General features: G+C 33.3%; 83 protein-coding genes, 19 pseudogenes and 1 riboswitch. Of the genes and pseudogenes, 50 read left to right on the top strand and 52 right to left on the bottom strand.

Features of this window, described 5'->3' with window-relative positions; genetic code table 11:
- Positions 1-427 precede the first annotated feature (427 nt).
- The 7 genes and pseudogenes from MKY70_RS30305 to MKY70_RS30275 form a co-directional block, all read right to left on the bottom strand.
- Positions 428-2035 (bottom strand): annotated as a pseudogene (locus tag MKY70_RS30305) (VirD4-like conjugal transfer protein, CD1115 family); the annotation flags it as partial.
- 37 nt (positions 2036-2072) lie between these two features.
- On the bottom strand, positions 2073-2582 hold the full coding sequence (locus tag MKY70_RS30300; protein ID WP_341026845.1) for a hypothetical protein: 510 nt from the start codon (positions 2580-2582) through the stop codon (positions 2073-2075).
- A gap of 104 nt (positions 2583-2686) precedes the next feature.
- Positions 2687-4117 (bottom strand): hypothetical protein, encoded by a 1431-nt coding sequence (locus MKY70_RS30295; RefSeq protein WP_341074734.1) that lies wholly within the window; start codon positions 4115-4117, stop codon positions 2687-2689.
- 15 nt (positions 4118-4132) lie between these two features.
- Positions 4133-5218 carry a hypothetical protein gene (locus MKY70_RS30290; RefSeq protein WP_341026842.1) on the bottom strand — a complete coding sequence of 362 codons (1086 nt, stop codon included), beginning with the start codon at positions 5216-5218 and terminating at the stop codon, positions 4133-4135.
- Positions 5219-5248: 30 nt separating this feature from the next.
- A complete protein-coding gene (locus tag MKY70_RS30285; protein ID WP_341026840.1) occupies positions 5249-5449 on the bottom strand; it encodes a hypothetical protein in 201 nt (66 codons plus the stop codon).
- Between the two features lie 108 nt (positions 5450-5557).
- Positions 5558-5866, bottom strand: coding sequence for a hypothetical protein (locus tag MKY70_RS30280; RefSeq protein WP_097826290.1), 309 nt, complete (start codon positions 5864-5866; stop codon positions 5558-5560).
- A gap of 31 nt (positions 5867-5897) precedes the next feature.
- Positions 5898-6122, bottom strand: coding sequence for a hypothetical protein (locus MKY70_RS30275; RefSeq protein WP_098630160.1), 225 nt, complete (start codon positions 6120-6122; stop codon positions 5898-5900).
- Between the two features lie 295 nt (positions 6123-6417).
- On the opposite strand from MKY70_RS30275, the gene MKY70_RS30270 reads away from it, so the two are divergent.
- A complete protein-coding gene (locus MKY70_RS30270) occupies positions 6418-7611 on the top strand; it encodes an IS110 family transposase (protein ID WP_016102528.1) in 1194 nt (397 codons plus the stop codon).
- 123 nt (positions 7612-7734) lie between these two features.
- Here MKY70_RS30270 and MKY70_RS30265 read toward each other — a convergent pair whose 3' ends face one another.
- The 7 genes from MKY70_RS30265 to MKY70_RS30235 all read right to left on the bottom strand — a co-directional run bounded on the left by MKY70_RS30265 (position 7735) and on the right by MKY70_RS30235 (position 12981).
- The gene (locus MKY70_RS30265) at positions 7735-8178 is read right to left on the bottom strand and encodes a hypothetical protein (RefSeq protein WP_017674623.1); all 444 of its coding nucleotides are present in this window, start codon (positions 8176-8178) and stop codon (positions 7735-7737) included.
- 561 nt (positions 8179-8739) lie between these two features.
- Positions 8740-8988 carry a hypothetical protein gene (locus MKY70_RS30260; protein WP_113710522.1) on the bottom strand — a complete coding sequence of 83 codons (249 nt, stop codon included), beginning with the start codon at positions 8986-8988 and terminating at the stop codon, positions 8740-8742.
- 103 nt (positions 8989-9091) lie between these two features.
- Positions 9092-9667, bottom strand: a complete 576-nt coding sequence (locus MKY70_RS30255; protein WP_340780595.1) for a TraM recognition domain-containing protein — start codon at positions 9665-9667, stop codon at positions 9092-9094.
- A gap of 40 nt (positions 9668-9707) precedes the next feature.
- A complete protein-coding gene (locus tag MKY70_RS30250; RefSeq protein WP_340780596.1) occupies positions 9708-10166 on the bottom strand; it encodes a TRAG family protein in 459 nt (152 codons plus the stop codon).
- Between the two features lie 25 nt (positions 10167-10191).
- Entirely contained in the window at positions 10192-10323 is a 132-nt protein-coding gene (locus MKY70_RS30245) for a hypothetical protein (RefSeq protein WP_309515460.1), read from the bottom strand.
- Between the two features lie 15 nt (positions 10324-10338).
- Positions 10339-12615, bottom strand: a complete 2277-nt coding sequence (locus tag MKY70_RS30240; RefSeq protein ID WP_340780598.1) for a SpaA isopeptide-forming pilin-related protein — start codon at positions 12613-12615, stop codon at positions 10339-10341.
- A gap of 156 nt (positions 12616-12771) precedes the next feature.
- A complete protein-coding gene (locus MKY70_RS30235; protein WP_340780599.1) occupies positions 12772-12981 on the bottom strand; it encodes a helix-turn-helix domain-containing protein in 210 nt (69 codons plus the stop codon).
- Positions 12982-13112: 131 nt separating this feature from the next.
- Between MKY70_RS30235 and MKY70_RS30230 the strand changes: the two genes are divergently transcribed.
- Positions 13113-13496 (top strand): helix-turn-helix domain-containing protein, encoded by a 384-nt coding sequence (locus MKY70_RS30230; RefSeq protein WP_340780600.1) that lies wholly within the window; start codon positions 13113-13115, stop codon positions 13494-13496.
- Between the two features lie 487 nt (positions 13497-13983).
- Here MKY70_RS30230 and MKY70_RS30225 read toward each other — a convergent pair whose 3' ends face one another.
- Positions 13984-15135 carry an AimR family lysis-lysogeny pheromone receptor gene (locus MKY70_RS30225; protein ID WP_340805024.1) on the bottom strand — a complete coding sequence of 384 codons (1152 nt, stop codon included), beginning with the start codon at positions 15133-15135 and terminating at the stop codon, positions 13984-13986.
- A 438-nt stretch (positions 15136-15573) separates the two neighbouring features.
- Between MKY70_RS30225 and MKY70_RS30220 the strand changes: the two genes are divergently transcribed.
- From MKY70_RS30220 to MKY70_RS30200, 5 genes and pseudogenes are all read left to right on the top strand, one after another.
- Positions 15574-16542 carry a Replicase RepFR55 gene (locus tag MKY70_RS30220; RefSeq protein WP_340780603.1) on the top strand — a complete coding sequence of 323 codons (969 nt, stop codon included), beginning with the start codon at positions 15574-15576 and terminating at the stop codon, positions 16540-16542.
- Positions 16543-17820: 1278 nt separating this feature from the next.
- Positions 17821-18375, top strand: coding sequence for a MerR family transcriptional regulator (locus MKY70_RS30215; protein WP_340780604.1), 555 nt, complete (start codon positions 17821-17823; stop codon positions 18373-18375).
- 2045 nt (positions 18376-20420) lie between these two features.
- Positions 20421-20550: pseudogene (locus MKY70_RS30210) on the top strand (IS200/IS605 family element RNA-guided endonuclease TnpB); the annotation flags it as partial.
- A 976-nt stretch (positions 20551-21526) separates the two neighbouring features.
- Positions 21527-22714 carry a ParM/StbA family protein gene (locus tag MKY70_RS30205; protein ID WP_341026833.1) on the top strand — a complete coding sequence of 396 codons (1188 nt, stop codon included), beginning with the start codon at positions 21527-21529 and terminating at the stop codon, positions 22712-22714.
- A 1-nt stretch (position 22715) separates the two neighbouring features.
- Positions 22716-23162, top strand: coding sequence for a hypothetical protein (locus tag MKY70_RS30200; protein WP_340780606.1), 447 nt, complete (start codon positions 22716-22718; stop codon positions 23160-23162).
- 380 nt (positions 23163-23542) lie between these two features.
- On the opposite strand, the gene MKY70_RS30195 is transcribed toward MKY70_RS30200, so the two are convergent.
- The gene (locus tag MKY70_RS30195; RefSeq protein WP_341026830.1) at positions 23543-25222 is read right to left on the bottom strand and encodes a helix-turn-helix domain-containing protein; all 1680 of its coding nucleotides are present in this window, start codon (positions 25220-25222) and stop codon (positions 23543-23545) included.
- A 1121-nt stretch (positions 25223-26343) separates the two neighbouring features.
- Here MKY70_RS30195 and MKY70_RS30190 point away from each other — a divergent pair.
- The 5 genes from MKY70_RS30190 (at position 26344) to MKY70_RS30170 (ending at position 31468) form a co-directional block, all read left to right on the top strand.
- Positions 26344-28044 carry a hypothetical protein gene (locus MKY70_RS30190; protein ID WP_340805014.1) on the top strand — a complete coding sequence of 567 codons (1701 nt, stop codon included), beginning with the start codon at positions 26344-26346 and terminating at the stop codon, positions 28042-28044.
- 1105 nt (positions 28045-29149) lie between these two features.
- A complete protein-coding gene (locus MKY70_RS30185; protein WP_340805012.1) occupies positions 29150-29446 on the top strand; it encodes a hypothetical protein in 297 nt (98 codons plus the stop codon).
- Between the two features lies 1 nt (position 29447).
- Positions 29448-29633, top strand: a complete 186-nt coding sequence (locus tag MKY70_RS30180; protein WP_341026828.1) for a hypothetical protein — start codon at positions 29448-29450, stop codon at positions 29631-29633.
- Positions 29634-29733: 100 nt separating this feature from the next.
- Complete coding sequence (locus MKY70_RS30175; protein WP_340805008.1) at positions 29734-30915, top strand: FtsK/SpoIIIE domain-containing protein; 1182 nt, start codon at positions 29734-29736, stop codon at positions 30913-30915.
- Complete coding sequence (locus MKY70_RS30170; RefSeq protein WP_340805006.1) at positions 30854-31468, top strand: replication-relaxation family protein; 615 nt, start codon at positions 30854-30856, stop codon at positions 31466-31468. The genes MKY70_RS30175 and MKY70_RS30170 overlap by 62 nt, the downstream gene beginning before the upstream one ends.
- A 5-nt stretch (positions 31469-31473) precedes the next feature.
- Here the strand turns inward: MKY70_RS30170 and MKY70_RS30165 are convergent, their stop codons facing one another.
- The 3 genes from MKY70_RS30165 to MKY70_RS30155 all read right to left on the bottom strand — a co-directional run bounded on the left by MKY70_RS30165 (position 31474) and on the right by MKY70_RS30155 (position 33204).
- Positions 31474-31704 (bottom strand): helix-turn-helix domain-containing protein, encoded by a 231-nt coding sequence (locus MKY70_RS30165; RefSeq protein WP_193649025.1) that lies wholly within the window; start codon positions 31702-31704, stop codon positions 31474-31476.
- Positions 31705-32224: 520 nt separating this feature from the next.
- Positions 32225-32506, bottom strand: coding sequence for a hypothetical protein (locus tag MKY70_RS30160; protein WP_340805000.1), 282 nt, complete (start codon positions 32504-32506; stop codon positions 32225-32227).
- Positions 32507-32508: 2 nt separating this feature from the next.
- The gene (locus MKY70_RS30155; protein ID WP_340804997.1) at positions 32509-33204 is read right to left on the bottom strand and encodes a DUF3800 domain-containing protein; all 696 of its coding nucleotides are present in this window, start codon (positions 33202-33204) and stop codon (positions 32509-32511) included.
- Between the two features lie 180 nt (positions 33205-33384).
- Between MKY70_RS30155 and MKY70_RS30150 the strand changes: the two are divergent.
- Positions 33385-34041: pseudogene (locus tag MKY70_RS30150) on the top strand (Y-family DNA polymerase).
- 209 nt (positions 34042-34250) lie between these two features.
- Here MKY70_RS30150 and MKY70_RS30145 read toward each other — a convergent pair.
- Positions 34251-34448, bottom strand: a pseudogene (locus tag MKY70_RS30145) (Rpn family recombination-promoting nuclease/putative transposase); the annotation flags it as partial.
- 353 nt (positions 34449-34801) lie between these two features.
- Between MKY70_RS30145 and MKY70_RS30140 the strand changes: the two are divergent.
- From MKY70_RS30140 to MKY70_RS30115, 6 genes are all read left to right on the top strand, one after another.
- On the top strand, positions 34802-35497 hold the full coding sequence (locus MKY70_RS30140; protein WP_340804994.1) for a Yip1 family protein: 696 nt from the start codon (positions 34802-34804) through the stop codon (positions 35495-35497).
- A 24-nt stretch (positions 35498-35521) separates the two neighbouring features.
- On the top strand, positions 35522-35647 hold the full coding sequence (locus tag MKY70_RS30135; protein ID WP_373261194.1) for a hypothetical protein: 126 nt from the start codon (positions 35522-35524) through the stop codon (positions 35645-35647).
- A gap of 18 nt (positions 35648-35665) precedes the next feature.
- On the top strand, positions 35666-35812 hold the full coding sequence (locus MKY70_RS30130) for a hypothetical protein (RefSeq protein WP_002114369.1): 147 nt from the start codon (positions 35666-35668) through the stop codon (positions 35810-35812).
- Positions 35809-36594 (top strand): prohibitin family protein, encoded by a 786-nt coding sequence (locus MKY70_RS30125; RefSeq protein ID WP_340804988.1) that lies wholly within the window; start codon positions 35809-35811, stop codon positions 36592-36594. Before MKY70_RS30130 ends, MKY70_RS30125 begins: the two co-directional genes overlap by 4 nt.
- 542 nt (positions 36595-37136) lie before the next feature.
- On the top strand, positions 37137-37547 hold the full coding sequence (locus tag MKY70_RS30120) for a DUF1878 family protein (protein WP_341026822.1): 411 nt from the start codon (positions 37137-37139) through the stop codon (positions 37545-37547).
- Between the two features lie 162 nt (positions 37548-37709).
- A complete protein-coding gene (locus MKY70_RS30115; RefSeq protein WP_340804983.1) occupies positions 37710-38198 on the top strand; it encodes a DUF2716 domain-containing protein in 489 nt (162 codons plus the stop codon).
- A gap of 513 nt (positions 38199-38711) precedes the next feature.
- Here MKY70_RS30115 and hfq read toward each other — a convergent pair.
- The 3 genes from hfq to MKY70_RS30100 form a co-directional block, all read right to left on the bottom strand.
- Positions 38712-38900: an RNA chaperone Hfq gene (gene hfq, locus MKY70_RS30110; protein WP_098815943.1), complete on the bottom strand. Its 189-nt coding sequence runs from the start codon at positions 38898-38900 to the stop codon at positions 38712-38714.
- 27 nt (positions 38901-38927) lie between these two features.
- Positions 38928-39263, bottom strand: coding sequence for a transposase (locus MKY70_RS30105; protein ID WP_340780617.1), 336 nt, complete (start codon positions 39261-39263; stop codon positions 38928-38930).
- 238 nt (positions 39264-39501) lie between these two features.
- Positions 39502-41898, bottom strand: a complete 2397-nt coding sequence (locus MKY70_RS30100; protein WP_340804981.1) for a discoidin domain-containing protein — start codon at positions 41896-41898, stop codon at positions 39502-39504.
- Between the two features lie 133 nt (positions 41899-42031).
- A riboswitch (cyclic di-GMP riboswitch) is annotated at positions 42032-42117 on the bottom strand.
- 433 nt (positions 42118-42550) lie between these two features.
- On the opposite strand from MKY70_RS30100, the gene MKY70_RS30095 reads away from it, so the two are divergent.
- Positions 42551-42691 carry a hypothetical protein gene (locus MKY70_RS30095; RefSeq protein ID WP_341074744.1) on the top strand — a complete coding sequence of 47 codons (141 nt, stop codon included), beginning with the start codon at positions 42551-42553 and terminating at the stop codon, positions 42689-42691.
- Between the two features lie 50 nt (positions 42692-42741).
- Positions 42742-42930: pseudogene (locus tag MKY70_RS30090) on the top strand (IS4 family transposase); the annotation flags it as partial.
- A gap of 313 nt (positions 42931-43243) precedes the next feature.
- Here the strand turns inward: MKY70_RS30090 and MKY70_RS30085 are convergent.
- The gene (locus MKY70_RS30085) at positions 43244-44386 is read right to left on the bottom strand and encodes an SH3 domain-containing protein (RefSeq protein WP_340804979.1); all 1143 of its coding nucleotides are present in this window, start codon (positions 44384-44386) and stop codon (positions 43244-43246) included.
- 1869 nt (positions 44387-46255) lie between these two features.
- Here MKY70_RS30085 and MKY70_RS30080 point away from each other — a divergent pair.
- Positions 46256-48022, top strand: coding sequence for a M60 family metallopeptidase (locus MKY70_RS30080; RefSeq protein ID WP_340804978.1), 1767 nt, complete (start codon positions 46256-46258; stop codon positions 48020-48022).
- A 198-nt stretch (positions 48023-48220) separates the two neighbouring features.
- Here the strand turns inward: MKY70_RS30080 and MKY70_RS30075 are convergent.
- Positions 48221-48592 (bottom strand): annotated as a pseudogene (locus MKY70_RS30075) (N-acetylmuramoyl-L-alanine amidase); the annotation flags it as partial.
- Between the two features lie 269 nt (positions 48593-48861).
- Between MKY70_RS30075 and MKY70_RS30070 the strand changes: the two are divergent.
- The 4 genes from MKY70_RS30070 to MKY70_RS30055 all read left to right on the top strand — a co-directional run bounded on the left by MKY70_RS30070 (position 48862) and on the right by MKY70_RS30055 (position 52324).
- Positions 48862-49278, top strand: coding sequence for a hypothetical protein (locus MKY70_RS30070; protein WP_341026819.1), 417 nt, complete (start codon positions 48862-48864; stop codon positions 49276-49278).
- 13 nt (positions 49279-49291) lie between these two features.
- Positions 49292-49492 (top strand): helix-turn-helix transcriptional regulator, encoded by a 201-nt coding sequence (locus tag MKY70_RS30065; protein WP_000790480.1) that lies wholly within the window; start codon positions 49292-49294, stop codon positions 49490-49492.
- A 114-nt stretch (positions 49493-49606) separates the two neighbouring features.
- Complete coding sequence (locus MKY70_RS30060; protein WP_340780622.1) at positions 49607-49819, top strand: hypothetical protein; 213 nt, start codon at positions 49607-49609, stop codon at positions 49817-49819.
- Positions 49820-50914: 1095 nt separating this feature from the next.
- A complete protein-coding gene (locus MKY70_RS30055; RefSeq protein ID WP_340804976.1) occupies positions 50915-52324 on the top strand; it encodes an amino acid permease in 1410 nt (469 codons plus the stop codon).
- Between the two features lie 169 nt (positions 52325-52493).
- On the opposite strand, the pseudogene MKY70_RS30050 reads toward MKY70_RS30055, so the two are convergent.
- Positions 52494-52733, bottom strand: a pseudogene (locus MKY70_RS30050) (zinc ribbon domain-containing protein); the annotation flags it as partial.
- Positions 52734-52743: 10 nt separating this feature from the next.
- Positions 52744-53556 carry a carbonic anhydrase gene (locus MKY70_RS30045; RefSeq protein WP_341026817.1) on the bottom strand — a complete coding sequence of 271 codons (813 nt, stop codon included), beginning with the start codon at positions 53554-53556 and terminating at the stop codon, positions 52744-52746.
- 2223 nt (positions 53557-55779) lie between these two features.
- On the opposite strand from MKY70_RS30045, the gene MKY70_RS30040 reads away from it, so the two are divergent.
- Positions 55780-64407, top strand: a complete 8628-nt coding sequence (locus MKY70_RS30040; protein WP_341074732.1) for a Cna B-type domain-containing protein — start codon at positions 55780-55782, stop codon at positions 64405-64407.
- Positions 64408-64850: 443 nt separating this feature from the next.
- On the opposite strand, the gene MKY70_RS30035 is transcribed toward MKY70_RS30040, so the two are convergent.
- Complete coding sequence (locus MKY70_RS30035) at positions 64851-67313, bottom strand: PAS domain S-box protein (RefSeq protein WP_340804970.1); 2463 nt, start codon at positions 67311-67313, stop codon at positions 64851-64853.
- A 524-nt stretch (positions 67314-67837) separates the two neighbouring features.
- On the opposite strand from MKY70_RS30035, the gene MKY70_RS30030 reads away from it, so the two are divergent.
- The 4 genes and pseudogenes from MKY70_RS30030 to MKY70_RS30015 all read left to right on the top strand — a co-directional run.
- Complete coding sequence (locus tag MKY70_RS30030) at positions 67838-68044, top strand: hypothetical protein (protein WP_193649153.1); 207 nt, start codon at positions 67838-67840, stop codon at positions 68042-68044.
- Between the two features lie 36 nt (positions 68045-68080).
- Positions 68081-68357 (top strand): annotated as a pseudogene (locus tag MKY70_RS30025) (discoidin domain-containing protein); the annotation flags it as partial.
- Between the two features lie 233 nt (positions 68358-68590).
- Positions 68591-68902, top strand: a complete 312-nt coding sequence (locus MKY70_RS30020; RefSeq protein WP_000637500.1) for a heavy metal-binding domain-containing protein — start codon at positions 68591-68593, stop codon at positions 68900-68902.
- A gap of 428 nt (positions 68903-69330) precedes the next feature.
- Positions 69331-69812 (top strand): annotated as a pseudogene (locus MKY70_RS30015) (helix-turn-helix domain-containing protein); the annotation flags it as partial.
- Positions 69813-69955: 143 nt separating this feature from the next.
- Here MKY70_RS30015 and MKY70_RS30010 read toward each other — a convergent pair.
- On the bottom strand, positions 69956-70810 hold the full coding sequence (locus MKY70_RS30010) for a phospholipase C (protein WP_340804965.1): 855 nt from the start codon (positions 70808-70810) through the stop codon (positions 69956-69958).
- Between the two features lie 481 nt (positions 70811-71291).
- Here MKY70_RS30010 and MKY70_RS30005 point away from each other — a divergent pair, with 481 nt between their 5' ends.
- A complete protein-coding gene (locus tag MKY70_RS30005; RefSeq protein WP_340804963.1) occupies positions 71292-72200 on the top strand; it encodes an Rpn family recombination-promoting nuclease/putative transposase in 909 nt (302 codons plus the stop codon).
- Between the two features lie 113 nt (positions 72201-72313).
- Here MKY70_RS30005 and MKY70_RS30000 read toward each other — a convergent pair whose 3' ends face one another.
- Positions 72314-74032 carry a methyl-accepting chemotaxis protein gene (locus MKY70_RS30000; RefSeq protein WP_193649199.1) on the bottom strand — a complete coding sequence of 573 codons (1719 nt, stop codon included), beginning with the start codon at positions 74030-74032 and terminating at the stop codon, positions 72314-72316.
- A 590-nt stretch (positions 74033-74622) separates the two neighbouring features.
- Between MKY70_RS30000 and hblC the strand changes: the two genes are divergently transcribed.
- The 4 genes and pseudogenes from hblC to MKY70_RS29980 form a co-directional block, all read left to right on the top strand.
- A complete protein-coding gene (gene hblC / locus MKY70_RS29995; protein ID WP_341026811.1) occupies positions 74623-75942 on the top strand; it encodes a hemolysin BL lytic component L2 in 1320 nt (439 codons plus the stop codon).
- A 67-nt stretch (positions 75943-76009) separates the two neighbouring features.
- On the top strand, positions 76010-77239 hold the full coding sequence (gene hblD / locus MKY70_RS29990; protein ID WP_193649201.1) for a hemolysin BL lytic component L1: 1230 nt from the start codon (positions 76010-76012) through the stop codon (positions 77237-77239).
- A 30-nt stretch (positions 77240-77269) separates the two neighbouring features.
- Positions 77270-78397 (top strand): hemolysin BL binding component B, encoded by a 1128-nt coding sequence (gene hblA, locus MKY70_RS29985; RefSeq protein WP_340804961.1) that lies wholly within the window; start codon positions 77270-77272, stop codon positions 78395-78397.
- 475 nt (positions 78398-78872) lie between these two features.
- A pseudogene (locus MKY70_RS29980) lies at positions 78873-79043 on the top strand (DDE-type integrase/transposase/recombinase); the annotation flags it as partial.
- 507 nt (positions 79044-79550) lie between these two features.
- Here MKY70_RS29980 and MKY70_RS29975 read toward each other — a convergent pair.
- Together MKY70_RS29975 and MKY70_RS29970 are read right to left on the bottom strand one after the other, a co-directional pair.
- Positions 79551-81275 (bottom strand): PAS domain-containing sensor histidine kinase, encoded by a 1725-nt coding sequence (locus MKY70_RS29975; protein WP_340804960.1) that lies wholly within the window; start codon positions 81273-81275, stop codon positions 79551-79553.
- Between the two features lie 1169 nt (positions 81276-82444).
- Complete coding sequence (locus MKY70_RS29970) at positions 82445-82696, bottom strand: hypothetical protein (RefSeq protein ID WP_341074730.1); 252 nt, start codon at positions 82694-82696, stop codon at positions 82445-82447.
- A gap of 21 nt (positions 82697-82717) precedes the next feature.
- Here MKY70_RS29970 and MKY70_RS29965 point away from each other — a divergent pair.
- Positions 82718-82824: pseudogene (locus MKY70_RS29965) on the top strand (IS6 family transposase); the annotation flags it as partial.
- Positions 82825-82892: 68 nt separating this feature from the next.
- On the opposite strand, the gene MKY70_RS29960 reads toward MKY70_RS29965, so the two are convergent.
- The 4 genes from MKY70_RS29960 to MKY70_RS29945 all read right to left on the bottom strand — a co-directional run bounded on the left by MKY70_RS29960 (position 82893) and on the right by MKY70_RS29945 (position 86696).
- Positions 82893-83615: a type 1 glutamine amidotransferase gene (locus MKY70_RS29960; protein ID WP_341026810.1), complete on the bottom strand. Its 723-nt coding sequence runs from the start codon at positions 83613-83615 to the stop codon at positions 82893-82895.
- A 164-nt stretch (positions 83616-83779) separates the two neighbouring features.
- The gene (locus MKY70_RS29955; RefSeq protein WP_340804958.1) at positions 83780-85108 is read right to left on the bottom strand and encodes a MurT ligase domain-containing protein; all 1329 of its coding nucleotides are present in this window, start codon (positions 85106-85108) and stop codon (positions 83780-83782) included.
- Between the two features lie 108 nt (positions 85109-85216).
- The gene (locus MKY70_RS29950) at positions 85217-86200 is read right to left on the bottom strand and encodes an anti sigma factor C-terminal domain-containing protein (protein WP_340804957.1); all 984 of its coding nucleotides are present in this window, start codon (positions 86198-86200) and stop codon (positions 85217-85219) included.
- On the bottom strand, positions 86184-86696 hold the full coding sequence (locus MKY70_RS29945; RefSeq protein WP_341026809.1) for an RNA polymerase sigma factor: 513 nt from the start codon (positions 86694-86696) through the stop codon (positions 86184-86186). Before MKY70_RS29945 ends, MKY70_RS29950 begins: the two co-directional genes overlap by 17 nt.
- 265 nt (positions 86697-86961) lie before the next feature.
- On the opposite strand from MKY70_RS29945, the pseudogene MKY70_RS29940 reads away from it, so the two are divergent.
- Positions 86962-87309, top strand: a pseudogene (locus MKY70_RS29940) (Tn3 family transposase); the annotation flags it as partial.
- 17 nt (positions 87310-87326) lie between these two features.
- On the opposite strand, the pseudogene MKY70_RS29935 reads toward MKY70_RS29940, so the two are convergent.
- From MKY70_RS29935 to MKY70_RS29915, 5 genes and pseudogenes are all read right to left on the bottom strand, one after another.
- Positions 87327-87488: pseudogene (locus MKY70_RS29935) on the bottom strand (DDE-type integrase/transposase/recombinase); the annotation flags it as partial.
- A gap of 20 nt (positions 87489-87508) precedes the next feature.
- Positions 87509-87802, bottom strand: coding sequence for an ArsR/SmtB family transcription factor (locus tag MKY70_RS29930; RefSeq protein ID WP_341026808.1), 294 nt, complete (start codon positions 87800-87802; stop codon positions 87509-87511).
- A gap of 279 nt (positions 87803-88081) precedes the next feature.
- Positions 88082-88789, bottom strand: coding sequence for a response regulator (locus tag MKY70_RS29925; protein ID WP_340804954.1), 708 nt, complete (start codon positions 88787-88789; stop codon positions 88082-88084).
- Between the two features lie 2 nt (positions 88790-88791).
- A complete protein-coding gene (locus MKY70_RS29920; RefSeq protein WP_341026806.1) occupies positions 88792-90390 on the bottom strand; it encodes a sensor histidine kinase in 1599 nt (532 codons plus the stop codon).
- Positions 90391-91017: 627 nt separating this feature from the next.
- Complete coding sequence (locus MKY70_RS29915) at positions 91018-92691, bottom strand: M4 family metallopeptidase (RefSeq protein WP_340804952.1); 1674 nt, start codon at positions 92689-92691, stop codon at positions 91018-91020.
- 353 nt (positions 92692-93044) lie between these two features.
- Here MKY70_RS29915 and MKY70_RS29910 point away from each other — a divergent pair.
- Positions 93045-93170 (top strand): annotated as a pseudogene (locus MKY70_RS29910) (IS6 family transposase); the annotation flags it as partial.
- Between the two features lie 88 nt (positions 93171-93258).
- On the opposite strand, the gene MKY70_RS29905 reads toward MKY70_RS29910, so the two are convergent.
- Entirely contained in the window at positions 93259-95535 is a 2277-nt protein-coding gene (locus MKY70_RS29905) for an N-acetylmuramoyl-L-alanine amidase family protein (protein ID WP_340804951.1), read from the bottom strand.
- 827 nt (positions 95536-96362) lie between these two features.
- Between MKY70_RS29905 and MKY70_RS29900 the strand changes: the two genes are divergently transcribed.
- The 3 genes and pseudogenes from MKY70_RS29900 (at position 96363) to MKY70_RS29890 (ending at position 98671) form a co-directional block, all read left to right on the top strand.
- On the top strand, positions 96363-97163 hold the full coding sequence (locus tag MKY70_RS29900) for a hypothetical protein (RefSeq protein WP_340804950.1): 801 nt from the start codon (positions 96363-96365) through the stop codon (positions 97161-97163).
- A 285-nt stretch (positions 97164-97448) separates the two neighbouring features.
- Positions 97449-97847: pseudogene (locus tag MKY70_RS29895) on the top strand (S-layer protein); the annotation flags it as partial.
- A 292-nt stretch (positions 97848-98139) separates the two neighbouring features.
- Positions 98140-98671 (top strand): annotated as a pseudogene (locus tag MKY70_RS29890) (DUF2247 family protein).
- Positions 98672-98770: 99 nt separating this feature from the next.
- On the opposite strand, the gene MKY70_RS29885 reads toward MKY70_RS29890, so the two are convergent.
- The 3 genes from MKY70_RS29885 to MKY70_RS29875 all read right to left on the bottom strand — a co-directional run bounded on the left by MKY70_RS29885 (position 98771) and on the right by MKY70_RS29875 (position 101797).
- Complete coding sequence (locus MKY70_RS29885; RefSeq protein WP_341074728.1) at positions 98771-100348, bottom strand: transposase; 1578 nt, start codon at positions 100346-100348, stop codon at positions 98771-98773.
- Positions 100349-100618: 270 nt separating this feature from the next.
- Positions 100619-101104, bottom strand: coding sequence for a hypothetical protein (locus MKY70_RS29880; RefSeq protein ID WP_341026804.1), 486 nt, complete (start codon positions 101102-101104; stop codon positions 100619-100621).
- A gap of 9 nt (positions 101105-101113) precedes the next feature.
- A complete protein-coding gene (locus MKY70_RS29875) occupies positions 101114-101797 on the bottom strand; it encodes a DUF4158 domain-containing protein (protein ID WP_340804944.1) in 684 nt (227 codons plus the stop codon).
- Between the two features lie 248 nt (positions 101798-102045).
- Here MKY70_RS29875 and MKY70_RS29870 point away from each other — a divergent pair.
- Both MKY70_RS29870 and MKY70_RS29865 read left to right on the top strand, forming a co-directional pair.
- Positions 102046-102267: pseudogene (locus MKY70_RS29870) on the top strand (DDE-type integrase/transposase/recombinase); the annotation flags it as partial.
- Between the two features lie 31 nt (positions 102268-102298).
- Positions 102299-102610, top strand: a complete 312-nt coding sequence (locus MKY70_RS29865) for a heavy metal-binding domain-containing protein (RefSeq protein ID WP_340805059.1) — start codon at positions 102299-102301, stop codon at positions 102608-102610.
- Positions 102611-102687: 77 nt separating this feature from the next.
- On the opposite strand, the gene MKY70_RS29860 is transcribed toward MKY70_RS29865, so the two are convergent.
- From MKY70_RS29860 to MKY70_RS29850, 3 genes are read right to left on the bottom strand one after another with little or no spacing between them, the layout of a single operon-like run.
- Positions 102688-103767: a Ger(x)C family spore germination protein gene (locus MKY70_RS29860; protein ID WP_340805056.1), complete on the bottom strand. Its 1080-nt coding sequence runs from the start codon at positions 103765-103767 to the stop codon at positions 102688-102690.
- 17 nt (positions 103768-103784) lie between these two features.
- The gene (locus MKY70_RS29855; protein WP_340804942.1) at positions 103785-104867 is read right to left on the bottom strand and encodes a GerAB/ArcD/ProY family transporter; all 1083 of its coding nucleotides are present in this window, start codon (positions 104865-104867) and stop codon (positions 103785-103787) included.
- Between the two features lie 20 nt (positions 104868-104887).
- On the bottom strand, positions 104888-106387 hold the full coding sequence (locus tag MKY70_RS29850) for a spore germination protein (RefSeq protein ID WP_340804940.1): 1500 nt from the start codon (positions 106385-106387) through the stop codon (positions 104888-104890).
- A gap of 542 nt (positions 106388-106929) precedes the next feature.
- On the opposite strand from MKY70_RS29850, the pseudogene MKY70_RS29845 reads away from it, so the two are divergent.
- The 4 genes and pseudogenes from MKY70_RS29845 to MKY70_RS29830 form a co-directional block, all read left to right on the top strand.
- Positions 106930-108060, top strand: a pseudogene (locus tag MKY70_RS29845) (IS4 family transposase); the annotation flags it as partial.
- A 189-nt stretch (positions 108061-108249) separates the two neighbouring features.
- A complete protein-coding gene (tnpB, locus tag MKY70_RS29840; protein WP_340804938.1) occupies positions 108250-109371 on the top strand; it encodes an IS200/IS605 family element RNA-guided endonuclease TnpB in 1122 nt (373 codons plus the stop codon).
- Between the two features lie 69 nt (positions 109372-109440).
- A pseudogene (locus MKY70_RS29835) lies at positions 109441-109752 on the top strand (IS4 family transposase); the annotation flags it as partial.
- Between the two features lie 210 nt (positions 109753-109962).
- On the top strand, positions 109963-110139 hold the full coding sequence (locus tag MKY70_RS29830) for a hypothetical protein (RefSeq protein ID WP_340804936.1): 177 nt from the start codon (positions 109963-109965) through the stop codon (positions 110137-110139).
- Between the two features lie 167 nt (positions 110140-110306).
- Here the strand turns inward: MKY70_RS29830 and MKY70_RS29825 are convergent, their stop codons facing one another.
- A complete protein-coding gene (locus MKY70_RS29825; protein ID WP_340804933.1) occupies positions 110307-111290 on the bottom strand; it encodes a DNA-binding protein in 984 nt (327 codons plus the stop codon).
- A 359-nt stretch (positions 111291-111649) separates the two neighbouring features.
- On the opposite strand from MKY70_RS29825, the gene MKY70_RS29820 reads away from it, so the two are divergent.
- The gene (locus MKY70_RS29820) at positions 111650-112810 is read left to right on the top strand and encodes a tyrosine-type recombinase/integrase (protein ID WP_341026801.1); all 1161 of its coding nucleotides are present in this window, start codon (positions 111650-111652) and stop codon (positions 112808-112810) included.
- A gap of 385 nt (positions 112811-113195) precedes the next feature.
- Here MKY70_RS29820 and MKY70_RS29815 read toward each other — a convergent pair whose 3' ends face one another.
- The 3 genes from MKY70_RS29815 to MKY70_RS29805 form a co-directional block, all read right to left on the bottom strand.
- Positions 113196-113579: a hypothetical protein gene (locus tag MKY70_RS29815; RefSeq protein ID WP_341074726.1), complete on the bottom strand. Its 384-nt coding sequence runs from the start codon at positions 113577-113579 to the stop codon at positions 113196-113198.
- Positions 113580-113595: 16 nt separating this feature from the next.
- The gene (locus tag MKY70_RS29810; RefSeq protein ID WP_341026798.1) at positions 113596-113778 is read right to left on the bottom strand and encodes a hypothetical protein; all 183 of its coding nucleotides are present in this window, start codon (positions 113776-113778) and stop codon (positions 113596-113598) included.
- 317 nt (positions 113779-114095) lie between these two features.
- Positions 114096-114281: a hypothetical protein gene (locus MKY70_RS29805; RefSeq protein WP_341074724.1), complete on the bottom strand. Its 186-nt coding sequence runs from the start codon at positions 114279-114281 to the stop codon at positions 114096-114098.
- Positions 114282-114744: 463 nt separating this feature from the next.
- On the opposite strand from MKY70_RS29805, the gene MKY70_RS29800 reads away from it, so the two are divergent.
- Complete coding sequence (locus MKY70_RS29800) at positions 114745-114879, top strand: zinc ribbon domain-containing protein (protein WP_445662083.1); 135 nt, start codon at positions 114745-114747, stop codon at positions 114877-114879.
- The last annotated feature ends 464 nt before the right edge of the window (positions 114880-115343 follow it).

The following is a 115343-nucleotide window of genomic DNA, read 5'->3' as shown; positions in this document are numbered from 1 at the left end:
AGGCACTCCAAGTTAGGCAATCCCCATTTAGTACATATAGAGACTAGACTAATTATGATGTCGGATGCCACTTTCGTCCGTTACTTGTTATTCAAGTTAGTCAGTCTTTGGTCTGCCATACGTAACACGTATGTTCAATGGAAACTTCGGCAATATTTCCATTCTTAGACTGCGAAGCGTTTCAATGACCCTTCACTTCGGGCGACGATACTCCACTTTGGACTATGGTTCAAGCAGTTTAGCCTTCATCCTTATTCATAACATTTTTACCTTGCCCCTCAGTCGTACCTAGGTCATTTAGGTAACTTAGGGCTTTCCTTGCATGCTCTGGTCCCCTCCGGGTTTCCCCTTCTAGGTAAGCAAGGTGGTAAATGGGTTAAGCACAGACTCCCATCTCTTGTCTAAGGAGATTCTCTACATGCCCGTATGGGCGCACACCAAACTCATCCATGCAAAAAACCACCTCACGGTGACATTTCCCTCCACGAGCGAGGGATGCACCTTTGGCTAATATAAAATAGAGCTGCCTTACAAAAATAGAAGCAATCACATGATTCGAAGAATCAAAGTCTGGTGTAATCATAAAAATAGCCACTGGTTTATCGAAATAATCCACTGTCGTTACTTGTATATCTTCATTTTCTTCTACTACTTTAAATTCTGTATCACCTGTCTTTTCATCTATTTTTATAATAGAAATAGATGTTTTCTTTTTCTTATTTCCTTTTTCATTAAATTGAATGGTATCCCCAACTTTTATTACTTTCTTAAAATCTAATGCAAAACGTCCTGTAATATCTGATTTGATAGACTCCTTTGAGCCATCCGGAAATACAATTTCTACTCGTTTTCTAGGTGTTGCTCTTCCTTTTATCGTTTTTCCAAAACCGACACGTTTTAAATCCACACTATTTTTTGCTGTCATCTTAGCGATTTCATCAAATGTAAAAATAGAAAGTCCGTTCATTGTTTGGGTGAAAATTCCGCCTCGTGTCGTTCCTTTTGAAAAGTTTGAGGTTGCATATTGCATTTTCGCAACACTATCCGCTGGTAAACCTTCAAAATATAAATCTAATGCATTTTGTGGATCTGCTTTCGGATCTACGATTACCTCTTTTGAACCAAGTTCTGATAACATATTCGCAACTGCATACATTGTGATTTTTTCTTCTGTACCTTCCGCAATACATTTATCTGTAACTGCTAATATCATGGCGTTACACAAACTCATAGCGCACTGTTGCCAAAAAGGATCTTTGACAGTTGGGTTGTAATACAAAGTGTGTGAGAGTGTCTTACATAATGCCTGTGCTGTTGAATAATCTCCATCTTTATAGGCATCTTTAACAAGCTGCAACAAGTTATAACTCATAGAATCAAGTGGACTTAACAAGTTCAAAACTTCAATGTGATACCCTCGCTCTTCCAGCGTTTCTTTCGATGCACTGAAGAGCTCACCTTTTGGATCATTAAAAATTAGGGATGGTTTATGTTCCGCTCTAGAATAGACATCAATTGTAGGAAATACGAAAGTTTCCCCTTTACCAGAGCGTGTTGTACCAATAATTAAGTTGTTTACCGGGCTATCATCAATAAATACCTTGTCACCTAATCGGGAGATAACAACACCACCGCCACCTTTAAATGATTTCTCTCGATCTGGTACAGCTCGGTACTGCTTTTTCAACTCTTCAACTTCTGTAAAGCGACTAGAACCTTTCTGATGATTATTTAAGTTTTTAAAGGAGGATTTCAGCTTATACACCGTTCTCACTATGGTTCCAATCACTACAAGGAAAACAAGCATGTAGTAAATTGGATGCTCTGCAATTGGCATCTGAAAAAGAAATCCTACCTCCATATGAAATGGTTTTGGGTGTAATAAATCACTAAATGTTGTTTCTATCAGTTCTAAAGATAGGTTGAGTAAAAAATTAGCGATTAAAAACATTCCAACAAACAAAAAAGCACTCAATGGAATGAGTACTTCTTTTTCAGCTAATTTATATTTGATTGATATCTTTTCACTATACATATCAAAGCATCACCTCTCTTCAATCTAGCCACACGTATTACTTTTTCAAACCAAATCCCGAATCATAATTATATTTTTCATACTCTGTTATCTTATCGAAATCATTCGTTACATCTAAAGATATGATGTATCGAAATTTCTTAGTAATTTGAGCATCTGTTGGCATTTGTTGAAAACTCGCTATTACTTTTATATCAGAATCCTTCATTTGTTGAAGAAAGTATATAAAATCTTCCTGACATAAATAATTGGTTTCATCTACAATTACATATTCAAATTGTTTAGCTATACTTATCACATCTTCTGTAATTTTAAAATTCCTATATCCCTCATTTGATTCACAATCTAAATATTGTAAAGTTACATGCCCCTCTGTTTGCTTCTCTAATTCTTCGTATTCCTTCAATGGATCTAACACTAAAACTTTTGATAAACTTAAAGCCATTTTCTTCAATTCCCTCGTTTTCCCTGTTCCCACTCGACCTACCACCATTAAACTTTTATCTAGACTTGAAATTTGTACTAAATTTGCACTATTAACAAACATCTATATGACCCCTTTCATTAAAAAAATTAGATTACATGTATTTTTAAATTAAAAAGGTACTCTTTTTATGAGTACCTTTTTGACAATATCAGTTGGTTTTTTCTTTATTTACTCGCTACCATCTTTTCATTTTGTTTCAGAACTGGCTTTTCTTGATTCGTTGGTTTCTCTGAATCTGTTGGTTTTCCCGGTTCTGTTGGTTTCTCTGAATCTGTTGGTTTTCCCGGTTCTGTCGGCTTCTCTGGATTTGTTGGCTTTTCCGGTTCTGTCGGCTTCTCTGGATCTGTTGGTTTCTCTGGTTCTGTTGGCTTCTCTGGTTCTGTTGGCTTCTCTGGTTCTGTTGGCTTCTCTGGTTCTGTCGGCTTCTCTGGTTCTGTCGGCTTTTCTGGTTCTGTTGGTTTCTCTGGTTCTGTTGGTTTCTCTGGATCTGTTGGTTTCTCTGGTTCTGTCGGCTTCTCTGGTTCTGTCGGCTTTTCTGGATCTGTTGGTTTCTCTGGTTCCGTTGGTTTCTCTGGATCTGTTGGTTTCTCTGGTTCTGTTGGCTTCTCTGGATCTGTTGGTTTCTCTGGTTCTGTTGGTTTCTCTGGATCTGTTGGTTTCTCTGGTTCTGTTGGTTTACCTGGATCTGTTGGTTTTTCTGGTTCTGTTGGTTTCTCTGGTTCTGTTGGTTTCTCTGGATCTGTTGGTTTCTCTGGATCTGTTGGTTTCTCTGGTTCTGTTGGTTTTTCTGGTTCTGTCGGTTTCTCTGGTTCTGTTGGTTTCTCTGGATCTGTTGGTTTTTCTGGTTCTGTTGGTTTACCTGGATCTGTTGGTTTTTCCGGTTCTGTCGGCTTCTCTGGATTTGTTGGTTTTTCCGGTTCTGTCGGCTTCTCTGGATTTGTTGGTTTTTCCGGTTCTGTCGGCTTCTCTGGATTTGTTGGTTTCTCTGGATCTGTTGGCTTTTCTGCCCCTGTATTTTCCGTATTACCATTCTCACCTTCCGGTGTAATTGGTGGGTTCACAATTGCATCTGGTTTCTTCTCTGTTGGAAGAATATCTCCTATACTCGCTACTGAAGAATCAATATTTTGATCGCCAAATGCAAAATGATCTCCATTCACGGTGACTTGTGGCTTATTATCTGTAATAGCTGCAATCACATTATCTTTTGCTGTATCTTGAATTGATTTATCTGTCGTTTCTTTATCAAAGAGTGCTAGAACACGAGAAGTGGTGTCATCCCCATTTTGAAGATTACTTACAATAGATTTTTCTTTAAAGTTAATTTTTGATTTATCCAGCTCTTCGAGTACATAAGCAACTTCATTATCCTTACTTTGAATTGCATTCTCTGTAATTGCTTCGAAATCTTGTTTGTTCAGATTTTCTTTCTTTTCCTCCGGCTTATTTTTATCTACCTTTTTTGTAATAGCTGATTTACTTTTTGATGATTCCTTACTTCCAAACCAACTGCACCCTGTCGTACTCAATATCAATGAACCACCAAGAAAAACAATTCCCATTTTTTTGTACAGATTCTCATAATTTAAAGGCATGTTATCCTCTCCCCCTTAGATGTTCTGTAGATCTTTATCAATTTTTTCAATCTTAGCTTTCTTTTCCTCTTCACTTATCGTAGATTGTTGAATATCTCGTTTCTCTAATTCTTTGACCTCTTTCATTACGTTTTTATTTCCTTGCGTTTTGGCAAAAGAATAACAATCTTCATATTTTTTCAGATGTACAAAAGCTTCAACAATGAGTTTTTCACGTCTACCGTCCATATTGACTTTCCCCTTAAGCTTGATTACCTCCTCATATTTCTTATTAAGCGCTGCCTTTTCAAAGTCGATTACATCATTTTTGACATCAATTTCATTGATTTTATTCATGTTGTCTATCCCAATAAAATAAGCAACCACACTCTCTGCAAATTTCGGCTCATATTGTAATGCCTTATTTGCCTTTCCATTTAATAAATAAGTAAATAGAACTGCCTTCTGACTATCTTTATCTAATTCTGTGTAATTGACCTTATCGAAATATTTAACAGCTTCTCCATACTGTTGAATAGCTGCCTGTTGTAATCCTTTTACTACATATTGTTCAGAGCCAGCATTTGCACCCGAAACTGGTTCGGAAGAGAATAACTTAAAGGCAAATATGGCACCAACTCCAATTAACACCACGCTTCCTATGACACTCGCAATAATCTTGAATCCTTTTCTTTTTTCCTTTTCAGGCTTTATTTGTGTTTTCACTTCATCCGATGGACTATACGAGGGTTCTTCCTTCCTTTCTGGTGATTTTTCTTGATATTCATATTCTTCATGAAAAGGAGAATCATTGATTTCTCTTTCTAATGTTTCTAATAGCTCCTTCTTTTGTTCCTCTTGTTCCGGATCTAATTGCATCACATTCATTTTCTTAGAAATGTGATCAAAAATATGATTTGCATATCTCGAACCAAGTGATAACGTTCCGTTATAAATTTCATTAGAATGACCATCTAACAAATCGAAATCAATATGTTCTTGCCGCCCAGCTTCTCTATAAACACGTTCTAATCGTTTAGTTAAGGTATAAGCCTCATGAAACGAATATTGCTTACCCGACTCAATTTCTGTTCCATTGCTACTTTTAAAAATGACAAACATGGCTTCTCCTTTCTTCCGTTTGATTTAAATTTACTTCGACTGATCTCTTGAATTATTATTTTCAGCTTTATTGGTTGTGTACTTATGATAGATACATAAAACAGCAATCAATACCCAAATAACGATGAAGAATATCACAGCTCTTAACATTGCTTCTGGTGTTGGTACTGTCATAATTGGTTGTATATTACCAATAACCGGAACACTTTCAAATACTCTTAGTACCCCCATAATTTCCCTCCCGATTTCTTAATAAAACTCAAATCCCAATGAAAAAAGGCAACAAAAAAAGCCATACCCTTTGCATAGCCTCCTCATTGCCTTATTTATATTTTTTCACTATTTCATCCAGAAAAACGGGAATAAGATTTGACCAAATTTAACATTAGTATTTACGCTTTCCGCCAAGTATTGGCATCCCATTACGATAACGAGTCCGACAGCCCCACCAATAAACCACCAAACACATTTATGTCTTCCTCGTTCTCCACCCCAAATTAATAAATAAGCACCAAAACAAAAAACAATTGCTGTACTAACTATTGCTCCTCTTTGCATCCATGTAATAAATGAAGTACCCGTATTAATTAGACCGTCCATCGCATCACCTAACACTAACATTTGAGATAATGTTTCCAACATTGACATATACATTCACTCCCTTTTCATTTTTAGATGCTTATACGTTACTAAGCTGACTTGGCTCATTTAACTTGCTGTCTTCTTTTACTTCTGTTGATGTTGCTTTATAAGCTTGTAAAGCTTTCATTACTAAATCTTGATTTTCTTCAATGTATTTCTGATGATGTAAATGAAGCCAATGGTTATAATCCTGACCATTGGCTCTTAATAGGTTTGCTACCATATCTTTTTCTTTTTTTAATTCCCTTTGTGTAATCGCCACTATATCACCACCTCGTATGATTAAGTTAGGTTTTTTAGGAATGGGATTCACCTATAAACCCAAGAGTATCCAGCTTTATGAGATACTTATATTTGTAGATAGAGTGTTGCCGATCACCACCTTGAATCCTTGTATTCGATTGAAAGATTGGTACCTCTGTCTAATAAGTAGTTTACGAATGAGTTGGATGTTGATGACCATTGGTCATTCTTCGTATCTCTTACGAGGTAGTAGCGCTTATTAGTTCAGGGGAGGATAACACTATCTAAAAATCATCAAAATAGGGGTGTATACTATGTTCTACTTAGGTATTGATATTGCCAAACACAAGCACTATGCTTCCATCATTGATTCCACTGGGAAACCTATTACCAAGCCATTTCCTTTCCACAATCATAAAGAAGGTGGACAAGCTTTATTAACTTGGCTTTACCAATACATTAGTTCTCCGACAGAACTGTCAATCGGGATGGAGGCCACCGGTCACTATTGGATAGCTGTCTATTCTTTTCTACTAGATCATGGTTTTTCTGTGATTGTACTGAACCCACTCCAAACCAATGCATGGCGAAAGGGGACAGAAATTAGAAAGAGAAAAACAGATGCCATTGACGCCACTATGATTGCCGATGTCATACGATTTGGCCGCTTCCTTGAAACTCCACTCGTAGACGAGAAAATGTTCGCTTTAAAACAACTAAGCCGGTTTCGTAATTCTCTTGTACGTAATATAAGTGATTTAAAACGCAAGGCGCTTGTCGTGTTAGATCAAACCTTTCCAGAATATCAAAGTATTTTCTCTAATGTCTTTGGCAAAACGTCTTCACAGCTCCTAATTGAATATACATCTCCTAGCGATTATGAAAGACTGTCTATTGATGATTTGACACTAATAATTGAGCAAGCAAGTCGTTGCCGACTTGGAAAAAAAACAGCTAATCAACTGATGGAATTAGCCTCAAACTCATTTGGTGTCACCTTTTGTAAAGATGCTTTCTCATTCCAATTAAAAATGTTGATGGAGCAAATCCGCTTTATTGAAACTCAGTTGAGAGAATGTGAGAATCAAATGTCTCAACTATTAAGTGACTTAGATACACCAATCACTACTATTCCGGGTATTGGTCCTATATTAGGTGCCACCATATTAAGCGAGATTGGGGATATAGACCGCTTTGACAAGCCTTCTAAACTTGTGGCTTACGCCGGTATTGATGCCACTATTTCTCAATCAGGTCAATACGAATCAACTGGTATGTCTATGTCCAAACGTGGCTCCTCCCATCTACGTAGAGCATTATTTCAAGCGGCTATTACTGCTTATAAACATGATCCTGTATTAAAAGCTTTTTATGAAAAGAAACGAAATCAAGGAAAACACTATTATGTTTGTATAGGAGCTGTAGCTAGGAAGTTGTGTTATATTGTCTATGCCATTCTAAAGAGTAATAAACCCTATAAAATTCCTCCATTCCCATGCCAGAGATAACTTTTTTATTTTTTGAGACTTCTCAAGGTTTATTTAAGTTACCCTTTTTTAGGGTAAACACTCTTCATTTATATTGTATTTCACGCTTGACATTTCATAGTTGGTCTTTCAATGATTATGTGATTACTTCTGATATTGCTCTTTGCAATTTTGAACAAAATAGGTAACTTCTTTTTCAAGTTCTGAAAGTTTATCAATTGTAAATTTAATCTCTTTTTTCACCTTACCTTTTTCATAATATGCAAGAGTATCCCTTCTTTGCGATAATCCCCAATCATGAGGGTTACTTGTACTTGGAATATCGTCACGATTTTCATCTAAACCTTTTACTTCAATCTTTTCTTTTTCAGCTATTTTTTTTACAAGGAAGATCCAATCTTCACTATGCCTCATGTTAGACGTTAGCATAACAAAACCTGTGCCATCCTCACTCATGAACTTCTTCATTTCTAACGGACTAAGTTCCATTACTTCCCCTTTTCCCGAACTAAAGACAAATGTTGAACCAATACCAATTGCAATTAACAGTCCAACAACAGCGGAAATGATCCACCCTTTACGACTCATACATGTTCCTCCCTATGTCATATTTTTATAAGCGATTTTGAAGTGTGATGAGACACGTTTAAACTTCAACATCTGTCTTTATTTTATAACATTTAAAGGAAAGTGGGATAGAAAATGGAAATATCATTTATGGCTGGAATGACGAACCCTGTATTGGTATGCGTATAGAAACTAACCCCGACCTAGCTTCTATATGCCCAATACCGCACTACGTATTTTGGCATGAACGTAGAACCTTATGTATCTACTGTTTGTATGGTTTATCGCTTCTTTAGAATGTCAAAATGGGATATTCCTCACGATCACTAGCGCAAACAGATTTTTGATACAATGCATTTCCAATGGTCACAGATATGAGTTTTACGTACGCACTCTTCTAACGATAATCGTATACCTAACCCCTCTAGTGACCGTTTCAAGGGAGGCACGCATATATATTGAAAGCCGTATATCATCCTTCTACATCATTACTGAAAGGAAGATATACGCAATATATATCTAAATTGTCAAAGAGCAAATTACTTTGTGCTATGTTCTCAGCACACTTCAAAATCGCTTTTTTTATTTACACTTTTGTTTTACGGCTACTAATTCCGCTTGTTTATGTTTCCTTTTTGCGATCAAGTTTTGATGTTCGTCTCTGACAGAACGCACTTGATAATAAATTTGAGCTACATTTTCAATGCTTCCTGTGTTATTTTCAATTGCGATGGTGCCTTTCAGTTCGTATGTTTTTCCATCAAAAGTTTTGACACTATGAGCTTGTGATGCGGCAATATCATAGAATGTGAGCCTTTGTTCTTTTCTCATATGAACGCCTCCTATTTTTGATAAAGAAGGGAGAAAAGCGCTTCTCCCTTGTATAGTTTTCTAGCCATCTAGATAGGATGAAATAGTGAACGAGTGCTTCATATCATGCTAGGATTGTTGTGTTGTACGAAGTGATAATGCGTTGTGCTGCCTCTTTTCCGTATATGTGCTGTAATGCGGATTGAGATTCAACTACGATTGAATGATGAATGTGGTATGTTGCGCTTTCTTGTAAAAACTGCTCCATATGAGGGATCGGGTACAAATCATATTGATGAAATACCAGGTTAATCGGTCTTATATTCTTGCATTCTGTTAGATACTGAAGAAAATTGGATAATGCTTCTCCTCTCTCTTGATACGTACTTGTTTCCGTTTCTATACTGATATACACAACTGATTTTTTCTTTACATCCATTTCAAGCGTTTCATAACCAGACAGTAAATTATGTTTGAGTATGTGATACCCTTGCTCTTGTTTCTCTTTGTATGTGTCTTCAAAAAAGATACCTTTCGGATCAAAAATGAAAATAAAATCATCATTTGTTTCTTTTACACCTTCTATGACCGATTTATAAGCCCCAAATCGAGCTTTTATCACACCTGCAACCTTTTCCCTTTCATTCATCTCTTTCAACGCTCTAATCACCTTTGTATACTTCTTAGCTACGCCTAACATGTATTGCACTCCTTCCTATTTCATTTTCCTCTTCTGACTACTACTGAAACCAAAAATACTCTTTTTGTTCCTCTTGCTTTTCACGTTGATGTTTTTCAAGAATGTATAGCAAAGTAATAGTTATCGCATCCCTTGTTTCTTTTGAATAAAGACCTAGCTCATGGAAGATATGATAAGCTGGATGCTCATTCTCGAGCGAATTTACTACCTCTACCAAGTTAGCTTCACTCTCATACATTTTTTCCGTGAACTCAATAACTTTTTTCACATCTAGGTAATATAGGTTTTTATGCCGTTGATTCAGATACAAAATACTTCCTGCCAATAATTTTGTAGCGGATTCTATCCAATAATCATGTTGCTTTAATGGTTTCATTACAGTTTGAGCGATTGAAATTGCTTGCATCAATTCTTCAGGTAACCAAGCACTCTTGCGCCGCATAACGCCTTCCCCAGGTTTCCCTAAATTTTTCATTTTACCGACGTAGATTTCTGACATTTTATTTCATCTCCCTCTCGGTTTCTTATATCTTGCTCCCTATCCAAAAAACAACTGTCCAAATGGGAATTACGAGTATACATGCATTACGAAATCCAATAGCAAAACCAAGCGGATTTTCATCTATTTCACTAAAACGAGCTTGGTATTTTGTCATATACTCTTAGTCCTTTCATGATTGAGTTTTCTTGCGATTTCTCACTGCAAATACAGCTCCAATTAAGCCAAGTACGACACATGCAAGACCGATCCATTTTATGTATGGATTTTCGGCTTTACCTCCTGTTGTCGGAAGATACGTTTCAATTTTCTTTGGTGTTTGTTCTAGTTGTGGTTTCATAACAATCTGTTGTGGTTTCTCTAGTTGTGGAATGACAGGTTTTTCGGTTACTTTTGGTTGTTCCGGTACCTGTGGTTGTGGCGCTTCTGGTTGATCTGGTTTTTGTGGTATTTCTGGTTTTTGTGGTTGTTCTGGTTGTGGTGTCTCTGGTGTAGGTGGTGTCGGTTTCTTCTGATCCTTCACCGTGTGCTTAATAATTTGACCATCCTCTTTAATTTCAAAAGGGAATACTTCTTCATTCAGTAAATATCCGTCTGGTGCGAATGTTTCTTTATATGTGTACTTTCCATATGGAAGTTTGAATTTTGCAATGCCGTTTTCATCCGTTTTTCCTTTTGCAACTTCTTTTCCTTGTTCATTAAAGATAGTAAATTCAGCGTTAGGAAGTTTATTGTTGCCATCCGCAATATCTACCTTACTAATCTCCAACTCTCCTGTTATTTTCTTGTTTTTCGCTGTTAGCATGACTGTCTTTCCTTGTTCCGAGATACTAAAAGGAATAGGTTCTTTGTTTAACACATAGCCGATTGGTGCTTGCTTCTCAACAAATGAATATGCTCCAAATGGTAAGTCTTTCACTTCAATCAAACCGTTTTTATCACTTTTGTGTTCACTAATTTTCTTTCCTTTACTATCTTGAAGAACAAACACCGCACCCTCTAATTTTCCACCTGGATTCTCTCCATCTACTTTTAGAAGTTGCACGTTTCCTTTTACTTCTTTATTTTCGACTGTGAAAGGTAAAGTTTTTCCTTGTTCTTTAATTTCGAATGGATATTTTGTTTGATTAAGAAGGTATCCTTCTACCCCTTTTGTTTCAACAAAATAATACTTTCCAAATGGAAGATCCTTCATTTGTGCGATTCCTTGTTCATTTGTAGTTGTTTTTGTAATTTCTTTTCCCTCAGCTGTATACACTGTAAACTCTACTTTTGGAAGAGTTTTTCCGCTGTCACTTAATTTCTTAATTTCGATATTTCCTTTTACCTTCGTGTTTTGTACTGTAATTGTAGCAACCTCACCTGTTTTAACTTCAATTTGTTGTGGTTGCCCATTTAGTACATATCCAGTAGGTGATTTTACCTCTTTAAGAGTATAAGTTCCGATTTCCAAACCGGAAAGGCTTGCTGAACCTTGCTCATTTGTAGTCATTGTGCCTACTTTTTCATTTGCACTGTTCATGACTTCAAATACGGCACCTTGTAGCAATTCTTTTTGTTCTCCCACTTTTACAACTTTCAATCCACCAAGAGATTTCCAGTTTACTTGTAGATCGGCACTTACTTTTTCCTCATTTTTTTCTAAAAGGACTGTTGCATCTTGGACTTTATCTGTTCCTTGATAAGCGACTGCCTGCAAATTAGAAAGATTAGATGTTACTTTTAAGGAAAAGTTACCTGTTTGAGAGGATTTCGGTATTAGAATACGGAATTGTTCTCCTAAATTGAATTGTTGTTTTGCTTCACCTTTTGTTGAAACAACTTTCGTTCCATTCGGTGCATTAGCTAGTTGAACTGTAAATACACCGTTCTTAGCGTTACTTTCAATTTGATACACTGTCGTTTCAAAGTACTCACCGTTTAACTTTGCTTCTTGATTGTCTGTTGGTGTTACATTCATGTACACGTCTTGTGTTTCCTGGCTTGCATTTGCCCCATCAATAATGGTTTTTACGGCTTTTGCAACATTCCCATTGCGATGCTGAACTTCGTTAATGTCAATTTGACCTAACGCTGCCCAAACACTAAGCTGTGTCGCATAATGCGCCTCTTTCCAGTCAGAAACTCCTAATTCTTCTGGACTCTTTTGCGGATATCCATTTAGAAGAACTCGGTACACAACATCATCTGTGCGCCCCATCTCTGGAAGATCATTACCGTTGGGACTTAATTTTCCATAAGTTAAACAATACGCAATTTGCCCATTCGCATTCTTCAGTAGTTCTGTCCGTAACTCTTTCCCATACATGGGACTAAAACTCCAATTCATTTCGTATTTCTCACGATTAATGACTTCAGCACTCGCTTTCGTAAGTGGAAATACAAAATTTAAGACAATTAGAAGCATACTCATGATAATGAGTAACGTTTGATACGATCGTTTCAACATACTAACAGCTCCCTCAAATGATATGCAGTTTTCAAAGATCAGATGTTAAAATTGAATATTCGGACTTTATTTTTCAAAAAAATAACTACAAAATTGTACCTTTTATAGATTGTTCATTTACAATATAAATGTATAATTATTTTTTATGAAAATAATTCATTCCAACTTTGCTCGATAATATGTTGCAAAAAAAAGGTTTTCAACTGGTTCTCCAAAAAAATCCGAAATACTTTTTGCCCGACTAGAAATTAAACCTTTTCTACCCGATTCAACATCATATAAAGTGCTAACTGGGATTTTTGAACCTTTGGAAACCTCATTAATTGTATAACCTTTTAATTCACGAAATTCTCTTAAAACTGTCAAATGTCTCACCCCCTTATTTACAGTTTATTCGTCTTTGAGCCTAAAGTCAACACTTAAAGTTCATATTTAATACACTTTTAGTGTATTTTCCAAAAACTATCTTACTATGCGAAATTGGAGTGATAATTAAAATGACAATCGATGAAAATATTGTAGGGAAAAACATAAAAAAATTAAGAGCTATAAAAGGAGTAAGCCGAAAAGAAATGGCTGAAGATTTAAATGCTACATATAGAACTGTATCTAGCTGGGAAACTGGAGAAAAAACACCACGCTTAAATAAATTAGAGGAAATTGCTAATTATTTAAATGTCAGTGTCCCTTCTTTATTAAAAAATGAAATTCCGGATGAAGACCTCTTAAAAAGTATTAGAGGCGAAGATCCAGTTGAACGTTTAGCCAGACTACTCTATGAACGATACATGAGTGTACCAGATAAACATAAACCTCGTATTGAAGAAGAATTATTAAAATATGCTAGCCAATTAAAAAAGCAAGTTGAACAAGAAGAATAGGAGAACCTCATTCCAGAGGCTCTCCTATTCCTCTTGTTCGTAACTCGCACATAACTCCATAATTTCACTAAAAGTTTGTAAATCAATCGTTTTTACAATCTCTACTATTTCATTTACACTTAATCCTATTCTCCCCATTGCTGCCCCTCCATTTTTTATTTTTACATTGTGAAAAGTAACACAAAAGTTTCATAATTCCACATGTAGATATTTATAAAACAGTTTATAAAATCACAAAAGACACCGTTCAAAACGATGTCTTTTGTAAAAATATAAAGTTTAATAATAAACAGAAAAATCATCCACCTCCACCAGGATCAACCATCATTCTATAAAGCTTATACTGTTTCCCAGAATCTTTAGCTTGTTGGGAGTACTGTTGTGTTTCCATTTTACCTAGTGAACTATTCACTACGGGTAATAACAGTATAGCGGCTACTATTAATACGTATAACTTTTTCACCATTTCCTCACCATCCCTTGACAACTATATTATAATTTCCGAATATTCGTTATATATTACTTCAGCAAATTTCACGTACAAAAAATCATTATTTGCTTTAAACATATCTATAGATTGCTCAATTAAATGTATATCTTTTTTAGCCATTCCTAGATAACATGTTTGAAGTGGCGTTAACATGTTCTTTTTTAATCTAATTTCTTCTAGTATATTTATTGCTTGTTGATATTTTCCTTTTTTGATTAAAAATAAAGCATACTCAGCCGGATGTAATTTATCAAAATCTATTTTATTTAAATCTTTCCACCAAAAGATTCTAATGAAGTTAATATCATTTAGAGCTATATTGTATTTCAAACTACCTTTAGCACCCTTCAATACATTTAACGCTTCTTGAAAGAAATACAAAGATTTCTTATAATCAGAAAACATGAGGTTTTCTCCACTCCTAATATTCAACAAAGCTTCCATGACAGGGAAGAAATTTATATCCTTATGTGTTCTTAATTCTCCATTTTCTCTTACAAATTGTAAAGAATTATTTTTCCTTAATATTGAATAACTCCATAGTTCTTTTACCCAAAATCCGTATAAACTCTTTAAATAAATATTGGTTACTAATTTATCATCCATTATATTATTCTCAACTCTCGACTTATAACCTTCCATTAGTCCAAAATCCCCTAAATCACAAAGAATTAACATACTCAGAATATCACAAAAAATTTCTACATCCGCATTTGAATTTCTAGCTTTTTGGACATCCAAGTACACTTTTCTGACATTTCCCCCTTTCAAGCGGTCGATATATAAATTAAAAATATCTGCAAACCGTCTCATTTCTAAATCCTTGCTCTCTTCACATATTTTAGAGAGATATTCCATTAATACTATGTGATCGTTCAAATGAGCAAGTGCAAATGCAACCTTCACATTTATGTTTAATCTATCGTCTAACGTACCTAAATAATCAATTATTTTTTGTTCTTGTTTATCTTTATCATATGCAAAAATGACATAAGCAATTTTCGAAAAAGTATATACAGATATTTCTTTGTCCTTATTAATCCAATTAGAAATTGTAGATTTAGCAACCCCAATTTCTTTTGAAAGATCAGTATATGTCCTATTTTTAGATGATAAATAATCATCAATTTCTTTGGCTAATTTCTTCATGTATTTTCACCTCGTCTTTTTTCACGAACATTCAGAAACGTACATATAATCAAGAAAATTATACCACATTACCCAAAAACAAGTGTTTGCTCAAATATTAACAGAATTTTCCGTTTATTAATTGCAAAAAATATGAACTTAGGGTGTTGATATTATTCACATACAATTGTAAAATACAAATAACTTATCTATGCACGAAAGTTTTTTAGAAAACAAAAAATAAAACCCCACCGTCCAGTTTTTAATTGGCTTCTAGTTTGGCGACCGGAACCAATTAAAAACTCCTAAGATAGGGTTTTAATTCACACTATAAATATATGTGTTTTTCTATAATATCATACTTGATATTAAAATTATATCATAATGCATATACAATGTGAATATAAAACCCCTGTTTTTCCTGTTTATTTGCGGTGGGAAATATAGGAGGTTTTTTCTGTGTTATTGCACAACTTTTTGCTCAGTCGAGCAAAAGCGGAACTAAGTCCCCACATCAATCACTTATCAAAGAAAACTGGGGCTATTAATCAATCAATTAAGAAAGTTATTACTTATATTGATAATGTTGTCCTAGAATATGAGGGTGTTACTACAAAGGATTACCTCACCAAACGTAAGTATGAAGCTTTAGAAACAGTTTTATCATACCTAGTACAAGAAGGATATTCCCAAGTAAAGCAAGATCATATCAGCAAAAAATCAGGTATTTCAAAACCTCTCATTAACTACGTGTTAACATGGCTGCAAGATCTGGGAGTATGCCAACAAATTAAAGTACGAAGACATGGTAAGATTGCCCCTTCAATTTACATTTTATCCATACATAACAACTATTTAAAAATTATTGAATACTTCAAGATAAAATGGGCTGTAGCAATTGATGTGTGCTCTACTTTCACTGATTTTCTAAGTAAAAAACTCTTTAAGAAAACTGTTGTAGCCAATCACAAAGATATAAAGAATGATATACCAGTCTCGTCTAATTCTGTAGATATTTTCAGCGCAAACAAACAAGCGAAATCAAATACGGATTGTGAATTAAAAGAAAAGAATAACAGATTACAAGATTTAGAAGAATATTTAAGTGAGGATCAGAGAAAGGCTTACTACTACATTTTAAGTCAAGAACTAAATCATCTTAGTGAAAAGGATGCATACACAATTGCTTTAAGGATGCCACCTTATATCGACCGCTATGCTAGATGGGATTTTGAAGAATGTGTGCAATGGTTCCAATACAATGAAGCTCAAAATAGTAATCCCGCACATTTTATAAAAATGTTTGGACAAAAATCAAAACAAAATTGGGAACGAAGAAATCATAACGCAATAGAAAAGAATTCCCTACATGGTACAAATAAAAAAAGAAAATTTCTTTTCTATAATTTCTTAGAAGAGAATAATTAAATTTTAAAAATTATACTAGTATGTAGCCTTGCTTAAAAAAATCAAATATAGCAAGGCTATTTGTCATATCCTCTTATAAAAGGTCATAAACTTGTTATTTTTCGACACAAGAAACTTCAAAATACAAATCATTTTATAGAATCTTTCTATGAAGTCCCGTACAATTTACGTATACGATTAACCGTAATTTATTTATGGATAATTCGTCATTTACTATCAAATTTAATTTGAAATTTACTAAGAGAAAATCCTGAATACCTTGCCAGAGTATGTTTAAAGGCATCATAATTTATTCTAATGTTTTTATTGGTTATACTTATTAAAACAAGATTTATTTAATATAGCATTCTGAAAATCTTTCTGTATTGTCTAATTTTAGGGAATCCGATTAAACTTGCAAAACATATAAATAATTATGTAGATTCCTATTATTGGCTTCCCTAAAATCTGATGAAATTCTATTTGTTTCAAATTAAGCACATTAATATGCTCCCCTTCTTCCCCCACTTCTAATATCATTAGCAATTGAATGCATTCTGAAAAGATGGTCCATACTAATAAATGTGAACTCCTAAATAGGGATTTGTAAAATCATTTCGATCTAAGACTAAACACCTCTAATGCCCGGCAGATTTTGTAAAAGTCTAAGACACCCCCATAAGCCATTCTTGGCGAAGATTAAGCCGTTTTAGGAGCCAGGAATATTACTAGTAATATCTAGAATTATCCCTTTTGACCCTCAATAAAGGACTTATAATTGTTATATATAAGAAACTCAAAATAATTATTCAAGATTTAAATAATACGTACCTTTTAAATCGAGAATTATTATTCACTAGTAAAACGCTACGTAAACGGATAGCATTCAAATAGATTTCCTTATTAACTTTTCATGTATTTTAAATTAAAAGAATATTAACTAGATACTAATTCTATTAATGAAAGCTTTGATTCTTGCACATATATCTAGTAAAATTCTTATATTGGAAACAAACTTCTAATAATAAAATTTCAAGTAATTCTTTAATTATTGTATAATCTAATAAATATTTTCTTGTTTTCAAAGGTGAACGTTATGAAAACGGATAGCGTTTATAATTTAATTAACCTCAATACTAGATACATAGACTAATCTAATACACAAGTATCTGCACAGGAAACCTTTTGAAAGTAATTAAAAATCTTACCTTGTAGCCCTATAAAGATTTCTATTTTTAGAGGAATGATCCTCCTAATAAAGAAAGAATATCTAACACACAAATAATGGAGGTGTGAAGTTTGGAATATGGATATTTTGCACAAGAAGTAGCAAAGCAACTAGATATTAACACTAATACACTTCGTAGATGGTCAATTGAACTAGAAAAAATGGAGTACATATTTGAAAGAAATGAACGTAACCAACGAATTTATTATGAAAATGATATAGATATTTTAAAACAAATGAAGGAATACCTAAATCAAAACTGGAAATTAGAAGAGGCCGCTACACGAAGCATGGATATAGTCGAAGAAAACGCCAAAAAAACGGATAGCGTTCAAGAAGAACCTGATACTGAAGTAACACTTCAGCAACGTTCACAAACGGATATTTCAATAATTCAAGATAAGTTTTCCTATATGTTTAACCAACAAGAAAAAATTGTACAACAAAACCAAGATATTATTAATTTACTATTACAGGAACGCTCAGAAAAGGAAGAAAAAGATTTACAAATTCAGTTACTACAAGAAAAACTGGATAAAACAATTCAATTGTTAAATGAAGATCGCCAAGAGCAACAAGATAACACTAAGAAAACGTTCATTCAACGTTTGTTCAATCGAAACTAATTCGGATATGCATTTTCTATCAAATACATATCCGAATTAGTAAAAAAATAAAAAAAGCGGTAATTACCGCTTTTTTTATTTTTTTAACTCATCTTCACAATGCTGAGTGTACATTTTTCAAAAGGAGTTCCTCTTATATCTTTTTTTAATAGCCATTTAACTTTGAAAGTAAAACATTTTTTTATAATATACATCTAACTAACACTCATCAAACGTTCATATAGCTATACATTTTTACTTAGCTTCATACATACCGTCTTTGTACATTGAAGAGAAGGTAAAGTGATTTAATTTATAATATTATTAATTGAAAAAACCTCAAGAATTCCTGTCTTTTATCATCCTTATCCAAAATACTTTTCTAAATTCAAACGAATCAAAAACATCTTAATCCCTTGATATTAAAAGGCCGAACGCGCCATGAACGCCTAGCGTTCATGCTAAATTCCAGTGTGTATATACTTAAATTCTATATAGTTGTTCCTCAACTCAAATTTTAATTCGATCTTGTATGAAATTTGAAGTATCGGTTGCAATTTTATTGCGTTTTAAGGAAATTTCAGCGTGATCACAATTATATACATATCTCTTTTGCCTTTCCTTTGAATTCCAAATATTCTCAGTATCGTTAATATCAACATATTCATCATACTTTGCAGAAATCAGCAAATTCTTTTATCGATTTTTAGGGAAGATTGACTAGGTTCTATAATTTCCCAACATTTTAATAAATCTTCATAGGAAACTCCATGTTTTTGCAAGTCTTCTTTAATATTTTTACCAGGTCGTGTCTTCCATATTAAGTGCGACATTCGATTAGCATACAATAATGTTACTAATTAAAGCTTTCATTATCGCTAAATAATTGAGCTTTATGAACGCTATTAATAAATTTACATTATACAACCCAAGCAAGGATATCTTAACAACTTATGGTAATGGATTTAATAGCTTATGAACGCATAGCGTTCACGTTTTGCAAAGCGTGAATTTAACGCTTTGCAAGCACTCATACTATATTTTTTTAATCTTGTTGTAATGAAATTATATATTTAATACTTAAAAGATTATCTTCTATATTTTATTATTAAGATAGCTCTTTGTAACACTAGTTTTACAAAGAGCTAAGATATGTTGAAGAGCGTTTACTATATTAAAATTTGGTTGTCATTAAGTACTGATCGTTATTATAGCGTTCAGTATATGTTGCAATGAATCTTTTAACCTTATATATAATGATCCAGCTTTAATTTTAGCAACTAATATATATGTAGTTATAGCTCAGATCTATCTTATCCAGACTTCATTGATATGCCGTCATAACTATATTAATTTGTTGATTAATTCTCGGGATGTTCCTTAAATTATGCTTATTTATTACAAATATAGAATGATAAACTCATTTGTATCATTTAAATAAAACTACAAGGTCAAAATAATGTCCTCCTAAATTTCACAAACAAAGCCTTCTTGATCATCAACTTGTACATCTTTTATCAAACTTTATAAACTACCTTAGTATCAGTCGCATTTCTCTCAAAAAACTCATAAACGTTGATATTAAAAGGATAGTCGCTACAAAAACGGATAGCGTTCACGTAATGTTAAACACTAAAACAACACTTCGATAACGTTTATACGGTAGGGAATTCAGATACATTCTCTAAAACATCAAATTCTCTTGAAAGTATTAAACTTTCAAATCCAACTACTCTATTTGCTAAAAATGAATTTCAACTTAAATAATTGAGTTGGATCATATACAAAATACTCACTCTAATCGATGCTTTCATTATTACTCTCTGAACACTACAACTTAAGCGGCCTATCAGTTATTACTCTAGACCTAGAGAGCAATACCAAACTTTATTATGTAAACTGTGAACTCACATTATATACATGGATCAAAGAAAGCAAAACGCCCTAAATTAGTTTACTTGCTCTATGAAATGACACCTACAAAGAAACAGGAAAAGGATTAACTTATAATTCTTGCTCTGCAGAGCTCACCCAACTAAAAAGGCAAACTGATACGGGAAGCAAGTTGTGGTTGCCAAAATAAGGACGTTAAAAATCTAAAACTTCGTGAGTGGGATTGCTCTTCTTGTATCCCATTTCACGATAAAGATGTTAACGCAGGACCTAAATCTTAGAAACGAAGCTATTCGTCTCTTAATCGTAGGAATCTCCCGCTTCAAACAGTCCGTAAGAACATTAAGTGGTGAGTGGTTCAAGAACGCTATGACAACGTATGCTGTTAATTAAAAATATATCATAACAAAGTTACATTATACACCCGAAGCAAAGATATCTTAGCACCGTATATTAATGGATATAACGACTCATGAACGCATAGCGTTCAATAAGTGTGCAATGAATATCTTAGCCCTATATAACGATACGATTTAGACATAATGATGCAATTTTAATATTAGCAACTAATTTATGTGTCGCTATAGCACAGATCTATATTCTCCAGGTTTCATTGATATGTCGTTATAGATATATTAACTTATAGATTGGTTCTTGGGATGTTCCTTAAAGTATGTTTATTTATTACAAATATAGAATAAGTAGATCGTTTGTATCATTCGCATCCCTCTCAAAAAACTTATAAACGTTGATATTAAAGGGATAATCGCTATGAAAACGGATAGCGTTCATGTAATGTTAAACACTAAAATAACACTTCGATAACGTTTGTGCTGTTAGGGGATTCGGATACACCCTCTAAAACATCAAATTCTCTTAAGAATATTACAAGTTAAACTTTTAAGTTTAACTTTAATTTCTAAATATACCTTAAAGGAATCCTATCAACGAATATAGAAAACTTCTCCAGGACTTATACAAATGAAGTACCAAACATACTATTAACTTTAAAAAAGTAAATCTATCCAATACACTGAAATGAAATATAAAATAAATATCTATTATATATTTATTTTATATTTCATTGGAATAGAATCCCTAACACACCAACTCATAAAATAACATTAATCCTATGAATATTTTAATTATATCCAAAATATATTTATTTTGTATTTTATTGATATCAATTCCTTTCAAACCCTTGATTTCATTCTGATTTTAAGTTATAATATAGTTAATGAATATAAATGAGAAATAAAAATTATAGAGGTGATGTATAATGACAGATTTAAAAGGGAAGAATCTTCATATAGACATTGAAGGCGATATTGGAAACGATTCTTTTAAAGGTTACATCAATGGTGAATACATAAAAATGAAAAACGTATATCAAAGCGTTTACTCAATGCCCAATGTAACTGAAACAAACACTCAAAAAAATGTAATCAATTTAGTAGATAACATGTTTGTAAATATTGCTAGTAAATCAATTAGAAGATCCGGGATGTATTTTATTGGTAATCGAGCAATGCTAACAGGGAAGAACCCAAAAAACATGAACATTAAAGTAGGCCAAAAATATAATGATGATTTACCGTTAATTAATATGCTAGGACTAATTGCAAATAAATCAGTTCAGCTTGAGTGGGAAAGAACTGAACAACTACCACAATCAATTAATGTCACTGTTGATCTTATTTCAGCTATTCCAGCAAGCCAATGGACACCTGTAAATGCTAAGCACCTAGAGCAACGTTTTACTAATTCAAATCATGTTGTAGTTGTTTATGTAGGGGAAGAACAAGTAACGGTCAGCTTAGCATTTAACAGTGCAAGCATTACTCAAGAAGGTGTTCCTCCTTTATATGCAATCCTTGAAGGCGAAGAAGATATGTTTAGTGATTTTATTAAACTATATAAAGACAAACTTGAGGTAGAGACTGTAAAAAAATCATTCTTTAAGAACAAAAAAATCTTGCATAGTGACATTGGAGATGGAACAACTGAGTATATATACACAGTTGGCGTAAATCCAGTAATTGATGCTTGTAGTGGAGAAAGACGTGGAGTTGGGCATGCTACAGAAGAAGCTGTTAAGCTATTAAACCAAGAGCGTGGAACAAACATTAAACGCCAACAATTCTCACAAATCCTTCAAGATCCAGACCATAAATATCATGAAGAAGCAACTGGGTACTTTAATATCACAAAAGTGGAACAGGCTGAACTTATCTTAGAAGATACAGGTGAAAAATATGTAAGTAATACAGCTAGTGAAGCTGAAATTTTATGTGTATATGGTGGGGGAAGTGTTACTTTTAAAGATGAATTATATGACCAATTATTAGAGTACTGTGAGCGAGTGGGTATGTACTTATTATGGATTCCAGAAAAATATGCTGTAGATATGAATGCTAGAGGGATGCAAGTTATCAAGAAAATTCTTACTCGAAAAAAGGTGAGATAATATGTCTGACAAGAAAAGAGAATCTTTCTTTTGGAATCTCAAAAAAATTGAGAACGAGGAATTCTTTAAATGGTTTGAATCTCAAGGAAATATAGCAGATTCATTATATAAACTTGTCTGTTACTTTATTGATAAACATGGCTTACAAGATGTTGGGGATTATAAGATTCAACAACAAATGCAAAGAGAAATCTTGCTTCAAGATAAAGATTTTTTAAATGAGATTAAACGGGTCATATTAAATGATTCAAATCTCATTATCGAAAATGAAGACTCAAGCATCCATACCATCCATAATGAAAGAAAATCTCCTAATGAGAAAATTGAGACTTCTGAAGAGCAATCCGATAATAAAGATGTAAAAAAAGAAGATGTTTCTAAATCTGAAACAAACGTTTTGAATGATGAATATGAAGATCTTGATACAGCAAGTTTATTTGGTAATTAATGCTGTCAACATAACAAAAAGAGTCCTGAGTGATACGGACTCTTTTTTGAGTATTTACGTCAAACATCATATAGAACCAGGTTTATCTTAATAGCTTAGTCCCTCATAACGAGAGAGGGGAACGGTTTCATTTTGTGCACCTGCCTCCACCTTCGTTTCTATGTTCATCCACACTTTCTTAGTTTTGTAACGTTTGACGAGGTCGAGTGTGCTCACACCGAGTTCGAGGGGATAAAGAGAATGACGCTATAAATCCATCGTGAACTACCCGCCACTTAACGTCCTAACGGACTGTCTGAAGTGGGGGGAATTAGTATGTAAATACTCTAAAAAAAAGAGTCCTAGAAATAGGACTCTTTTTTTAGACTTTAATTTTCAACTTACATCTTATCAATAATTAACTGTCGTTTATACCATTGATTTAATTTGCTTCTCGCAGTACCAGAGAGACGTTTTGTTTTTTTATTATAGAATCTAGAAAGAGTAGGCTGTGATATACCTATCTCTATTGAAAGTTCTCGCATAGTTATATTTTTTTTCATATGAATCAACTCTATTTTCTCCCTGATTAGTTGTTCATTTTCATTCGTATCTAATGGTTTTTCTACAATTTTTATTGGATGATTTTCCTCATGTATTGTATCAATTGTTTTCTTTTTCGCTAAGTTTTCCATTGAACTAATTAATTCTTTTGGTGGCAATATTACTATTCCTAACTGTGAATAATAGTTTTTAAACCAATTCTTCTTTGTCAGTTTTTCTTCTTCTAAACCATTATAATATTCCCAATGAGAAATTACTTCTTCTTTTTCTAAATCACTAAGAACATTTTCTAATTGTTCGCGGATACGATTAGGTTTTTGTTTCTGGTTTATACCCATAACTGCTAACAAACCTTTATCTCCACCTATAGAATAAGGTCTTTGTAAGCTAGAAAACATTTGACGGATTCTCCATTGCCATGTCAAATACCGAATTAATCTTTTATGATATTTGTGTCTATAACTATTATATTCAAGTGCCTTCTTTGATAATAGTGCGGTAGTACTATTAGATCCATATAGATATCCGGATAAGAAACTTCCCGGTTTGATTCGGCACGATTCTATCCCCATGTATTCGTTTGTGTTTTTATCTCTCCATAGAACTACGGAATCTAATACAAATAGTCTTTTAATTACCTCGCGTTTTACTTCATAATGCTTACCTGTTTCAGCGCGATCATTTAATACGACTACTTCATTTTCATCATTTAGATATATAAAAATACTCGCTAGGGCTGCAATCCGCTTCGCTACCTTAATTTTATCTTCTACCCTATAATATTCGACACCATTTGCCTTAGCCTTTGAAATACTGCACATTTCTAAAACTTGTTCATATGAAAAATCAATAAATTCATCCGGCGATTTTACTTCATTCAACCATTGAATTGTGATGGTATCTAAACAATCTGCAGTTAAATCATCCATATTACTCATTACGCCATCTACTAATGTATTCCATCTTGCTGTCTCTTCAATATTCGTTAATCTTAGATCTTCATCTTTATGAGAGGAAAGCTGGGCCACTCCATTACTATCCTTTGTTTCAATGGGATATGACTTTAACCGTGTGTTTTCATCTTCTTCAAATTGATTTTTAGCTATTCCATCTCTTAACTTATAATAGACAGCAGAGTTATTTACTTCTAAATAGTTTTCATTCAATATGTTTGCATCTGATTTACTTGTTGCTGTATCCATTATAGTACTAGGTGTCTGATTTTTACGAAACTCTTGTTCAATAAAGACACCTATTGTCTCATGAATGATTAATCTGTAATCATCTATATTTTTAAATATATCTAGAGAAGAAATACCTTTTCTTTGTTGTTGTTCTAGCCACTGTACAAGCATTGAAAATGATGGAGAAAGGTATTTTGAAGTCACAATTTTACTTTGATCTGCTTCAACCTCAACATAATAGGAAACCCATTTATGCCACAATTGCTCATCTTGTTTATACAGTTGTTCTGTTATTGATAGTGCATCTCTAAACAATTGTAGAACGTCTTCCATATAAATTCGGCTCCTTACACACATTTAGTTATTATTGATCTTAATTTGAAAATAATTAGCTATATGATGTTCCTTTTTATAAAACTAGAAATAAAGTCGGAATATTCATTCTTTCGTTTCGCTGTTAACATGTTAAGGCCTCTATTTTGCATACTCATAGCCCACTCTGTAACTGATTATACAAGACTCAATCGATTTGTAAAATCCAAATAGCAATTATACAATAACCTATCTTTTATTCATTAACTCTTTTTCTATTAGATTTTCAGTACTATTATTCATATTTATCTCCCTAAGTTGCTCTTATATTTAAAAAAGACGTAAAACCCAAAATGTAAAAATGAAAATATACATTTTACTTCGAATACTCCAAATTCATCAAAAATGAAAATTTATAGTCATATCATTCCCCTTTCCATCAAAACATGAAACAAAAATGACATTATGTAACTCTTTTTACTAACTCGAATTTTTTTATAAAAGTGCTTAAAGCTTGATATATAAACTTTTCTATTACGCTATATTATTAGTTATGAAAATTTATAGCTATATGATGTCCCTTTTTTTTAGATGAAAATCCCATAAACCCTTTCATCTTAAGGCTTTACGCGTTTATAACCTTATTTTCACGTATTTATGCAACATGAAAATCCATAGCTGTATGATGTCCCTTTTTTTAACCAAACATGAAAACTTATCTAGCCACTTCATGTTCCTTTTGAAACTATAAAATTACAGATAAAACCCATTAGCATCACTATTTAAAGGGTTTTATCTGTTTATCTCACAACTATAAACATGAAAATCCATAGCTATATGATGTCCCTTTTATTTTTTAAAAAATCGATATAACCGTTGATTTAATCATGTTTACAAGGCTTTTTTTCTATTTTTCATCTTTTCTACCAATATGAAAATTCATAGCTATATCATGTCCATAAAAAAAAATACACAAATCCTGAAACCCCTTGATACACAAGGGATTAAAGGACGTTTCATCTTTTTATTTTTCCTCTTAAAGGGACGTATTTCAGCAAATTCCGATTTGGTATAATTAAAACTGGTATATTTTATATTGTTTTGGCATTTATTTCTGAATTTATAGGTAGGAGGTGAAAAAGATGGGAAAATCATTTATTATTCGTAATCAACGTAGTCTAAATGGACAATCTACAAATGCAGTTTTAGTAACACTGAAGTCTTGGCAAAAACTTGTTGAAACTTTCGAAGAGAAATACTACAGCTATAAAGATACATACCTTGAGGATATTGTTGATCATATGACATATGAGGAGCGTATTGCCGATGTGGATGGCTTCGTAGCAAAGGCTAAACCATCTTTTTCACGTCGTACACTATCTGCTATTTCGGAAACAATGGGGAGAAAGCATAAATTATATGGCATTACAAATGCAGATTTGGAAGTCTTCTTATATCTACATAAAAAATGTTACACGAATGGAGTTATTCCAAATGTAACAATACATATGATGTGGGAAGATTACAAACTATATAAAGAAGAATTTGCTTACATACAGCATTCTCAATTTTATATTTCATTAAAAAAATTAAACCTACATAACATTATTACGATTGAAAATGAATTAGATGGCCGATATACAATTAAATTAACTCATTTTATGAATGAAGAAACTGAAAAGGCCAATGCATATGTTTATATTAGCCCAGTGGTGTTTACGAAAGCTTTCTTTGAGTTATCAGTTGCAGCTAAGAAGCTATTCTTAGATATTGCTATGCAACAGCACAGTGAAACTACACTAAAACGTTCCTTAGACAAACAAGATGAAAGAGGGAATAGAACTCATTTTGGTGGGATGTACCGCTTTTTACATAAAAAATACCCACATCAAATACGCGCAGTTATAACAGAATTAACGACTGCATTACCATGTACAGGGACTCCACTATTCAAAATTTGTAAATTACAAAAAGGGGCTAAGAATAAAAAAAGATATACAACTCTATATCTATCCTTACATACGGATTTCTTATGTACAAAAGAAACAGGCGAAGTACAGTATCGCGATCCATTCACACCAAAGCTTACTTATGCTCGTAAAGCTCGTTTTATCGAATCCGTGCTACAAGAGATGAATATTGGTGAGTTTACACAAGACATGAACAAATTTATTGCTGTACTTAAATATACATGCCATCGACAAATTCGAAGCGTAATTCATAGCTTACGTGACATGATAGATCGTAATGAAGAATATCCAAGCAAGTTAGTATATACTCTGAAAAAATTATTAAATCAAACATCACAATATCAAATTCTTGATACAGCGGCTAAAGAAGGTATTTATCCTCTTATTACCCAACATGTTCCAAAAGAACAAAAAGAACAAGCTGTATTTGATTTCGGATTACATTTCTCTATGTACTCTCTTCGAAACATCAAAAAGCTGTTCCGCAAAACGTATGAATTACTAAACTACAAATTTGCTGTACCTGTTACAGAGGAATCGTATCACCGCAACTATCTAAAGTATCAAGAAGAAACGTTGTTTAGAAAGTATGCCTATGAACAAGGTACAAACCTAAACGCTTATATGGCTTTAGAAATAGAAATACGTGAACTCTTAAAAGCAAGAGGACATAAAGATCGCTTTATTCCAAGTGATGTTCGTGAATTGTTCATTGAAAAGATAGATAGATTACCAAAAGAAAAGCTTCGCGTTATTGAAGTACCAGATAGCTTCAATTTAATTACATTTATGCGTGCCTTTGAACAGTTAATACGCGCTGGTGTCCCAGTAACAACAGCTGAGCAAGTACTAACAGCAATGAAAACAAACTAATCATAATCAGCTCTCTATTTTTGAAAAAATTCAAGATAGAGGGCTATTCGTGTTAATACGTTTCTTTAAAAGACTTTTACTCATTTTTCATAATAAGTAACTTTACTCGATTCTATTCATAATAGAGTCTTTTTTTATGCAATCATATACAAAAATAGTATGGTACCTATCTAAATTTCCACACATACTTTCATATAAACACGTTATGAGCTGTCTAAATACATTCAAATATCTACAAGAAATCATAAGAAAAAAATTAAATTTCGTGGATAAGTAGATAAATAGCACATAATGTGAATAATTTAGTGCAATTATCATTGATATAAATAGCTTATACACCTTTATCTATCAAAAATCATCAATATTAATGTGAGTTATGTGATGGATTTGGATGATGTTGATTAATTAACACATAATGTGAATCTTTTGTGGATAAAGATAATAAAATTGTGGAGATTCAGTGGATTTATATGGAATTCTACGATTGAATAAATATGTTTAACAATGTATCAATTTGTTTCATTTTTTATGTAGGAATACTAAATTTCATTTATGATTATTTGTAGATTTTAAATCATAATAATACCTAATTTTCCGTTGTTAGATTCTACTATTTATGATTTTTTACACTCTGAGATGCTACAGGCCTTTGTTACAGTAAGGATATACGTACATTTACCAGTCCTATATAAGTTTTATCTTTATATTTTACATATATATAAGATATATATTTATATTAGATTTTATTAACTAATTTTTAATTACAAATTTACGATACAAGAAAATCATTGTAGGAATTAAGTCTTTCTTTAGAAAGAGGATAAAAGTATCATTTTTACGTTTTACAAAACATGTCTCCTGTCTGAGATGCTAAAAAATATATAGAGAAAGATATTACTGCAATATTTTTATGTGATTCCAGATTGATTTATGCCAATAGCTGCTGTCATTATAGTGTTGATTCGGATAAGTTGAAATTTTTGTTGAACGTCATCCCAAAATTGGGGAGGCGTATTTTTGTACTTTTTTAAGGTACAACTTCAAAAATTCGGATCATCCTCATATGTATTTAGTGTAACTAGAAATCTATATGGATGGTGAAAATATGAGCCAATATCAAATGTTATACAGCACTCCGTATCTCTACTCTTCAGAAACGCTCAGACAAATGTACAAAGGAACCAAGAAGGAAGATAACCTTTGTGCTATACGAGAGCACATGCTACGCCATGAGGTATACCTGGACCGACAATACCGAGGTTATTATTATTTAAGCCAAAAAATTGAAGAGGATTTATATGGCGATGAACAGACTGTGTCTTGGAATGAGCTATTAGATGAATATCAACTTTACAGGGATCGTAAGGGGAATTTGTCCATTAAACCAAAAGGATGGGGTTAATATGACAATCATTGGAGAACTAGGTATTGTATATGGCGTGACGGGAGCTTCAATTTTAGGAATAAAAATGCTGAAGAAGAAAGGTCTTTATCTTCCAGGATGGTTGCTACATGCGGGTCTTAAATGCTTGCTGATAGGGAGTGTTTGGTACGTTCTAATGGATATACTAGATGTGTTTCTACGTTAGTATTATATCTGGTAGTTGAAAATGATTATAATAGCGCATCTTAAACATTTGTTTCTAAGCTTCCATACAGGCTCAACTACCTTAAGGAGGTATGGAGGGAATGTTGTCACTTTTATTAATACCAGCAACCTTTATAACTGTAGCTTATTTTTATCAAAGTAACGGAATGAGTGATAAGAAAAAAATTGCAACGTTTTTTGAAATTGCAAAGATATGTGTTCAACATAAAGGTGAATTACAATACCCCATTTTTATAAAAGAAATTGAAGATGACATAAGTATGAATTATGTTTACAAGTTACCACTTGGCGTACCTAGTCAACTTATCAAGAAGTTAGTTGAAGTATTAGAAGAAGGACTATACAAACCTGTTAAAATATCGTTCCATCAAAGAGAGCTTCATATTCGCGTATTTAAGCAACAAATACCTGAAATGTGGAATTGGTCTAAGGATCTGTTAAAAAAGCACACATGGAGCGTTATGATGGGGAAAGCGTTAGATAAATACGTATATCATGATTTCGAGAAAACACCGCATATGTGTGTAAGTGGAATGACTCGTTTTGGAAAGACAGTATTCTTAAAAAATGTGATGACTAGTTTAATTTTACAACAATCTCAACACGTGAAATTTTTTATTGTTGATCTGAAAGAAGGACTAGAATTTAGTCCTTACAAAGAGCTATCCCAAGTTGTAGAAGTAGCTGAAAACCCGGAACAGGCGTTAGAGATGTTGGGGAGAGTACGTGAAAAGATGGTAAAACAGATTGAAATGATGAAGAAGTCCTATTTTACCAATATCATAGACACATCGATTAGAGAACGTTGCTTCATCATAGTAGATGAAGGAGCCAACCTTTGTCCTACACAAGGATTACCTAAAAAACAACGTGATGTATTATTTTTGTGCCAGGAGATGTTATCTGAAATCGCAAGAATTGGAGGCGGTTTAGGATTCCGGCTCATATTTTGTACTCAATATCCAACCTCTGATACATTGCCAAGACAGATCAAACAAAATGCTGATGCAAAGCTAGGTTTTCGATTACCAACAGCGGTTGCTTCCCAAGTTGCATTGGATGAACCAGGTCTGGAGGATTTGCCTTCTCTTCCAGGAAGAGCATTATTTAAGACAGATCGTACAGAAGAAATCCAGGTACCTTTTTTAAAGGATACAGACATGTGGGAGTTGCTGAAGCAATATAAGGTGGTGAAGCAAAATGAGGCATCAAACACTCAAACAGAAAGCGAGACAAATCGAGATTTTATCCACTTTGAGTAAGTTGGATTTTGCAACCAGGAGGCAATTGCAAGCCATCCACTGTCTAGGAAGTATTCGAAATGCAAATCGTGTATTAAAGGATATGCACCCGTATTGTCACATTACTAAAATGGCTCGTGAACACGTATATTATTTAAATAAAAAAGGACGGGATTTATTAGGTATTACAAAAGAAGTAAAGAAAAGTAGTCAATTACAGCACATTTTAATGCGAAACGAGAGTTGGATGTGGCTTGGATTTCCAGAATGGAAAACAGAAAGACCTATCGAGTTTTCAATCAATGGTCAACGGTATCAGATTATTCCTGACGCAACGTATTTTGAGGATAATGTTCCCCATTTCGTTGAAATAGATCGTATGCAACATATGAAAGCAAACGAACATAAAATACAGTTATATGGCCATATAACAGATATCTATAAAAGACAGAATGCTATTGTTCCAGTAATCATTTTTTTCACACTATCAGACTATAGGCAATCAAAGTTAGAGCAATATGCTGTAAAACAAAATGTATTTATGAGAACGTTCGTGATGGACCACATATTCTAGGAATCTTAAATATTGATGTCCCAAAAATCATGATAATCAATGCGGTTATCAAATTTTCTTAGTGTTTTAATGATCTTAGTTGCGGATGTTAAAGTGGGAACACGATCCTTTTTATTTGCTAAATCACTTATTAATGATTTACTTAATCCAGTTTTGTGCACTAACCACTGTTGTTTAATTCCTCTACGATCTAAATAGTTACCAAATGGAGTTCTTTTTTTTCCTAGACCAAACATAAGGAATTCCTCCTAATAAAGAATATCATACTTATAGCTTGTACAATATTCCATAAAACTAAACCTTTGTTCATAAATATGGAATTATAATTTGAAATAAAGCATAGAATAATATAAAGAAAATCTAAAAAATGTGTAATAATTTTGAAGAATGTAGCATTCATAGTAATAGCTACAAGTTGCTGATACACTATCCTAATGGCAACTTGTTGCAAAGTGTATTCTTAAAAAATAAAAAGCTCAAACTCGTTGATATTAAAGGAGTTTGAGCTTTTATAATTTTTCAGATAAAGTAAACATGAAATAAAAATCCTTAAACTAAGACAACTATGTTCATCAAAAAATAGAAGATTATGTAACTTTTGAACTTGAATCTTTATATAAGGAACTAGTTTTAACTTTTCTAGATAAGTATTATCTATTGGTTTAGGGTTTAGGGCTTAGTCCAATACTTGTAGCTAATTGATGCTTAAAATCTGTGGAACTTATTAAATCACTAAATCCGTAACCTGCAAATTTATCATTTACCATAAGTGCACCAAGAAGTAGCTCGCCCAATTTTTTTGTTTGTCATAATTCTTGTACAATACAAATTAATGAAGCTGGCTAATATATCTACCCCTTGAATTAACATAGAACCTTTAGATTCCTGCATACCAAAGACTTGAAGACTCTTTAAAGAAGGAAGAATGGTAGTACCATTTTCTAAAACCAATTCTACATGTTCTTTCTTTGCTTTAGCATACCAGTTAAATGCTTCTGGATAGGCTTCTCTGAACTGCTTTGTTTCATCGTGGAACATTCTTACCTTTTTATATTTTGATTTCTAGTGAAACGCTCAACAATCTGAATGAAATCGGTAAATACGGGTAAATTTAAAGAACGTAAAGCTTTGTTTGGTAACGCATCTATAGCATAAGTTTCTTCCGCTAAAATAAGATCCATATACTTAGTAGAGCCATCTATTGCACTAGCAATTCCGGTATAACCGTCTTGATTTATTTCGTAAATTAAAGTTTGCTGTGCATTCATTAACGCTTCTATAGATGGACTTTTGTGAGCATTTGCGAATTTTTTAAGTGAGTGATCAGAAATATTATAGATGATTTGTGCTATGTCTTTCTTTATACCACTCATCCAAGAAAAAGCTGAAGATACTTTTTCATTATGTTCTGAATCTAAAAACGTTTCCACCATTATTGCTGATAAACAGTAACGCTTTTCAGCAATAACAAAAAATGGAATACAATGCGCTTTTCCAAGCTCGGATAATAATTTATTTCCAAGATTTTGTCCGCGATTACTTTTTAAAATTTTAGCCCCTTTGAGCTCTTGCTTGGTAGGAAAATAATCTTTTTTAAATGTAAGGATTCGATTTTCGGCCCGGTATTTTAAATTTCTTTCAACAAACCAACCAGCCAAAATGTAGAAGGGTTGTTGAGGATCTATATAATTTCCACCACTGTTACCAGATTCATCACAATAAATATCGTAATTCATTTTTTCTCCTTTCAAATCTTAATGGTAATAATTTCAATTATAAAAATATATGTAATAAGAGCCAAACTTTTAAATGCATCGCTACATTTATCACGTCTTGCATCTTTTATAAAAATTTCACGTACCATATTTTAAATAAAAAATGGTTATATATTCCAAAATAATAGGTTTGTAATAAGAATGAACGTTCTGTCTTTGGAGGGTGCAACGATGTTTGATTACTCGAAATGCATGAATCGATTGATTTTCTGCATAGACCTTTGTTCATTTTTTGCCAGTTGTGCATGCGTTATGAGAGGTTTAGATCCACTAAAAGTAAAATTAGCTGTCGTTGGTGATGTGAATAGAAATGGATCTATTGTGTTGGCTGCGACTCCTGAACTTGAAAAATTAGGTATTTCCACAGCAACCAGATTATACGAAATACTAAGAGATACAAATATAATTGTCGTAAATGCAACAATGAGAAGATATGTTGAAATTTCAAATCAAATCACAGAAATTCACACGACGTATGTAGCGTTAGAGAATCTACATTTTTAATCAATAGATGAGTGCTTTCTAGACATGCAACAAACAGCTCATCTTTTCGGACGGGATCCAATTGTAATTGCTAAAAGGATTCAAAGAGAAATATATGATACACCTGGCATAACCGCATCTATTGGAATTGGACCGAATTTGTTTCTTTCAAAAATTACTCTAGACGTGGAAAGTAAACATTCAAACTCTAGGATTGCTATGTGGTCACACGAGGATGTTTCAAAAACACCTAAAGAGCTTCTAATAAAGCGATTTGGCAAAGTAAAAGGTGAAGAGTCATATCGCTTCTCATAGGGTATTGATGAGAGCCGGATTGCTACTAAATACATTCTGAAAAGCACTTCTATTACAAAAGGGCAAATATTATTAGAAGACTGTTTTAGCCCCAACAAATTAAAAATGCTTCTTCTAGAACAAATAGAAGAAACCTGTTTTCGCTTACGATCTATTAATAAAAAGCTTTGCGGGAGTTTTCGCAAAGCTTTTGCCATGATATATAATTATTATAGTAATTTTCGTATTTCTTCTGTACTGAGACCAGTGAATTTTGCAATATCTTCTAATGGCATTCCATTTTTATGCATACCACGAATTAATTGGATTTTTCCTTGTTCAATACCTTCTTCTAATCCTTCTTCTCGTGCATGAGCTATTTTAGCTTGTTCATCTAGAAGTATTTTCTCACGAGCTTCATAACCGCTTCAAAAGGTATTTATTTTATTGAAGTACTTCAAATATGAAGTTTTTAATGTTTTGAAGCAATGTTTTTCATAGATATCTACCTCCTTCAAAAGGTGTACCTTTTGAAACAGAGAAAAATAAAAAATGATTTATTATTGTTTTATCTGAATTCCTTGTTGATTTTTCAGCAAATTCAATATATATTAATTATAAGTTCTAAGAACAAGGTCAAATGAACTTGTTCTTAGAACTTATAATTTTCTGTGTACCTTATTAAAATGAAGATATGATACATGAATACATCTCTCATGTAGTAAAGAGAAAAATTCCTACTACATATAATTTTAATGGGACAGAATGGGGAGGATTCAAAATGCAAACAAATGTAAAAATGGAAGAATGGGAGAAGAAACCATCACTACTTGGAATGTTTACTTCTCCTAGCCTACAGTTTGAGAGGATCAAAACAAGCGAAAAAGTTTTGGGGATATTCTTTTTAGTAGCAATGTTACAAGGACTTCTAGGCGGTTTGAGTAAGTATGGGATGTATACATCACCTGAGATGGTCCGAATGAGGAAAGAATTAGGAGAACTTGCTGGACAGAGTACACTTACAGGGGAAGTTATTTCTGGGATTGTATCAAATTTTGTGGGTACAATGATTGGAGCACTGTTTATAGCAGCTATTTACAAAGTGTTTATGATATTTTTTAGAAATGATACATCTTATAAAACATTATTAACCATAGTTATATATACAAACATTATTCTTATCGTTGGTGAACTTATAAATACTATTTTAAGTTTCATTGTGGGTGGTGGATCGACACACTATACAGGTTTAGGTGCAATATTTTCTGAAGGTACATTTGCATATGGGATTGGTAATGCAATTGAAGTATTTTACATATGGAATTTAGTTCTAGTTTGGTTAGGGTTACAAATCACAGCGGGATTAAGTAAAGTAAAAGCAGCTATTCCGATTATTATTTTATTCATTATTAAAATAGTATTCTTAACTGCCATTATGGTATTAATAGCAACATTCTTACCTGGTGTACCTATGTAATCAAAATGAATAAGGAGGGGACGTTTGAAAATATGTGAAGTCAGCTATCATTTTTCAACAGTCTTTCTTATGCCAAATACAAATGGAAATTATATTTATGATCATTTCTTATATATGGAGCGTGAGTTGTTGAAGAAAGGCATGCTGTGAAGAGAAGGGAGGCATCTGATGTATTCATTAGTGGTGGGCGTGTTCTTATTGGTGCTGATTTTGTCGGCGGTTTGGTTCGTAGTTGGGAAGTTAGGGATTTTTGACTGGATAGGTAATTTCGCATTAAAAATGAAAAATATCTTCAAGGAGGAAGACAAGAAATGAAAAAGAAAATAGGCGCTATTATAGTAGGAGTAGGACTTGTAGTAGTTGGAATTTTAACCGCAATGAGTGTGAAAGTAATTGAACAAGGACATGCAGGTGTAGTTTATAATAGAAGTACAGGTGTTGAAAAAGAAACATTAGGACAAGGTTGGCATCTAGTTTCGCCATTTAAACGTGTTACAGAATATCCAGTTTCTACAGAAACGGTACGAGTAAAGAATTTCAATGTACAAACGAAGGATGGTAAGCCATTGGCAGTTAGCTTATCTTATGACTATGCAAACGATGTAGAAAAACTGCCTAAAATCTATAACAAATTTAAAGGGCAATCTCCAGATGTGATTGAGAATGGTTGGTTACAAACACGTATCAAAAAAGCTACGCTTAACGTGTTTTCAAAGTATTCCGTTCTTGAAGTATTTCAACACCAAGGAGAAATTAATGCAGCGATCGAAAAAGAATTTCGTGGAACTGTAGATGATACTGGATTTATGGTTGATTCAGTAACACTAGAAGCACCAAAACCAGACGAAAATACAGCAAAAGCAATTCAGGGTGTTGTGGATGCGCAACAAAGATTGGAAAAACTAGAGATTGAGAAAAAACAAGCCGTTGTGGCAGCGGAACGTGATATAGAAGAAGCAAAAGGTAAGGCACAGGCAAACGAAATCTTAAAACAATCTCTATCTCCTGAAATAGTAGAAATAAAGAAAATTGAGAAGTGGGACGGAAAACTTCCGCAAGTAAGTGGTGGAGCCACGCCGTTTGTACAAGTGAAATGATAAGCTCTTTAAGCTAGTTAAGGAAAGTAAAAACGCAGGACTTAAAACCCTCTGCGTTTTTTGTTGATTTATGGATTTTTATAATAATGAAGGAAAATGACTAAGATTTGAAGGGGGTAGTTTAAAAACATTAACTCGTTATGAAGTACAACAATACATTTTAAGTTTAGTTCTATTGCCGCCTACTCTCAATATTGTCAGAAATCATATCAAGTCGAAAATATTCAGCATCCTGGTATTCGTCATACCAGACATATTTCACCGATATCATTATCTCGGAATGAAAGGAATCGAATATTTCGGGAGTTAGAACGTCCTGGAAATCTTCGATCTATTGCCATTGCTTATTTTTTACTTCATACAGGTTTACGTATTTCCAAATTAGTGGCTTTAAATCGTGATGATATACAAATGGGTGAAAGATCTGGAAATGTAGGGTTCTGGTGCAAAGATTGTATGGGTGATATATCATAAGTATTTGTATTTCAAATTATATATTGTTATGATAATCTGGTTAATTTAGGAAAAAAAGGAGGAGGAACATGGATTTAATCAAAGAAGTGACTTTATTAAGATATCAATTTAGACTTATGCAAAGTATGATTCAGTCAGACGAATTCCCATTTTATAGATTTGCTATAGATTATGAATTTGAAGAAGAACAAGTAAAGGCTTTAACAAAAATTTTAATTGCATTTCGTGATCGATTAACTAGAGAAGAAGTTTCGATTTTTGCCCAAAATGATCATTTATTTTCTAAATTTAAACTTCCTTTAGATATGCTATACAGCTCAGAAAAGCCTAATTTAGATGAGTTTAAACTATATATTACTAAGATTTTTTATCAAGAATTTGAATTGAAATACTTGTTATTAAATTTAAAAAAACAATGTATTTTTGTGAATGTCTGTGATTATCTTTTAGAGCAATTACAAATTAGTAATAACGTTTGATCATGTAAACGAAAAGTCCCTTCAGATATTCTAAAGGGACTTTAATAGGATTCTAGATTGACTGCTGATAAGTGGGGTTATGGTAACCAGATGCGAATAGAATAAGCAGTTCCATCATGTTATTTTTAATTATGTGATTATACTAGAAAGTAGGTAATGATTTTGAATAAGTGGATTTTGTTAAATACGAAAGAGTATGAGGATGTTTGGGATAGATTTGAAGATGAATTTTGTTTTAATCCTAATATAGATGGTGACCAATCATTTAAATTTTCTTGTCCATATATTACTTATGATTTATCTGATTGTTTTGAAGGGAAATGGACTGATGACGATTATGATAATTTTGATCATATATTATTGGGATCTCTTATTCTATGTACCACGGAACATGAATATATATATGCGTTAGATTGGCAGTATGCTGGCTACTGGATGAATCCTAGTTTAAATCTAAATCTAAACGAAGATGATAATCACTGGAAAATCCCATTTTTTCCGGATGGAGATTACTATTTCTTTTTGCAAAAAGACTTTAAATGGGGCTATTTAGGGCATCCTTGGGAAAAAACTATTTATATTTTCGGGGAAAAATTAATTGAAACATTTAAAGAATTGAGATCTAATATTAAAAAAAATGATAAAGTATAATTTTTCACTACCGCTAACGGGAATTATATAAAAAAGCTAACATGAATCTAGCTTTTTCTTTTTTGATCACGGGTGTTTTAATCTCTTTATTCATTAAGTTTTGAATGTATACTTTTGTTTGTGATTTTGCTAAAAATAGCTGAAGTCGGATAAGGCTAATGAAGTCAATACTTTCGATTTTTATAACATTCTCAACTAATTTTTCAATAAATTTACTTGATATAGATATACTTGTTAATAATGTTATTAATGTTCGAAATTAACAAAAAATAGTATATAATAAAGATATGATGGTTATCAATTTTATTTACCCCCTGTTTTAAAGATAAGATCGAATTCTCCGATCTTATTTTTTTGTTTGTAGAAATTTAATGCAAAAAAAACAGAATCCTTATTATAAGGATTCTGCAACAGGAAATAACAAAAATATAAATAATAAAAAGAATTACTTATATTATAGTGTATATAGTAATAAAGAAATATTGAGAAATATTTACATAAATCCAGTATGTATTACGTAGCAATTGTAGAAATGGCTTGTTTATAGACTAGCTGTTGCTTACCATGAACCATCATAAGGACAGTAAATTTATCCATTGCAATAATCTGCCCAGGTATGCGAACACCACTCTTTAAAAATATAGTGACCTCGCTTTTTTTCTCTTTCAATTGTTCATACATATCTTCTTGTAAATTAAACATGGAATGCGCCCCCTGGTTTGTTTGTATTTACTTTTCTTCTAATACCTGCTGCTTTTCACTGTTGGATATTTGTGATTCCCATTCACTTTCTATTTTTCTAAACCATTTTCCTATTTTGCTTAGATAATATCTTTTTACTTCACCATAAGGAATCCAAATTTCACGTTCCTGTATTTGGTTCATCACTTCATGAAGAATCTCATCATGTTCATACTTCCTAGGTTTTCTATGATATGTTTTTACAAACTGTGTATATTCTCTACGTAACCAATTAGAAATATGTTCTTTTTGTTTTTGTTTGAGATGTGACCATTTTTTATTTGTTTGAAGGATTTTGCCATTTACTTTTATATGGTTTTTCATCGACACTCATCTCCTTTTACTAGCAAAACGAATATATAACTATCGTATCACATTTAAATTGAAATACTGCTTTAGGGACATATTTCGCAAGAAATCTATCCAAAATATAGATGGAAATGTAGCTTTTGAATAAAGTTTGATTAAATTAACTTAATAAACCTTGATAAAAGAACAAATAGAAAAAAGACTGTAACAAAAATATAAAATACTTTTGCTACAGTCCCCATTCATCTTTCAACTAGTTATTATATAATTTTATTTCTGAAGCTGAAGCAAATCCACCACGTCCTGATACCACTTCAAGCTTTACATATTGCGTATCTACTTTACTGAAACTTACATTCTTTGTAAGCTTATTATTTTCCCAACTTCCAGTAGCAACCTTTGTAAAGTTAACTCCATCCAAACTTGTGTATATATTATAGCTAGTTATGTTACCGTTATTATTACTATCTTGTCTTGGAACATAAGCTAATTGCGATATATTAGTAACTTCATTAAGCTTTATCGTAATGTATGGAGCCTTATCGCTTCCATTCCATAACGTATGCCACATTGTTGTAGAGTTTCCGTCAACTGCATTTGCAGCAGCATTATCCTTTGCATTTTGTTGACTTGAGAAACCTGCAACAGATAAACTTGTATGCGGTATTAATCCTAATACAGAATTATCAGTAAACTTTAAGTTAACAGCATCACTTGCTGGATTTGAACCAACAGCAAACTTTCTAACTGTTAAAGTAACATTTCCTGTTAAATCTGGTAAGTTAGGTGAAGTTGGATTATATTTTGTCCAGTTCGAACCTTGATCCGTGCTGAATTCCATCGTACCATTTATACCAAAAACTAAGTTCTCATCATCATTTGAAGAAACATTTAATTTAGCAGCTTGTCCAATTGGAATTAGTAAAGGCTGCGTTGTTCCAATCACTCTTACTAAAATATCATTCGTTGAATTGATTGCTGATATTTCTTCATTACTAAGAAGCATATCATTGCTTGTAGCAGCTCTATACGTTTTCCCTCCATCAATACTGTATTCCGTATCGGTTTTAATTCCCATTAATTTCCCTGCATTTACTCCATCAAAACTAAAAGTAGCAAGGGACAACCCTAAACTTGGCATTTTGGCTTTTATATTATTAGCTACTTGCTTCTCATTAACATTTGTTATTGTGGAGAATGCATTTAATATATTTAAAGTATATTGTTGAAGCTTAGCTCTATCACCTGTATTAAGAACATGGCTTCTAATTTGAGTAAGAAGATCCAACATAGGTCTTGGCTCATTAGCAAAAGCAGTAACTATACCGTTATTTAATTCTTGCCACTCAGCATCTGTTACATTTGGATTTTGTAACATGAGAGAAACGTAATCTTTCCATACTAAAACATTAATTGGTAGAATATTAGTAGCCGTTTTATAAATTGCACTTTTCTTATCTGATGAAGACATCGCTTTCGCTAACCAGCGTAATCGCTCTGATTGATCTAGTTTTACTGAATCACGTTCAGCATTTTCAAATAATAATATGTTCGGTACTTGATTTTTCAAACTATTATCTGACCAAGGAATAACAGTTACATCATGACGGCCCGACTCTCCCCATCCAGATATATCATTTCCTAAATTCCAAGAAGATGGTTTGTCATTCCATATGAGTGCACAATGTCCAGGCTGTGTAACAGGCATAGCTGCCACACCAAAGGCTTGACTTACTTGCACACCAAACTTTGAAATACCACCGCATACCGCACCATTTCTGTAAATTGAGGAAAGATTCCAACCTAAACCATAGAATGCATTATTTCCAGCTTGAACGCTAACCCCATCTTTGTTCTTTGTTACATATTTAATCAAATATGCACTTTTTCCTATCTTTTCTTGACTTTTCAGTTCTGGATGTTCCGTATTAATCATTTTTCTTGCCCAAGTTAAATCTTCTTCTGGTGACCAAGTATTCACTACTAATCTTAAATGCCAAACATCATATGTTCTAAAGCAAGGAAGTAACTCATTATTTTGATCTGCTAATTTATAATGTTGGTACCTTGTTAATGGATTAATAGGTGTATTATTTGTCCAATATTTTATAGGTTCAGCATGAGCTAACGATGTCGCTATCGCTAATTTCAAATACAATCCTTCATGAGAATCTGCATCTGTATTCCATATTGTATTCCATATTTCAAGTGCATTTACTGGATTCTTTCCAGTTGGACTACCTCCTTCAAGAAACGTATTCATTACATCTGTATTTTTCATAACCCAATTAAGAAAATTTTGATGAGCAGCATCTTTTTTAGCGAATGTATTCATTGCTGCAGCGCCTGTTTGTGATATGAATTGCCACTGAGCCAAAGCCGCTGCAAATACTGGGTCTCCAAGCTTATTTTTTAAATTCGCTTCAGTGATATTCCCAATATTTCCATTCAGATACGCTGTGAGATAACTCAAATGACCCTCAAAATTACCATTTGCAATTGCCTGATTTGTCTTTTGGTTCAATGTTTCTAGATTGAATGTTTCTAGATTGGATGACACCGTTTCAGCTGAAACTTTTGTATACGGAATCGTAGCAATACTCCCTAAAATAATCGGCATAGTTAATAATAAAGATGAAATCTTTTTCAAAATAAGTCCCCCTTGTTTTGTTTTTGACCTTTAACTGCTGCATTATCCTCCTTTATATAAAATAATTCCCCACACCTAAAGGCATGAGGAATTAAACAGCCAACATGAATATAATTTGGTAGTTTCCTAACCTTTCGGCAACTGGCTGACATAGTGGAATGCACCTTAGTCCCTATAGCTTTGCGCCATTAGCTTTCACTAATTTTGCCTTTATCGAATTTCACTCTAGGATGGAATCATAACAAAATTCAATTTCATTTAATAATGTGGTATTCCTTAATTAAGGAATAAACTCTTCTATAGTTTTTTACCACTAGTTATTATCGTTACGGTTCATCGTGTAACATCTAAAATGATAAATAAAACTTTCATGGAAGAAAAAAGAAAGAGTAGAGATGGAAAGTGTACAAACATGTCAATCGCTATAATTCTAAATTTTCAGAAAATAAAACTGAAAAGTGGTTTGTGTCCACTCTATCTATAATTAAGATTTTATCACTGGAAATAAAATAAAACAACAAAATCCGAATGAATTCGACATTTTTTTTGCAAATTAACTTAATGTTATCTCAGCCTTTATAACCAAATAACATGCTCTTTATAAATCGATTTGGGTATAATTCATCTAACTAGTAACGTGCTTTTTATGAATATGCATCAAAAACAAGAGTTGTCTTTATTTGCCGAAGAGTTATATCGCTATATGTCTCTCGCTAAACTTAATCAATTAGCTATAGAAGGGCTACCGCCACATCGCTATCAAGCTAATAAAAAGAAATGCCCCCTAAAATGAAAAAATACGCTATTCTTTCTGTAGAATCATAGGAAAGGATGGCGTTTTTTATGTCTGTTTCTGTGTCTGACGAATTACAACTATTTGCTCAAAAGATTCAAAGTTTTTTATCTCCAAATACCTTACGGGATTTTGCTAGAGATGTTGGTTTTGTACAACGAACCAGTAAGTACCAAGCATTATTACTTATTAACCAATATTTAAATTTAAATATAATTTATTGTAGTTCGACAAATTTATTGTTGTAACAAAATATAACCTTTAAATCATTCTTAAAGTGAATCTCGACTTTTTTCCTACCGACATATCATTCAACATGTTATGAAAAGTGTACCTTTTGATGCGGAAGTTATTCCTATGAAATTATTGTAAATTTATATTAATTTGTTTTAATATTATATTTATAATTGGATTATTAAGTGATGTAGTGATGGGCAGGATGATTGCACGAATAAAAAGCTGTTCATTCTTATAATCTATTCATAGAAAACAAAAGAACCACCCGGAAATAGATCCGTAGTGGTTCTCTTTACAAATACTTGGTAGAATACTTTACTGAACTAGATAAGGTATGGGATTCACTGCATTTGTTTTTTCAAAATTCCACTCGCCGTTATGTAATTCAAAATGAAGATGTTGCCCGGTTGAATGTCCTGTATTCCCCATGTGTCCTATCATTTGTCCGGTTTCAACCCGATCACCCGCTTGTACTGTACGATCCTTCAAATGTGCATAAACGGTTGTATATAATTTCCCATCTATCGTATGAGCAATAAACACAACATTTCCATAGGAATTAGAGTAGTAGGATTTTATTACTTTTCCGCTTGTTGCTGCCAGGATTGGAACTTCACCTGGAGCTGTGAAATCTACTCCGTAATGCATTTCTCCCCAACGAACATCAAATGTAGAGCTGACTATCCCTTTCGTTGGGGACTTGAAAACAGCTGGAATAGAAGGAGTTTCTTGTGGTTTGTTTTGTAATACATAATGTTTAGCTACATATCCAAAACCTGAACCGAAACGTATTTTATACCAAGAACCTACTGTTTCTACAACTTGTAATTGGGTACCATTTTTTAAAGATCCAATTATAGAAGTGTTAGTTCCCGCTCCGCTTCGCACTCTTAATACAGGAGTTGCAACATAATAAGATGAATTTCCTTGTACGGTGGTTCCTTTAACCATTGAATGGGAACCATCAGAGACAAATTCTTTTTTCACATATCCTGTTTTTCCATTATAAGAAATTTTATACCATTCACCACATTCTTCTAAAATGGAGATGTATTTTCCATTTGGTAGTACACCGAGAATAGTAGATTCTGCATTTGGCTCTATACGAACATTTAATGCAATCGCATTTACAATATATTGATTTTTTGGTTGTGTTTGTTTTGTGGGAGAAAGATAAGATTTTTGCATGTAACCAATTTTATTTTGTACATCTACTTTATACCAGTCAGGTGTTGTTTCTAATATTTTAACTGGAGTATTGAATGTAATACTTTCAATAGAGTTGCTATTTGTAGTAGCGCCCTGATACAGATGTACTTTGTCAAAATTTATAAATCCGATTTTTACTTTGTCATTTTGTTGTATTGATACAGCATGAGAATCAGCTGCTACTACTGAAGGGAGAAGTGTAGCAATTGCAGCAGTTGTTAATGAAAAAGTGGTAGTGATCATCTTCATATAATAATAAGCCTCCTTCGGGAATGTATTACAACATTAAAATGAAAACAATATTAAAGTGAAAGATATATAAAAAGAATAGCAGATTTTTAAAAGTTGTGGTAAAAAAATATCAAAAAATGTCGAATTAAACGGAATTTTTAGTTTTTTTGTTGATTCTTGTTATTTTTTATGTTAAACTCATAACAACAAAGAAAGAGTCACCGAAAACCCTTATCGATTAAATTTTCAGAATTTTTAGTCTTAATTATCGGTTTACTCCATGTGATTTACACGTTTGTGTATTGCTTTTCCACTCTTTCTTTGTTCTACCCTATAAAAGAAAACAACCTGTTTTTATCCAAGTTGTTTTCTTTTGTAAAAATGTAATTTGTTGTTTTTATAACAGTTGGGGTTACTATTTTAAAAGTTATTATGGTTTATAGGGGGGCGATAGCTAATAGATTGGATATTTAATGAGGAGTTTGCATTACAATAGAGTGAATCTAGAAAGAGGTGAAAACTAAGAAATTCGGATGTTATTTTTAAAATTTTGGAAAAGGAAGAATAAAAATATAGTGGATATACAATTACAATAAGGGAATGCAGTATAGATTAGTATACTTGCATTCCCTTATTATATTTATTTTTTTCTTTCTATATTTTTTTGTTCATAGATACCAGCAGTCATCTCAGTTTTGAATCAAATAAATGCTCTATTATTACAATCCTAAATAAATCAAAATAACACCTACAAATGTTTGTAGGTGTTATTTTTTTGGGGCATTCTCAATCGGGGAAACTTTTGCGATCTATGCGACACCAAACTATTAATATGTACTAATGTAAACTTTTGGATGAAAGTTTACATTCGATTTTTTAAACATTTACAACATATTTCTCAATATAGATATACTTGTTGATTATGAGATTAATATTCTTAATTAACGAAAAATAAAGTAAAATAAAAATATGATGGTCATCACTATTGTTTACTCCATGTGTTAAAGATAAGATCGAATTCTCCGATCTTATCTTTTTTTGTAGAAATTTAATATAAAAAAAGAATTCTTATCTTCTTAAGGGTTCTGCAACAGGAAATAACAAAAATATAAATAATAAAACGATATATGAGAGACATTTACATAAATTTAGTGTGTATTACGTAGCATAAACCTATTATTGATCTGTACTTACTACTTTCTTTTTTATTTCATTATTGTTAATTTTGGAAATGGTAATAAGAAAATGTCGAATTTATCGGAAATTTGTATAATTTTGTTGTTTTATTTTATTTTTCATGCTAAACTCATTCTTACAAAGAAAGAGTAAACAAAAACCCTTAGTGATTTAATTATCAGAATTTTTAGTTTTATTAGTTGGTTTGCTTTACCTCATTGACATGGGTGTATCGTGTCCTCCACTCTTTCTTTGTTGTACCCTACAGAAAAAAACAACTTGTCCTTATCCAAGTTGTTTTTTTCTGTAAAGATTTAATTTATTTTTTCATGATAGCTGAGGTAGTAATTCAAGAAAGTACGTATCAGGGACATAGTTTTTAAGATGAGTTTTTGGGAGGCTTATTAATCAGGTGTTCTTTATTAATCAAACGTTTGTTTAAAGTACTTTGGTCATGAATGTAGTATGAAGATACTTGTAAAATCGGGTAGCATGCATGTGTTAATACTCTTATAGGGGTCACCATACATATCCATCAACTTAAGAAAAATAAACGCCCCAAAAACAAAAAGATGAGCTGACTTCTTAAAGTAGCTACCTGTAGAGAAAGAAAATTTTCATTTAGGGGATATATTAAAACCTTAGTTTGATGGACATGTGGTATTATCCTTAAAGTAAAAAAATAATTCTTGTGACAAAAGGAGGCTTCAAATGTTACAAAAACCATTAAAAGTACTTGCAACTTCTGCCATTTTAACAACTACGTTATTTACACCTATCATGACAAATCATGTAGTTGCTCGTGCTGAAACTCAAGAACAAACTGTTGCAACACAAGTATTCACCGAACGAATTTTTCATGTTATGGGTAAGGGGAATGTAGATATAATCCAAAATATGGATAGACGTCAATTTAAATTTAGTCCATATGAACCAACCGGATTATATGCAAGCCCCAATGAAAAAATAACAATTCGAGTAGAAGGAACACAGCCTATTGTAGCTTATATAGGAACATTTTCATATGATGCCAAATGGAATCAAGATTCATTAATAAAATCATTTACTTTAGCACCAGGCGAAAATACAATTGAATCTCCAAACGGTGGAATGATTTATTTCAACAATCCACTACAAGGCGGAACAGTACAAGCTGAGATAAAAACTGGGGGAGTACCTACGCCTTTCTTTGAATTAGGCAAACATACGAAACAAGATTTAATTCATATGCTAGATACATATCCTAACGCCCATGCGGTGGAATTAAAAGGAGAGCGCTCATTAATAACGGCAACTCCTGAACGGGTGAAAAAATATTTAGTAGGTTCTAATACAGATCCTGTCGAACTCTTAAAAAAAATAGACGAAGCGATTAGAATTGAAGATCGGGTTTCTGGTTTAACTGAAGAACAAGCAGATAAGCATTACGTGCATTTTGTGGAGGATAATCAATCTGATTATTATATGTATGCGTATCCTAGTAGAACAGCATACGTTGGAGATGCGATTAAAAGCGTATTAGATATAAATAAGTTTACAAAAGATGGATGGGGACCTTGGCATGAAATGGGACATCAAAGACAACAAACTCCTTGGATGTGGGATGGATTAGGAGAAGTGACTACAAACATTTATAGTATGTCTGTCCAACGTGCTTTTGGAAATCCATCGAGATTAGAGACGGATGGAACATATGAAAAAGCATTTACTTATTTAAGTAAGCCTCAATCGGAAAAAGACTATAATAAAATTGATGATGGCTTTGTGAAACTTACAATGTTTTGGCAATTGGACTTAGCTTTTGGAGAGGAATTTTATCCGAAATTACATCAATTGTATCGCTCCATACCTAGAGCAGAGCTTCCAAAAACAAGTGAAGAGAAAACCCAAGCCTTTATTTACAATGCATCTAAAGTAGCAAAGCAAAATTTACTTCCGTTTTTTGATAAATGGGGGCTTATGGCATCAGCGGAAACAAAACAAAAAATAGAAGCTTTACATTACCCAACATTAACTGCGCCTATTTGGGAAGCAAAGGATTCTAAACCTGTGAAGCCGCTAGCTGTATTATCTAAAACAATCATGAAAGCAACTGCAAACAGTGAGGAATCATGGCATGACCCTGCTAGCAATGCGATTGATGGTAATCCAAATACAATTTGGCATAGCAAATGGAGTACACCAAACCAATATCCGTTCAATTTAACACTAGACCTTGGTGACACTCGTACAATTACACAGCTATCATATCTTCCGAGACAAGATACATCTACAAATGGTCGCATTTTAATCTACAACATTTACACAAGTACAGACGGTGTTGATTATCAAAAGGTAGCTTTTGGAACATGGGAAAATAGTACAAAACAACAATTGGCAACATTCAAACCCGTATCTGCTAAATATGTGAAGTTAGAAATAGTAAACGGAATAAATGGATATGCTTCAGCAGCAGAAATAGATATTTTGGGGTATTAATTTTTTGATTTTAAAAATCGTAAATAAAGAAACCGATTTCTTGAAGTGCCCCAAAACAAAAAATTTATTAATGTATAGTTATTTATGAGAATCCAGCTCATTTTTTTCGTTATGGGGGTAATTAAAAATATTAGCTTGATAGCGATGGGGTCCCACCAACAAAAAAGGGTATGCCAAAACTTGGACATACCCTTTTTTCTACTTCATATATACATAGGCTTCATTCGTAGTAACATAGGATGTTATTCCTCTGCTATTGTGTACTTTATATTGCGCCGATTCATTTACCGTAACTTTTGCATCGATAACAAATCCTAAACCTTCATCTACAGTTCCAGCTACATCTTTATCAGACCAGGAAGCAGAGTCATAGAAACGTAGGTTGTCCACTTTAGAAACAACGCGTTTACCTGCTACAGAGCTTGCAGAAGAAGTTTTCTCCCATTCATATCGGATATAAGATGGGTTGTAGTAAAACCATTGATTACCGCCAAGGTTTAACCAATCTCCTTGTTTTGCCCATACTTGATATGCTTCACTTTTACCTAATTGACGGATAGCACCGTAATTTAGAAAACCAGTCTGTTCAAAATCAAAAAAAATTCATTCATAAAGTATTTGATCTTGTAGTATAAGGGGAACTCTGTTAGGAATCTATTGTTATTTTTGTTCTTCATTATATATTTTCACCAGAACCAGATTTAGAGATTACTTGCATATGTTTTGAAGTTTTCGCGTCAGAACCAATTAATGCTAGACATCCTCTTCAAGGTAGTATAACATGAAGAGGACTTCACATGAAATAAACTTCACATAAAGTTGTGTTAGGAGTGATTTGTTTGAACAATAGATTTAAAGAACTTTATTTATGTTCGTTTGCAATTATTGCAATAGGTTTTAGTGAAATAATTTTTGATCACAATGAAGCGAGTTTTGCTGAGGGATTTTATTTAGGTAATTTAAAGATACTTACAGGAATAATCTTTTTAATTTTCGCTTTAGTTTCTCAAACTAAATCTAATACCAATCGTAAACAGTTAGAGAGAGAGCTATCAAAAGAATATGATGAGAGGGATGATTTAATAGAAGGAAAAGCTTCACAATTTACCATAAGTATTCTAATGGTCATGATTATTCTTATGATGTTTCTTTCGGAATGGATTATAATTCCAATTAATGCTGGGCTATTTCTCATTATAATATGTTGCCTAATTACTAAAACATTAGCTAAAAAATATTATAGTTGTTTTCTTTAATTAGGAGGTTACTATGAAAAATATAGTAAAAGAGCTACGTTTAAAACATGGAATAACACAACAAGAATTAGCTGATAAAGTATTTGTATCTTCAAGAACGATTATTTCGTTGGAAAAGCAAAAGTATAATCCATCTGTTTTACTAGCATATAGAATATCTGCTGTTTTCAACCTATCAATTGAAGAAGTTTTTATATTTGAAGAAGATGACTAATAGTAGTATACAAATATAATTGACAAGAAACATTCAAACAATATAGCAAAATACAAATAATGAATATAAGTAGGAAAAAATTCATTATTTGTATAATAAGTGGAGGTAAATATAATGGCTTTAAAATTATTTGGTATCGTTTTTGGAGTGGTATTAATCTTATGGGGATTATATAGAATGAAAAAAGATGATGCATTCGTAGGAAAAACTCAAACAAGAAAAAATCTTTTCAATTTGTTGATTCTCGGAGAAGCTTCTGGATTAGGACAATTATTAGGTGGAATTCTACTTGTAATTGCAGTAATCGTATCCTTTATAATTAAATAATTTGCAAACAAAAGAGGTAGCTTTAATCAAACTTTATTCTAAACCAACAAGTATAAGTAGTCTCCTTTATTAAACGTTGTTTGTAATAACAATAATATAGTGTCGGTTTGAAACAAAGATGCACCGGGCGCTTTTCTTTAATAACAATCACAAGAAATGCTTAAACTTTTTTATAAAAATCAAAAACATAATTTAAAGAATTAACTCCGTTTTGAACAATCTTTATTCAAAATGGAGTTTTTACGTTAGTTGGGGTCACCATACATGCCTATCAAGTTAATAACTCAGAATTACCCCATGCCCATCAAGTTAAAGTTTTATTTCACCCCCAGAATGAAATTTCCAGGCTTTCTTGTAACAAAGAAGCATATTTTATCGTTTTGGGGGTGACTTGTCTTCTTAGTTTGATAGCGATGGGGTGCTCCCCCAATTACTACGACATGATTTGTAATGAATTAGGAATTAGGAATAATCATAATAATGTAATATATATATTAATCATGTAACAGATATAAAATATACATAACGCTTAAAAAAATAATGTGTGGAGGAATTATGGTAGAATGTCGAAAAAAAAGAATTATGAGATTTTTTGTTGATTTATGTCGTTTTTAATGCTATACTCATAACAACAAAGAAAGAGAAAACAAAAACCCTTATCTAGTAAGATGTCAGAATTTTTAGTTTTCTCAAATCAGTTTACTTCTTGTGCCGTAGAAGTTTGTGCATTTTTTTCCACTCTTTCTTTGTTTTACCCTATAAAAGAAAACAACCTGTTTTTATACAGGTTGTTTTCTTTTGTAAAAATTTAATTTGTTGTTTTTATAACAGTTGGGATTACTATTTTAAAATTATTATGGTTTATAGGGAGGCGACAGGTAATAGATTGGATATTTAATACCTTTTGGAATGATGGGAAATAGCCAAAAGGAAATAAGGAGATACTTAAAGTCCTCTCAAGAGGTTGAATTTTCTGAAAAAACATTTACAAAAATATTTATTTGAATTAAAATACGAACTACAAAGATTCGACATTGTACGACAAAATGATATAATTTTTCAGAATATTACAACAACTAGAAGTAAGGTATCTATATGAATCTATTTCGAAAAAAATCTGTTTCAGCATTATTAGCACAGTCAGAACAAAAAGGAGCATCTTTAAAAAAAGAACTCGGTGCATTTGATCTTACTATGCTCGGGGTCGGCGCTATCATCGGAACTGGGATTTTCGTTCTTACCGGTGTTGCCGCAGCAGAACACGCAGGACCCGCACTTGTTTTGTCGTTTATTTTATCCGGTTTAGCCTGTGTATTTGCAGCATTATGTTATTCTGAATTTGCATCAACTGTACCGGTATCCGGTAGTGCGTACACTTATAGCTATGCAACATTTGGAGAATTAATCGCTTGGATTTTAGGTTGGGATTTAATTTTAGAATATGGATTAGCTTCCTCAGCTGTTGCATCTGGTTGGTCAGGGTATTTACAAGGTCTATTAAGTGGATTTGGGATTACATTACCTACGGCTTTAACAAGCTCATATAATCCTGAAGCGGGAACATATATAGACTTGCCAGCAATCTGTATCATCTTTCTAATGACGTTGTTATTAACAAGAGGAGCAAAAAAATCAGCGCGTTTTAACGCTATCATGGTAGCTATCAAACTTTTTGTTGTCTTACTATTTATCGGCGTTGGCGCTTTCTATGTAAAACCTGAAAACTGGACACCCTTTATGCCGTTCGGCTTCTCTGGCGTAACAACTGGGGCTGCAACTGTATTTTTTGCTTACATCGGATTTGACGCTGTATCAACTGCTGCTGAAGAAGTCAAAAATCCACAGCGTAACATGCCAATCGGCATTATTGCTTCTTTAACAATTTGTACGATTCTATATATCGTTGTTTCATTAGTTTTAACTGGGATTGTACCTTACGATCAGTTAGGTGTGAAAAACCCTGTTGCATTTGCACTACAATACATTCAACAAGATTGGGTTGCTGGTTTCATTTCTTTAGGAGCGATTACTGGAATTACAACTGTATTACTTGTTATGTTATATGGACAAACACGATTATTTTATGCAATTAGCCGCGATGGCTTACTACCAAAAGTACTTTCTCGCGTAAATAAAAAAACAAAAACACCTGTTATCAATAGTTGGATTACTGCCACTATGGTTGCTTTCTTTGCTGGTTTTGTTCCTTTAAGTAAACTAGCAGAATTAACGAATATCGGTACATTATTCGCATTCATCGTTGTATCAATTGGAGTAATTATTTTACGTAAAAAACAACCAGAACTACCGCGCGCTTTTAAAGTGCCTTTGGTACCATGGATTCCTGCTTTAGCTGTTCTATTCTGTGGATACTTAGCATTACAACTCCCAGCAACAACATGGATAGGCTTTGCAATATGGCTTGTAATTGGACTTGGTGTCTATTTCAGTTACGGTTACAAAAATAGTACACTACAAAAGGAACAAAAAGAAGACGTAGCATAATGAAAAAGCTGTTGTCCCATTAGGACAGCAGCTTTTTTCCGTTCTGGTACAAAAAATAATATCATTGTGTATACTGAAATTATTCTTGAACTACTCACCACTTAACATCCTTATGGACTGTTTGAAGTAGGAGATTCCTAAGTACAGAAACCTAACGGTTTCTAATTCATTAGGCTATCCCCGTAGTTCCTACGGTTAAAAGGCGAATTGCTTCGTTTCTAAGATTGAGCACTGCATTTCGATCTCTATCTTGATGTGTGCCACAAGAAGGACACTCTCACTCACGGATGGTTAGATTTTTTACGCCTTTGTTTTTATATTCACAATTGGAACATAATTGACTAGAAGCGAATGTTTTAGATACCAAAACCACTTGTTTGCTATACCATTTTGCTTTATATTCCAACAATTCCTTATGTTTACGATACTTCTCTTCCATTAATCGGCTGAACTGGTCGGTTATTCGTTGGGAATAATTTATGAAACGTTTCAATTTGTTTTTTGGACATCTCTATTGTCTGTTTCATCACAATCCACTGGACATTTTCTGTACAAGGAGGTGTTGTCAAAGAACCCATGTAACGGAATGACGAATGATCTGAAGGAAGAAGCTGTTTTACATCAATGGTATGCTGCACATCACTCTGTGTATTTTTGCTGTTCGGGAGATTTTTCCACATTTCTGCAAAACTTTCGTTTGTTTGTCCCTCTTTTATCATAATACCTATTACTGCTAACTGACCTTGATCATTTTGATGGACCAGATGTAGTTCCATATCTGCATGTTTTCCTTCAAATTGATGTTCACTTGGTGTATGGAAATGGAATTGTTTTAATGTGTAACGACTTTCTCCAAGCGTGAGATAATCATCAGAACTATTTGCTTTCCCCTCAATACTATGCCCATTATTTTTAATAGAAAATGATATTGGTTGATAATTAATTTGCAAATGATTAGCATCCTCAACTGATGATTTTATTTGTTCCGTTTTGATATCTATCGGAGATTGTTCTTGCCCATTTAAACACATTTTGTATTCTGGTTTCAATTCTCCCCAGTGTTCTGGACCAGTAGTCCCTTCATATGACCATTGCGTATTTTTTTCCGTAGATTTTTCTTGTGTAGCTGTATCCTTGTTTGACTGTTCTTGTTTTGCTGTGTTACACCCCATTAACACTGCACTCATTGTCAATATAAGGGGAGTTTTATAAAGAAACTTTAAGCCTTTCATACTGTTTCCTCCTAAGATGATAAAATATTGTATTTAAAGAATATTGCGTGTAACTAAAGGTTCTGTTACAAATTCACCAAAAATATCAAGAATCTAGAGAAGCATCGTTCCATTATTATACAATTCAAACTTTTAAGTAGAAAAATGGAATATCGGAAGCTATACAGTTAATTTGTGAGCAAAGGAGTAACTGTGCTTATTTCTCAAATTAGAAAAGCTTTATACAAAGCCAGATTGAAGTCAAAAGTTATTAAATACTATAAGAAATGGAAGCAAGAACATATTACATTTCCTAATTTGCTATTATTCCGTGTGTCCTTATTTAGCATTAAATAGAATGACATCTTACCAATACCCAAAATCGATTTTGTAGTCTAATTTTGGTTCCAATTTTATTAATCTGGTCATTTTTATTTGGCATTACTTCATTCATTTTGAAACATGGGCTTGCTTTCCGATTAAATGTCTTGTTTTGTCTATATTCCCCCCTTATATCTAATTGAGATTGACTTTCAATTTATATTCATTATAATTATATATAAATTATTAAAAAAAAATCAATATAGATTTATATTTTTTGATATGATACTATATATTTCTGGTTCTGTTGCAAATCTTTCGAAACGAAGTTATGTTTTTGAAAAGATAAACGGAAGCGTAATAAGTTAAATGTTTTAAAGTAAAACAATTCAAACAAGATATTATTGGGGTGTTTTTTCTCAAATCTGCGAAATGGGGAATTAGCTTAATTGGGGTCACTTTCCATCACCATCAAGCTAAGAAAATATCCCAAAAATAAAAAAATGACTTCTCAAGATGAAAATGTACACTTTTTTATTTTGAGAGCGTCATAAAATTCTTAATTTGATGGATATATATAGAAATCCATGCTAATTAACGACCGGTATTGTTTTGTGAAAAAAATGTCGAAATTATACGAAATTTGATTTTTTTTATCTTGTTATACTTTATATTTAGTGCTAAACTCATAATACAAAGAAAGAGTAGCTGAAAAAACCCAATTTAAACTGAAAATATTGAAAATTCAGTCTAGTATACGTCTGATTGATATTTACGCTTACTACTCTTTCTTTGTTTTATTTTATATATTATATCGGGTATAGATAGCGAGGTGACTGAGATGTGATTAATTGGTAAAAGTAGAGTGTGAGTATTCTGTTATTCTTATGACACCTTAATCACTTAAGGGCACATTTATTACGAATATTTGTAAAGGGAATTGAGGCCCAATGTACTGATCTAGCAATGTGAAATTTGGTTACATGCAAATAAGGAAATAAGCAACTACAATTAATTATGAATCTAGTCGTCATGCTGAGAATTTAATTGAAGGTTTGGTATAGTGAGATTTAACCATGAAGTTTATAAGTCATGTAGATTAAAATTCTAAATTCATAAGCTAACACAAATTAGTGAACGTTACTGTTCATTTTTTTAAAAAGCATAGGACTACTTAATTATAAACCTAAGAAATGATATGTAAGAGGTACATGAATAAACAAAATTGTTTGTGATTTTTACTAAATGAATCAAAAATGAGGTAGAGGCTTAGCACAAGCACTTAAGGATGATATTTGAGTGTATGTAGGAGGGATTATAAAATAAGAAGTTTATCCCAAATGAGGTATTAATTTATGTTTGGTTTTTTAAATTACAAAATCAGTTACAAAAGTTACGGAAACTATTTTTGGTATCCAAATAGTTTTATAGTATGGATGAGAGCATGGGGGTAATGCCTGTAGGAGGGGGCAAAAGGTTCTGGTAAATAAAATTGTGAATCAATAAAAAGGTTCTATCAAATTGGGACATACTGATGCTATGAATCTGAAAATAATGGAAAGTAGTATGAATAAACTGATAGCATTGAAATGAAAACATTATTAATCAGAAATTTATGCTATCCATAAGATGGTAGATATGATACAAGTTTTCAAGATTTGATAGGGATGATAAAAAACGGAATTTCACCAGTTACAATAATATCATTAACTATTAAACTTGTAAATAGTAAACTTAGTAAAATTAATGTTAGATTAAAGAATTGAAGCTTATTGGAGGGTAGAGAAATCGTTTATAGAAATCTATTTTCAAGTTTTTTAGTTTATAACAGTTGAAAGAAACGGTATGCCATCAGCCTATTAAGTCATTGTCATTGTATATTCATATTAGAATCCATCTAAATATAATTTATAGGAGAATGACATGATAAAAAGAGTGACTTCGATTTTTTCGATTATAATGATTTTCATATTTACTATAGGTCAGAATTTCACATCTATAATAGCAAATGCACAAGAATTAAATAAAACAGGACTAGTTGATAGTTTTATATTTGATAAAACGGAACTAAGTGTCGGTGAACAGACGAGAATACGCGTTAATTTTAGTGAAAAACCTGGATTGGAAATAAAAACGGGAGATACATTAATGTTAGCGTTGCCCCCGGAATTAAAAGGATTCAAAGGAACGATTCCATTGAACAATGAGCAAGGGCAAAATTTTGGTACTTGTCAAATAAATACAACTAATGTGGTATGTACATTTAGTGATGTAGCTGAGAAACTTCTAAATGTTAGGGGGCATTTTTATTTTCAAATTGAAGCGACTCAGGATGTAGCATCGGGAGAAAAGAAAACAATCAATACGGATCTAGGTACAAATTTAGAGGCTCAAAAGGTAACGATTACTGGTCCAACTAATAATGGGGGAAGTAGCCCTGGAACATTTCACTCTAAAGGGGGCAGTATTAAACCCGAAGACACCGGTATAGTAAATTGGTGGTTAAATATAAATGGTGCAAAACAAAATGTAGATACAGATATTGTTTTGACAGATACTTTGCAACCGGGACAAACACTTAATCAAGATAGTTTCCGTATTGGAGGATTTGCCGCTCCAATGCCACCTCAAGAATTTCAAGCCCAAGGTTATGGAACGGTTACTTTTATCGGTGATAACGCGTTTAAAGTTGTGATTAATAAGGATAAGGCAAGTGGTATTACTTTTGCTTTCTCCTATACATCTACTATAACTGCAAGCGGAAAGAGTCAATCATATTTTGATAATCAATATACGGTTGATTACAAGATTACGAATGAAAATCCTGTATCAACTTCGGGTAATGCTAGAGTTAACAATATAGATCAGGGCGGCGGTGCACAAGGCGATTTACCCCCTAAAGGAACGTTAAGAATTGTGAAGCACATTGCCGGAGATGAGACGAAATTTATACCGAATGTTTCATTTAACTTATATACAGAGTCAGGTCAGCAAATTGGCGATACTTATACAACGGATGGACAAGGTATGGTTGAGGTCCCTAATCTAGACCCAGGAAATTACTATGTACAAGAGATTGCAGGTCCAAACTATTTGGATTTTGATCCTCAAGTAAAAGTGCCTTTTACAATTGATGCAAATGCTGAAAAAGGCGTAAAGCTTGCTATTCCGAATAAAGTGAAAACGACATCTGTTTCAGGAACGAAAAATTGGAATGACAACAATGCAACAGATCGCCCAAGCTCAATCCAAGTAGAGTTACTGCAAAATGGAAATTCAATCAAAAAACAAGATGTATCAGCAGCGAATAACTGGAACTATACGTTTGCAGATCTACCAGCATATGATAATGATGGTAATACTTATACGTATACAGTAAAAGAAAAACCGGTAGCGGGATACAAATCGGAAGTAAATGGCTACAACATTACGAATACAAAAGATGCAAAAACATCTGTTTCAGGAACGAAAAATTGGAATGACAACAATGGAACAGATCGTCCAAGCTCAATCCAAGTAGACTTATTGCAAAATGGAAACGTAATTCAAACACAAGACGTAACAGCAGCAAGCAGTTGGAATTATACATTTGCAGACCTAGCACAATATGATGCAAATGGTGTTGCTTATACGTATACAGTAAAAGAAAAACCGGTAGCGGGATACAAATCGGAAGTAAATGGCTACAATATTACAAATACAAAAGTAGCGAAAATGACAGTAGAAGGAACGAAGACGTGGAAAGACGGAAATGCAACAGACCGTCCGGCAACGATCAAAGTAGACTTACTACAAAATGGCAATGTAATCGGAACACAGGACGTAACAGCGGCAAATGGTTGGAAATATACATTTACAAATTTAGAATCATATGATGCGAGCGGTGTTGCTTATACATATACAGTAAAAGAGCAACCAGTAGATGGATATAAATCCGAAGTTCACGGTTATGACATTACAAATACAAAAGTAGCGCAAACAACAGTAGAAGGAACAAAAACGTGGAAGGACGGAAATGCAACAAATCGTCCGGCAACAATCAAAGTAGACTTACTACAAGACGGTAAAGTAGTAGACACAAAAGAAGTAACAGCGGCAACAAACTGGAAGTATACATTTGAAAAACTTCAAGCATACAATGCCGAAGGCAATGCGTACAAGTATGAAGTAAAAGAACAACCAGTAGATGGATATAAATCCGAAGTTCACGGTTATGACATTACAAATACAAAAGTAGCGCAAACAACAGTAGAAGGAACAAAAACGTGGAAGGACGGAAATGCAACAAATCGTCCGGCAACAATCAAAGTAGACTTACTACAAAATGGCCAAGTAGTTGCGATGCAAGAAGTAAGTGAAGCAACAGGCTGGAAATATGGATTCAAAGACTTAGCGGCATACGATGCCGAAGGCAATGCGTACAAGTATGAAGTAAAAGAACAACCGGTGGATGGATATAAATCTGAAGTAAAAGGTTATGACATTACAAATACAAAAGTAGCGCAAACAACAGTAGAAGGAACGAAGACGTGGAAAGACGGAAACGCAATAAATCGTCCGACAATGATCAAAGTAGACTTACTACAAAACGGAAACGTGATCAAAACACAAGACGTACTAGCAGTAATGGGTTGGAAATATATATTTGCAGATTTAGAAGCATACGATGCGAATGGAATAGCTTATCAGTATGAAGTGAAAGAACAACTAGTAGTGGGATATCAATCTAGCGTAAGCGGTTATGACATTACGAATACAAAAGTAGGCGAAACGAAAGTAGAAGGAACAAAGACCTGGAACGATAACAACGCAACAGATCGCCCAAGCTCAGTTAAAGTAGATTTACTACAGAACGGTAAAGTAGTAGACACAAAAGAAGCAACAGCGGCAACAAACTGGAAGTATACATTTGAAAAACTCCAAGCATACGATACAAATGGGGTAGCTTACATCTATACAGTGAAAGAACAATCGGTAGATGGATATAAATCCGAGGTAAAAGGTTATGACATTACAAATACAAAGGTAGGTCAAACAACAGTAGAAGGAACGAAAACGTGGAAGGACGGAAACGCAACAAATCGTCCGGCAACAATCAAAGTAGACTTACTACAAAATGGCCAAGTAGTTGCGACGCAAGAAGTAAGTGAAGCAACAGGCTGGAAATATGGATTCAAAGACTTAGCGGCATATGATGCCGAAGGCAATGCATACAAGTATGAAGTAAAAGAACAACCGGTGGATGGATATAAATCTGAAGTAAAAGGTTATGACATTACGAATACAAAAGTAGCGCAAACAACAGTAGAAGGAACAAAAACGTGGAAGGACGGAAACGCAACAAATCGTCCGGTAACAATCAAAGTAGACTTACTACAAAATGGCCAAGTAGTTGCGACGCAAGAAGTAAGTGAAGCAACAGGCTGGAAATATGGATTCAAAGACTTAGCGGCATATGATGCCGAAGGCAATGCATACAAGTATGAAGTAAAAGAACAACCGGTGGATGGATATAAATCTGAAGTAAAAGGTTATGACATTACGAATACAAAAGTAGCGCAAACAACAGTAGAAGGAACAAAAACGTGGAAGGACGGAAACGCAACAAATCGTCCGACAACGATCAAAGTAGACTTACTACAAAATGGCCAAGTAGTTGCGACGCAAGAAGCAAGTGAAGCAACAGGCTGGAAATATGGATTCAAAGACTTAGCGGCATATGATGCCGAAGGCAATGCATACAAGTATGAAGTAAAAGAACAACCGGTGGATGGATATAAATCTGAAGTAAAAGGTTATGACATTACGAATACAAAAGTAGCGCAAACAACAGTAGAAGGAACAAAAACGTGGAAGGACGGAAACGCAACAAATCGTCCGACAACGATCAAAGTAGACTTACTACAAAATGGCCAAGTAGTTGCGACGCAAGAAGCAAGTGAAGCAACAGGCTGGAAATATGGATTCAAAGACTTAGCGGCATATGATGCCGAAGGCAATGCATACAAGTATGAAGTAAAAGAACAACCGGTGGATGGATATAAATCTGAAGTAAAAGGTTATGACATTACGAATACAAAAGTAGCGCAAACAACAGTAGAAGGAACAAAAACGTGGAAGGACGGAAACGCAACAAATCGTCCGACAACGATCAAAGTAGACTTACTACAAAATGGCCAAGTAGTTGCGACGCAAGAAGCAAGTGAAGCAACAGGCTGGAAATATGGATTCAAAGACTTAGCGGCATATGATGCCGCAGGCAATGCGTACAAGTATGAAGTAAAAGAACAACCAGTGGATGGATATAAATCCGAAGTAAAAGGTTATGACATTACAAATACGAAAGTAGCGCAAACAACAGTAGAAGGAACAAAAACGTGGAAGGACGGAAACGCAACAAATCGTCCGGCAACAATCAAAGTAGACTTACTACAAAATGGCCAAGTAGTTGCGACGCAAGAAGTAAGTGAAGCAACAGGCTGGAAATATGGATTCAAAGACTTAGCGGCATATGATGCCGAAGGCAATGCGTACAAGTATGAAGTAAAAGAACAACCAGTGGATGGATATAAATCCGAAGTAAAAGGTTATGACATTACAAATACGAAAGTAGCGCAAACAACAGTAGAAGGAACAAAAACGTGGAAGGACGGAAACGCAACAAATCGTCCGGCAACAATCAAAGTAGACTTACTACAAAATGGCCAAGTAGTTGCGACGCAAGAAGTAAGTGAAGCAACAGGCTGGAAATATGGATTCAAAGACTTAGCGGCATATGATGCCGAAGGCAATGCGTACAAGTATGAAGTAAAAGAACAACCAGTGGATGGATATAAATCCGAAGTAAAAGGTTATGACATTACAAATACGAAAGTAGCGCAAACAACAGTAGAAGGAACAAAAACGTGGAAGGACGGAAACGCAACAAATCGTCCGGTAACAATCAAAGTAGACTTACTACAAAATGGCCAAGTAGTTGCGACGCAAGAAGTAAGTGAAGCAACAGGCTGGAAATATGGATTCAAAGACTTAGCGGCATATGATGCCGAAGGCAATGCATACAAGTATGAAGTAAAAGAACAACCGGTGGATGGATATAAATCTGAAGTAAAAGGTTATGACATTACGAATACAAAAGTAGCGCAAACAACAGTAGAAGGAACAAAAACGTGGAAGGACGGAAACGCAACAAATCGTCCGACAACGATCAAAGTAGACTTACTACAAAATGGCCAAGTAGTTGCGACGCAAGAAGCAAGTGAAGCAACAGGCTGGAAATATGGATTCAAAGACTTAGCGGCATATGATGCCGCAGGCAATGCGTACAAGTATGAAGTAAAAGAACAACCAGTGGATGGATATAAATCCGAAGTAAAAGGTTATGACATTACAAATACGAAAGTAGCGCAAACAACAGTAGAAGGAACAAAAACGTGGAAGGACGGAAACGCAACAAATCGTCCGGCAACAATCAAAGTAGACTTACTACAAAATGGCCAAGTAGTTGCGACGCAAGAAGTAAGTGAAGCAACAGGCTGGAAATATGGATTCAAAGACTTAGCGGCATATGATGCCGAAGGCAATGCGTACAAGTATGAAGTAAAAGAACAACCAGTGGATGGATATAAATCCGAAGTAAAAGGTTATGACATTACAAATACGAAAGTAGCGCAAACAACAGTAGAAGGAACAAAAACGTGGAAGGACGGAAACGCAACAAATCGTCCGGCAACAATCAAAGTAGACTTACTACAAAATGGCCAAGTAGTTGCGACGCAAGAAGTAAGTGAAGCAACAGGCTGGAAATATGGATTCAAAGACTTAGCGGCATATGATGCCGAAGGCAATGCGTACAAGTATGAAGTAAAAGAACAACCAGTGGATGGATATAAATCCGAAGTAAAAGGTTATGACATTACAAATACGAAAGTAGCGCAAACAACAGTAGAAGGAACAAAAACGTGGAAGGACGGAAACGCAACAAATCGTCCGGTAACAATCAAAGTAGACTTACTACAAAATGGCCAAGTAGTTGCGACGCAAGAAGTAAGTGAAGCAACAGGCTGGAAATATGGATTCAAAGACTTAGCGGCATATGATGCCGAAGGCAATGCATACAAGTATGAAGTAAAAGAACAACCGGTGGATGGATATAAATCTGAAGTAAAAGGTTATGACATTACGAATACAAAAGTAGCGCAAACAACAGTAGAAGGAACAAAAACGTGGAAGGACGGAAACGCAACAAATCGTCCGACAACGATCAAAGTAGACTTACTACAAAATGGCCAAGTAGTTGCGACGCAAGAAGCAAGTGAAGCAACAGGCTGGAAATATGGATTCAAAGACTTAGCGGCATATGATGCCGCAGGCAATGCGTACAAGTATGAAGTAAAAGAACAACCAGTGGATGGATATAAATCCGAAGTAAAAGGTTATGACATTACAAATACGAAAGTAGCGCAAACAACAGTAGAAGGAACAAAAACGTGGAAGGACGGAAACGCAACAAATCGTCCGGCAACAATCAAAGTAGACTTACTACAAAATGGCCAAGTAGTTGCGACGCAAGAAGTAAGTGAAGCAACAGGCTGGAAATATGGATTCAAAGACTTAGCGGCATATGATGCCGAAGGCAATGCGTACAAGTATGAAGTAAAAGAACAACCAGTGGATGGATATAAATCCGAAGTAAAAGGTTATGACATTACAAATACGAAAGTAGCGCAAACAACAGTAGAAGGAACAAAAACGTGGAAGGACGGAAACGCAACAAATCGTCCGGCAACAATCAAAGTAGACTTACTACAAAATGGCCAAGTAGTTGCGACGCAAGAAGTAAGTGAAGCAACAGGCTGGAAATATGGATTCAAAGACTTAGCGGCATATGATGCCGAAGGCAATGCGTACAAGTATGAAGTAAAAGAACAACCAGTGGATGGATATAAATCCGAAGTAAAAGGTTATGACATTACAAATACGAAAGTAGCGCAAACAACAGTAGAAGGAACAAAAACGTGGAAGGACGGAAACGCAACAAATCGTCCGGTAACAATCAAAGTAGACTTACTACAAAATGGCCAAGTAGTTGCGACGCAAGAAGTAAGTGAAGCAACAGGCTGGAAATATGGATTCAAAGACTTAGCGGCATATGATGCCGAAGGCAATGCATACAAGTATGAAGTAAAAGAACAACCGGTGGATGGATATAAATCTGAAGTAAAAGGTTATGACATTACGAATACAAAAGTAGCGCAAACAACAGTAGAAGGAACAAAAACGTGGAAGGACGGAAACGCAACAAATCGTCCGACAACGATCAAAGTAGACTTACTACAAAATGGCCAAGTAGTTGCGACGCAAGAAGCAAGTGAAGCAACAGGCTGGAAATATGGATTCAAAGACTTAGCGGCATATGATGCCGAAGGCAATGCGTACAAGTATGAAGTAAAAGAACAACCAGTGGATGGATATAAATCCGAAGTAAAAGGTTATGACATTACAAATACGAAAGTAGCGCAAACAACAGTAGAAGGAACAAAAACGTGGAAGGACGGAAACGCAACAAATCGTCCGGCAACAATCAAAGTAGACTTACTACAAAACGGTAAAGTAGTAGACACAAAAGAAGTAACAGCGGCAACAAACTGGAAGTATACATTTGAAAAACTTCAAGCATACGATGCCGAAGGCAATGCGTACAAGTATGAAGTAAAAGAACAACTAGTGGATGGATATAAATCCGAAGTAAAAGGTTATGACATTACAAATACAAAAGTAGCGGAAACAACAGTAGAAGGAACAAAAACGTGGAAGGACGGAAACGCAACAAATCGTCCGGCAACAATCAAAGTAGACTTACTACAAGACAGTAAAGTAGTAGACACAAAAGAAGTAACAGCGGCAACAAACTGGAAGTATACATTTGAAAAACTTCAAGCATATGATGCCGAAGGCAATGCATACAAGTATGAAGTAAAAGAACAACCAGTGGATGGATATAAATCCGAAGTAAAAGGTTATGACATTACAAATACAAAGGTTGGTAACACAACAGTAGAAGGAACGAAGACATGGAAGGACGACAATGCGAAAGATCGTCCGGCAATGATCAAGGTCGACCTACTACAAAATGGCCAAGTAGTTGCGACGCAAGAAGTAAGTGAAGCAACAGGTTGGAAATACGGATTCAAAGGCTTAGCGGCATATGATGCCGAAGGTAAGGTGTATAAGTATGAAGTAAAAGAACAACCGGTAGATGGATATAAATCTGAAGTAAAAGGTTATGATATTACGAATACAAAAATCAAGGAAGATCCAAAAAATCCGAGCGTAGATCCAAAAGACCCGAGCACAGATCCAAAAGATCCGAGCGTAGATCCAAAAGATCCAAGCACGGATTCAAAAGTTCCACCTACTAAAGAAAATACTAAGACATCAGTATGGCTTCCTAACACAGGTGGAACATCAATGGAGATGATTTCATATATTGTAGGAATGTTGTTGATGGCTTTAGGTGGATTCGTATTTGTTCGTCAACGAATGAGATAAAAAGACTGGTTATGGTATAAAAAATCTATCAAACTTGGACATACTAATACTATCAACTTAGAAAGACTAGAGATTATGTATATCTAAGCCAAGCAATTTCAATGGGAAACTATTATCAACTAGGAATAATCTTAATCATAAGTGACTTAGTAGAAATAATAGGTGAAAATAGAATGTATATTGCTTATGTAGTGATTATAATCTGGATTCATCATTATGATTTATAACGTACCGTTGATTCAAAATCAAAAGGCCGTAAAGCGCTTTGTATAAAACGCTTTACGGCCTTTTCTTATTTTAAAATCTTTTGTTATAACAGGTTTTGCGATATGGGAAAGTGTATGAAAGACTTTAGTCTAACTTTTAGGTTTGGAATGAAATTTCCGTTTTTTTCACAGAAACTACTTGTTTGTTAACTAATACTTCATGGTTCTAGGATGTACCTAAAAAGATGAATAAGAGTTTTCTTTTTCGAGAGTAGATATAGGAAGATTTATATTAACTGTTGTTCCTTTTCCTACTTCACTTTCAATAAGTATCTTTCCTTGGTGTTTTTCAATAATTTTATAACAAATCATTAATCCTAAACCGATACCATTTTCTTTGATACTATAAAATGGTTCCCCTAGATAAGGTAAACGTTCTTTTTCAATTCCACACCCGTAATCGGTAAATTGAATGTTTACCTGTTTTTTATCAGGTGCATATTCGATTTGAATCAAGATTTCCCCTCCCATTGGTGTTGCTTCAATCGCATTTTTTAAGATATTTATAAAAGCTTGCTTTAATTGATTCCCTTCACAAAGTATGAATGAAGTATCAGATGTAAACTCAGTTGTAATTTGTATGCAATTCATTATCGCTTGAGGTTCAAGTAACATTACAATTTGCTTCATTAATACATTCAGGTCATTAGTTTTAATTTCTAATGCCTCAGGTTTTGCTAATGTCATAAATTCATTAGTAATACTATCTATACGTTCAATCTCTGATAACACTATATCTATATAATGCTCAATGTTCTTATTTTCCATTGATTTTAATAACTGCATGAATCCTTTCATTGCTGTTAAAGGATTTTTAATTTCATGAGCAATTGCAGTGGATAATTGACCTACTACAGCAAGTTTCTCCGATTTTCGTAATAATTCCTCTGTTTTTAATCGTTCAGTGATATCTCGAGAGATACTTAAGAAAACGTTTTTGCCATTCAAGCTGAAAATATGGATACTAAATTCTGTTGTTATTGTTTTTCCTGTTGGAAAAGTATATTCATCTTGTAAAGTAAAAAAAGATTGTCCTTCTTTAATTTTTTCTAACATTTTTATGATCATTCTAGAATCTTGAGAAACAATATTGAAAAACGGTATTGAGAGAAGCTTTTCTCTACTATACCCAAATCTTTTACACCCGACAGGATTTACTTCAATGAATTGAGTTGGAACCTTATCCTCATTCAGTTCTACTACGTAAACCGCATCAGTTGCTTGTTCGATGAGCGCACGGTATTTCATTTCACTGTCTCTTAATTGTTGATGTAATTGACGGCGTTCTCTTTCTGCTTGTTTCCTTTCAGAAATGTCTCTACAAATTCCTGATAAAGCAATTATATTGCCCCTTAAATCTAGAATTGGTGAAACCGTCACGTTTACATCAATTAGAGTTTTATCTTTTCGTTGTCTAACTGTTTCTAACCTAGTAATAATAGGGTCTTGTATATTGGTATTACTAATATTTTTGATTAACTCTAAAGTTTCATTCATTAAAAAATCAGGTACGCAAGGTAATTTTTTTCCTACGGATTCTTTTTCTGACCAACCAAAAATCTTCTCATAGGCTTTATTCGCTTGCAACATATGTCCGTCTAAATCAAATATAGTGATAGCATCTACGTTATGATTAATAAATGATTCCAGTCGCTCTTTCGTTACCTTTAGTTCATTTTCCGCATTTATTCTTTTCGTTATATCAACAGTAGAACCAACCACCTCAACCACTGTTCCCTCTCTTTTAACAGGCCTAAGAGAGACAAGTATCATAGTCTCATCATTCGGCCATGGTAGTTCGAAAGTTATTTCTTCACCATTCCATGCCTGTTGATAATACTTTAGTATTCGAGAAACTAAATGGGATGAAATAATGGAAGAATCTATAGTAGGTAAATTCTTCCCTACAACTTGTTCAGAGTGAAATCCTTGTTGATAAAATAATTGTCCATCACACAGAGTATGAATAAATTTCCCATTTGCTTTTTTAAATTTAAAAATACCTCCTTGTAGTTCATGTACGGTATCCCTTAATTCTTGCTTTGATTCTAATAAAGTTTCATTCGCTTTAGCTAGGTCTTGTGTTAAGTTATATAAATTTTGATAGGATTCCATAAGGAAAACGCCAATTAAGAGTCCGCAAGATATAAATAATGTACCTTGGATGTTAAGAAGTATAAGTGAGATAGAAGGAAAAAAGAATCCAAATACCCAATGAATTATGGCTAGATAAACAGCTAGATAAAGAAAGACGCTTTTAAAGGGATGGGTATTTTTGAGATATGTTTTGAATATAGTATATATAGTAGCAATTCCTAAAGCAGCTATCAAAGCTGGTCCCCAATCACCACCAAGGTAGAAAATACGCATAAATAAAATAAACATTAACGTGATCCAACCAGCTGTACGACCAAAATAAATAAACGAAATAATAAGAGGAACGGCTCGCAAGTCATAAAACAATCCCATGTGCTTAAAATTAAAAATCATCAAAATAGCAGCTACGATACCCGCATATGTGCCCTGAAATAAATGGATAAATTTGTGATCCGTTTTCCTTATAAATACTTGAATAAAAATAGCTGAACTAGCTAGGAAAGAAAAAATAGATAGATTAATGAAGAATCCTGTGAATAGCATGCCATATTCCCTCCTTTTTACATGTATTCGACAAAGAGTATAAAAATCCTACAAATTACATCATAATTAGACTTATTATTCTAAAGAATAAGTTTGTTTTCGGGAGAGAGATATGAGTAGTGATGAAAATCTAGATCCTTTTTACCAGGATTATCAATTGGTTGTGATGGATAATAATATTTATTTAATTTTCAGCACAAAAAGTTTCCATTCCAGAAAAAATAACATTCCAGATTTGTTTGTAATCGATTTTTAATGAATTGTTAATACATTTGGTATCGAATGAGATTATGCTTGTTATTCGGGATTTTAAGTATCTTAAATGAAGTTTCAGAAAAAAGGTGTGAGAATGATTTTTTAAGGTTGTTGCATATATTTTATTAAGTATTGGAATTTTTAAAGGTTATTTTGGTAGGGTTAGCGAGGATTGTGAAGAAACTTAGTGTAATTGTAAAAATATACGAAAACAAAAAGCATGTAAGGATGAGTTGTAAGCGAACTACTGGAAAGGAAGTGGAGAAATTATGATACATCGATATGAAATTGATTTTTCTGTGATGTATGATGGCAAGGTAACAGACTTACAATCAGCAATTATTCCAGCACATTCTTTAGAAGAAGCAAACAAGAAATTACAATCGGAAGTAAAGCGGAGGTTAGGGAAATGTCGTGTCAAGATTGATCATACAAGTTTACTTGTTTCAGAGAATAGTCGATACACAATTGTATGAAATGAGGAGAGGAGTCTTGCAATCAGCAAGGCTTTTTTATCGTTAGAGCTTGATGGAAAGCGAACAATTACAGAATTAGTATATCTACCCCGACAAGATTGGTCAGAAAATGGTCATATTTTAAATTACAATATCTATACGAGTGTGGATGGTCTTAAGTATGAAAAAGTATCGTTTGGAACATGGGAAAATAATAAGGATAACAAAACTGTAACATTTGAACCGGTTTGCTATTAAATATGTAAAAATAGAAGTGACAAATGGAAAAAATGGATATGCTTCTGCAGTTGAGGTAGATATTTTTGGATATTAAAAATATGTTTGAACTCAACCATCATCTGTAAAAAAACATATATTTTCCGTGGTATTTGCTTTAGATTTCTCGTCTAATATTTAAAGAAATCCGAATAGAAAATGAGTAAGTTTTCCTTACAAAAATGTCACATTCCTGTAAGATTATTAGATAGTCTAGCTACTTTTTCCATGTCATAATAAAGACATAAGAAACGCCGATTAAAAATTATAAGTTATAGGAGAGTGTCAATCATGATTGTAACAACAACGCAGGGAATTCAAGGGAAAGAAATTAGTGAATATATTGATATTGTAAATGGTGAAGCTATTATGGGTGCGAATATTGTCCGCGATTTATTCGCTTCAGTCCGTGATGTTGTTGGTGGTCGTGCTGGTGCTTATGAAAGTAAATTAAAAGAAGCACGTGATATTGCAATGGACGAAATGAAAGAACTTGCAAGACAAAAAGGTGCTAATGCAATCGTTGGTGTTGACGTAGACTACGAAGTTGTTCGTGATGGTATGTTAATGGTTGCTGTAAGTGGTACGGCTGTACGTATATAATAAGATAGAAAACAGGCTCTCCCCGTAAAGTGTATATGCTTTACGGGGATTTTTTTGTTGGGAAAATTTTAAAAGTTATTATAGTTTAGGGGGGACACTAGTTAATAGTTTGGACATTTAATGAAGAGTTTTTTTACAATGGAGTGGATCTAGAAAGAGGTGAAAACTAAGAAATTTGGATGTTAGTTTTTAAATTTTAGAAAAGGAAGAATAAAATATAGTGGACATACAATTACAATAAGGGAATGCAGTATAAATCAGTATACATGCATTCCCTTATTATATTTATCTTGTTCCGACAGAAAACTTCTTCCTCAAAAATGTGAAGGTGTGAAACACCAATTTTAGGTAAGAGATGAATGTCTGTAGGCATAATCCTACGTTTTTTGTATACTGAAGGCATCATACAAGAAAGCGAGGTGCAACCCGTGTTAGTAAATAAAGCATATAAGTTCCGTATCTATCCAAATAAGCGACAAGAAATATTAATTGCTAAGACCATTGGGTGCAGTCGCTTTGTATTTAATCATTTTCTTGCTTTTCGGAATGACACCTCTAAAGAAACTGGCAAAGGATTAACTATCCTTCTTGCTCTGCTGAGCCCACTCAATTAAAGAAGCAATAGGATACGCTTTGGTTAAAAGAAGTAGATAGTATTGCTCTTCAATCCACATAAAAAAACCTCGCAGATGCTTTTTCACGTTTTTTCACAAAACAGAATGATATGCCACGATTCAAGTCTAAAAACAATAAAGTTCAATCCTATACAACAAAACAAACTAACTAACGGTAATATTGCTGTAATGGACAATAAAAGGGCATATTCTAAATGTTACGATTAGACGAAACCCAGGGCGGTACATACCTTGTGTCTATTCTTGGAGAATCAGAAGCGCAACCAGTAGAAAAAAAGATTCGTCTGTTGGTGCTGCTAATCAATCCATTGAAGAGCCATCAGCTAAAGCTAATCTAATTTGTTTAAATCATGGAGAAACTATCTAATTGAAAAAAGAGAGTGCCTTCTTTGAAAAAGGACTCTCTTTTCATATTTTATTATTTATTATTCACATACGTATCAAACCATAAGTGGATATATCCAGCTGTAATACGTTGCGCTTCCATTAAACGTTTTCCAGTAACCGGTGTTACTTCAGCACGCCATTTATCAGCAGCGTCTTGTGATATAGCGGCATCTAGAAACAACTTTTTTGTCTTATCATTAACAATTAGTGGGAAATCTGCTTTTGCACCAACTGCAGAAGCATGAACCCAATCTTCTGGATTTACACTTTTCCAGTTCCAATAGCCATTTCCATCTTTTACTTTATAATTGTCTTTCACAGTATCGACGAAGTTTTCATATTTTGAGTGTAAGGCAATAGGAAGCGAAACGTTGGTAAAGTTCGCTGCATGCATAGGCTGATTAACATCCCCTAAATAATGAAGTGATAATCCTAAATAGAAAAATGCATTTTTAAAATCTTTATTTTGATAGGATTCACCAGCTAATTTAAAATATTTTGCTCCTGTTTCTTTTGCGTGTTTGGCAAGTGGAAGATACGTACTTCCTGTATCAGGATCATAGAAGTGTGAAGCGAATGTGCCATTATCAAAGTACGGATTTTCATAATCGGCAGAGTAGACACCCTTCTCTAACTCATTACGCCATTCATTTAATAGAGATATCTCATTTGGCTTCACAACGGTCTTATTTTGGGCCATAACTTCAATGCCTCTGTTAACAATCCATAAATGAGTACTTACTCCTTCATCATGGATGGCTTCTGCGGACCACTTATGACCAAAAGATGTCCCAGATTGATGGCTATTTTCATGTGCAAACGCCACACTTTGAATAGGGGCTGATAAAGCAATTACTGAAGCTAAAGCAAAAATTTTTCTTTTCATAAATATTCCTCCATTTGATATATAATCTAACATCACCCTCATGTATAATCCTAGCATTGATCAGTAAGGAAGTAGATTGCTTTTTGAATATATGCAAAATTTCATATTTAAATTCATTATTACATTACGGTGAATATATTTAGGTCGATATGATGAATTTTGGTTCTGGTGCAAAAATCATTTGAAAGAGACATAGAAAACTACATGGGGTAGCACCACATCGCCATCAAGCTAAGAAAAGCATATACCCCAAAACGAGAAAAGTGGCATCTCCCGGTGAAAATGTACAATTTTTGTTTTAGGGGTGTTATAAAATTCTTAAGTTGATGGGCATGTATGGTGATCCCAAATCGTCTTCGATAATTTATTGTGTACATCTGTATGCATCCCCTATATAAATCATAGGGATTGTTTGCATGTTGACTTTGGTTTTATGTACAATAAAGGTAAAGATATAGTTTGAAACAGGAAGAGGAAAACCATGTCCAATTCATTAGTAAATTTACGTATCGATTTTGCATTTAAGCAGTTATTTGGCACAAATGGGAATGAAGATATTTTAGTTGCCTTTTTAAATGCCATATTAAAGGATTCTTTAGAATCACCTATTGTTTCCCTGCAATTAGAAGATCCACATTTGCATCGAGAATATGAAGAAGATAAATTATCGATTTTAGATATTTCGGCTACATTAAATACAGGAACAAAGGTAAATGTAGAAATACAATTGAATAACAATCATGATATGATCAAACGCAGCTTGTATTATTGGGGAAGGTTATACACCTCTCAATTGCAAAAAGGAATGCCCTATAGTTCACTTCATAAAACGATTACCATTAACTTGTTAAACTTTGTGATGTTTCCAGAATATGAAGCGTTTCATACAACAGGAATCCTTTGGAATCAGCAACAACAAAAGTTATTAAGTGACGATATAGAAGTTCATATTGTAGAGATTCCAAAGTTACTACAGCAATGGCGCGAAGAGAAAGTCAATCCGTGGGAAGATTCGTTTGTTCGTTGGTTATTATTATTACCAGCGAATGAAGATGAGTATCTCACACAAACATTGGAGGACATTGCCATGAACCAAGATCCAATTTTACAAAAAGCAATGAATAAGTGGGAACATATGAGTCAAGATTCTTCTTTCCGTCAAGCATATGAAGCAAGAGAAAAGGCCTTAATGGATGAGGCTGCAAAGTTTGCTCATGCTCGTAATGAGGGGAAAAAAGAAGGAATTCAAGAAGGAATTCAAGAAGGGGTTCAGCAAGGAAAAATACAGATGATTAAAGGTATGCATGAACTTGGTGTACCACTTGAAACGATTGCTAAAGCCAGTAAATTAAGCATAGATGAGGTCGAACGTATTTTAGAACAAAAATAATTAGCAACAAAAAAAGAACCTATTAATTGGGTTCTTTTTTGGGCTATTTGTCAACTTGGTGTAGCACGACATGTCAATCAAGCTTAAAGTAATTGCTTTTTCCTTTTATTTTTTTATTCTTTAATTTTAAATCGTGAAATTAATCCTTCTAATTCCTCGATTTTTTTCTTTATTTGCATGGATTGATTTGTTATTTCTGTAATGGATGATGCTTGAGTTTGAATGGCTTGTACGGTTTGATTTGTATCTTTCGCTACTCTTGTAGAAGTTTCTGATACTACTGATAGTGAAGCGTTAATTTCTTCAGTTCCAGCAGACATTTCTTCTGTTGTAGCTGATACTTCTTGAATTTGATGTGTTATCTTATGAATGTCTTTCATGATTGTTGAAAAGGCTTCGTCTGCTTCATTAGCAGCATTTCTTCCTTGTATAGCTTCTTCGTGTCCTTTTCTCATGATTTGAACAGTATCTTTTGTATCTTGTTGGATTGATTTAATTAAATTATTAATTTCATGTGCGGATTGCTTAGATTGTTCAGCTAAATCTCTCACTTCAGCTGCAACAACTGCAAATCCTTTTCCATTCTCTCCTGCACGTGCTGCTTCGATTGCAGCATTTAAAGCAAGCAAATTTGTTTGTTCCGCAATATTTGTAATCGCGTCTAAAGCTTTATCTATATGCTGTGTACGCATAATAAGACGTTCTATCACCGTAGATGTTTCTTCAACAACTGCATGCACATTATTCATTTGAGTAATAGATTGCTTGATTACTTTACTACCATTATTTACACGATCCGTTGTAGCAACAGATACTTCAGCAACAGTTAATGCTGATTCAGCTACTGATTGAACTCCATTTGTTAAGTCATTCATTGCTGTTGAACTTTCATGAATATTAGTAACTTGTCCTTCTATTTGTTTATTTACTTCATTAATTGTTAGAACAGCTTCATTAGATATTTTAGATGCCTGTTTTGTATTCTGCAACATACTGTCAGTAGAAGAGGTAACTTCGTATGTCGTTACTTGTATTTTCTCAATTAAATGTTGTAAATTATCTAACATGTTATTAAAAGAAGTAACAATAGCTCCTAATTCATCATTTGCTTGATAGGAAGTACGTATTACTAAATTTCCATCTGCTACTTGTTTTATATCATGCTGTAATAAAGTAATTGGACGTTGAATAGCTGTTTTGATGACATATCCAATACCTATAATAATTGCAGTCGCAATAACTGAAATAATAATAAACATCAGTATTGTAGTATGTGCACTGTTCGTATTACTTTTTTGTAATTGTTCTGCCTGGCTACTATTATATTTCACAAGTTCTTGAATAGAATTAATCGCATTTTGCATAGCAGGCTCAGTGTTTTTTAAATAATAAGAATAAGCTTCTTCATTTTTATTGTTTACTGCTAAATTTTGTGCTTCTTTCATTTGAGTTCTAAATTCTTGAAAGTTTTTTTGGAAATTCTTATATAATTGCTTTTCTTCTTGTGAGCTGATCTTAGACTCAAAGTTTTTTAATAACTGATCATTTTCTTTACGTGTTTGATCTATGTTATTTGCTAATTCTTTGTTTCTTTTTTCATCAGTTGTAACCATGAGTTCCATAAAATTACTGTTTCCGTATCGGAAATTAGATTCTAGAGATTGTATCCAAAAAATTGGAAGTAATCTTTCGTCATACATACTTGCAGAAGCTTCACCTGTTTTCTTTAAAGAGATAACTCCTATAATGGATAAGAGAATACATGCGATACTCGCTGTAATCATTAATGTATTCAACTTTGTACCAATTTTACTGTTTTTTAGAACTGACATTAAACCACCCCTTATTAAATCTTTATATTACGTTATACATCTTATAATAAAAACCAACAAATAACGACCTGTTTTTTTTAAAATATTGTTATTTGTTGGTTTATTTGTTGCTAATTGTTGGTTTTTTAGTGTGGAGAAATATGTAATTTTACATTTTACAAAAAAAGGTAAATGATATACAAAGTACTATTAAGTTATATTAAAAACATTTTATATCAAACGATTAATATAAATAAATGAAAATCACTATATTTTAAGTCTAATTACACTGATGTAATTATTTCACTTAGTGAATTAATTAATAGGATTTAACTTTTTTAAATATAATTTTTTTCTAATACAAACATGAAGTGTCTGAATTATTAAATATAAATAATGGGATTTTATTGTTTACTTAGTAAAAACATAGTGTTTAAATGAGGGGGAAGTAAGGCCTTACATTCTATGAGAAGTAAATAATAACGAGAGTCTAACACTCTATCCGAAAGAATTCTTCTTCCTCAAGCGTGTGGAAGGAGAGACCCTAGCGCTAGGTTGTTCTAGAGGTGTGAATAAGATTGTAAAAAGACAATAATGAAGAGGTGTATGGAATGAAAAATAAAATAATTACAGGTTTTTTAATAACATCCATTGTTACTGGGGCGAATATTCCTATCAATACTCTTGCAATGCCAATCGTTCAGGCAGAAACTCAACAAGAGAATACGGATATTTCCTCATCCTTACGAAAATTAGGTGCACAATCTAAATTAATCCAAACATATATTGATCAAGCTTTAATGAGTCCTAATGTACAGCTTGAGGAAGTCCCAGCTTTAAATACGAACCAATCCCTGATCAAACAAGATATGAACGAATGGTCATCAGAACTTTATCCAAAATTAATTCTATTAAATTCAAAAAGTAAAGGATTTGTAACCCAATTTAATAGCTATTATCCAACATTAAAACAGTTTGTAGACAATAATGAAGATAAAGAAGGGTTCTTGGATAGACTTGAAATTCTTCAAGATAAAACTACGACAAACCAAGAAAGCGTACAACGTCAGATTAATGAATTAACAGATATTAAATTACAGATTGATAAAAAGCTTAAAGATCTCGATACTGACGTGACAAAAGCACAAGGTGTACTAAGTTCAGAGGGAACAGGGAAAATAGACCAGCTAAAAAATGAATTGCTAAATACCCAAAAATCAATTCAAAGTGATTTACAACAAATAGCATTATTACCAGGAGCTTTAAATGAACAAGGGTTTGTTATATTCAAAGAAGTCTATAACCTTTCAAAAGATATCATTGAACCTGCTGCTCAAACAGCAGTAGCAGCGTATAACAAAGGCAAAGAAATTAACAATTCTATTTTAGAAGCAGAGAAAAAAGCAGAGCAAGAAGCGAAAGAAAAGGGTAAATCTGCTCTAGAGATTGAAGCTGCCAAAAAAGAAGCCCGTGAAGCAATTGAGAAAAGCAAACAAGCTGAAATAGCTGCAGCTGCAATTACAAAGACAAAAGAGTATGACCTTACGAAGGTTATTGACCCTGAAAAAATTAAAAAAACTTATAGTGCCTTCGCTGAAGTAAATAAACTTACTACAGAGCAGCGAGCACATTTAGATGATTTAGAGAAACAAAACCAAAAATTATATGATTTAACAAAGAGCCTAACAGTAGCAGATTTACAAAAGTCTATGCTTCTTATTATGCAAAATGATTTACATACATTTGCAAATCAAGTAGATGTAGAACTTGACCTATTAAAGCGCTATAAAGAAGATATGAATCTAATTAAAAATAATATTACAAAATTATCTTCTAATGTTGATACAACTGATCAGCAGTCTCAAAAAGATACATTAAGACAATTAAAAAATGTAACAAGTTACCTTGAAGAACAAGTTTATAAGTTCTAATATTCTGAATTTATAAAGCAGAATGATGACTATAAGAATCTATTGAAAAATAGGGAGGAGAATTAATATGATGAAGTTTCCATTTAAAGTGTTAACTTTGGCTACTCTGGCAACGGTTATAACGGCTACGAACGGTAACACGATCCATGCACTTGTACAAGAACAGACTGCACAAGAACAGAAAATAGGGAATTATGCATTAGGACCTGAAGGACTAAAGAAAGCATTGGCTGAAACAGGATCTCATATTCTTGTAATGGATTTGTACGCAAAAACAATGATTAAACAACCGAATGTAAATTTATCTAATATCGATTTAGGTTCAGAAGGGGAAGAATTAATCAAAAATATTCACCTTAATCAGGAACTATCTCGAATCAATGCGAATTATTGGCTAGATACAGCAAAACCGAAGATTCAAAATACAGCACGTAATATTGTAAATTACGATGAACAATTTAAAAATTATTACGATACATTAGTAGATACTGTACAAAAGAAAGATAAGGAAGGATTAAAAGAGGGCATAAATGATTTAATCACTACAATTGATACAAATTCAAAAGAAGTTACAGAAGTAATTAAGATGTTAGAAGCCTTCAAAACAAAACTGTACACAAATACTACAGATTTTAAAAATAATGTTGGTGGCCCAGATGGGAAAGGTGGCTTAACGGCAATATTAGCGGGAAAACAAGCACTGATTCCACAACTTCAGGCTGAAATTGAGCAACTAAGTGCTACTCAGAAAGAACATTTTGACAATGTATTAGCATGGTCAATTGGTGGTGGATTGGGAGCAGCCATTTTAGTTATTGCAGCCATTGGAGGAGCGGTAGTAATTGTTGTAACTGGCGGTACAGCAACACCGGTTGTTGTCGGTGGCCTTACGGCTCTCGGTGCAGCTGGTATCGGTTTAGGAACGGCAGCTGGTGTCACAGCGTCTAATCATATGAACTCTTATAACGAAATTTCTAACAAAATCGGACAATTAAGTACGAAAGCCGATCTTGCTAACCAAGCAGTTATTTCGCTTACTAGCACAAAAGATACTTTGACATATCTATATCAGACAGTGGATCAAGCCATAATGTCTCTAACAAATATTCAAAAACAATGGAATACAATGGGGGCCAATTATAAAGATTTATATGATAATATCGACCAAATGCAAGAACATAAACTCTCTTTAATACCTGATGATTTAAAGGCTGCTAAACAAAGTTGGAATGATATTCATAAAGATGCAGAATTCATTTCGAAAGACATCGCTTTTAAACAAGAAGAAACGAACTGAAAATCAAAACCTATATAGGAGGAATATGGAATGATAAAAAAAATCCCTTACAAACTACTCGCTGTATCGACGTTTTTAACTTTGACAACAACTTCTGTGGTCTCACCAGTAGCAACTTTTGCAAGTGGAATTGAACAAACTAACAATGGAGATATGTCTCTTTCAGCAAATGAAGTGAAAATGAAAGAAACCTTGAAAAAGGCTGGTTTATTTGCAAAATCTATGAATGCCTATTCTTATATGCTAATTAAGAATCCAGATGTGAACTTTGAAGGAATCACTATTAATGGGTATGCAGATTTACCTGATAAAATTGTACAAGATCAAAAGAATGCAAGAGCACATGCTGTTACATGGGATACGCAAGTGAAAAAACAGCTTATAGATACATTGACTGGTATTATTGAATACGATACAAAATTTGACAATTATTATGAAACAATGGTAGAGGCGATTAATAAAGGGGATGGAGATGCTTTAAAAGAAGGGATTACAGATTTACGAGGTGAGATTCAACAAAACCAAAAGGTTGCACAACAATTAATACAAGAATTAACTAAATTAAGAGACGCTATTGGACAAGATGTTAGAGCATTTGGAAGCAATAAAGATCTCTTACAGTCGATTTTAAAGAACCAAGGTGCTGATGTTGAGGCCGATCAAAAGCGTCTAAATGAGGTTTTAGGATCAGTAAACTATTATAAACAGTTAGAATCTGATGGATTTAATGTAATGAAGGGTGCCATTTTGGGCTTACCGGTAATTGGTGGGATAATAGTGGGTGTAGCACGAGATAATTTAGGCAAGTTAGAGCCTTTATTAGCAGAATTACGTCAGACCGTAGATGGTAAACTAACATTAAATCGTGTAGTTGGGGTTGCATATAATAATATTAGTGAGATGCATAGTGCGCTTGATGATGCTATTAACGCTCTTACTTATATGTCCACGCAATGGCATGATTTAGATTCTCAATATTCGGGAGTACTTGGGCATATTGAGAATGCAGCTCAAAAAGCGGATCAAAATAAATTTAGATTCCTAAAACCTAACTTGAATGCAGCTAAAGACAGTTGGAAAACATTACGAACAGATGCTGTCACATTAAAAGAAGGGATAAAAGAATTTAAAGTGGAACTTGTTACTCCACAAAAATAGGGGAATATTAGTTCCGTTGCAAAGTGACCTAAAACATAGAGAATCTAAGATTACATTGTTGAATGGTAATGTAGCAATTAATAATTCCTTATAGACCGAAAAGGCGGAGTCGTATTAAAGACTTCGCCTTTCACTTTTATAAAAGTTTCATCCAAATCTCAAAATAACCGTGCAGTTTTACTTATTTTTAAAAACTTCGTAACAGAACCTTCTTATTCCTAAACCACGCATATCATTTGTATGATGAATTTTATAAATAATTGCGTAATAATGAACTTACATTACTAGAAATAGAAATAGAAATACAGCGATTCTTGCAGAGTTAGTTTTTAAAGATAGAATTTTATTCAATAAAATTCTATCTAATTCTGCCTGAAAAGAAGATTGAGATGTCTCAATCTTCTTTTTAATTTTTAGGAAACAATCGTTCTGTTTGAGATAGTAAAATAAAGAAATGAGTTGTGGGTTTATGTAGTACTTGAATAACATAGTAGAACAAGATCATCGCTTTATAAAAAAGCGAATCCGTTCTATGCTAGGATTCAAATGCTTGGACACAGCTACATCCATTCTTTTTGGAGTAGAAGCTATGCATATGATGAAAAAAGAACAGATTGATTTACGGAACCAGTCTGTCCAAAATTAGAAAGAATTCATCCACTAACTGTTTGAATTAATTACTTAAACCCAAGGGAAATAAAAAATCCACGCCTTTTTATATCGTATTTAATTATTCGCACCAGAACCTAATCGTTACAGTGCACCTTTTAACGAATTTACCGAAAGAATTCTCCTTCCTCAAGCGTGTGAAGGGCGATAGTCTAACGGTAGGTGGGAGATGAATTTCGGTTTGGCATAGCCAAAAACTTTTGATAAACTAGCTATATGAAGTTCTTTGATAACTTGATATAGGAGGTTGCAGGAAGAAAATAGAGTGCGAAAACCAAGCCATTCGGTTCCTGCGTAAAATATCAACCGTACCAAGAGAGCATCCAAGCGTTGGGCATCTAGGGGTGGAACACCCCGAAGTAACGCTCAGGGAGACGAAAGGTTACTTTCGTCGCGGAACTGGGAAGCTCCCACTTCAAGCTTTGCTAAGTGGCGAGTAGTTCACAATGTACTCTACTACCTGAGAAAAGTTTTATATCAGTTTTTAAACATTTTTCAAAAGCGGTAAATAAATGTTCACCGAGGTTCCTACTCCAACTTTACTTGTTATACAAATTCTTCCCTGATGACTTTCAATAATTTTGTAACTAATCATTAAACCGAGACCTGTTCCTTTTTCTTTCGTACTATAAAAAGGTTCAGCAAGTTTTGCAATTCTTTCTTCTGGAATACCAACCCCTTCATCTGAAATACAAATTTCTACCTCATTGTTACTTACTTTCTTAGTGGTAATGATTATGTCTCCCCCATGTGGCATTGCTTCAATCGAATTTTGTAAAACATTGATAAACACTTGTTTTAATTGTTTTTTACAACAATCAATATATACAACGTCAGGATCCGTTTGGAATGTGACATGGATATTTGTCATAATTGCCTTTGTGTTAATTAAAGATACAACGTTTTCTAAAATTACATCGATGCTCTCTTGTTCAAAAGAACATACCTCAGGTTTAGCAATAGATAAAAATTCGTGAATAATAGATTCAATGCGCTCAATTTCAGAAAGTATGAGTTGAAAATATTTTGATTCATGTTTCATTTGTATCTCTAATAATTGTATAAATCCTTTAATAACAGTGAGTGGGTTTCGCACTTCATGTGCAACCCCTGCAGCGAGTTGACCGACAGTAGCTAATTTATCTGATTTATTTAATAGTTCCGCTGTCTTTTTCCGCTCTGTAATATCGCGAACCATAACCATCACTTTATCTGTTAATAGCGGTAAACATCGTGCTTCAAAAAAGTAAATACTATTATGCATGAGCAAGGAGTATTCTACAATTTCTATGGAATTATTCTGCTGTACCCTTGCAATTGCTTCTTGTAGCTGCAGGGCAACATCTAAAGGTAACACATCCTGAAATTTTTTATACATAAATTGTTCGACAGGTACATAAAATCTTGATGGACAGCCGGCTTTATAATCAACGATTACTCCGTCAAGTCTTGTTAAAAAACATAAGTCTGGAAGTGCTTTAAAAATTAATTCTAACTCTGAAGATTTTTCTATAAGTTTCTCTTCTACCTGTTTCCGATGCGTAATATCAATACCAACTGCCCAGTGACTGTATCCAGGAACAGGGAATTCTTCTGAAAGGTTTGACCACAGGATTGTTTTTTCATCACCGTTTTTACAAGTAAGTGTCATTTCCCAATCACGAAAGTTTTTACCGAGTTCAGAAAATCCATGAAGTAACTGGTTCCGATACGTTTCATCTGGATAAAGTAGCTCTAACGCGCAAGGATTGTTAATAATTTCAGCGGCACTATAACCTGTTACAAGTTCACACTCTCGGTTCCATATGACAATATTCCCTTCTTCATCACAAGCATCAACCATAACGGGCATGTTGTGTAAAATCGTATATAATTTTTCAGCAGGGATAGATTGATCTTTCTGCAATTGCTGTAATGTATTCATTCCTTTATTCGTTATAATCGTTGCAAGGGATTTAAAGTATATAGTACAAGATTCAATACTATCTTTAGGCGACAAAATCACAAAATCACCAATCGTATTTTCATTGAATATAATAGGGACATGAATTTTTGTATGTAAATGTATATCAGAGGATGGTGTGCCGTAATGAAATATGATTCCTCCGTTGCAATCAAGCAGCTGATGTGAAATCTGTGTTAAAAGATAAAAGTGTTCTGCCATAGTTTGTATTTCTTTTACGTCAATAATCTCGGTCAGTTTGTACATATTCTCTCACCCCTATTTATGTAAACATGCATATGTATTAATTTTTTTAATTTTCTTAGTTTTTATATTATACAAATTAAATGTGTCGAGGTACACAGAAAAGAGGGGCTATTTTAATTTTTAAACGATTCTCGCCAATTTTTCATAAAAATGCTTTCCAAAAACTCACCTTAAAAATTATGTCCCTGATAGGTGCTTTTTTGAATTACTACCTCAACTATCATAAACAATAAATGAAATCTTTACAGAAAAAAAACAACTTGGATAAGGACAAGTTGTTTTTTTCTAAAGGGCACAGCAAAGAAAGAGTGGAGGAAAAAATGCATACACACATGTCAATGATGTAAAGCAAACCAACAAATAAAACTAAAAATTCCGATAATTATATCGCTAAGGGTTTTTGTATACTCTTTCTTTGTAATTATAAGTCTAGCATGAAAAAAAATAAAACAACAAAAATATACAATTTTCTGATAAATTCGACATTTTTTTCACACGTTAACATTTCCACAGTAAGCATCAGTTACTAAAATATTTATTTTTTAAACTGATGGGGACGGAATATATGTCGTGGTGACATTTCAATTTCATCTTCCATCTCAAAAACTAAGAATACTTTTCAATTTGAGATGGGAGGTTTTTTTTCTATATATTCATTTATTTTATTCATACCATAATATAAACCTTGTAATTCCTAAAAAATAGGATCGTCGAATAAATAAAAATGACAACGTAATGCAGATAAAAAAATATCTTAGAAATTTTTGATTATATCTCAATAAGATAAGAATACTTTTGATTTTGAAACGGAATATTTTGTGTTTTTATAACTATCGATAATATATGTTATGTAAACTAGATGGTTATAAACTCATATAGAAAGCTCATACAATTGTATGAGCTTTATCGTTTTCTGCATCAGGACCAAAGAAAAAGGCATCCTTCCGGATGCCTTTCCACAGTTTCTAGGTTTACACATTTTGTGAATGTGATAGGACGTTAGGTTCGAATCTAACGATTAAAGAAAAAAATCTGAGCAGTTCTATTACATTATATGCTAATCTGGAGTAGTAATTCTATGCAATTTTACATATTAGGGGTCACAACACATGCCCATCAAGCTAAGGTACTTGAAGTACCCCCAAAACGAAAATTTTATGACTCTACAGTTATTTATGAGAATTTAGCTCGTTTTTATCGTTTTGGGGAAGAATGTATTTCTTAACTTGATGACGATGGGAGCGAGTCCTTTCATGCACTTTACAAACAAAAACGAAGTCATTCGCAAGACCCCGTTTTTTTGGCATACCAGGAATTACAACCGTTAATAGGGGTTTCTTAAACCCTATACCTAATATATCGATATATTTTATACTTTTTTTTAACTTTGCAACAGAACCCTTGGATTTCAGTTTTTCCAAACCGCGTAAACAACGTTTTGTGGTATTGAAACTATGCATATGATCAAGAAGGGACAAACTCTTCAAGGGGAGAAGTCTGTTCGAAATCAGATACAACTTATCAATACCTCTTCGGTTTCATTGCATAACAATGGATTCCTAATGGAATCTGTCGCTCTCTTTTCAAATTCGATTATATTTGCACTTGAACCTTATCTTACCTCTTATCCCATGAAACATCGGATGCTATCTTTTCAAAAGTACATTCTAACGGCTCTAATTCTGTAAGTCCATATTTTCTATTTAGTGCTTGCAATATTAACCAGTTTGATACATGAATGTTATTAGTTAAAAATGGTCCATGTAAATACGTACCTATCAGATTTTTGTACAGAAGGCCTTCTTTTTTTTCTGTTGCATTATTCCCATATCCCTGTAGAACTTGACCGAGATATTCAAAAGAATGGAATGTTTGGCCACTATGGTTTTCAAAACCCACTATTCTTCCGAACTTTTCAGATTGTACTCTTACATTCCCTACTAATCGACTCACTGAGTCCGTGTTCTTACATGATGTATAAAATGGTAATACTCCTAGGCCTTGTATGATATCACTGTTTGCAGTTTCATAATACTCCCCTAATAGTTGATATCCTCCACAAATACAAAGTGCTGCTAAACCATCCTCTATTGCTGCTTTCAATTCTTTTCGAATTGAAAGCAATTGTTCTTGAACTATTTGTTGTTCACTGTCACTTCCTCCCCCAATAAAGATTAGATCAGCCTGAGATACAGGATAATCTTTTACTTGTTCCACATAATGAATATCTGCTTCTATTCCTCTCCATTCTAATTGCTTTTGTAGAATGGTTACATTCCCACGATCGCCATATAAATTAAGAGTATTGGGAAAGTAATGATAGATAATCAATTTTTTCATAGTACCTCCAGATGTTAAAAACGTAATCGGGACTTATTATAAATTCTAAGGGAAGTGCCCAATTTATATCGTTATTTTTAGTGTCAACTCTCTATTCTGTGTATTTACAATCTATATACACTCAGTTAAATTATTAAACTAAATATATGTATATACAAACTTTTTTATAAAGGGGACAGCATTCCATTCGTGCTTAAAAATTGCCGGGCAGTATTTAACCCTGTGTAATTACTAATTACGGATGTTTCATTCCCTGCCGCAATGCTATTCTGTATGGCAGCAGAAATTTTTGGGATAACTTTTATCCTATTCACAGAAATTCCCGCATATTTTAAACGCACTGCAAGGTCATAGGCACGTGTTCCTGCACAAATTATATGGTTTACATTTGAGTTTGCTAATAGTTCATAATCTACATCCCAAATCCAAGAGATATCTTTCCCATCAGCAAGCAAGTCATTTAAAATAAAAACATATTGTGTTATGTTTTTATTTTGTATGCAATAATCTATCGTACAGTTCATCCCCTGTGGATTTTTAGCTAAGTTAAGATGGTATGTATTTTTCGCAATGAGAAACTGTTGCATACGTCCATTGCTTGGGTGATATTCTCTTAATCCTTTGTGAATTTGTTCATAACTAAAACCTAAAAATTCTCCAGTTTTTATAGCCGATAGCATATTATATGCATTGTATTCACCCTTCAAATTAGAAGTATAGGATTGATTTTGTACAGTAATCGCTAAGTTGTTTTGTGATTGAATTGAAGTAACCTCTACATCTAATATGGGACTACTCATGGAGCATGAACAATAATATTTTCCAAGGTGTCCATAGTGAGTATATATATATTTCAATAGACGGCCACAACAACAATAGACGGCATCTCTAATATTACTTTTATGAAAATCCCCTACATTTTTCTTTAAACCAAAATACATGGTTTTATTCTTTTGTTTAGTAAAATGTCTACTATATGGATCATCACCATTTAATAGTAAGTAAGCATCACTAGAATGAATAGCGGTTTGTACTTTTGAAATCAGTGTGTTGATTTCTCCGTAACGATCCAGCTGATCTCGAAAGATATTTGTTACAACAATCAATTGAGGCTGTATTTGTTTCAAAACTTCAGTCATTGTCAATTCATCGACTTCGAGAACTGCTATTTTCACACCTTTTATTTTCCCTCGTATATTACTTTTTTTTATAAAAGCAGAAGTAATTCCCTCTAATAAGTTAGATCCTTCTATATTACTGATATATTCACTTTTATTGGAATTAAAAATGGAAGAAACTAAATTACAAGTTGTTGTTTTTCCATTTGTACCAGTAACCAAAACCACAGTTTCCACCTGTACCGCTAATTTTTGTAATGCATTCTTATATAAGTAATTCGTAATTTTCCCTGGAATGTTAGATCCGTTAAAACCAAACTTTTTAGTACTATATCCTGCTAACTTTCCAATTATCAATCCTATATAAAATAACACTATTAATCGCCGTCCTTACTTGTCTCTTTCTAACTATTAAAAAAGACACTATTAAAATTATTAAAACATTCTATCAAATTTCAAGTGTTATAAGTTTCTTTTACATAATTAATATTTATCTATTGTAGCCCCAAGGGAAGAAGCTCTAATAAATTCTTTATTTTGATACTTCTTTAATTCATCAGGAGTACCAGTTACCACAGCTCCAACAATCTTCACCTTTTCTGAATCTAATTTAGGATTATCTTTTTTTAATCTTGTTAATACTTTTTTTGCTTTATCAGCATAGTCTCCATAAAAATCAGGAGATTTTAATGTATCTATAAACAATTCAGGAGATTGCCAGTCGTTTTGTGAGTTATACGGATAACCATATATGTTTCCACGATAAAAAGTTTCTCTTTCTTCTTCTCCTGTAAGTTCCTGCTGATTCATACTTTGTATCTCTTCATCAGGCTCTGTTTCAACCCAAAGCCATTCTGTATTTTGTTTATCTAACAATTTTTGAACTTCACTAAATGAATAAGGTCGATCAAAGGATAGTGCATACTCAACATATTTATTCGCGCCTATTTCATCAAGTAGGTTTAAATCATTAGGAACTTGCTTATATTGAACTTTAGGATGATAAAAAATAAGCTCTCTTTGTCCGTTCTGACCGTTATAAGTTTCAAAACCTTTTCTTTTTTCATTATAATGAGTTATCAAATTAGAAGATGCTTTTTCTGAACGTATAAGATTATAATGTCCTGATAACGATTCCCAAGGTATGATACGCTCTCCTATTTTTTTCGAGTATTCGTGAGTTGCGTCAACGGAAAAAGAATTCCAATTATAAAATGTTGCATTTTGCTCAATATTAGGTTCAGTAATAGATAACCATGACCCTTCTACATCATCTTCCTTTGTCAGACGCTCAGATAGCCAATAATTATTACCAAAAGTCAATCCACCATACAATGCAATTAGTACACTCCCCGTAATAACTACATTTTTTATAATTGCTTTTCTTCTACTTTTTCGCATTGTTTTTTCAAATTCCTTATCATCTAGAAAAAATTCAGATTGATTTTCATCATTCTTCATGTTCATTATGTATCCTCCTATATATATCAATAAAGTATTCTTTAGCTCGAAATACCGTTGTTTTAACAGTTCCAGTTGTAACTTCAAACAAAAGGGCTATATCATCATAACGTAATCCTACTACGTATTTTAGAATTAAAACTTCTCTATATCTTTTAGGAAGTAAATCTAATGTTTTTTTGATTTCACCACTTTGCTCTTCCTTTAAAAGACACTCCTCGGGTAAATCAGATTCAAGATTTTCTAATATACATAATTCTATTAAAAACTTATCTTTTCTTTTTTCTCTTCTCAAAATATCATAACTTCTATTTATAGCTACTCTAAACAGCCAACTTTTCACTTTTTCAGGGGGAATCCCCTCTAAGTTTTGAATATATTTTAAAGCTGTTTCTTGTACAATGTCTTCTGCATCCTCTTTAGATATTCCGAGTTTTAATAAATAATTAAAAATAAAACCTAAGTATTGCTTTAATCGTTTTTGAAAAACATCATCTCGCATCTCTTACCTCCTTCTATATTTATAACGTTTAAGTTTCAATTTGGTTGACAGGATAATCAATTTTTTTTACATAATTTTAATTATTAATTAAAACACGAACAGTTCTTATTTATATTTTAGAATTCTTCCTTATTACAATGTAAACTTATAACTATTAATTTACATCCATTCCCTTTATTTTATTGAATTTATCGTAAGTCACTCATTTTCTCCTAAACCATTAATTAAAGGGTTCTGTTGCAAAAAATCTATAAAACTTGGACATGCTATGATTGAAGGATTGCTGCGGCATTGTACAAGTATGGAAGTAGAGAAGAATTATGTAGATACACATGGAAAAAGTGAAGTTGCTTTTGCTTTTTGTCATTTGCTAGGCTTCCAACTGATGCCAAGGTTCAAAGCTATTCATGCACAAAAATTGTATCGTCCAGATGTAGGTATGCAAGACTCAAATTCCAACTTGCAGCCAGTTTTAACTCGACCAATCAATTGGAATTAAATTGAATAACAATATGATCAAATGATTAAGTATGCTACATCCTTACGGCTTGGTACAGCTGAAACGGAAGCGGTTCTCAAACGATTTACCCGCAACAGTGGACATCCAACTTATTGAGCACTTAGTGAATTAGGAAAAGCAGGATTTTTATCGACTGTTATAACACGGGGATTTGAAACATGAAAATCAATAATAATTCCTTTTGAATCAACAGCACGATATAGGTACATCCATTGATATTTAACTTTCACATACGTCTCATCGACTCGCCAAGAATCTTTGGCTGACTTAAGGGGTTTTGGTGCAAAGATTACTAATTTTCACTTACGATTAATAGTTTCAAATCCAATAATATTTCGACAATGGAATTAATAGTTTGGTTTTGAGCACTATAGTAAATCTCTAATCCTTTTCTATCACTCATAATTAATTTTTGAGATTTCATCTTCGATAAATGCTGCGAAACAGTAGACTGTGGGATACCAAGAATATCTACAATTTGAGTTACATTACATGCCCCTCTTGTAATTAATTCTTTCAAAATTGTAATTCGAATTGGGTGGGCTAATACTTTTAAAACTTCTGCGTTTTTTTCATAATTCAACAAACTAAACATCTCCTTGTGAACCGATATATTTTTATTATGTTAATAATTTGAAAATTCTACTTTTGTAGAATTTATGCTGCAGCATCTTTTCGATTTAATTTGTGTTTTATTTAGTCAACATAACCCGGTATGATCCAGACACCCTTGCTTGCATTTCTACTTCCTTTAATCCATCTGAACAATAATATTAAAATGTTTTCAATAGCAAAAATAGTATTTGTAAGTTTTATAACTACTTTTGTAATTAAAAAAAAGTATAAGCGACTTATATTAAGTCGCTTATACGTAAAAACCTATTTTATTTTGGTCAATACATCTCAATTTACTCACAGGTCTTCCCACATGTTGATACACCATTTCATTCTCTAATACTCCGATTTCAGTCAAAAACATTACATACTTTCGAATAGAGACTCTTGAAACTCCTACTAATTGCGCCATTTCATCTGTTGTAAACGCCTGTCCATTAAGCGACTTGATTTTCTGCCAAATGAGTTGCAACGTTTGCTTCGTTAATCCTTTCGGAAGCTCTTTATTGACAGTAGACTTTCTTTTTTCTTTTTGTAAAATTAACGAATCTAATTCCGATTGATTAATTTTTTGTTGTTCTTTCATAAAAGTAAGTTTTTCTCGATATACAGTTAATGCCTCTTTAAATCGATCAAATGTAAATGGTTTAATTAAATAATCTACTACGCCATATTGTAATGCTTTTTTGATACTTCCCATATCCTGTACAGCTGAAATCATCATAATATCGATTTCTTTTTCTTGATTCCGAATATGCATTAAAAGCTCAAACCCGGTCTCTTCACGCATAAAAATATCAAGTAATACTAAATCTACTCGTGATTTCTCTAATACTTCTATCGCTTCTTTAACTGAGTTAACTGCATGAACAAGTTCAAACCCTCCTACTTGCTCTAAATAAAGTGTATTTAACATTGCTACCATCGGGTCATCTTCTACAATTAAAACTTTAATCATCTTTATCTCTCATCCCTACTATTAGGTATTTCAATTGTTATCGTAGTTCCTTCTCCTACCAATGAATGAATATGAATTTCCCCATTTATTCGCTGTATACTTTCTTTTACAAGATGCAAACCATACCCCCGATTATCACCCTTTGTGGAATAACCTTTTATAAATAATGCATCAATTTCATTTTCTTTTATGCCTTTCCCTGTATCTTGTACTGTAATGATTAATGTATCCCCATATTGTATTCCAACTTCAACCTTCTTCTTCTCACAATTCATCACTGCGTCTAATGCATTATTAATCAAATTTCCAACAATGGTGATCAGTTCATGATTGATACGTTCATCATATATTTCTGGTAAGTAAGAATCTTCTTTTATAATTAACTTTATATTTTTCTCTCTAGCATAACTAAGTTTACCTAATAAAAATCCAGCAAATACTGGGCTTTGAATTTTTTTCATAACCCCACCAATTTCATACTGATGCTCTGATACCATACTACTTACATATTTTTGAAGTTCTTCATACTGTTTCATATGTGTAAGTCCTAATACAACATGCATTTTATTCATAAATTCATGGGACTGTGCCCGTAATGCTTCCGCATATATCCTGATACCGGTTAGTTCCTCTGCCAATTTTCTAATCTCTGTTTTATCACGAAATGTTGCAATCACGCCAACTATTTCTCCTTTTACATATAAAGGAACCCGATTAGTAACAATCGTAATCCCATAAATATTTTGTTCTTCGTTTAATTGTGCCTCTCCTGTTTGCAACACTTTTTTTATATGTGAATTCGGCGTATACAATTCAAGATCTTTACCGATAAAATCTCCTGTAAGTCCACATTTCTTTAATATTCGTTTTGCTTCTTTATTAATTAAAGTTACTTTCGATTCTTTATCTACAGCAATAATACCTTCTTTTACAGATTGTAGCATCGTATTTCTTTCTTCTAAAATTTTCGCTATCCTATGCGGCTCAAGACCAAATAAAATTTTCTTTATATGCCTAGCTAGCAATATCGCTCCTATAATTCCAACTAATATTCCAACACCAACACCGATATAAATAATATGTCTACTTTCTTTCACTCTCTCTTTTATATTATCAGCCGAAATGCCAACAGCGACCGCACCAAGTTGTTCCCCTGTGTCAGCAAAAATAGGTAGGAATACTCGCATAGAAATCCCTAAAGTTCCTTTTGCTAACGAGACGCGTTCCTTTCCCTTCAATACAGTTCCTTCATCGCCTCCAACAAAATGATGTCCTATTTTTTGAGGGTTTGGATGAGATTTTCGTATTCCATTCATATCCATAACTACAATAAATTGAACATCTGTACTCTTTAATAGCTTATTTGTATACATCTGAATCAAGGAGGTATCTACCTTCCCCGTCAACCCATCAATTACAGTAGAATCATTCGCCACAATACGTGCAATCGTTTTTGCCTTCTCTGCTTGGCTATCTTCTGTCACCCGTTCAACATTATGGCTAATTAAAATGTCTGTTACGAGTAAAGAAAAAATTACAACTGTACACACTAATAATGTAATCGTTTTCCATAAATCCAATAGTTTTTTCCTTTTTTTCATCTCTTCATTGACTCCCCTAGTTCTTCTACGCTATCTTTCGTAAATAAAAAATAAGTAAGCTGTTATTATAAGTCTAATCTTACTTACTTGATGTTATTATACTTTAAATTTACTCGTCATTTCATGTAGTTTTTCTATCGTCTCTTCTAAGTTTTAATTAGCTAAACGAATTTATTCCATAATAAAAAATAAAATAAGAGAACTTCAATATAACTAGTATACTGAATTTCTCTTATTTTTCATTTCGAAAATCTAATATTGTCATTACTTTTGTAGCAAGAAGCATAAGATATCCGTTTTAGTGTTGTCTATGAGTATAGTGAATTTTCAAAACAAAAGAAAGCTGTATAATTTTTAAAAATAATACCTAACTAGGTGTATTTGGCGTGCTCATTTTTAAGGATATATAGTATTTTAAGAGTTTTTTAGTTTATTTGAACGAAAGTTCATTTTGTTTCCGCTCTTAAGTTGATGGGCATGTATGGTGACCCCTATTAAAAGATATTGATTGAAAAGATGTTGTAATCGATTTAGCTCGTGACGATAAAAAATACAGTGAAAAAAGGACACCCTCGTCAGATACTCCTAGCAAGCGTGTCCTTTTACACTTTTCTATCAATGAAACTATTATTTTACTCCTACGTCATTCCAAGCTTTTTGCACAGCTTGATATGTCGCGCTATTAACGCCATCGTAATCAGCAACAGATTGTAATAAAGCAGCACGTGCCTTGCTGAAATCACTTGTCGGTGTAAGGTACGTTGTTAAAGCACGGTAGTAGATTTTTTCTGCTTTTTCCTTACCAATAGCATTGATTGTTAAATAAGCAGCTTTATTTGGAATACCGCTATTGATATGTACGCCGCCATTGTCTCCTTCTTCTGTTGGTGGTAAATATTGATAGTCATTCATATGAGCAGGTTGGCCATACTTTTCAGGATTTGATAAGCTGCGAAGTGCATCTCCTGCAACTTTTGGCGTAGTTACAGCTTCTCCTAAATCCCAGTTGGTTGGCTCAACGAAATATCCAAATACATCAGAAAAAGATTCATTTAGTGCCCCGGATTGATTTAGGTATTCAAGCTCAGCTGACTTTTCAGTTACCGCATGTGTTAGTTCGTGTGCAACAACATCAAGCGAACCTGACAGCGGTGCGAATTTAACACCATCACCATCACCATAAACCATTTGTTGTCCATTCCAGAAAGCATTATTATAGTTGGTTCCAAAATTGATTGATGAACGAATCGTTTTACCGTTTCCATCAAAACTGTTGCGATTATGAACATTTTTATAATAATCATATACTTTTCCTGCATTAAAATGAGCATCAACTGCAGGAGCTTGTTTCTTATCTACCCAAGCGTTATCTGTATCGAATAGATAGTAATTCTTTATATTCTCGTAATCAGCGCCATGATTAACTGTAAATGTCTCAATAACGCCACCATTCATCGGCTTTGTTGTGTCTTTTAAATAGTATTCTCCATATTGACTGCTATAAGTTGTATTCAGGTTTTTTCGATCCCCAGATACGCCGTTTCCGTAGCCTTTTTGCGGAGTATCTGCATCTGTAACTGCATTATATGAACCTACAATTGTTCCATCTTCTGCGTTTACATAGATTTGCCAGTTTGCTCCATAAGGTTTAATGAATTGTAATTGTACTTTATAAGTTAAGTAATAATTCCCGTCTTTTTCATAAATAACTAAATCTGCTTTTTCATTTGTAGATTGTACTTTTTCTTTTATTTGTTCTAACGGAGTCCCATTTGTTTCTACAAATGTATCTTTTTTTGCTAGATTAATATGTTTCCATGCATTTGAAAGGGCAGTTTCATTTGAAATCTTTGCCTTTGTATTTTCTTTCAAACGGTCAGCGGCAGCGGGATGTACGTCTCCGTTTACTGTTGTTACTTTGCCCTCACGATTTGTATGAACAATGAATCGTGCCCCATCAACTGGAACTTTATTGATAGATTGAATATACACATAATGTTTCATCCCTAAATCATCTGACTTTACTTCTTTCAGTGTTAAGTCAGTTTGTGGATTGATTTTAAATAACTCTTTATTTTCTTCAAGGAACGATTTCACTGCTTTTTCTGATTCTACTTTTTTATCAGATAATTCCCCTGAAAGAAAGGATGGATTTCCTTGTTCATCATTCCACTTTTTTTGAACGACTTCCATTTTGTCCAAAGCTTCTTGCTGCGATACTTGTTCTTCTGCAAAGGCATTTGAAAATGGAGCACCTAGAACAATCCCTGTTGCTAGTAATGTAACGACGGATTTCTTCATTTCTATTTCTCCTCTCAATATTCCGTATAATAAATATGGATCTTATTAAGGAGTATACAAAAAAAACATTCTCTTGAGATTATTCATGTAAAATTGCATATTTTTTTAAAGATTCTAATACCTTAAATTTTCTATCCTTTTCTTGTTATAGAAACATCCTTTTTCACAATGATTTATGGATAGGGGTACGGAAACGATTCTGGGTATGAGGGGCCACTCTGGGATTTAATTACAAATCAAAAAAGAACTTTATTCAAGTTCTTTTAATCTACGATACAGGGCGGCCTGACTCACACCTGTAATTTGGCATATTTCTTTCACTGTTTTAGTGGTGTGCTCCCGTAATTCAATCGCATGCTTCACGTACCTTGAAAGGAATCGAAACCATTCATGCTATATATAAATGAAACCGCAGTTTACAGTCAAACTGCGGTTTTTCAACGTACAAGGAATTACACAAATTATTAGTCACTGCCTAAATAGTTTTCCTTATTTATCAATATCTGTTTCTACTTTTTTAAACTTTGCAACGGAACCTTTTAGCTCCTTTTACTTGCAAATTATTTATTATTTTCTCCAATATTTAACAACATGCCCCTCGTTGTTAATGTAAACATAGTATTCAGCTTCTGTTTTCTCGTCCCATACATACTCATCTTTGTTTAGCAAAGCCGCCCCCCAAGAGCCCGCAAAATACAATTTTCCATCATACTTAAAAAAGGTATTACTCTGCATTTGTCCGAGGTTTTCAGTATTTTCCGAGAAGTAAAACGTAAAACCATTTATTTTTTGTCCACCTGTTTGCATGACGCCTTTATCATTGTAATAATATTTTTTTCCATCTTTTTCTATAAAATCTGTCGGTAGAACTTCTCCCTCATTATTAAAGTAATATTTTTTTTCGTCAATAGTTATATTATAGTCAAAATTATAGTTCTTTCCAGAATTGAAATAATATTTTTTACCATCAATTTCCTTCCAACCACTATAGAAAGGCCCTTCTTCTAAGCTGTAATATACAAGTACAGGTTTTTTCCTTGTAGTATCAAATAAGTCATCAAAAAAGATTTTAGAGACCCCACTTTTTCTAATAGAACCATCTTTTTCAAACACTAGCTTTTTCTCATCAAGAGTAATATAAGTTCCAGTATTACTTAGCGCTCCTCCATCCAGACTAGAAGCCTTCTCAAGTGCGCCTTTATCACCAGAAAAGTGAAGCACGATATTTTGATCTTCTAAACGCACCTCCTTTTTCGTTGATCCCGCCCGACTTTGGAAGTAATAAATCTTACCATCGATTTCTCGTAGACCTTCTTCAACAAACGCTCCGGAAGCATCAGAATATGCGGAATATCCTTCGCTGTGACTTGTCCATGCTGATCGCTGTAAAGCACCGTTATCATCAAAATTGTAGAACTTATTGTTAATAGGTGTGTCCCATGAATTTTCCTTTAACATGCTAGAATCATCTTTAAAATAATACGTCTTACCTTCGATTTCCTGCCACCCCTTCAACAAGACTCCATCGGAACCTGCATAATAATGAACGCCAGCAACGGTTACCCAATTGTTCTTTATCACGTTTCCAGAAGAATCTTTTGCAAGCAATTTATGACGATCATATTCATCAGATACTATCTGTATTCCGTCATACTTCGGTTTCTCATTTTCTTTACCAGGATACCACTCTCTTAGCCAATTATGAATTTCATTGTTGGTTTTTGCAGTGAAACGAATTTCAGATTTGAAGCTCGAATCCGTACCAAATTGGTAAGTATACAAATTACCAGCCAAACTTACTCCATTTTTGTTATTCAAACGGAATTGAAATTCTCCCTGATGAGAATTTCCAATCTGAACAAGTTCAAACAATTCATCATCACCAATTGAATCAGAGTATTGAAGATTCTTACCTTCTTTTCCTGAAAGGTATTGTGAACCTTTTCTTACAAACACTTTATTCGACCCTTTTTTATAAGGAATAATTTTACAATTCTCACCACCATTTAATGTAATAAATGGTAATGAAATAGGTGTATCTAGACCCAATTTCGTCTCTGCAAATACATTTACTACACGGTTATTAAAATCTGCAAGAGCTTCAGAATCACTTGTGAGATAATTCCGAAGAACATCTTTACTTACCGGCTCTGAAGTAGCTGTTCCTAATTTTCGTTTACCTTCTGGTAGTTGGTTAAAAAGATCCTTAAAATTCTGACCAATAGCAAGCACACCACCTGTAGTATAAGCACCTGGGAATGCTTGTCTTACAAATTTATCTGCTAAATTCGTGTAATGACCTTCATTGCTACTTTCTAGATAAAAGGTTTGCCAGTTTGTAAGAGCAACACCTGTTTTTCCTTCATCTAATTGTTTTTGTGTAATATACAAAAGAATATGTTTAGATAATTCTGGTTCATCAGGAGTTAAGTCTACTATTGTACCAGCTTGCTTAATACGCATTTGTTCCCCATGCTTGATTGTTTTATATTCAACCTTTCCATCAGCGTAAGCAATTTTAACCTTCTTGCTAAAATTTTTATCTTTATAATAATCAAACGCACTAATACCAAACTCTCCTTTTTGGAAAGTAGGTGCTATGTAAGCACTGTTTTCAACCCCACGATTATAAGTGAATTTTGCATCGGTTTCTTCTAAAAACTTAACAAACGGCTCTTTTAAAAACGCATCATAAATATTCCCAAATGTTGTAACAATCGTTCCGAACGTATCAACATCTGCCTTCACTTTATATTCTGTTACGGGGCTGGCGCTGAATAAAATCCCCATTGCAATCCCTACAGGAAGGACTTTTCGCATACTTTTTTTTGCTTTTCCATTCATAATTGTGCTCCTCACTTTGTGCTACCCTATTTTTTTCTATTTATTAAACTGAATTTAACGTTCCGAAGTGTATCTTAATATAAATACCTTTCAAAAGTCTTTCATAAATGTTACAAAAGTCTTACATTAATACCGTATAAAATTCTGAATTTTATACGATGATCTATATTTTTTCAGCTTGACCTCATGCTTATTAACCGAAGATTTTTAAGTATCCCCAAACAAAATTGTCATTTGTAAAATGAATGAAGTAGTAAACCAGAAAGGCTGGCAAAATGCCAACCTTTTTGGTTTTTTGGGTCTCAATTTTTATTTTAATAAATCAATAATAACTAAAAGGAATCGTTTGTCTCGTTCTTGTTATACAAAGGCCTTTTCTTAAGGTATGTCATAATTACACCAATAAATAATAATAAAGATGTAGTAACGAAAATTCCAAGTAAACCGAAACTATCTTCAACAAACCAAGGTAAGAACAGCATCCTTGAGGAAGATATAAATAGTTCCAGTACGAGAGAAAATAACTGTACGAGTAATAATCTCACACTTATGTTTTTGAGATTCATGGTGTTAAGCTCTTCGCAAAAGTGTATTTTTAGACTATATGATCAGTGGTTTACTTATGTATCAATCCTTTTATTCTTATCGGTATGTCTAGGTTTAAGAAATTACTTACAAAAGTACTGAAGTGTTTGTATGAGAAACAATGAAATGGTTTTGTAACATTTATGAAAGACTTTTGAAAGGGATTTAAATTAAGATAAACTTACTGATATGAATGTAAATACGTTGAAAACAGTATAAATTAGAAAGTAAGGAGCAAATCCATGAGGGAAAAGATAAAGAGATATATAAAAAAAATCCCCCCTGTAGGAATAGCGATGGGGATTGTATTCAGTTTCAACCCATTTACAAAACATAAAGCAAAAGCAGACGTTGATACAAGAGAAACGATTCTTACAACATTTGGAGATACCTATGATACGTTTCTAAAAGAGCCTTTTGTTATTTCTTTATCCGAACAAAGTGCTAAAAATGATTATCTAGCTAACAATGAAAACCGTGCTTACAAAGCTCCTACTTTTAATAAAGGAGAATTTGGTATTAGTGTGTATGATTATTATAAAAACCAAAACTTTTCTAAGGCAATTAAAATTTTCTATAAAGATGGGAAAGTTGAATATAAAACGATAAAACATGGTCAACAACTTCTGATTAAGCAAGCTGGTATCATAGTGGACTTAAATCCAGATGCCTCAGATCTATATGAACGTGATGTGTATTATATTACACAAAAACAATTAGATGAAGGGAATACTGGTATTGCGCTTACGAATTGGCAAACATATTACTTAAAAAGTGAAAATAGTGGTCAAATGAATGGTCCTTTAGCTCTAAAGTATATTAGACAGGAGTTTCCAAATATAAAACCAGGTAGTGCTTCTTTTGACCTAGAGAAACTTTTTCATGCACTACCAGAAGAGAAACGAAAACTGGCAACATTAACTTCGAATCCAGTAAAAGAATCTGATATTTTTAGTTATACCTCTGATGAGCTTGCTGAGATAAAAAGACATAAGCTCGCCGTCGTTACACAACATAAAAATAAAAAAGAAAGTCACAGGTAAATGAATTCATTAAGAAGTGATACAAAAACATTGTTTTTTGGTAAACAATGTTTTTGTTTAAAGCTACTTAGTGCTTTTATCTCGACCCCTTATAGGCCTCAAATTACGAATGTTTCAAGATAGCTTTATATAGGAAACTACAAGACAAAGTATAAAAAAAATCACCCGCTGAAATTGGGAATTTTTTCAGATGTGGCGGGTTATTCTTTGAATCATTTCCGTACCCCTATATATCTCGGCTGAACCCCTTATTCCCCCTTTTCGAGGGGATGGGCAAAAACACCCAATATGGGAATAGATCTTGCAAATACATTTATGGACTCCGCTAATAGAATAGCAAGTCATAAGATTGATATACCAGCAGCAGCCATCAACGTTGGAAATATTGATTTAAGTAATGCACTACGTGATTTAGGTGGCGATCCTTCTAGAATATATAATCGTGGCGATGACCAAGATCTAGCGTTTATCTTAGGTATTTCACCGGGTTTTGGAACAGCAATAGAAATTGGACAGTTAATCAAAGGTGAAGACTTAATAACAGGTAGAAAATATGGACCAGAAGATTATGCATGGGGCACATTGTCGGTCGTATCCGGTGGTACATCCCGAGTAGTCGGAAAAGTCGTTGGAAAAATTGGTGACCTAGAGAAGAAAGGAAAGGCTCTAGAAGCGGCTGCTAAATATAAGCCAAAAACCATAGAAATAAATAATCCTGTTTTAGATAACATTCGTACAGGTAGTGCATTAAAAATAGATGAACTACATGCATTTAATTAAATTATTGATAATTATGTTAGTTATGCATCGAAATTTGATTTAGTTGGAGGTGACGGAATTAAGCGACAGCTTTATCAGGTAGAAGGTTCGTTAAATGGTAAAAAAGGTGTATTCGAATGGATTGTTGACCCTGACCCTAAAAAAGGTGTTACACACAGAAGGTTTATTGAGGGAGTTGGCGTAACAGGGAAAGCGAATGCAAGAAAGAAGTGAAAATATAATGTATAGTTATAAAATTTTCAAAACGTATAGACTACAATATAGTTGGGCTACTTTGCTAACCGGATTAAAATTAGGCCTTTTATCCATTGAAGAAATAGATACATATGCTGCAAATTATTTGATTGATAATCCCCACGTAAGCGATGATGCATTATTAGAACTTACATGGGGAAAATGCGAGAAAGAAAAAGCTATTGAATTAATAGAAACCATAGTAATGGATTTAGCAATACCTTGGAATGGTGATGTTGAGGAACGAAAATGGAAGTACTGTATTTTAATGTCTATGAGAGAAAAAAAACGATTACGATGCTTTATTAGAGAATATAGCTAACCTGTATAGTGATTTTAATTATCCAGACGATATGAAAGGATTTATTTATTATTTAGAACCGGATGACGGTTATGATCCAAGTAAGTATACCAAAAGTGAAAATATTAAACGACTGATAAATAAACTAGATTCATTCTTACAAAGTGAACAGAAAGCTTTACAGGAGGTTTAAATCGTAAGAATAAACCTTTAGAGGATATTTTATAGTAAATCAAGATTCCTTTTACAAAGCCGTAGGTATTATACTCCTACGGCTTTTATTATACATTATTTAAGTGAAAACTACTTTTTTCGAAGAAAATGAAAGGTCGAATGGTAGTTCGGATGGTTTTCGATTTGAATCAATATGATACTTTCCAAATCGATTTACATGTGCTGTCATATAGGGACTTAAATAAGAAATCAATTCTTTATTAAATTCCCCTTTTTGTTTTTCATACTCGTGAAGTAGTTTAGATATGGAAAATACGTTATAAAAAATAAGGCAGTTAGCAACTAAGTGGTTATACTTAATAATTTTTTTCTGTTTCTCACGATCATTCTCAGAGATAATTCCTTCTCCCCCAAAAAAGAGCCACTTTGTAAATCCATTAAATGCTTCAGATTTATTTGTTGCAGATTGAATGTTACGTCGTAATTCTTCATTAGACATGAATTGTAACAAAAACATCGTTCTAATAGCTCTGCCTAATTCACAAAATGCCTGATATAATTTATTTCTCTTACTATATGTGCCCAGTGTATTCAATATAGTAGAGGGAGTAATTTTACCAGCTTTGATTGACATCGCGATCCTAAGCATATCTAGGTAGTGATTTTCAATCATACTCCAATTGATTTCTCCTGAAAATAGTTCATCAATATGTTCATAATTGTCTTGTATATTGGGGCGAAATAATTTTAAGTGTTTCCAATTGCGAATGCGAGGCATTAACTGAATACCTAATAAAGTAGCTAAACCAAAGACTGTGGTGCTTTGTCCTTGTGTATCCGAGTGTAGAATTTCCGGTTGAATATCTACCTTTTCATTCATCAAAATATCTAATATATGTATTCCTTCCCAAACACCACAAGGAATAAAATTACTAAATAAAGCAATATATGTGTCGGAAACATGATAATATCCAATGCCTCCATAACCTCCATATCGAATATGGTTTTCAGATAAAAGATTTTGTTCATAGACATCCCATATCGTTCCGTCTGCTGATGCACTTTTTCCATCTCCCCAATATTTTGGAAGTTCAAAACGATTATAAGCATTAATAATATATCGAATTGCTTTGTCTAAATCTTCAACTGTTACATGTCTTTGATTAATCCAAGCAATTTGTTTTCGATCTATTTCTTGTATTGAACGAGCTGTTTGAGTAGGACCTAAGTTACATCCGTAACAGAATGTATTCGTTACATAACGTTCGACATGACTTTCTAATTTGCCCTTATACCCGGAAATAGGTCCAAAGAAACGTGACCAATTGAGCCAATACTCTGTGTCTGCTAACATATCTAGAACGTTAATCGGTTCTAAATTATACATAATATAATTTTCAAGCTCTTTTAATTCAGGAGGAACCTTCTTCTTTTTTAGTTTTCCAATTACTACTTCCCCTTTTTCAATTCGAATTTGTTGATTATGCGGGAAAGATTTGTTGGTATTATGGCAAACTTGTTGAAGGTCATAATGTATCTTTTTTGTGAAATCTGAACCTAAACTAGGTAAGTTTAATTGATTACAAAATTCTTCAAGGTTCTCTTCATATTCTTCCCATGAAATCAGTTGTTTTCGATAATCTGCATATTTTTCACTGCCTTCAATATATAAGTCTCCAGATTTCAAACCCCACATAATTTGTGAAAATACACATACTTCAAAATGCCGACGATTCAGTTCCTCCGGAACAACTTCTCTTTTCTTTTTAGGGCTTAACCATCTCCACCAAACATTCAGGTATCCAAGACAAGTTCAGAAGAGGTGTCACTTCTCTTTTCCACAGTCCAATCTTTTTTATATGAGCAACCGATATCCATTCTTTTCTAGTATGTTGATGAGATAATAGAAACTGAATGGCTTCTACTATAGATGAATCCTGATTTGTTGATCGTAAAGGAAATACCTCTAAAATTTTAAATAGTGTAGAGCGATGACCTTTAAAGAATTTTTGTAAAATAAATAGTAATTATCCCCACTAAGTGCTAGATGATCTTCGCAATCTTGTAATATTTGATCTTCTGTATCTCCAAGTACTTGTTGGATAGCTTGTATACGTTCTTCAGGTATTCCTTCCGTTTGATAGGCCATAAGTACATGCTGTAAAGTGGCTACTAAAGAATCCGTTCGTTTTTGTGTCTGTTTTTTATAATCCTGTAAAAATTCACGTCCTTTTTTATGGATACTCATCATACGTTTTATCAGCATTTCACCAATATTATCTAGTATTCTTGATGTTTGTACAGAAACCAAAGAGATGGCTAACGCATATCTTTTCTTCTTTTCTACTTCTGACATACGATAAGCATCTAAGGTTTTAGCTTCAGCAGCCATTTGTTGTATTTTGGTTGAAGAAAAGCTTTCGAGAAGGTGAACAGGTATTTTTTGATGCATTAACCAATCTTAATGCATAATTAACTCTTTTAAATGAAATAAAGAGGCACGTTTGTCATCTTCTTTGAGACGATTCCACGGGCTATAAAAGGTGTCAGGTTCTGTTTGAAATAAACAGTCTATCTGTTGTAATTGTTGCTCTTGTAAGGATTCATATACTTGCTCATAAATTAAACGATACGATTTGTGTCTTATTTCATTAGCCGCTTCTTTAAAAGTGTTATAAACGGGTAATTCATATCTTTGATGTATTAATTCTTCAATAGCTGCATTAATTAAATCAGCTGGATCATCTTTGCTTCCAGCTACATTTTTCATTGTATCAAGCATGATTTGACGAGCATCATGATCGAATTGTTGAATTTTTAGATATTGTCTTATAAAGTGATAATGTCTTTTTATAGTACGTGTTTTACTGTATGCTTCCCATTCAGTTTCAATAGGGATAGGTAATTGAGCGGACTGAGCAATGTGTTTAATTATAATTGGAGGTATATCTGAAATACGTGTAAAAAAGCCAAGATTTTGTACAGTCTTTAGCAAAATTAGTAACGCTAGTTGCTGTAATGTTCCTTTTGTTTTCAAACTTGTCCATTCTATTTCACTTCTGGTTGGTGTATATACACTCCTTAAATCTTCCGTACTTAGATTATGTTTGATTCTTGGATATATCGTATCTTGAATACTAGGCATAACTAATCCCCCTAGAATATATATATATTTCAATATTCAACCATCTTAATTGTAAAATAAAAACCTATCCGCAGATAGGTTTTTTGGTTATATTTATCATATAAATTTGAATATTTTCCCAGAGTGGCCCCTCATACCTTGAATCGTTTCCGTACCCCTAAGAAGGGTATAGTTATATTTCATAAGGCATTTAGTCCTATTAGGGGTCACCATACATGCCCATCAACTTAAGAAATTAATTGTTCCCCAAACGAAAAAAGATGCCGAAAGGCACCCGGGTGAGACAAATCAAATATCTGAACAACATCGTGAAGCAGGATCATCATTTTATTAAGAAGCGTGTACGTTGTATGTTAGGATTTAAATCGTATCAAACAGCCATCGCTATATGGAGTGATATTGAAGCTATGCATATGATTAAAAATAGACAGATCCATTTAGAAAACCAATTTATAGAACTTAATATTTAATATTAAATATACATATAGGAAAGTGTTAATAATAATTGTATCAACAACTTCTATTATTCAAGGAAAAGAAATTATTGATTATGTAAATATTGTAAAAGGCGAAGCAATTATGGGTGCGAACATCGTCCATGATTTATTTGTCCCTGTTCGAAATGTTGTCGGTGGTCGTTCTGGATCATCCGAAAGGAAATTGAAGGAAGCACGTGATATTGCGATGAAAGAAATGAAACAGCTTGCAAAACAAAAAGGCGCAAATGCAATTGTTGGGATTGATGTAAACTATGAAGTGGTTCGTGACGGAATTCTAATGGTTGCTGTAAGTGGTACAGCTGTACATGTATAAAAATTATTAAATATACTCAACCAAGCATCTCAAATTTTCATGAGATGCTTTCCTGTTTTCATACCTTATGTGACTTTTTATTCTGTCACACCAGATTGGATAATTTTCACATCCGCGGTTACATGAAAACGTAAATGCTTATAGGAGTTTTCCCACTCTTTATCGTTCCACTTTTTTGTTTGAGTCCTACCAAATTTTCTAAGACCTATAGGATCTGTTCCTTTATTGATAAATCTTTTTATTAATTTAGTTGCCTTTTGCTCTATTTCATTTTCCATTATCTTTTCTAACTTTCGTATTTCTTTGGCATTATCCAAGTTTTTTGTTTTTGTCAATTCTTGAATTTCACCCGTCACTTGAATATGAGCATCTATGAATGGATTCCGGCTATTTCCCTTCATTTTGTATTTTGTTCCAGATTTAATATTTTCTATCGTGGCATAATTATCAGAAAAACCAGGAAGGCGGAACTGATACGTTCCACCTTGAAATTTATCGGTCAACACTTTGAATATAAACAAATCTTTAAATGAAAGCGTATCAACCATCCTATACCTTTTAAATAAGACCACACCAGTTAACGCTAATAAATTTCCTTTTTTTGAAATTAGAGGCAAATATGAATCTCTCGCATCATCATAAAGTTGATTTAAAAATAAATAAAAATTTGTTTTTGGTTGTACTCCATTCTTAACATTTTGCTCAATTAAGGAAGATAAATAAGTGGAAACTCCTTTTTCTTTAGAGTAATTCCCTTTTAAAAGTGCCTCTCCATTTTCATTTGCAATCGCTAAATAGATTGAATTTCCGATACTTGGGTTTCGGTTCATAGTTTCTAAAATTTCTTTCATTCCATTTTTAGCTAATTTTTTATCAAATATAATCACGCGTAATTGACCTAACTCTAGAGGTCCAGAAGATTTTCCCGATGCTCTTGCCAGAATTTCTTTACTACTCTTCCCCGATGCTGAATAAATTTTTGTTTGTCCACCGCCACTACTTGTATATGCCGAAATCGCAAACGTTCCTCTTATGTTATCTTCAGCCTCTAAATCATATGAAGCAACTTGAATTAAATCGATGTCATCAACAATTTTAGTTTTAGCACACCCTGTTAAGAGGACACTGAATATGAGAAAAAATACCCACTGTTTCATCTTTATCTGTTTCATCTTTATCTCCTTAATTTTATTCGAATGGTTTGGATAATCCATAATATGGGAAGGTACATATATATGTAAATAAAACCAGCTTGGCCTAGCTGAGTGTTTAACAAATTCAATTTATTACGATTATTCAAGAAAAATGTTAAAATAAAGACAAATAGCATTAGAAACAGCAAAACATATTTTTGTTTTATCCTAAATGTCTCTTTTAAGCCACGACTTACTCCCCATAATGTTATGGATATATTCGGTAATATAAAAAACGCCCAGACAGAGATTATAATGTACTCAAATCGCTCTATAAAAGGAAGCTGGATGATTTTGGTCATACTCAAGTATGCCCATATAGCATGAGAAAGTTGTTTTTCACTAAAAAATGTAAGTGATAAAATCATAAGGTATGTGTATATGATCGTCGTTACTAAATTCCCGTAGTGCGCATATCTCTGAGAGGTTCGCGCATTTTTAATAAAGGGATAATACATCAATAACGTTTCAAACCCTAGGTAGCTGAACATAGTTCCTTTCATTCCCTTAATAATTTCTTGAAATGAATGCTGCCACATTGGAAATAGGTTTCGAAAATCTGCGTATTGCAAAGGATAGAAAAATGTAAAAAACAGCATGCTTGGAATGATAATTCCAAAGAAGCCAATGCCTGCAACTACACGAAATCCTCCTGTTACAATGTAGTAACATAAAATCAAAAAAACCCCTGAAAGAATCCACGTAGGCATAGAAGGAAACATCCAAACATGTACTACCTCAATATAACTGTGTAATGTTGTTGCACCCAGCATTAAAAGATATGCTAGAAAAATGAGGTTGAATACTCCGCCAATCCATTTTCCAAAGACACTCTGATGGATTATGATGATGTCCCCATTACCTTGATTCAAAATTTGATATATAATCCAAATCATGAGGTTAACAGACAATCCAAAAAACAGGGTACTAATCCATGCATCGTTTCCTACTAACTTTGCACTAATTCTTTCAAAACCAAGCATACCGACTCCCATTTGCATAGTACAAATTAAAAAAAATACAACAAATGGGGAGACTTGATACTCAGTTGGAATGTTTTTCATAACGTTCCTCCATGTTAGATTCAATCATCAAAATCATTTCGTGATAAAATTTCATTTTTCTTTGCGTCTTCGGGATTAAAACGAATGCGCTGTTTGGTTCTTGAAAATAAAGGTCGCTCAAACATTGATGAGATTGGCATACGAATAATGCTGTCTTTCCAATCCACCAGTCTTGTAGGATAAAAAGGGAATAAATAAGGACGTTTTAACGATTTTGTACGTAATAAATGTGTTAGAAGAAAAGAACTTGCTATAACAATCCCTAGTAACCCTAGTAGTTGTGCTGCTACTATAAAAGGAAAGCGGATTACTCGAATTGTAATACCAATTCTATAAATTGGAGTTGTAAATGATGTTAGTGCTGAAAGAGCAACAATAATGATCAGCACGTTACTTGTAAGACTGGCTTCTACTGATGCTTGTCCAATTACAATACCACCTACTATACCTACGGTTAATCCCACTTTAGTTGGTAAGCGCGCCCCTGCTTCTCTCAGTAATTCAATAGTTATTTCTAAAAAAAATGCTTCGATTACCGGAGGGAAAGGTATCTTACTTCTAGAAATCACCAATGTTTCAAGAAGTTCTTTCGGAATAAGCTCGTAATGATATGTTAATATCGCAACATATAAGGGAGTAGTTAGAACAGAGAATATAAAAGCAAAAATTCTTAACAGCCGAAAGAAAGAAGCTATAACCCAAGGCATGGTATAGTCTTCTGTTGTAGAAAAAAATTCAATCAATGTCGTAGGGAGTGTGATTGCAAACGGTGAGCCATCTACAAATAGTGCAACCTTTCCTTCTGCCAAAACAGCAGCTACACGATCTGGACGCTCTGTATTAAGAAAGTGTGGAAAAATAGAATTTGGATTATCTACAAGTAGTCGGGCTAAGTAAGTACTATCAAGAATGTGGTCTATTTTAACTTTACTTACCCGTTTTATGATTTCCTCTACATTTTGATTGTTTGCGATTCCTTCAATAAATACTACCGCCACAGAGGTATTAGAAAGATCTCCTACTCTCAATGCTTCTACTTGGAGAAATGGCGTTGGAAGCCTTCTGCGCAGCAAATTCAAATTTGTATCCAGATCTTCAACAAATGCGATTTGTGGGCCTACAATATTATATTCAATTTCAGCTTTTGAAATATCCCTGCCTTCTTTTTTTGATATATTTATTAACAAACCACTTGATACATCTTTATCTATTTGAATTAGTATATACCCGTCTAAAATATCATTCTGAATGTCTTCTATTTGTTTTGTTACTTTTGAAACTCCAATTGGTAAAGCAGCTTGAATATCTTGTAGTGAATCGAAAGGTTTTTCTTTTATGTACGGTAAAACATCTTCTTGTAACATATTTACATCAATCAATGTCCGAAAATATGAGACCACTACCGGAGAATTATCTGAATGGATTTTTAATTCAGTGAAATCTCCAGATTTCTTTAGCAATTGAATAAGGTCATGCAAAGATTTTATAGGATAACAGGGGATTTTTTCATGCTGTTTCAATTGACAATACCCTTCCCTTCAGAAATAAACTATATAATACATTCGAAAATTTATATTTTAAACTTTAGGAACAGTAACATATAAATATACTCATTGAAATTGCTATGTCCCCTCTAGAAATAACTTAACCCAAAACGATTAGAAAAATGTATATAAAGGAAAAAGTATAAGGAGGGGTCTCTGTTTATTGCAAAATAAAAATACAGAATGTTGCAGAATTTTTATTCATCGATATACAACGCGGCTTTATTTGGAGAGGTAGGCGTGATAGACTTGTTCGAATTCTGCCAATCTTTTTGATAGCTGGGTTCTTGGCAGGAAAACCATGCCTGTAGAGCCTCCAAGTCAAGCCATCCCTGATTAAACACCAATGAATATTTAATCAAAAATTCGGATTTAATATACTGCGCAACTCTGCATTTTTTTCGCTGCAAAAACCATGTCTCGCCACATCACCATCAAGTTAAGATTAAATTTGTATCCATATAGCGAAAAAATCGCTATTCTTTTTGTAGAAATATGCAGAAAGGATGGCATTTTTTATGAGTCTTTCGATTCAAGGTGAACTCCAATTATTTACTGAGGAATTATATCAATATTTTACTCCTTCATTTTTAGAAGAGCTTGCTAGAGAATTAAATTTTGTTCAACGAAAGCGTAAGTTTTCAGGATATGACTTAGCCACTATCTGTGTTTGGGTGAGTCAACGGATAGCGAGTGATTCTTTAGTTAGACTGTGTAGTCAACTGTATGCAGCTACAGGAACTCTTATTAGTCCAGAAGGACTAAATAAACGGTTCAATAAAAAAGCTGTTTGCTTTTTAAAACATGTTTTCTCTGCAGTATTAAAAAATAAAGTTTGTGAAACCTCAGTGATTCCAAGTTCTTCACTAACCCATTTTCAACGGATTCGCATTTTAGATGCAACGATTTTTCAAGTACCAGAACACTTAGCTAGCGTGTATCCTGGTTCGGGTGGTTGTGCACAAACAGCAGGTATAAAGATTCAATTAGAATATGATTTACATAGTGGACAGTTTTTAAATTTTCAAGTTGAACCGGGGAAGAATAATGATAAAAACTTTGGAACAGAATGTTTAGCGACATTACGACCTGGCGACCTATGCATTCGAGATTTAGGTTATTATTCACTGAAGGATTTAGATCAAATGGACCAACGTGGGGTATATTATATATCGCGGCTTAAATTGAATAATATGGTGTATATCAAAAATAAGTTTCCTGAATACTTTCGAAATGGGACAGTAAAAAAACAGTCTCAGTACATCAAACTTGATTTAGAAAACATTATGAATACCTTAAAACCAGGACAAGTCTATGAAATAACAGATGCTTATATTGGAAAGGATAAAAAACTATTTACACGCGTTATTATATATCGATTAACTGAAAAGCAACTTCGAGAACGTAAGGAAAAACAGGTGTATACGGAAAGTAAAAAGGGTATTACGTACTCAGAGAGAAGCAAACGATTAGCTGGTATGAACATTTATGTTACCAATATACCTTTGGAATGGGTTCCGATGGAACAAATACATGATTTTTATTCCCTCCGCTGGCAGATTGAAATTATCTTTAAAACTTGGAAATCCTTATTTCAAATTCATGATTGGCACAATATCAAACGAGAGCGATTAGAATGCCACATTTATCATTTTAGCCAAGAAGACTCCTTCCTCAAGGAACGCGAAGTGAGTAGGTGAGAGATGAATTGGCTTCGGACAAGGGATGGCAGGAAGCCATCTTAATTGTTCGACATACATAAAGTGTTACTTCATTCACTACCTATCGAATGTATGTTTGTTGTATAATAAACGCATATCGAAATGGAGGTGAAACGAATGATAATCAATAAAGCATATAAATTTCGTATCTATCCAAATAAAGCACAAGCGACCCTAATCAATAAAACGATTGGTTGTTCTCGTTTTGTATTCAATCATTTCCTATCTCTATGGGATAATGTATACAAAGAAACAGGAAAAGGTTTAACATATGGTACATGCTCTGCCAAACTTCCTGCCATGAAGAAAGAGTTTGTTTGGCTAAAAGAAGTGGATAGTATCGCTATTCAGTCGTCTGTTCGCAATCTTGCGGATGCTTATACACGCTTTTTCAAAAAACAAAACAGTGCCCCGCGTTTTAAATCTAAGAAGAATAATGTACAATCTTACACCACAAAACAAACAAATGAAAACATTGCCGTCGTAGGAAACAAAATTAAACTACCAAAACTAGGTCTTGTTCGATTTGCCAAAAGCCGTGAAGTAAATGGCCGTATTTTAAATGCTACAGTTAGACGGAACCCTTCTGGTAAATACTTTGTGTCGTTATTAGTTGAAACAGAAGTGCAAGAACTTCCGAAAACACATTCTTACATTGGAGTGGATGTAGGGCTAAAAGATTTCGCCATTTTGTCAGATGGAACAATCTATAAAAATCCGAAGTTTTTTCGATCGTTAGAAGAGAAGTTGGCGAAAGCACAGCGTGTTCTTTCTAGAAGAATGAAAGGTTCTTCTCGCTGGAATAAACAGCGAGTAAAGGTAGCTAGAATTCATGAATACATGACAAATGCTAGAAAAGATTACTTGGACAAAATCTCAACTGAAATCATCAAAAACCACGATGTTATCGGTATAGAGGATTTGCAAGTATCGAATATGTTAAAAAATCATAAGTTAGCAAAAGCAATTAGTGAGGTATCATGGTCACAGTTTCGAACCATGTTGGAATATAAAGCAAAATGGTTCGGTAAACAAATCATTGTCGTATCGAAAACATTTGCTTCAAGCCAATTATGTTCTTGTTGTGGATATCGAAACAAAGACGTTAAAAATCTAAACCTACGTAAATGGGACTGCCCTTCTTGTCGTACACATCATGATAGGGATATTAACGCAAGTATCAATCTAAAGAATGAAGCGATAAGGCTTCTAACCGCAAGGACTGTGGAGCTAGCCTAATAAATTAGAGTTCGATAGAACTCTTTACTTAGGAATCCCCCTCTTCTAAACGAAGTGAAAGTGGGGGTGGTTCAAGGAAAACTCATCGCTATTTTTCTATGTTCTTCTACTATGTTTAAGATGCGACAATTAATTTTACAAAAGAAGAAAAGAGAATTAAGCGAATATAAAGCCATTGGAATGATTCAAGACCATCTATACATTCTGTATCAAGCTATACAGCAAAACACCCAAGAAATAACAAAGATTTTAATCCGCCTGTTCCATCTTCTACAGAAGAATGGACGGAAATCTCATAGATATGAGAAGAAGACTGTCTTTGATATTATGGGTGTTGTCTATGAGTATAATAGATTGAGAAAACAAAAGAAAATTGCATAATTAAAAAAGTGAAATCCGTTAGGGTTTATTTGGTATGCGCATTTGTAAGAATATACTTTTATTTTAAGAATGTTTTAACCCAGCTGAACGAAAGTTCAGTTTGTTTACTCTCTTAAGTTGATGGACATGTATGGTGATTCCAACTAGGTGATTATATCTATGAGATTCAAGATAAAACTCTCTCAAAATTACAATAAAAGGAGCTAGTCTATGAATAAATATTATATAATTGCTATCTTAAGTATTGTACTTTCTATTGTATTATTTATATTAAATTTTTATCAGACTAAAATAGGAGGAGTAATATTTGCTTTAAGTATAGGAGCAAGTATTAAATTTCTAGCTGATGGGGTATTGAATGAAAGTAAACACAAAAAACACAACTGATTTTGAAGTAAACCGAAGAGTAATTAAAAGTTAGCTTAATATATATTGAACTCAACAATATGTATTATTGCATTAGAATTTGTTATTAACTCAGATTAAAATTAAAAAACTGCTTATGGTTTTCATATTATATTGGAAATCTAACTTCTTTTCTTTATTTTTATAATTTAGTTGTCTGACGCTTGATAATCATAAATCTTTTCACGAATAGCGGATGCAATAAATTCTTCAATAGAACTGTTCGTTTCTTTTACAATGTTTGTGATTGCATGGTATTCACTGCTTGTTATCGTTACTGCCTTAGTAACACTACTGCTATCTAAATACACGCTATTATTAACACGTCTTGTTAATTTTCCTTCTATTATATATGGGGTTAAACAATCAATCCATTCCACCTGCATTTGCATTGGTAATTGAATAATGGATTGACGTACATCAAAGTACCAAAAACCATCTTCCTCAGAAACCTTAATATTTCTTGGTGATGCATACTGTAGTACTAAGTCAATTAAGTGAAAAATGTTACTTCGCAATTGATTTGATTTAGGAAAACGAAACTTTACAAATTTTTGGTGATGACTTCTTGGTTTATCGGATAAAATATATGCAGGCTTATACCCCATTTTAATTGAATCTTCTAGTGTCATATTGTTTCCAAACTCATCAATAAGCACAATATCCCCGCGCTTCGGAATGGATATAATGCGTGCTAATTTATTACCTTCCATAAATTTTTGGAACAATACTACATTATATTTTTGTGAGAATGTATACAGCGTATTGGCCTGATCCAATTGCTGTACCAATCTGTGTATTTCTTCCTCATTTACAAATTTAGTCTCACGGTTACGATGTTTCTGTATAGTACAAGTCAATTCTCCTTCTTCTATCCACTTTTCAAGTTGATACATGCTCACATTATAATCTTTTGCTGCCTGATATAAGGTAATTCCTTCTGTTTCACGATCTTCTTTGAGCTTTTCTATGTCTTCTCGCTTAAATAAAAAGCTACCATCTAAACGCCAGGTCTCTCGATTAATGGGATTTAATTGTCCTTGTTTCATAAGAGTACTAAAAATGAAGCTACTAATTCCTAAATAAGCTTTTACTTCATTCGTATTCATATTTATTTCCTGTCTTTCAAACATACCTATTCCTCCTATGTGTAAACTTCTGTTATGTGAAATCAATAATTTTATTATGTAAAGTTAAATTGATAAAAATATATAATGTAAATTAATTATAACACAATCATAACGTAATTTATTTTTAAAAATATATGAAGTTAAAATTCACTTTCTAACTAAATTATCTTTTATATAATTAGAAAATATATAAAAGATAATTTTTAAAAAAAATTAGATAACAACCATAGAAAATAGAACATTTTCTATACTTATTCATTAGTTTCATTTTTATAAAATTTAATCTTACTATGTAAATAACTTTTAATGTAATTCAGTTATAATAATAGATATAAAAGGAATTAATATGGAGTTGATTAATAATGAAATTTAAATTGAATACAATTCATAGTGAAAATTATTTAGAAAATATAGAGAAACAAAAACAAAATTTCTCAAACATAATTGCGATATGGAATCAAGGTTATATAAATGAAGCTGAATTTAAAAAGGAAAATAACGAAAGAGAAGATTCATATACATATGAGGGATTTTCAGATGAAGAAATATTGTATTACTATTTAAATCGGCAAACACATTTTGACCAAGAAAAACGTATAAAGGATGCATCCAGGACTCTATATGCACGTGATTTAAGCCAGTTCTATTTTTTCATCAAACAAAGTACAGAATTTCTGCAGCAAGATGTAAAGGACTATAAAGTTGGCCAAGTCTGGAGGAATCTAAGGAAGCGCCATATCCGTAACTATCAAAAATGGTTATCCCAGGACGCCATATCCTATCAATCAAAAGAAAAATACAAGGCATCTACGATTAGTCGGAAACTTGGTGTAATCCGTTCTTATTTGAAATGGCTATACGAAATCCAATATATCCAGGAGCCTCTTCATGTAGAAATTCTAAGCACGGCGGTGAATAAACAACATAAACCAAAGCGTGAGTTATCATATGAGGAAGTGAAGCAGCTGCTAAACTACTACAAGGATAATGAAATTAACTATGCTTTATTATCAGTCCTGGCTACTACGGGATTACGTGTTGCAGAAGTCGCTCATGCCAAATGGGAAGATCTTGAGTATGACGCTATACGTGGACGTTACTATTTAATAGTTGATACAAAGGGAGATAATGAACGGATTGTTTCTATTAATAAAGAGATTTTTAATCGTATTGTTGCGTTTCGAATCCGGAGACGATTACCTGTGGACATTGGAAATAAAAATGGAAAGACTATATTTCAAACAAAGAATCATACCGCTTATAGAGAAAATTATTTATCACAATATATTTCTAAAATCATTAAGGATACAAAGTTATCCTTTACGGAGAATATACGAATCACTCCCCATTTCTTTAGACATTTTTATGTGCAGTACTTATACGACTACAAGGGACTAGCACCTCATGTCATAGCAGCTGCAGTAGGTCATAAAAATGACCGGACAACAAAAGAAAACTACCTAAAACAAAGATTAACGAAAGATAACGATGCAGGAAATTTAATTATGAATGATGAATTTTAATGTACAATTAATACATAATAAATTCAATAAAGGACAAGATGAAACCAATATCCTGTTTCGCATGGCCCGTTTGAATTGTTTTCCTTTAAAATATCTCATGCCTGATTCTCCTAGATCCTGTTTTCTAGAGTGCAGTTTGGGGTACAGCCGAGATACGTGTAAAAATAAGTTATAGGCTTACTTACGCGATCCTTTTTTAACGATAAAATTCTATATGTCACATGTATTATTCTTTGTTACCTTTTGTTACCTTTTGTTACCTTTTGTTACCTTTTGTTACCTTCGGATAAGGTAACTATATGTTAAAATGTTAAAGTATTCACATCCAACCTATGTAAAGGGTTACCACTAGAGAGTCCCTATTCCCCTAGGGACTCTTTACATTTTAATTACGAAACAAGCCTAACTTCAAAAAACTTCCCTTTCTTTTATCTAACTTGTATCCCGCTTCCTCAACCAATTCATGTGTGCCAGCAAACAACAATACTTTTCCAATTGGTAAGATTGCATTCAAATGTTCTTTCGTGATTTCTTCAAGTTCATCATTCTCATAGCTATTGACCCCACTTGTACATCCAGACACCATAAGTATATATTGTTGTTCTTTTGTATTCTCGATTACCTCCATATCCCAGCAAAAACTCACAAAATCTAATTGTTTTTCGAAATCCGGCAATCCAGATACTACTTTTCTAATTAACTTTTTAATCCCCTTTTCTGTTTCAGTCCCTTGTTTGACTGTAAAAATTCTTGTTAGCAGTATATCCACCCTTTCGACTTAATATTTAGAGAGACATTGGTCCAGCAATCTTTTTCAATTCTTCTGGGTATTTCATCCCTAATACCGTCAACCCTATTAAAACTAGGATTATTGAAACTACGAATAACTTCGGTTTCCCTCTCACAAGAGCAAAGAACCCTACACAAAACAAAATCAACACACAAATCTTAGTTTCAATTAAGTTCATTCAATAGCCACTCCCTTCACGATTTTTCCACAACAATGTTACCTTTTCTACACCTACAGACTTATATATAAACTAGCATAGAAAGTCCGATGGGGAGAGGATTTCAAATTTAACACTCATTCCGAGCCCCCTTATCTTGTTGTAAGGGGGCTCACTCTATTCAAATACGGATTTTATTTAGTTTCCATTAACCTTTTTATCCCCTTTGAATATAGTATTATCATCCAAGTGAATACACAGTTGCTCTGGTACAAAGAATCCGTTTATAACCAGCGGGTTCTTTTATTTTTTCTGCATATAAAACTATTTTGTAGAGTTTAACTAATCCCATGCTTTCTGTTAAACTCTAAGTCTTCGTTATACTTGTCCACCATTTTTTGTTGCGTTTCCAATAATTCATCATAATGTTTCTCTAACCATTCCGCTTGTTCATTGGCTCTCCCTAAATAAGATATAAATATATAATCCATATTTAGTTGTGGTCCCCATTTTTGCACTCCCATTGGTATCCATAATGGTTCTTTTAAATTATCCTCCCCCTTACATGTATAATTTCTTTGCGATAATGTTATCTTTTCTTAACATACAGAGTTATATATACATGCTAAACTATTATAGAAGCTCTGATGGGTTGGAGTTTTCAAATCCGATATTTATCCGTTTCTATCTTAGCCCCCTTATCTTGTTGTAAGGGGGTTAGCTCTATTCAAATCATGATTTTATTTAAAATTGGTATTTTCTGTCTTATTCCCCTTTTTCGGGGGATAGGCAAAGAAATCTATTGTGCATTTGCTTATTCATAATGGATTATCCTTACAAGAACTTGTAGGTTTACAGATAAAGTAGGGGTACAGCCGAGATATGTGTTGCGAAGTTGGGAAAAATATATAGAGGTCTACAGATTAGAAATAGGCTTTAAGCAATCGCTATTAATTGCTGTAGTTCTTTGTACATTGAAAAGACGATTTGATTATCGCACCTAAAAACTATGCAAGTAGTCAATTGTGTTCTTGCTGTGTCTATAAAAACCTAGAAGTAAAAAATCTAAATCTTCGTGAATGGACTTATCCAGAATGTAATAGCCATCATGATAGGATGTAAACGCAAGTATCAACTTGCTAAAACTGGCCATGTAATTGGCATTGGCCATAGGGGCAGGGACTGCCCTTATAGCTTGGTAAATATAGATAACTAATATATATCAAACAGTCCACAAGGACGTTAAGTGGCCGGTAGTTTACCAACGTTAGAATACGCATGCAACACAATTGAAAACATAGTAAAATTAGCCAGCAAAAACTCTTAACATGTTTTTCAAAATACGAGGATGCCTTAATATAATACTTGTAATAAAAAACTACTATTCTCCGTGTTTCTCAGAAAATATCGCTCTTGCTAGTGAATTCATTGCCTCCCCTTTGTTTTATCCTTGCTGGTACTTTTCTACGAAACTATTACACGTTATCACAAGGGGATTCTCAAATAGCTCACCCCCTGCGATAACGTGTTCATTCATATCACTAAATGATTAATATCCCCAAATGTCTACTTCAGCTGCTGAAGCA

Origin of the sequence: Bacillus sp. FSL R9-9492 (assembly GCF_038007365.1) — a bacterium.
GTDB lineage: Bacteria > Bacillota > Bacilli > Bacillales > Bacillaceae_G > Bacillus_A > Bacillus_A mycoides.
This window is presented reverse-complemented; position numbering and strand designations above follow the sequence as displayed.

Excerpts from the sequence above, each read along its gene's own strand:
- MKY70_RS30300 (WP_341026845.1), bottom strand. The coding sequence starts at position 2,582 with ATGTTTGTTAATAGTGCAAATTTAGTACAAATTTCAAGTCTAGATAAA.
- MKY70_RS30295 (WP_341074734.1), bottom strand. The coding sequence starts at position 4,117 with ATGCCTTTAAATTATGAGAATCTGTACAAAAAAATGGGAATTGTTTTT.
- MKY70_RS30290 (WP_341026842.1), bottom strand. The coding sequence starts at position 5,218 with ATGTTTGTCATTTTTAAAAGTAGCAATGGAACAGAAATTGAGTCGGGT.
- MKY70_RS30285 (WP_341026840.1), bottom strand. The coding sequence starts at position 5,449 with ATGGGGGTACTAAGAGTATTTGAAAGTGTTCCGGTTATTGGTAATATA.
- MKY70_RS30280 (WP_097826290.1), bottom strand. The coding sequence starts at position 5,866 with ATGTCAATGTTGGAAACATTATCTCAAATGTTAGTGTTAGGTGATGCG.
- MKY70_RS30270 (WP_016102528.1), top strand. The coding sequence starts at position 6,418 with ATGTTCTACTTAGGTATTGATATTGCCAAACACAAGCACTATGCTTCC.
- MKY70_RS30265 (WP_017674623.1), bottom strand. The coding sequence starts at position 8,178 with ATGAGTCGTAAAGGGTGGATCATTTCCGCTGTTGTTGGACTGTTAATT.
- MKY70_RS30260 (WP_113710522.1), bottom strand. The coding sequence starts at position 8,988 with ATGAGAAAAGAACAAAGGCTCACATTCTATGATATTGCCGCATCACAA.
- MKY70_RS30255 (WP_340780595.1), bottom strand. The coding sequence starts at position 9,667 with ATGTTAGGCGTAGCTAAGAAGTATACAAAGGTGATTAGAGCGTTGAAA.
- MKY70_RS30250 (WP_340780596.1), bottom strand. The coding sequence starts at position 10,166 with ATGTCAGAAATCTACGTCGGTAAAATGAAAAATTTAGGGAAACCTGGG.
- MKY70_RS30245 (WP_309515460.1), bottom strand. The coding sequence starts at position 10,323 with ATGACAAAATACCAAGCTCGTTTTAGTGAAATAGATGAAAATCCGCTT.
- MKY70_RS30240 (WP_340780598.1), bottom strand. The coding sequence starts at position 12,615 with ATGTTGAAACGATCGTATCAAACGTTACTCATTATCATGAGTATGCTT.
- MKY70_RS30230 (WP_340780600.1), top strand. The coding sequence starts at position 13,113 with ATGACAATCGATGAAAATATTGTAGGGAAAAACATAAAAAAATTAAGA.
- MKY70_RS30225 (WP_340805024.1), bottom strand. The coding sequence starts at position 15,135 with ATGAAGAAATTAGCCAAAGAAATTGATGATTATTTATCATCTAAAAAT.
- MKY70_RS30205 (WP_341026833.1), top strand. The coding sequence starts at position 21,527 with ATGACAGATTTAAAAGGGAAGAATCTTCATATAGACATTGAAGGCGAT.
- MKY70_RS30200 (WP_340780606.1), top strand. The coding sequence starts at position 22,716 with ATGTCTGACAAGAAAAGAGAATCTTTCTTTTGGAATCTCAAAAAAATT.
- MKY70_RS30195 (WP_341026830.1), bottom strand. The coding sequence starts at position 25,222 with ATGGAAGACGTTCTACAATTGTTTAGAGATGCACTATCAATAACAGAA.
- MKY70_RS30190 (WP_340805014.1), top strand. The coding sequence starts at position 26,344 with ATGGGAAAATCATTTATTATTCGTAATCAACGTAGTCTAAATGGACAA.
- MKY70_RS30185 (WP_340805012.1), top strand. The coding sequence starts at position 29,150 with ATGAGCCAATATCAAATGTTATACAGCACTCCGTATCTCTACTCTTCA.
- MKY70_RS30180 (WP_341026828.1), top strand. The coding sequence starts at position 29,448 with ATGACAATCATTGGAGAACTAGGTATTGTATATGGCGTGACGGGAGCT.
- MKY70_RS30175 (WP_340805008.1), top strand. The coding sequence starts at position 29,734 with ATGTTGTCACTTTTATTAATACCAGCAACCTTTATAACTGTAGCTTAT.
- MKY70_RS30170 (WP_340805006.1), top strand. The coding sequence starts at position 30,854 with ATGAGGCATCAAACACTCAAACAGAAAGCGAGACAAATCGAGATTTTA.
- MKY70_RS30165 (WP_193649025.1), bottom strand. The coding sequence starts at position 31,704 with ATGTTTGGTCTAGGAAAAAAAAGAACTCCATTTGGTAACTATTTAGAT.
- MKY70_RS30160 (WP_340805000.1), bottom strand. The coding sequence starts at position 32,506 with ATGTTCCACGATGAAACAAAGCAGTTCAGAGAAGCCTATCCAGAAGCA.
- MKY70_RS30155 (WP_340804997.1), bottom strand. The coding sequence starts at position 33,204 with ATGAATTACGATATTTATTGTGATGAATCTGGTAACAGTGGTGGAAAT.
- MKY70_RS30140 (WP_340804994.1), top strand. The coding sequence starts at position 34,802 with ATGCAAACAAATGTAAAAATGGAAGAATGGGAGAAGAAACCATCACTA.
- MKY70_RS30130 (WP_002114369.1), top strand. The coding sequence starts at position 35,666 with ATGTATTCATTAGTGGTGGGCGTGTTCTTATTGGTGCTGATTTTGTCG.
- MKY70_RS30125 (WP_340804988.1), top strand. The coding sequence starts at position 35,809 with ATGAAAAAGAAAATAGGCGCTATTATAGTAGGAGTAGGACTTGTAGTA.
- MKY70_RS30120 (WP_341026822.1), top strand. The coding sequence starts at position 37,137 with ATGGATTTAATCAAAGAAGTGACTTTATTAAGATATCAATTTAGACTT.
- hfq (WP_098815943.1), bottom strand. The coding sequence starts at position 38,900 with ATGTTTAATTTACAAGAAGATATGTATGAACAATTGAAAGAGAAAAAA.
- MKY70_RS30105 (WP_340780617.1), bottom strand. The coding sequence starts at position 39,263 with ATGAAAAACCATATAAAAGTAAATGGCAAAATCCTTCAAACAAATAAA.
- MKY70_RS30095 (WP_341074744.1), top strand. The coding sequence starts at position 42,551 with ATGCATCAAAAACAAGAGTTGTCTTTATTTGCCGAAGAGTTATATCGC.
- MKY70_RS30085 (WP_340804979.1), bottom strand. The coding sequence starts at position 44,386 with ATGAAGATGATCACTACCACTTTTTCATTAACAACTGCTGCAATTGCT.
- MKY70_RS30080 (WP_340804978.1), top strand. The coding sequence starts at position 46,256 with ATGTTACAAAAACCATTAAAAGTACTTGCAACTTCTGCCATTTTAACA.
- MKY70_RS30065 (WP_000790480.1), top strand. The coding sequence starts at position 49,292 with ATGAAAAATATAGTAAAAGAGCTACGTTTAAAACATGGAATAACACAA.
- MKY70_RS30060 (WP_340780622.1), top strand. The coding sequence starts at position 49,607 with ATGGCTTTAAAATTATTTGGTATCGTTTTTGGAGTGGTATTAATCTTA.
- MKY70_RS30055 (WP_340804976.1), top strand. The coding sequence starts at position 50,915 with ATGAATCTATTTCGAAAAAAATCTGTTTCAGCATTATTAGCACAGTCA.
- MKY70_RS30045 (WP_341026817.1), bottom strand. The coding sequence starts at position 53,556 with ATGAAAGGCTTAAAGTTTCTTTATAAAACTCCCCTTATATTGACAATG.
- MKY70_RS30040 (WP_341074732.1), top strand. The coding sequence starts at position 55,780 with ATGATAAAAAGAGTGACTTCGATTTTTTCGATTATAATGATTTTCATA.
- MKY70_RS30035 (WP_340804970.1), bottom strand. The coding sequence starts at position 67,313 with ATGCTATTCACAGGATTCTTCATTAATCTATCTATTTTTTCTTTCCTA.
- MKY70_RS30030 (WP_193649153.1), top strand. The coding sequence starts at position 67,838 with ATGATACATCGATATGAAATTGATTTTTCTGTGATGTATGATGGCAAG.
- MKY70_RS30020 (WP_000637500.1), top strand. The coding sequence starts at position 68,591 with ATGATTGTAACAACAACGCAGGGAATTCAAGGGAAAGAAATTAGTGAA.
- MKY70_RS30010 (WP_340804965.1), bottom strand. The coding sequence starts at position 70,810 with ATGAAAAGAAAAATTTTTGCTTTAGCTTCAGTAATTGCTTTATCAGCC.
- MKY70_RS30005 (WP_340804963.1), top strand. The coding sequence starts at position 71,292 with ATGTCCAATTCATTAGTAAATTTACGTATCGATTTTGCATTTAAGCAG.
- MKY70_RS30000 (WP_193649199.1), bottom strand. The coding sequence starts at position 74,032 with ATGTCAGTTCTAAAAAACAGTAAAATTGGTACAAAGTTGAATACATTA.
- hblC (WP_341026811.1), top strand. The coding sequence starts at position 74,623 with ATGAAAAATAAAATAATTACAGGTTTTTTAATAACATCCATTGTTACT.
- hblD (WP_193649201.1), top strand. The coding sequence starts at position 76,010 with ATGATGAAGTTTCCATTTAAAGTGTTAACTTTGGCTACTCTGGCAACG.
- hblA (WP_340804961.1), top strand. The coding sequence starts at position 77,270 with ATGATAAAAAAAATCCCTTACAAACTACTCGCTGTATCGACGTTTTTA.
- MKY70_RS29975 (WP_340804960.1), bottom strand. The coding sequence starts at position 81,275 with ATGTACAAACTGACCGAGATTATTGACGTAAAAGAAATACAAACTATG.
- MKY70_RS29960 (WP_341026810.1), bottom strand. The coding sequence starts at position 83,615 with ATGAAAAAATTGATTATCTATCATTACTTTCCCAATACTCTTAATTTA.
- MKY70_RS29950 (WP_340804957.1), bottom strand. The coding sequence starts at position 86,200 with ATGAACATGAAGAATGATGAAAATCAATCTGAATTTTTTCTAGATGAT.
- MKY70_RS29945 (WP_341026809.1), bottom strand. The coding sequence starts at position 86,696 with ATGCGAGATGATGTTTTTCAAAAACGATTAAAGCAATACTTAGGTTTT.
- MKY70_RS29925 (WP_340804954.1), bottom strand. The coding sequence starts at position 88,789 with ATGATTAAAGTTTTAATTGTAGAAGATGACCCGATGGTAGCAATGTTA.
- MKY70_RS29920 (WP_341026806.1), bottom strand. The coding sequence starts at position 90,390 with ATGAAAAAAAGGAAAAAACTATTGGATTTATGGAAAACGATTACATTA.
- MKY70_RS29915 (WP_340804952.1), bottom strand. The coding sequence starts at position 92,691 with ATGAAGAAATCCGTCGTTACATTACTAGCAACAGGGATTGTTCTAGGT.
- MKY70_RS29905 (WP_340804951.1), bottom strand. The coding sequence starts at position 95,535 with ATGAATGGAAAAGCAAAAAAAAGTATGCGAAAAGTCCTTCCTGTAGGG.
- MKY70_RS29900 (WP_340804950.1), top strand. The coding sequence starts at position 96,363 with ATGAGGGAAAAGATAAAGAGATATATAAAAAAAATCCCCCCTGTAGGA.
- MKY70_RS29885 (WP_341074728.1), bottom strand. The coding sequence starts at position 100,348 with ATGTGGGGTTTGAAATCTGGAGACTTATATATTGAAGGCAGTGAAAAA.
- MKY70_RS29880 (WP_341026804.1), bottom strand. The coding sequence starts at position 101,104 with ATGCATCAAAAAATACCTGTTCACCTTCTCGAAAGCTTTTCTTCAACC.
- MKY70_RS29875 (WP_340804944.1), bottom strand. The coding sequence starts at position 101,797 with ATGCCTAGTATTCAAGATACGATATATCCAAGAATCAAACATAATCTA.
- MKY70_RS29860 (WP_340805056.1), bottom strand. The coding sequence starts at position 103,767 with ATGAAACAGTGGGTATTTTTTCTCATATTCAGTGTCCTCTTAACAGGG.
- MKY70_RS29855 (WP_340804942.1), bottom strand. The coding sequence starts at position 104,867 with ATGAAAAACATTCCAACTGAGTATCAAGTCTCCCCATTTGTTGTATTT.
- tnpB (WP_340804938.1), top strand. The coding sequence starts at position 108,250 with ATGATAATCAATAAAGCATATAAATTTCGTATCTATCCAAATAAAGCA.
- MKY70_RS29830 (WP_340804936.1), top strand. The coding sequence starts at position 109,963 with ATGAATAAATATTATATAATTGCTATCTTAAGTATTGTACTTTCTATT.
- MKY70_RS29825 (WP_340804933.1), bottom strand. The coding sequence starts at position 111,290 with ATGTTTGAAAGACAGGAAATAAATATGAATACGAATGAAGTAAAAGCT.
- MKY70_RS29820 (WP_341026801.1), top strand. The coding sequence starts at position 111,650 with ATGAAATTTAAATTGAATACAATTCATAGTGAAAATTATTTAGAAAAT.
- MKY70_RS29810 (WP_341026798.1), bottom strand. The coding sequence starts at position 113,778 with ATGAACTTAATTGAAACTAAGATTTGTGTGTTGATTTTGTTTTGTGTA.
- MKY70_RS29805 (WP_341074724.1), bottom strand. The coding sequence starts at position 114,281 with ATGGGAGTGCAAAAATGGGGACCACAACTAAATATGGATTATATATTT.